Source organism: Streptomyces sp. NPDC127108 (assembly GCF_042677545.1).
Taxonomy (GTDB): Bacteria; Actinomycetota; Actinomycetes; order Streptomycetales; family Streptomycetaceae; genus Streptomyces.
The window spans coordinates 1-115,343 of the sequence record NZ_JBHXTE010000033.1 but is presented as its reverse complement, the minus strand read 5'-3'; the positions used below and the strand labels follow the sequence as shown (position 1 = coordinate 115,343).

General features: G+C 72.3%; 88 protein-coding genes, 3 pseudogenes and 2 riboswitches (1 of these 93 running past the window's edge). Of the genes and pseudogenes, 51 read left to right on the top strand and 40 right to left on the bottom strand.

What is annotated here, in order from left to right; translation table 11 throughout:
- Positions 1-545 carry the 5' portion of a hypothetical protein gene (locus ACFVHO_RS26445; protein WP_385719404.1) on the bottom strand. The gene continues 289 nt to the left of window position 1, outside the view, so the window shows 545 of its 834 coding nt (coding positions 1-545); it begins with the start codon at positions 543-545; its stop codon lies beyond the left edge, outside the window.
- A 191-nt stretch (positions 546-736) separates the two neighbouring features.
- Here ACFVHO_RS26445 and ACFVHO_RS26440 point away from each other — a divergent pair, with 191 nt between their 5' ends.
- Together ACFVHO_RS26440 and ACFVHO_RS26435 are read left to right on the top strand one after the other, a co-directional pair.
- A complete protein-coding gene (locus ACFVHO_RS26440; RefSeq protein WP_385719401.1) occupies positions 737-1,564 on the top strand; it encodes a hypothetical protein in 828 nt (275 codons plus the stop codon).
- Positions 1,565-1,676: 112 nt separating this feature from the next.
- Positions 1,677-2,216: an FABP family protein gene (locus ACFVHO_RS26435; RefSeq protein ID WP_385719399.1), complete on the top strand. Its 540-nt coding sequence runs from the start codon at positions 1,677-1,679 to the stop codon at positions 2,214-2,216.
- A 76-nt stretch (positions 2,217-2,292) separates the two neighbouring features.
- On the opposite strand, the gene ACFVHO_RS26430 is transcribed toward ACFVHO_RS26435, so the two are convergent.
- On the bottom strand, positions 2,293-3,711 hold the full coding sequence (locus ACFVHO_RS26430) for a hypothetical protein (protein ID WP_385719396.1): 1,419 nt from the start codon (positions 3,709-3,711) through the stop codon (positions 2,293-2,295).
- A gap of 135 nt (positions 3,712-3,846) precedes the next feature.
- A riboswitch (cobalamin riboswitch) is annotated at positions 3,847-3,922 on the bottom strand.
- Positions 3,923-3,986: 64 nt separating this feature from the next.
- Positions 3,987-4,135: riboswitch (cobalamin riboswitch) on the top strand.
- Between the two features lie 105 nt (positions 4,136-4,240).
- On the opposite strand from ACFVHO_RS26430, the gene ACFVHO_RS26425 reads away from it, so the two are divergent.
- The 7 genes from ACFVHO_RS26425 to ACFVHO_RS26395 all read left to right on the top strand — a co-directional run bounded on the left by ACFVHO_RS26425 (position 4,241) and on the right by ACFVHO_RS26395 (position 14,498).
- A complete protein-coding gene (locus ACFVHO_RS26425) occupies positions 4,241-7,054 on the top strand; it encodes a prenyltransferase/squalene oxidase repeat-containing protein (protein WP_385719394.1) in 2,814 nt (937 codons plus the stop codon).
- A complete protein-coding gene (locus tag ACFVHO_RS26420; protein WP_385719391.1) occupies positions 7,051-7,986 on the top strand; it encodes a hypothetical protein in 936 nt (311 codons plus the stop codon). The genes ACFVHO_RS26425 and ACFVHO_RS26420 overlap by 4 nt, the downstream gene beginning before the upstream one ends.
- A 2-nt stretch (positions 7,987-7,988) precedes the next feature.
- Positions 7,989-9,188, top strand: coding sequence for an energy-coupling factor transporter transmembrane component T (locus tag ACFVHO_RS26415; RefSeq protein WP_385719389.1), 1,200 nt, complete (start codon positions 7,989-7,991; stop codon positions 9,186-9,188).
- Positions 9,185-10,984 carry an ABC transporter ATP-binding protein gene (locus ACFVHO_RS26410; RefSeq protein ID WP_385719386.1) on the top strand — a complete coding sequence of 600 codons (1,800 nt, stop codon included), beginning with the start codon at positions 9,185-9,187 and terminating at the stop codon, positions 10,982-10,984. Before ACFVHO_RS26415 ends, ACFVHO_RS26410 begins: the two co-directional genes overlap by 4 nt.
- An 80-nt stretch (positions 10,985-11,064) precedes the next feature.
- Complete coding sequence (locus tag ACFVHO_RS26405; protein ID WP_385719419.1) at positions 11,065-11,859, top strand: ECF transporter S component; 795 nt, start codon at positions 11,065-11,067, stop codon at positions 11,857-11,859.
- 15 nt (positions 11,860-11,874) lie between these two features.
- Entirely contained in the window at positions 11,875-12,792 is a 918-nt protein-coding gene (locus ACFVHO_RS26400) for a cobalamin-binding protein (protein ID WP_385719384.1), read from the top strand.
- 200 nt (positions 12,793-12,992) lie between these two features.
- Positions 12,993-14,498 (top strand): FG-GAP-like repeat-containing protein, encoded by a 1,506-nt coding sequence (locus ACFVHO_RS26395; protein WP_385719381.1) that lies wholly within the window; start codon positions 12,993-12,995, stop codon positions 14,496-14,498.
- Positions 14,499-14,649: 151 nt separating this feature from the next.
- Here the strand turns inward: ACFVHO_RS26395 and sph are convergent, their stop codons facing one another.
- Positions 14,650-15,627 carry a sphingomyelin phosphodiesterase gene (gene sph, locus ACFVHO_RS26390; protein WP_385719379.1) on the bottom strand — a complete coding sequence of 326 codons (978 nt, stop codon included), beginning with the start codon at positions 15,625-15,627 and terminating at the stop codon, positions 14,650-14,652.
- 168 nt (positions 15,628-15,795) lie between these two features.
- Positions 15,796-16,434 (bottom strand): sigma-70 family RNA polymerase sigma factor, encoded by a 639-nt coding sequence (locus ACFVHO_RS26385; RefSeq protein ID WP_385719377.1) that lies wholly within the window; start codon positions 16,432-16,434, stop codon positions 15,796-15,798.
- Positions 16,435-16,512: 78 nt separating this feature from the next.
- On the opposite strand from ACFVHO_RS26385, the gene ACFVHO_RS26380 reads away from it, so the two are divergent.
- Complete coding sequence (locus ACFVHO_RS26380; protein WP_385719374.1) at positions 16,513-17,340, top strand: alpha/beta fold hydrolase; 828 nt, start codon at positions 16,513-16,515, stop codon at positions 17,338-17,340.
- Positions 17,341-17,400: 60 nt separating this feature from the next.
- Here ACFVHO_RS26380 and ACFVHO_RS26375 read toward each other — a convergent pair whose 3' ends face one another.
- The gene (locus ACFVHO_RS26375; protein WP_385719371.1) at positions 17,401-17,751 is read right to left on the bottom strand and encodes a hypothetical protein; all 351 of its coding nucleotides are present in this window, start codon (positions 17,749-17,751) and stop codon (positions 17,401-17,403) included.
- 541 nt (positions 17,752-18,292) lie between these two features.
- On the opposite strand from ACFVHO_RS26375, the gene ACFVHO_RS26370 reads away from it, so the two are divergent.
- Both ACFVHO_RS26370 and ACFVHO_RS26365 read left to right on the top strand, forming a co-directional pair.
- Positions 18,293-19,174 (top strand): RNA polymerase sigma-70 factor, encoded by an 882-nt coding sequence (locus ACFVHO_RS26370; RefSeq protein ID WP_385719368.1) that lies wholly within the window; start codon positions 18,293-18,295, stop codon positions 19,172-19,174.
- 2 nt (positions 19,175-19,176) lie between these two features.
- Complete coding sequence (locus tag ACFVHO_RS26365; RefSeq protein WP_385719365.1) at positions 19,177-19,641, top strand: SRPBCC family protein; 465 nt, start codon at positions 19,177-19,179, stop codon at positions 19,639-19,641.
- Between the two features lie 138 nt (positions 19,642-19,779).
- Here the strand turns inward: ACFVHO_RS26365 and ACFVHO_RS26360 are convergent, their stop codons facing one another.
- Positions 19,780-20,496 (bottom strand): hypothetical protein, encoded by a 717-nt coding sequence (locus ACFVHO_RS26360; protein WP_385719363.1) that lies wholly within the window; start codon positions 20,494-20,496, stop codon positions 19,780-19,782.
- A gap of 583 nt (positions 20,497-21,079) precedes the next feature.
- On the opposite strand from ACFVHO_RS26360, the gene ACFVHO_RS26355 reads away from it, so the two are divergent.
- Positions 21,080-21,670 carry a hypothetical protein gene (locus ACFVHO_RS26355; RefSeq protein ID WP_385719360.1) on the top strand — a complete coding sequence of 197 codons (591 nt, stop codon included), beginning with the start codon at positions 21,080-21,082 and terminating at the stop codon, positions 21,668-21,670.
- A 21-nt stretch (positions 21,671-21,691) separates the two neighbouring features.
- Positions 21,692-22,198: a hypothetical protein gene (locus tag ACFVHO_RS26350; protein ID WP_385719357.1), complete on the top strand. Its 507-nt coding sequence runs from the start codon at positions 21,692-21,694 to the stop codon at positions 22,196-22,198.
- 41 nt (positions 22,199-22,239) lie between these two features.
- Here ACFVHO_RS26350 and cydC read toward each other — a convergent pair whose 3' ends face one another.
- The 4 genes from cydC to ACFVHO_RS26330 all read right to left on the bottom strand — a co-directional run bounded on the left by cydC (position 22,240) and on the right by ACFVHO_RS26330 (position 28,307).
- Positions 22,240-24,129, bottom strand: coding sequence for a thiol reductant ABC exporter subunit CydC (gene cydC / locus ACFVHO_RS26345; RefSeq protein WP_385719354.1), 1,890 nt, complete (start codon positions 24,127-24,129; stop codon positions 22,240-22,242).
- Positions 24,126-25,877, bottom strand: coding sequence for a thiol reductant ABC exporter subunit CydD (cydD, locus tag ACFVHO_RS26340; protein WP_385719352.1), 1,752 nt, complete (start codon positions 25,875-25,877; stop codon positions 24,126-24,128). The genes cydC and cydD overlap by 4 nt, the downstream gene beginning before the upstream one ends.
- Before the next feature lie 30 nt (positions 25,878-25,907).
- Entirely contained in the window at positions 25,908-26,954 is a 1,047-nt protein-coding gene (gene cydB, locus ACFVHO_RS26335; RefSeq protein WP_385719349.1) for a cytochrome d ubiquinol oxidase subunit II, read from the bottom strand.
- A 78-nt stretch (positions 26,955-27,032) separates the two neighbouring features.
- Positions 27,033-28,307: a cytochrome ubiquinol oxidase subunit I gene (locus ACFVHO_RS26330; protein WP_385719346.1), complete on the bottom strand. Its 1,275-nt coding sequence runs from the start codon at positions 28,305-28,307 to the stop codon at positions 27,033-27,035.
- 217 nt (positions 28,308-28,524) lie between these two features.
- Here ACFVHO_RS26330 and ACFVHO_RS26325 point away from each other — a divergent pair, with 217 nt between their 5' ends.
- From ACFVHO_RS26325 to ACFVHO_RS26315, 3 genes are all read left to right on the top strand, one after another.
- Positions 28,525-29,454: a LysR family transcriptional regulator gene (locus ACFVHO_RS26325; protein ID WP_385719344.1), complete on the top strand. Its 930-nt coding sequence runs from the start codon at positions 28,525-28,527 to the stop codon at positions 29,452-29,454.
- A gap of 331 nt (positions 29,455-29,785) precedes the next feature.
- On the top strand, positions 29,786-30,109 hold the full coding sequence (locus ACFVHO_RS26320) for a 2Fe-2S iron-sulfur cluster-binding protein (protein ID WP_385719341.1): 324 nt from the start codon (positions 29,786-29,788) through the stop codon (positions 30,107-30,109).
- Positions 30,109-31,167, top strand: coding sequence for an NAD(P)/FAD-dependent oxidoreductase (locus ACFVHO_RS26315; protein WP_385719338.1), 1,059 nt, complete (start codon positions 30,109-30,111; stop codon positions 31,165-31,167). Before ACFVHO_RS26320 ends, ACFVHO_RS26315 begins: the two co-directional genes overlap by 1 nt.
- Here the strand turns inward: ACFVHO_RS26315 and ACFVHO_RS26310 are convergent.
- Both ACFVHO_RS26310 and aceB read right to left on the bottom strand, forming a co-directional pair.
- Positions 31,135-31,636, bottom strand: a pseudogene (locus ACFVHO_RS26310) (3-hydroxyacyl-CoA dehydrogenase NAD-binding domain-containing protein); the annotation flags it as partial. The gene ACFVHO_RS26315 and the pseudogene ACFVHO_RS26310 overlap by 33 nt on opposite strands.
- Positions 31,633-33,390 (bottom strand): malate synthase A, encoded by a 1,758-nt coding sequence (gene aceB, locus ACFVHO_RS26305; RefSeq protein WP_385719335.1) that lies wholly within the window; start codon positions 33,388-33,390, stop codon positions 31,633-31,635. The pseudogene ACFVHO_RS26310 and the gene aceB, both read right to left, overlap by 4 nt.
- 490 nt (positions 33,391-33,880) lie before the next feature.
- Between aceB and ACFVHO_RS26300 the strand changes: the two genes are divergently transcribed.
- The 3 genes and pseudogenes from ACFVHO_RS26300 to ACFVHO_RS26290 form a co-directional block, all read left to right on the top strand.
- Positions 33,881-34,183 (top strand): CU044_2847 family protein, encoded by a 303-nt coding sequence (locus ACFVHO_RS26300; protein ID WP_385719332.1) that lies wholly within the window; start codon positions 33,881-33,883, stop codon positions 34,181-34,183.
- A 4-nt stretch (positions 34,184-34,187) separates the two neighbouring features.
- Positions 34,188-35,966, top strand: a pseudogene (locus tag ACFVHO_RS26295) (AAA family ATPase); the annotation flags it as partial.
- A 192-nt stretch (positions 35,967-36,158) separates the two neighbouring features.
- Positions 36,159-37,676, top strand: a pseudogene (locus ACFVHO_RS26290) (hybrid sensor histidine kinase/response regulator); the annotation flags it as partial.
- A 69-nt stretch (positions 37,677-37,745) separates the two neighbouring features.
- Here ACFVHO_RS26290 and ACFVHO_RS26285 read toward each other — a convergent pair.
- Positions 37,746-38,693: a methionyl-tRNA formyltransferase gene (locus ACFVHO_RS26285; RefSeq protein WP_385719329.1), complete on the bottom strand. Its 948-nt coding sequence runs from the start codon at positions 38,691-38,693 to the stop codon at positions 37,746-37,748.
- 239 nt (positions 38,694-38,932) lie between these two features.
- Here ACFVHO_RS26285 and ACFVHO_RS26280 point away from each other — a divergent pair, with 239 nt between their 5' ends.
- The 7 genes from ACFVHO_RS26280 (at position 38,933) to ACFVHO_RS26250 (ending at position 57,760) form a co-directional block, all read left to right on the top strand.
- Positions 38,933-39,988, top strand: a complete 1,056-nt coding sequence (locus tag ACFVHO_RS26280; RefSeq protein WP_385719327.1) for a FecCD family ABC transporter permease — start codon at positions 38,933-38,935, stop codon at positions 39,986-39,988.
- Positions 39,989-40,022: 34 nt separating this feature from the next.
- Positions 40,023-41,117 carry a FecCD family ABC transporter permease gene (locus ACFVHO_RS26275; protein WP_385719324.1) on the top strand — a complete coding sequence of 365 codons (1,095 nt, stop codon included), beginning with the start codon at positions 40,023-40,025 and terminating at the stop codon, positions 41,115-41,117.
- A gap of 43 nt (positions 41,118-41,160) precedes the next feature.
- The gene (locus ACFVHO_RS26270; RefSeq protein ID WP_380844168.1) at positions 41,161-42,000 is read left to right on the top strand and encodes an ABC transporter ATP-binding protein; all 840 of its coding nucleotides are present in this window, start codon (positions 41,161-41,163) and stop codon (positions 41,998-42,000) included.
- Positions 42,001-42,113: 113 nt separating this feature from the next.
- Positions 42,114-43,175 (top strand): iron-siderophore ABC transporter substrate-binding protein, encoded by a 1,062-nt coding sequence (locus ACFVHO_RS26265; RefSeq protein ID WP_385719321.1) that lies wholly within the window; start codon positions 42,114-42,116, stop codon positions 43,173-43,175.
- Between the two features lie 2 nt (positions 43,176-43,177).
- Positions 43,178-44,965 (top strand): ABC transporter ATP-binding protein, encoded by a 1,788-nt coding sequence (locus ACFVHO_RS26260; protein WP_385719318.1) that lies wholly within the window; start codon positions 43,178-43,180, stop codon positions 44,963-44,965.
- Between the two features lie 59 nt (positions 44,966-45,024).
- The gene (locus tag ACFVHO_RS26255) at positions 45,025-56,070 is read left to right on the top strand and encodes an amino acid adenylation domain-containing protein (protein WP_385719315.1); all 11,046 of its coding nucleotides are present in this window, start codon (positions 45,025-45,027) and stop codon (positions 56,068-56,070) included.
- On the top strand, positions 56,057-57,760 hold the full coding sequence (locus ACFVHO_RS26250) for an ABC transporter ATP-binding protein (RefSeq protein ID WP_385719314.1): 1,704 nt from the start codon (positions 56,057-56,059) through the stop codon (positions 57,758-57,760). Before ACFVHO_RS26255 ends, ACFVHO_RS26250 begins: the two co-directional genes overlap by 14 nt.
- Before the next feature lie 89 nt (positions 57,761-57,849).
- On the opposite strand, the gene ACFVHO_RS26245 is transcribed toward ACFVHO_RS26250, so the two are convergent.
- Complete coding sequence (locus ACFVHO_RS26245; protein ID WP_385719311.1) at positions 57,850-58,944, bottom strand: alpha/beta hydrolase-fold protein; 1,095 nt, start codon at positions 58,942-58,944, stop codon at positions 57,850-57,852.
- 230 nt (positions 58,945-59,174) lie between these two features.
- On the opposite strand from ACFVHO_RS26245, the gene ACFVHO_RS26240 reads away from it, so the two are divergent.
- The 3 genes from ACFVHO_RS26240 to ACFVHO_RS26230 are packed head-to-tail and all read left to right on the top strand — an operon-like array spanning position 59,175 to position 63,083.
- A complete protein-coding gene (locus ACFVHO_RS26240) occupies positions 59,175-60,035 on the top strand; it encodes an ABC transporter ATP-binding protein (protein ID WP_385719308.1) in 861 nt (286 codons plus the stop codon).
- The gene (locus ACFVHO_RS26235; protein ID WP_385719305.1) at positions 60,032-61,012 is read left to right on the top strand and encodes an iron-siderophore ABC transporter substrate-binding protein; all 981 of its coding nucleotides are present in this window, start codon (positions 60,032-60,034) and stop codon (positions 61,010-61,012) included. The genes ACFVHO_RS26240 and ACFVHO_RS26235 overlap by 4 nt, the downstream gene beginning before the upstream one ends.
- Positions 61,013-61,016: 4 nt before the next feature.
- On the top strand, positions 61,017-63,083 hold the full coding sequence (locus tag ACFVHO_RS26230; RefSeq protein WP_385719302.1) for an iron ABC transporter permease: 2,067 nt from the start codon (positions 61,017-61,019) through the stop codon (positions 63,081-63,083).
- Positions 63,084-63,107: 24 nt separating this feature from the next.
- Here the strand turns inward: ACFVHO_RS26230 and ACFVHO_RS26225 are convergent, their stop codons facing one another.
- On the bottom strand, positions 63,108-63,773 hold the full coding sequence (locus tag ACFVHO_RS26225) for a flavin reductase family protein (RefSeq protein ID WP_385719299.1): 666 nt from the start codon (positions 63,771-63,773) through the stop codon (positions 63,108-63,110).
- A 66-nt stretch (positions 63,774-63,839) separates the two neighbouring features.
- Here ACFVHO_RS26225 and ACFVHO_RS26220 point away from each other — a divergent pair, with 66 nt between their 5' ends.
- From ACFVHO_RS26220 to ACFVHO_RS26210, 3 genes are all read left to right on the top strand, one after another.
- Positions 63,840-64,595, top strand: a complete 756-nt coding sequence (locus ACFVHO_RS26220) for an ArsR/SmtB family transcription factor (RefSeq protein WP_385719296.1) — start codon at positions 63,840-63,842, stop codon at positions 64,593-64,595.
- A gap of 201 nt (positions 64,596-64,796) precedes the next feature.
- Entirely contained in the window at positions 64,797-65,750 is a 954-nt protein-coding gene (locus tag ACFVHO_RS26215; protein ID WP_385719293.1) for an alpha/beta fold hydrolase, read from the top strand.
- A 77-nt stretch (positions 65,751-65,827) separates the two neighbouring features.
- Positions 65,828-66,445: a TOPRIM nucleotidyl transferase/hydrolase domain-containing protein gene (locus ACFVHO_RS26210; protein ID WP_385719290.1), complete on the top strand. Its 618-nt coding sequence runs from the start codon at positions 65,828-65,830 to the stop codon at positions 66,443-66,445.
- Here ACFVHO_RS26210 and ACFVHO_RS26205 read toward each other — a convergent pair.
- The gene (locus tag ACFVHO_RS26205) at positions 66,442-67,524 is read right to left on the bottom strand and encodes a LuxR C-terminal-related transcriptional regulator (protein ID WP_385719288.1); all 1,083 of its coding nucleotides are present in this window, start codon (positions 67,522-67,524) and stop codon (positions 66,442-66,444) included. The genes ACFVHO_RS26210 and ACFVHO_RS26205 overlap by 4 nt on opposite strands.
- A gap of 161 nt (positions 67,525-67,685) precedes the next feature.
- On the opposite strand from ACFVHO_RS26205, the gene ACFVHO_RS26200 reads away from it, so the two are divergent.
- The 3 genes from ACFVHO_RS26200 (at position 67,686) to ACFVHO_RS26190 (ending at position 69,019) form a co-directional block, all read left to right on the top strand.
- Positions 67,686-68,207 (top strand): cupin domain-containing protein, encoded by a 522-nt coding sequence (locus tag ACFVHO_RS26200; RefSeq protein WP_385719286.1) that lies wholly within the window; start codon positions 67,686-67,688, stop codon positions 68,205-68,207.
- Positions 68,204-68,572 carry a nuclear transport factor 2 family protein gene (locus ACFVHO_RS26195; protein WP_385719284.1) on the top strand — a complete coding sequence of 123 codons (369 nt, stop codon included), beginning with the start codon at positions 68,204-68,206 and terminating at the stop codon, positions 68,570-68,572. The genes ACFVHO_RS26200 and ACFVHO_RS26195 overlap by 4 nt, the downstream gene beginning before the upstream one ends.
- 180 nt (positions 68,573-68,752) lie before the next feature.
- A complete protein-coding gene (locus ACFVHO_RS26190) occupies positions 68,753-69,019 on the top strand; it encodes a hypothetical protein (RefSeq protein ID WP_385719281.1) in 267 nt (88 codons plus the stop codon).
- 46 nt (positions 69,020-69,065) lie between these two features.
- Here ACFVHO_RS26190 and ACFVHO_RS26185 read toward each other — a convergent pair whose 3' ends face one another.
- On the bottom strand, positions 69,066-69,959 hold the full coding sequence (locus tag ACFVHO_RS26185) for a LysR family transcriptional regulator (protein ID WP_385719279.1): 894 nt from the start codon (positions 69,957-69,959) through the stop codon (positions 69,066-69,068).
- Between the two features lie 147 nt (positions 69,960-70,106).
- On the opposite strand from ACFVHO_RS26185, the gene ACFVHO_RS26180 reads away from it, so the two are divergent.
- From ACFVHO_RS26180 to ACFVHO_RS26160, 5 genes are all read left to right on the top strand, one after another.
- Complete coding sequence (locus tag ACFVHO_RS26180; protein WP_385719276.1) at positions 70,107-71,156, top strand: YncE family protein; 1,050 nt, start codon at positions 70,107-70,109, stop codon at positions 71,154-71,156.
- A 73-nt stretch (positions 71,157-71,229) separates the two neighbouring features.
- Entirely contained in the window at positions 71,230-72,114 is an 885-nt protein-coding gene (locus tag ACFVHO_RS26175; RefSeq protein ID WP_385719274.1) for an NAD(P)H-binding protein, read from the top strand.
- Positions 72,115-72,214: 100 nt separating this feature from the next.
- Positions 72,215-72,922, top strand: coding sequence for a maleylpyruvate isomerase family mycothiol-dependent enzyme (locus tag ACFVHO_RS26170; protein ID WP_385719272.1), 708 nt, complete (start codon positions 72,215-72,217; stop codon positions 72,920-72,922).
- A gap of 58 nt (positions 72,923-72,980) precedes the next feature.
- A complete protein-coding gene (locus ACFVHO_RS26165) occupies positions 72,981-73,415 on the top strand; it encodes a VOC family protein (RefSeq protein WP_385719269.1) in 435 nt (144 codons plus the stop codon).
- A 119-nt stretch (positions 73,416-73,534) separates the two neighbouring features.
- On the top strand, positions 73,535-74,224 hold the full coding sequence (locus ACFVHO_RS26160; RefSeq protein WP_385719266.1) for a phosphatase PAP2 family protein: 690 nt from the start codon (positions 73,535-73,537) through the stop codon (positions 74,222-74,224).
- Between the two features lie 7 nt (positions 74,225-74,231).
- Here ACFVHO_RS26160 and ACFVHO_RS26155 read toward each other — a convergent pair whose 3' ends face one another.
- The 23 genes from ACFVHO_RS26155 to ACFVHO_RS26045 form a co-directional block, all read right to left on the bottom strand.
- On the bottom strand, positions 74,232-75,557 hold the full coding sequence (locus ACFVHO_RS26155) for a glutamate-1-semialdehyde 2,1-aminomutase (protein ID WP_385719264.1): 1,326 nt from the start codon (positions 75,555-75,557) through the stop codon (positions 74,232-74,234).
- 7 nt (positions 75,558-75,564) lie between these two features.
- Positions 75,565-76,116, bottom strand: a complete 552-nt coding sequence (rfbC, locus tag ACFVHO_RS26150) for a dTDP-4-dehydrorhamnose 3,5-epimerase (protein ID WP_385719261.1) — start codon at positions 76,114-76,116, stop codon at positions 75,565-75,567.
- The gene (locus ACFVHO_RS26145; protein ID WP_385719259.1) at positions 76,113-77,345 is read right to left on the bottom strand and encodes a polysaccharide pyruvyl transferase family protein; all 1,233 of its coding nucleotides are present in this window, start codon (positions 77,343-77,345) and stop codon (positions 76,113-76,115) included. Before ACFVHO_RS26145 ends, rfbC begins: the two co-directional genes overlap by 4 nt.
- Positions 77,342-78,298, bottom strand: coding sequence for a glycosyltransferase family 2 protein (locus tag ACFVHO_RS26140; RefSeq protein WP_385719256.1), 957 nt, complete (start codon positions 78,296-78,298; stop codon positions 77,342-77,344). The genes ACFVHO_RS26145 and ACFVHO_RS26140 overlap by 4 nt, the downstream gene beginning before the upstream one ends.
- Entirely contained in the window at positions 78,295-79,599 is a 1,305-nt protein-coding gene (locus ACFVHO_RS26135) for a hypothetical protein (protein ID WP_385719254.1), read from the bottom strand. The genes ACFVHO_RS26140 and ACFVHO_RS26135 overlap by 4 nt, the downstream gene beginning before the upstream one ends.
- A gap of 5 nt (positions 79,600-79,604) precedes the next feature.
- Positions 79,605-80,879, bottom strand: a complete 1,275-nt coding sequence (locus ACFVHO_RS26130) for a DUF4910 domain-containing protein (protein ID WP_385719252.1) — start codon at positions 80,877-80,879, stop codon at positions 79,605-79,607.
- Positions 80,876-81,901: an NAD-dependent epimerase/dehydratase family protein gene (locus ACFVHO_RS26125; protein ID WP_385719249.1), complete on the bottom strand. Its 1,026-nt coding sequence runs from the start codon at positions 81,899-81,901 to the stop codon at positions 80,876-80,878. The genes ACFVHO_RS26130 and ACFVHO_RS26125 overlap by 4 nt, the downstream gene beginning before the upstream one ends.
- A gap of 3 nt (positions 81,902-81,904) precedes the next feature.
- The gene (locus tag ACFVHO_RS26120) at positions 81,905-82,570 is read right to left on the bottom strand and encodes a PIG-L deacetylase family protein (RefSeq protein WP_385719247.1); all 666 of its coding nucleotides are present in this window, start codon (positions 82,568-82,570) and stop codon (positions 81,905-81,907) included.
- Complete coding sequence (locus ACFVHO_RS26115) at positions 82,567-83,361, bottom strand: glucose-1-phosphate cytidylyltransferase (RefSeq protein WP_385719244.1); 795 nt, start codon at positions 83,359-83,361, stop codon at positions 82,567-82,569. Before ACFVHO_RS26115 ends, ACFVHO_RS26120 begins: the two co-directional genes overlap by 4 nt.
- The gene (locus ACFVHO_RS26110) at positions 83,358-84,608 is read right to left on the bottom strand and encodes a methyltransferase domain-containing protein (RefSeq protein ID WP_385719241.1); all 1,251 of its coding nucleotides are present in this window, start codon (positions 84,606-84,608) and stop codon (positions 83,358-83,360) included. The genes ACFVHO_RS26115 and ACFVHO_RS26110 overlap by 4 nt, the downstream gene beginning before the upstream one ends.
- Complete coding sequence (locus ACFVHO_RS26105; RefSeq protein ID WP_385719416.1) at positions 84,609-85,883, bottom strand: glycosyltransferase; 1,275 nt, start codon at positions 85,881-85,883, stop codon at positions 84,609-84,611.
- A gap of 8 nt (positions 85,884-85,891) precedes the next feature.
- A complete protein-coding gene (locus ACFVHO_RS26100) occupies positions 85,892-87,187 on the bottom strand; it encodes an O-antigen ligase domain-containing protein (RefSeq protein ID WP_385719413.1) in 1,296 nt (431 codons plus the stop codon).
- Between the two features lies 1 nt (position 87,188).
- Entirely contained in the window at positions 87,189-88,727 is a 1,539-nt protein-coding gene (locus ACFVHO_RS26095) for a right-handed parallel beta-helix repeat-containing protein (RefSeq protein WP_385719239.1), read from the bottom strand.
- A gap of 7 nt (positions 88,728-88,734) precedes the next feature.
- Positions 88,735-90,711 carry an alginate lyase family protein gene (locus tag ACFVHO_RS26090; protein WP_385719236.1) on the bottom strand — a complete coding sequence of 659 codons (1,977 nt, stop codon included), beginning with the start codon at positions 90,709-90,711 and terminating at the stop codon, positions 88,735-88,737.
- Positions 90,708-92,918, bottom strand: coding sequence for a bi-domain-containing oxidoreductase (locus tag ACFVHO_RS26085; protein ID WP_385719233.1), 2,211 nt, complete (start codon positions 92,916-92,918; stop codon positions 90,708-90,710). The genes ACFVHO_RS26090 and ACFVHO_RS26085 overlap by 4 nt, the downstream gene beginning before the upstream one ends.
- Positions 92,919-92,945: 27 nt before the next feature.
- Positions 92,946-94,874: an asparagine synthase (glutamine-hydrolyzing) gene (gene asnB / locus ACFVHO_RS26080; RefSeq protein ID WP_385719230.1), complete on the bottom strand. Its 1,929-nt coding sequence runs from the start codon at positions 94,872-94,874 to the stop codon at positions 92,946-92,948.
- 2 nt (positions 94,875-94,876) lie between these two features.
- Positions 94,877-96,403 carry a Wzz/FepE/Etk N-terminal domain-containing protein gene (locus tag ACFVHO_RS26075; RefSeq protein WP_385719227.1) on the bottom strand — a complete coding sequence of 509 codons (1,527 nt, stop codon included), beginning with the start codon at positions 96,401-96,403 and terminating at the stop codon, positions 94,877-94,879.
- Positions 96,400-97,785 (bottom strand): Wzz/FepE/Etk N-terminal domain-containing protein, encoded by a 1,386-nt coding sequence (locus tag ACFVHO_RS26070; protein WP_385719224.1) that lies wholly within the window; start codon positions 97,783-97,785, stop codon positions 96,400-96,402. The genes ACFVHO_RS26075 and ACFVHO_RS26070 overlap by 4 nt, the downstream gene beginning before the upstream one ends.
- Positions 97,782-99,047 (bottom strand): glycosyltransferase family 4 protein, encoded by a 1,266-nt coding sequence (locus tag ACFVHO_RS26065; protein ID WP_385719221.1) that lies wholly within the window; start codon positions 99,045-99,047, stop codon positions 97,782-97,784. Before ACFVHO_RS26065 ends, ACFVHO_RS26070 begins: the two co-directional genes overlap by 4 nt.
- Positions 99,037-100,353 carry a nucleotide sugar dehydrogenase gene (locus tag ACFVHO_RS26060; RefSeq protein ID WP_385719218.1) on the bottom strand — a complete coding sequence of 439 codons (1,317 nt, stop codon included), beginning with the start codon at positions 100,351-100,353 and terminating at the stop codon, positions 99,037-99,039. Before ACFVHO_RS26060 ends, ACFVHO_RS26065 begins: the two co-directional genes overlap by 11 nt.
- Before the next feature lie 74 nt (positions 100,354-100,427).
- Positions 100,428-101,906, bottom strand: coding sequence for a sugar transferase (locus ACFVHO_RS26055; RefSeq protein ID WP_385719215.1), 1,479 nt, complete (start codon positions 101,904-101,906; stop codon positions 100,428-100,430).
- 648 nt (positions 101,907-102,554) lie between these two features.
- Positions 102,555-104,099: a reprolysin-like metallopeptidase gene (locus tag ACFVHO_RS26050; RefSeq protein ID WP_385719212.1), complete on the bottom strand. Its 1,545-nt coding sequence runs from the start codon at positions 104,097-104,099 to the stop codon at positions 102,555-102,557.
- Between the two features lie 154 nt (positions 104,100-104,253).
- Positions 104,254-104,592, bottom strand: coding sequence for a hypothetical protein (locus ACFVHO_RS26045; protein ID WP_385719209.1), 339 nt, complete (start codon positions 104,590-104,592; stop codon positions 104,254-104,256).
- A gap of 277 nt (positions 104,593-104,869) precedes the next feature.
- On the opposite strand from ACFVHO_RS26045, the gene ACFVHO_RS26040 reads away from it, so the two are divergent.
- From ACFVHO_RS26040 to ACFVHO_RS25995, 10 genes are all read left to right on the top strand, one after another.
- The gene (locus tag ACFVHO_RS26040) at positions 104,870-105,436 is read left to right on the top strand and encodes a hypothetical protein (protein WP_385719207.1); all 567 of its coding nucleotides are present in this window, start codon (positions 104,870-104,872) and stop codon (positions 105,434-105,436) included.
- A gap of 217 nt (positions 105,437-105,653) precedes the next feature.
- Entirely contained in the window at positions 105,654-106,520 is an 867-nt protein-coding gene (locus tag ACFVHO_RS26035; protein ID WP_385719205.1) for a DUF11 domain-containing protein, read from the top strand.
- Positions 106,517-108,598: a hypothetical protein gene (locus tag ACFVHO_RS26030; protein WP_385719203.1), complete on the top strand. Its 2,082-nt coding sequence runs from the start codon at positions 106,517-106,519 to the stop codon at positions 108,596-108,598. Before ACFVHO_RS26035 ends, ACFVHO_RS26030 begins: the two co-directional genes overlap by 4 nt.
- An 87-nt stretch (positions 108,599-108,685) precedes the next feature.
- Positions 108,686-110,806, top strand: a complete 2,121-nt coding sequence (locus ACFVHO_RS26025) for a DUF11 domain-containing protein (protein ID WP_385719201.1) — start codon at positions 108,686-108,688, stop codon at positions 110,804-110,806.
- Positions 110,807-111,162: 356 nt separating this feature from the next.
- Positions 111,163-112,536, top strand: coding sequence for a tetratricopeptide repeat protein (locus ACFVHO_RS26020; protein ID WP_385719198.1), 1,374 nt, complete (start codon positions 111,163-111,165; stop codon positions 112,534-112,536).
- 160 nt (positions 112,537-112,696) lie between these two features.
- Positions 112,697-113,026 carry a hypothetical protein gene (locus ACFVHO_RS26015; protein WP_385719195.1) on the top strand — a complete coding sequence of 110 codons (330 nt, stop codon included), beginning with the start codon at positions 112,697-112,699 and terminating at the stop codon, positions 113,024-113,026.
- 4 nt (positions 113,027-113,030) lie between these two features.
- A complete protein-coding gene (locus ACFVHO_RS26010) occupies positions 113,031-113,297 on the top strand; it encodes a DUF4235 domain-containing protein (RefSeq protein ID WP_385719192.1) in 267 nt (88 codons plus the stop codon).
- 67 nt (positions 113,298-113,364) lie between these two features.
- The gene (locus ACFVHO_RS26005) at positions 113,365-113,829 is read left to right on the top strand and encodes an SRPBCC family protein (protein WP_385719190.1); all 465 of its coding nucleotides are present in this window, start codon (positions 113,365-113,367) and stop codon (positions 113,827-113,829) included.
- Between the two features lie 219 nt (positions 113,830-114,048).
- Positions 114,049-114,471, top strand: coding sequence for a hypothetical protein (locus ACFVHO_RS26000; protein ID WP_385719189.1), 423 nt, complete (start codon positions 114,049-114,051; stop codon positions 114,469-114,471).
- A gap of 233 nt (positions 114,472-114,704) precedes the next feature.
- A complete protein-coding gene (locus ACFVHO_RS25995) occupies positions 114,705-115,304 on the top strand; it encodes a DUF3105 domain-containing protein (RefSeq protein WP_385719410.1) in 600 nt (199 codons plus the stop codon).
- Positions 115,305-115,343 lie beyond the last annotated feature (39 nt).

Genomic DNA, 115,343 nt, shown 5'->3' with positions numbered 1-115,343 from the left:
TCCGAACGGGCCTTGCCGGGGTCCTTGAAGCGCCCGTACATCCCAGAGACCACGAGCGCGTTCTGTGAAAACGTGCCCCGGCCGTTGAACTGGCCGACGACCGCCTTCGGGTCCCGGACGTTGGACCGGTTCTTGTTCTCCTCGACCACCTTCCGGCCCGCCGTGTCGGAGAGGTCCTGCGCGAGCTTGTAGGTGCCGTTGAGCAGCTTGCCCGGCATGCGCAGCCGGTACTTTGCCTCCGGGAACCCGGCGTCCGTGGAGCTGCCGATCAGGGCGAGCGCGACGAGGATCACGATGACGGCGCCCACGACGCCCCCGACGATGCCGAGGATCTTGCCGGTGCGACGCCCGTTCTGCGGCGGTCCGCCATAGGGCGCGCCCCAGGGAGCGGGCCCGGGAGCAGCGGGATAGGGCGCGTACTGGCCCTGGGGCGGGGCCTGTCCCGGGTCCTGCGGCGGGGCGTACGGCGACGGTGGGGGCTGCTGCCCGTAGGGGGCCTGAGCTGGGCCGAAGCCCTGCGGGGGCGGTGGTGGCGGCGTGGACATGCCGACACGCTACGTCACAGTTGTGACGGTCCGACAACCGGCCCGGCGGCACCGGGGAGACGGGTGGGAGCCTTGCGCCTTCGGTCGGGCATGGACATCGGGCGACACCGTTGTGCCGCGATGAGCACAAGGTGCGTGCTGTTGCTGTCATATGCCGGGGTGCTGGGCCGCCGGACGGCAGGCTGCGGGGGATGGGCGTACAGGATGTGCACACGGCTCTCACGGCGCTGGGAGCCGCCTTCTCGGGAGTGGCGGCTCTCGCCGCCGTCGTGGTGGCGCGCTGGCAGCCGGTGTTCGGGCGGCGCGTCGCCCTGGAGTCGATGGGCTCGCAGGCGGCCGTGGAACGTGAGTTGCGCCTCGAGGCGCAGCGGTGCGAGGCGTGGACGGTGTTCCTGCGCGCCTCGGACGCGTTCGCCGACGCGGTGTGGCGGCTCGGGGAGATCGACGCGCGCTCCCGGACGGAGACACTGCGCTCCCGGAGCGAGGCGCTGACGGAGGCGTGCTCGGGGCTGCGGGTCCTCGGTCCTGAGTGCGTCGTGCGGCACGCGGAGGCGGTGCGGGAACGGTGCGCGCGCATGGAGCGGTACGCCGCCCGGCGGGCCGTGGTGCGGTCCGCGCTGCGCGCCCTGGAACGGCGGTGGTGTCCGGGCAACGCCGAGTGGTGCGAGGACGACGCCCACGGCTGTGCCTTCGTCGCCCACGACCTGCTGGAGGGGTGGGGCGAACGGGACGAGGACGACCGCCCCGACGACCTGGACTTCCTGGAGTACCTGATCAGGGAGAGCGGCGTCCTCGCGGACGACGGCGCGCCGGTGGAGAGCGGCGTCCTGACGGAGGACGACCTGCGGCTGCTGCTCGCCGTCGCGGGCGACCCGGTGTCCTGGAACTACCTCGTCGCCGAGGACCGCTGGCTGCGGCCGCGCACCGGATTCGACGAGGAGCGGGACGCGTTCATCGCGTCGGCACGGGCCTTCCTGGCCGAGGGCGGGCGAGCGGGGGCGGGGCGGACGCCTGCTTAGGACGCCCGCGTGGACGGCGGCGTGGACGGCGGCCTTCCAGTGCCGACCCACCGGACAGGCCCTAGGCTTCCACCCGGCCCCGCCCCCGACCCCGATCCCAGGAGCGCGCACCGTGTTCGACGCCGTACCGGAGAACCCCTACCCCGACGGCCTGCGGCCGGACCGGGCACCCGCGCCGCACGCGCTGCTCACGCCGGTGCTCGGGCTCCTCGGCACCTGGCACGGCCGGGGGCAGGGCACCTATCCGACGCTCGCCGCCGACTTCACGTACGCGCAGGAGGTCACCTTCAGCCACGACGGCCGCCCCTTCCTCCGCTACGAGGCCCGCGCCTGGCTCCTCGACGCCGACGACGCGCCGCTGCGTCCTTCGGCGCGGGAGAGCGGCTGGTGGCGGGTGCAGCCCGACGGCCGGGTGGAGGCGCTGATCACCCAGCCGACGGGCATCGCGGAGATCGCGGTGGGCCACGCGGCCGACGGCACCGTCGACCTCAGCACCCACGAGGTGGCCCGCACCCCCACCGCCAAGGAGGTCGACGCCACCCGCCGCCGCTACACCCTCGCCGACGACACGCTCACGTTCGTCCACGACCTCGCGGCCGTCGGCCAGCCGTTGCAGCACCATCTGCGGGCGCTGCTGCGGCGCGAGGGGTAGGCCGCCCGCGCCGGAGAGGCCGAACGGGCCACCCGGCGCGGCCGTTCGCGGCCGTCACCGCCGTACCGCGGGGGAGTCAGCCGCCGTACCGCAGGGAGATCGTGTCCCCGAGCTTGATCTCCTTGTCCCGCGCGGCGGCCGCGGCCGCCGCGCCGTCGACGCTCGCCTTCCAGGTCGAACCGCCGCTGTTTGCCTTGCCGTTGAGGGCCGTGATCGTGCCGGTGCCGCTGCCCGGCGTGACGGACGTGACGCAGCCCGCCGGGGTGGCCGACGACGACGCCGCGTCCAGGACCGCGCCGAGCGTGGTGGTCTTCGCGGTCGGCGTGAAGGCGACGGAGCAGACCTTGAGCGACGTGCCGTCGTCGACGGTCAGGGCGAGGCTGGTCGCGGTGCCCGGCGTGAAGTCGGCGGTGGCGGCCCAACGGGACGCGCCCGTCGTCGTCGGGGTCGGCGGGGCCGCCATGAAACCGCCCCCGGCCACGGCCCGAAGGCCGTCGATGGAGGCGTACGCGGACGGCGTGGTGTCGGTCGGCAGGTACTTGAAGCCGCCGCCCGGCTTGAACTGCTGGGCGATGAGGAAGTCCACCGGGGTCTTGCCCGCGGGCGTGAGGAAGTCGCCGGTCTGCGGGTTGATGCCGCAGGCGTTCAGGCCCGACACGGCCCAGCCGTTGGAGTCGGTGTTGGCGCCGAACATGGCGGCGAACGCACCGGAGTTGTTGATGAGCTTCGACTTCAGGAAGGCCCTGGCCTTGGTGATGGCGGGGTCGGTCGAGGGCACCCCGGACACGCACAGGGAGGCCATCGCGGCGCCGGTCATGTCGATGTCGCCGGGCGTGGCGAGCGCGTCGGGGTCGCCCTCGGCCTTGCCGAAGTTCCAGCCGCCGTCGTTGTGCTGGTTGGCGCGGACCGTGGCGACGGACCGGTCGAGCAGCGCCTGCGGCACGCGCTTGGCCCCGGACTGGGTCTTGGCGCCGCCCAGCGAGATCAGCGCGAAGACCGTGCCGTTGAAGTTGGACGGCGAACCCCAGTAGCCCGGCGCGGAGTTCTGCCAGTGCGCGTAGGTGTCCGCGATCAGGTTGCGGCTCGCCGAGACGCGGGCCGGGTCGATGCCCGCCGAGTAGGCGTTGATGATGCCGCGTTCGTAGTCGGTGACGACCGGCGAGGTGCCCGGCCAGCCCGCCGCCGCGAGGTGCGCGCGGTACACGGTGCGGGCGTTCTTGGAGGTGTCGCCGCCGGGGCTGACGTCGGCGGCCGCCGTGCCCGCCGAGGCGAAGGCCGAGAACGCCCACTCGTTGGACAGGCCCGCGCCCGCGTACGAACCGTCGGCGCCCTGCAGGGATCTGAGATAGCTCACGCCGTTCGTCTTGGACGTGGCTATCTGGCCGGGCGTGGCGGTGGCGGCCGCGGGGAGCGCGGTCAGGACGAGGGCGCCCACCGCGCCGAGGGCGGTGGGCACGGCGAGGAGGGTGCGGCGGGCGGCACGGGTCGAGGTCATGTCGGGGGCTCCCGGGATGAGGGGGCGGCGGCCTCACGTCCCCCGCGGCCGGTCCCCTGTGCGTGGACCCGAGCCGGACGACACGCGGCCGTCGCCCGAGCGCGTGGGGTCGACGTCCATTGACGCTGGCCGTTCGGGCATTCGGGCTCGGCCCGGCTCCCTGCCGGTCCACACCGCTGCGCGTCAGCTCTGGGTTCCCACCAGATTCCCCCGATCGGCAGCACAGGACGGTACTCGAACCTCACAGAACCCGCACACCCTTGCCATCACATTCGCAACTGTGCTCTAATTCGGCCGATTCCAAGCTCAGTCATCAGGGGAAGCCGGTCGAAGTCCGGCGCTGACCCGCAACCGTAGGTTCGCCGAGCGCCTCAAGTGCCCGGCGGGCGAGCCGGATTACCTGGACTGAGGGCAAGCGATTGACGCCGTCGCGGACTACGGCGTGGTTCGGACGGTTTCTCCACGCGGGCCCCGGCCCCGGACCTGCCACCACGCGGACTCCGCCGCGGCAGACGCCCAGGGGGCAGTGGTGGGGCAGGGAACCGGACGGGTCCGGAGCATACGCACGAGAGGTCTCGCGCTGCTGTGCGCGGCCGCGACAGCGCTGGGCGGCGGTGTCCTGCTGCTCGGCCCGGCCACTCCCGCCGCGGCCGATCCGATGAGCTCCTGCACGCGCACCAAGGGCGCGGTCGTCGCGGTGGACTTCGCCGACTGGGGCGGCGGTGTGGTGCGCGGCTGCGACGCCACTCCGACGACCGGCTACGACCTGCTGCACGAGGCCGGATTCAGCACCGAGGGCACCGAGCACGACGGGCCCGCCTTCATCTGCCGCCTCGGGCACAAGAAGTTCAACTCCGGCAAGCAGTACCCGACGCCGGGCCAGGAGAAGTGCAAGCTCACCCCGCCCGCCACCGCCTACTGGTCGTACTGGATCGCCCCGCCCGGCCAGGACTACTGGACGTACAGCCCGCTCGGCGCCATGAGCCAGAATCCGAAAAACGGCTCCGTCGAGGCCTGGGTGTTCGGCGCCACCGACCCCGACGGCACCAGCGGCGGCCCCACGTTCACCCCCGCCCAGGTGCGCGCGGGCGGCCAGACCGACCCGGGCGACAACCCGCCCGACGTCAAGCCAGGCAAGGTCGACCTGAAGGCCGCGGACGCCTGGCTCAGGGGCCGGCTCACCGGGGGCGACCACGTCCGCGACGAGGGTGCCGAGAACGCCAACCTCTACCAGACGGCGCACACCGCCCTCGCCCTCGCGGCCACCAAGGGCCGCAGTACCACCCTCGACCGGATGAAGTCCTACCTCGCCGCGCGCACCGAGGAGTTCGCCTACCCGCAGGGCACGGGCAAGGCCCCGAGCCCGATGGGCGCGTCCCTGCTGGCGCTGCTCGCCGAGAGCACCGAGGGCGACCCGCACTCCTTCGGCGGCCACAACCTGGCCGGTGACCTCGGCAGGAGCGTGTGCACCGCGGGCGGTACCGCCGACTGCGTCGCCAAGGGCGACTTCCCCGGTGTGGGCGACGTGGAGACCCAGGCCCTCGCCGTGCTCGCGCTGCACCGCGCGGGCCGGAAGGTCCCCGCCGACGCCGTCGCACGCGTCGCCGCCCACCAGTGCAAGGACGGCGGCTTCAGCCCGACGCTGCTGCGGGACGGCGACACCTGCTCCTACAGCGACCCCGCCACCACGCCCTACGCGACCATCGCGCTCCAGCAGGCGGGCGGCCACACCGACACCGTGGCGAAGGCCCGCAAGAACCTGCGCGGCGCCCAGCTCCCCACCGGTGCCGTCGCCGCCTACCCCGGCGTGACCACCGGAGACGTGACCGCCACCGCCAGGTCCGCCCAGGCGATGCGGCTCCTCGGCGACACGGTCCGCGCGGACGCCGCCGTGTCCTGGCTGTCGCGGCAGCAGACGAAGTCCGGCGGCTTCGGCTCCGACGAGGGCGCCACCGACCCGGCCATCTTCCCGACCTGGGCCGCCGCGTTCGCGGGCGCGCGCACCAGCCTGGCCGCGCTCACCACCAAGCGCCCCGACCAGACCAAGCCGCCCGTCGACCCGACGAAGCCGCCCACCGACCCCTCCGACCCGGACCCGGTGAAGCCGCCGACCTCCGGGGTGAAGCCGCCGTGGCGCGCCGGTGAGGGCCCCGACCTGAAGAAGGGCACCGCCTACCTCACGGCGGGCTCCCGGCTGAAGAAGGGCCACTACTACGAGAACGTCTCCGGGACCGGCTTCGCCGACTACGGCCTGACCATCGACGGCGCCTACGCGCTGGCCGCCACCGGCACGAACAACAACAAGCTGCGCGGGATCGTCGACTTCCTCGACGGCGAGGGCAAGGACGCCAGCTCCGGGCGGCGCACCGTCAACGACTGGACGGGCGTGGGCACCTCGCACGCGGCCGGGGGCTCCATCGGCAAGGTCGCGCTGCTCGCCCAGGCCGTCGGCCGCGACCCGCGCGACTTCGCCGGGCACGACCTGGTCGCGGCGCTCGGCAAGGCCGTGTGCAAGAAGAAGAGCCAGGGCGCGGACCGCAGCTGCGCCGCCAAGGGTGCCTACAAGTACGCCCCTTCGGTGTTCTCGCAGTCCCTCGCCGTCATCGCGCAGCTGCGCGCGGGCGAGAAGCGCGCGGCCGCCACCCCCCTCACGTACCTGCGGAGCCTGCAGAAGACCTCCGGTGCCTGGCCGAGCCTCATCCCGCCGACCGGTGACTCCGAGGTGGATTCCACCGCCATGGCCGCGATGGCCCTGGACCTGGCCGGTGACACCCGCTCGAAGAAGGCCGTCGCCAAGGCCCTGAAGTGGATCGCGTCCAAGCAGCTCCGCAGCGGCGGGTTCCCCGGCGCGTCCGGTGACTCCGTCAACTCCGCGGCCCTCGCGGTCCAGGGCCTGTCCCTGGACGCCCCGAAGTACAAGGCCCAGATCAAGAAGGCCCGCAAGTTCCTGGCCAAGCAGCAGAACCGGGACGGCGGCTTCAACGTGGCGGCCGGAGGGCAGCGCGGCTCCGACGTCCGCGCCTCGACGCAGGCGCTGGGCGGCGCGATCGGCACCTCGTTCGGCACGCTCGTACGCGACCTCGACGGCACCCGGCCGCAGCCGCCGGGCGCGTCCTCGGACGACCCCTCGCAGGCGCCCGGCGACGGTGGCGACACCGACATCGTCACTCCCGGCGGCGGGCCGGGCGGATCCGCGGCCGGGGACACCCCGACCGGCCCCCTCGCCTCGACCGGCGCCCAGGTGACGGGGCTCGCCCTCGCCGCCGTCGTCCTGTGCCTCGCGGGCTGGCGCACCGTGGTCGTCGCCCGGCGCCGCGGCGGACTCGCGGGAGGCAGCCGGTGATCCGCCGCCTCGCGCGCACCGCGCTGAGCGCGGCGGCCGCCCTCGCCCTGGCCGCGGGCGCGCTCGCCGCCACCACCGGCCAGGCCGCGGCCGCGCCCCGGCCCATCGGGCAGTGCACCACCACGTCCGGTGCGGTGCTCGCCGTCGACTTCAGCGACTGGGGCGGGCCGATCCTGCGCTCCTGCGGCACCACGCCCACCACCGGCTACGAACTGCTCAACCAGGGGGGCTGGCGCACCACCGGCACCGGCCACGACGGCCCCGCGTTCATCTGCCGCATCGGCTACAGCGGCTACAAGGGCGGCAAGCAGTTCCCCACGCCCGCGCAGGACGACTGCGTCCTCACCCCGCCCGCCACCGCCTACTGGTCGTACTGGCACGCCGACCCCGGCGCGAACACCTGGCAGTACAGCCAGCTCGGCGCCATGCTCTACAAGCCCAAGCCGGGCAGCGTCGACCTGTGGATCTTCGGCGGCACCAACATCGAGGGCACCAAGGGCCGTCCGACGGTCAGCCCGAACCAGCTGCGCGCCCGCAACTCCCGCCCCGTCGGCGGCAAGGCCCCCGCGCCGCACCAGACGAAGACCGCGAAGCCGCTGCCGCCCGGCGTCGACACCGGCCCCGCCCCCGAGCGTCCCGTGACGGAGAAGCCCGCCCCCAAGGAGAAGAAGGACAAGAAGAAGGAGAAGGCGAAGCGCGAGAAGTCGCCGTCGCCCTCCGCCACCAAGAAGCCCTCGCCGTCCGCGAGTTCCGGCGCGGGCGAGGCCAAGGCCGCGCCGAAACCGTCCACCAAGGTCGTCGACGCCGCCCCGGCCGCCGACGCCGACCACGACTCGGGCTCGTACGTACCGGCCGCCCTCACCGGCGCCCTGGTCCTCCTTGTCGGCGGCGCGGGCGCGTACGCGGCCAAGCGTCGCCGTCGTACGGAGTAGGGGTGCGCCTCCGCAACGCCACCGCACGTCCGTCCGCGCCCGGTGTCCTGCCGGGCGCGGACGAGCGCCGGCTGCCGCGCACCCTGCACCCGCTGGCCTGGTGGGTGTGGGCGCTCGCGCTCGCCACCGCCGTGAGCCGCACCAACAACCCGCTGCTGCTGTTCCTCGTCCTCTCCGTCCTCGGCTATGTGATCGGCATGCGCCGCACCGAGGCGCCGTGGGCGCGCGGCTTCAAGTACTACCTGTACCTGGCGCTCACCGTCGTCGCGATCCGCGTCGTGTTCCGGGCCGTCTTCGCCACCGGCATCACGCCCCACGACCACTTCCTGTTCTCCCTGCCTCACATCCCCACTCCCGACTGGTACGCGGGCATCCAACTCGGCGGCCCCGTCTCGCTGGAGGCCGTCCTGTCGGCCGCCATCGACGGGCTGCGGCTCGCCTGCATGCTGTGCTGCATCGGCGCCGCCAACACCCTCGCCAACCCCAAGCGGGCGCTGCGCGTCCTGCCCGGCGCGCTGTACGAACTCGGCGTCGCCGTCACCGTGTCGATCAGCGTCGCCCCGCAACTCGTGCAGAGCGTGCAGCGCGTGCACCGCGCCCGGCGCCTTCGCGCGGGCCGCACCAAGGGGCTGCGGGCCCTGCGCGGCGTCGTCGTACCCGTCCTCGAGGACGCCCTGGAGCGTTCGCTGCGCCTGGCCGCGGCCATGGACTCGCGCGGCTACGGCAGGGCGGGCAGCGCCACGAAGGCATCCCGGCGGCTGACCGGGGCGCTGATGCTGCTCGGCATGTGCGGCCTGTGCGCCGGCGCGTACGGACTGCTCGACGCCTCCACGCCCCCGTTCCTCGGGCTGCCCGCGCTCGCGGCCGGGGCGGTGCTGTGCGTGGCGGGTTTGCGGCTCGGCGGGCGGCGCGTCACCCGGACCGCGTACCGGCCCGACCCGTGGCGGTTCGAGGAGTGGGCCGTCGCCGCCTGCGGAGTGCTCTCCGCCGTGCTCCTGTTCACCAACGTGGGCTTCGACGCGGCCGAACTCAACCCGTCCCTCTACCCGTTGAGCTGGCCCACGCTGCCGCTGGTCCCGGCGGCGGCGATCCTGCTCGCGGGCGCCGCCGGATTCCTCGCGCCCCCGCCGCTGCCCACCACCGCCCCGCAGGCCGCCCCGCGCGTGCCCGCACGGCGATCCGAGAAAGCCTCCGCCAAGTGATCACCTTCGACCACGTCAGCGTCCAGTACGACGACACCGTCGAACCCGTCCTCAGCGGCGTCGACCTGACCGTCGAGGAGGGCGAACTCTGCCTCGTCGTCGGCCACACCGGCGTCGGCAAGTCCACCCTCCTCGGCGCGGTCAACGGACTCGTCCCGCACTTCACCGGCGGCACCCTGTACGGCTCGGTGACCGTGGACGGCCGCGACACCGCGGGACACCCGCCCCGGGAACTCGCCGACGTCGTGGGCGTGGTGGGCCAGGACCCCATCGACGGCTTCGTCACCGACACCGTGGAGGAGGAACTCGCCTACGCCATGGAGCAGTTGGCGGTGCCGCCCGCCACCATGCGCAAGCGCGTCGAGGAGACCCTGGACCTCCTCGGCCTCGCCGACCTGCGCCACCGCGCCCTGCACGAGCTGTCCGGCGGCCAGCAGCAGCGCGTCGCGATCGGCTCCGTCCTGACCGCCCACCCACGCGTCCTGGTCCTCGACGAGCCCACCTCCGCCCTCGACCCGACCGCAGCCGAGGAGGTCCTCGCGGCGATCACCCGGCTCGTGCACGACCTCGGCGTCACCGTCCTGCTCGCCGAGCACCGCCTGGAGCGGGTCGTGCAGTACGCCGACCGCGTCCTGTACCTGCCGGGCGACGGCCGGGTGGTCTCCGGGCCGCCCGCCGACATCTTCCGCACGACCGCGATCGCCCCGCCGGTGGTGGAGCTCGGCCGCCGCGCCGACTGGACGCCGCTGCCCCTGTCGGTCCGCGACGCGCGCCGCGCCGCCGCCCCGCTGCGCACCCGCCTCGCCGGGGCGCCCGTCCCCGCCGCCCGGCCCCCGGCCCCGGCGGCCGGACAGCCCCGGCTGCTCGATGCCAGGGGTGTCAGCGTCCGCTACCGGGGCCAGGCCCTGCCCGCCGTCCGCGAGGCCGACGTGGCGCTGCGCGGCGGCGAGACGACCGCCCTGATGGGCCGCAACGGCTCCGGCAAGTCGTCGTTGCTGTGGGCGCTCCAGGGATCGGGGGCGCGGACGGGCGGGACGGTGCGGGTGGCGCCGTTCGGGGCGGACCCCGGCAGGGGGAGCGGCTCCAGCGACCCGGGCCCCGGCAAGGAGGACGGCTCCCGTGACCCGGGCGCCGTCTCCGCCACCGAGGCCCGGCGCCTCGTCGGGCTCGTGCCGCAGACCCCCACGGACCTCCTCTACCTGGAGAGCGTGCGGCAGGAACTCGACCAGGCGGACGCCGAGTCGGCGGTGGCGGACGGTCCCGGCGCCCGCGCGATCCTGGACCGCCTCGCCCCCGGCATCGACGGCGGCACGCACCCCCGCGACCTGTCCGAGGGCCAGAAGCTCGCCCTGGTCCTCGCGATCCAGCTGTCCGCCGCGCCCGGTGTGGTCCTCCTGGACGAGCCGACGCGTGGCCTCGACTACCGCGCCAAGGCCCAACTGACGGCGATCCTCGACGAGTTGGCGGCCGAGGGGCGCGCTGTCGTGGTGTCCACGCACGACGTGGAGTTCGTCGCGCGGACCGCCGACCGGGTCGTCGTGATGGCCGAGGGCGAGATCGTCGCGGACGGCCCGGCCGCCGAGGTGATCGTGGCCTCGCCGGTGTTCGCGCCACAGGTGGCCAAGGTGCTCGCGCCGCTGCCGTATCTGACGGTGGAACAGGCGTCGGCGGCGCTGGCGGCGGAGCGGTCATCGGCCGACGGGGCCTCGGTGGACGGGGTGCCGACGGCGCCCGCGCCGGAGCAGGCCTCGAAGGTGGCCGCGGGCACGAAGGCCGAAGCCGGTGGCGACCGGTGAAGGGGCGCGCACAGCCCCGTACCAGCGCGATCCGTACCACCGCGATCCGGATCACGCCCCGGGCCGGAGTCGTCATCGCGATGGCCGCGTTCCTCGGCGTGGTGGCGTTCTTCTGGCCGTTCGTGGTCGCCCCCGGCACCTTCGGCTCGACGTACGCGCCCCTGCTCATCTTCGGCGTGCTGCTCGTCCTCGTGCTGTGCGTGGTGATCTCGGAGATCGCCGAGGGCGGCATCAACTCCAAGGCGCTCGCGATGCTCGGCGTGCTCTCCGCCGTGAACGCGGCGATCCGGCCCCTCGGCGCGGGCACGGCCGGGATCGAGACCGTCTTCTTCATCCTCGTGCTCGCCGGGCGCGTGTACGGGCCCGGCTTCGGCTTCACCCTCGGCTGCACCTCGCTGTTCGCCTCGGCGCTCATCACCGGCGGGGTCGGGCCGTGGATGCCGTACCAGATGTTCGGCTGCGCCTTCGTGGGCATGCTCGCGGGCCTCCTGCCGAGGGCCACAGGTCGGCTCGAAGTGCTGATGCTCGCGGTGTACGGATCGCTGTCCGGCTATCTCTTCGGGTTCCTCCTGAACCTGTCCTTCTGGCCCTTCTCCCTCGACCCGAACAGTTCCATCGCCTACCTGCCCGGGCTGCCCTTCACCGAGCAGTGGCAGCGCTACCTCGCCTTCGACCTCGCGACGTCCCTGGGCTGGGACACCGGGCGTGCCGTGACGAACTTCGTCTGCGTCATGCTCGCGGGACCCGCCGTGCTCACCGTCTTCCGGCGCGCCGCCCGCAAGGCCCGCTTCCAGGCGCCGGTGCGGTTCGCACCGGCCGCGCGCCCGGCCGGGGACGGGGCCGAGGGGGCGAACGGGGCGCCCGGCGGTCCCTGAACGTACGGTCGAGGCATGCGCATCGTCTCCCTGCTCCCCGCGGCGACCGACATCGTCGCCGAACTCGGCCTGATCGACGACCTCGTGGGCCGCACGCACGAGTGCGACTGGCCGCCCGCGCGGGTGGCCGACGTGCCCGTGGTCACCGCGGCCGGGTTCTCCGCGGACGCGCTCGCCAGCCGGGAGATCTCCGCGGCCGTCGGCGGCGGTACGCACCGCGGCTCCTCGCTCTACACCCTCGACGTCGCCGCCCTGTCCGGGCTCGCCCCCGACGTGGTGCTCACCCAGGACCTGTGCGACGTGTGCGCGGTGTCGTACGAGAGCGTGCGGGACGCCGTGCGGGTCCTCGACGGCGAAGGACCCCGGGTGCTCAGTCTGGAGCCGCGGCTCCTGGACGACGTCCTGGACTGTGTCGTGCGCGTCGGCGAGCTGCTCGGGGTCGGCGCGGTCGCGCGCGCACGCAGGGAGGAGCTGCGGCGGCGGCTCGCGACGGTGCGGGACCTGACGCGGGGGCGCCCCCGTCCGCGGACCGTCGCCATCGAGTGGCTGGACCCGCTGTGGCCCGCGGGCCACTGGGTTCCCGAACAGATCGACTGCGCGGGAGGCGAACCGCTGCTCGCGGCTCCGGGCGAGCACACCCGGCCCATGGACTGGGCGACCGTGCGCGCCGCCCGGCCGGATGTCGTGCTCGTCCTTCCCTGCGGCTTCAGCCCGGAGCGCACCCTGCGGGAACGCGCGCTCCTGGAGGCGCTGCCGGGCTGGGCGGAGCTGCCCGCCGTACGGGACGGACGTGTCTGGGTCCTGGACGGCCCGGCGTACTTCAACCGCCCGGGCCCGCGCGTGGTGCGGGGCGCGGAGGTCCTGGCCCAGGTGCTGCACGGGGTGACGGCCGGGGAACCGGTCCGCGAGGAGGAGGCCAGGCGGCTGCGCTGAGGGCCGCCCGCCGAGGAGTTCTCGACGCCGCGTGGGACGGCTGGGTCCTCAGCATCGGTGCACAACCATTGGCCATCGTTGAGGGTCAAGTGACATGAAGCAGTGGTGAATTCCGCCGGACATTCGCCCATCGGGCAGTCGTCCGTCCGCTTGGACATTCGCCCAGCCGACCTCCGATCGAAGGAACCCCAGGAAGCCATATGTCGCGAGCAAGCCGTCGAGTACGACTCACCGCACCTCTGATCGCCACGTTCCTGCTGACGGGCGGGTTCACCGCCTGGTCCCTCGGGCAGGGCCAGGCCGAGGCCGCCGCCCCCACCGCCAAGAAGGCCGCCGCCAAGGCCTCCGACGACTTCAACGGCGACGGGTACGCCGATCTGGTGGTCGGCGCTCCCGGCGCCACCGTCTCCGGCAAGAAGCAGGCCGGGTACGTCGCGGTGACGTACGGCACGAAGAACGGTCTCGACCCGGCCCAGAAGAAGATCATCAGCCGCTCGACCAGCGGTGTCCCCGGCGCCGCCGCCACCAAGCAGGAGTTCGGCCGGTCCTTCACCAAGGGCGACCTCGACGGCGACGGCTTCACCGACCTGGTCATCGGCTCCGGCGGCCAGGCCGGCAGCGCGGGCGCGGTGGTCCTGTGGGGCTCCAAGTCCGGCCTGACCGGCGGCACGAAGATCGCCACCTACGGGTTCCGCCCGCAGGCGGGCGACTTCGACGGCGACGGCAAGACCGACCTGGCCCTGTTCGCCGGAGTCGCCTACCACGGCGACGACCCGGTCGGCCAGAAGGCGAAGCTCTGGAAGGGCCCGCTCACCCGCACCGGCACCCCCGCGGGCACGCTCGACTTCATGGAGAAGTCGCAGTGGTCGAGCTATGACGACGACGAGCGCCCGAGCCCGGCCTGCATCCAGAACCCCGACGTCTGCGTGGACGGCCCCAGCTCCGTCAAGGGCCCGGTCATCCCCCAGGCCGTCGGCGACATCAACGGCGACGGCCGCGCCGACATCGCCATGAACGACTACTACGGCGACGGCTCGTGGGGCAACAGCGTCCTCTACGGCAGCCCCAAGGGCTTCACCCGGGGCGACGCCCCCGGCTCGCGCGGCGCCGTCGCGGTCGGCGACATCAACGGCGACAAGTACGACGACTTCGTGTCCGGCAACACCGAGGACGAGGCGAACAAGGTCACGGTCGCCTACGGCTCCGCGAACGGACTGAAGGACGGCGTCCAGAAGTTCGACCAGGACCTGCCCGGCGTGCCCGGCGCCGAGGAGGAGGGCGATCAGTTCGGCGCCGCCCTCTCCGTCGGCGACGTCACCGGCGACGGCTACGCCGACGTCGCGCTCGGCGTCCCCGGCGAGGACGTGGGCAGCGTCACCGACGCGGGCTCGGTCGTCCTCGTGCGCGGCAGCGCCTCCGGCGTGACCGGTACCGGCGCGCAGGTCTTCCACCAGAACACGGCGGGCGTCCCCGGGGTCGCCGAGAAGAACGACCAGTTCGGCGCCGCCACCGCCCTCCTCGACGTCAACGGCGACGGCCGCAAGGACCTGGCCGCCTCCTCCGTCCACGAGAACGCCGACGCGGGTGCCCTGTGGTCCCTGCGCGGCACCTCCACGGGCCTGACCGTCACGAACGCCGTGGCCTTCGGACCCAAGGACCTCGCGGCGCCGTCCGTCGCGGCGCTCTTCGGCAGCGAACTGCGCTGACCCGACGGCCGCCGACCCGGCGGCTCAGGGGCGGGGAGGGTGCGCTCGGCACACGCCGTGCGCACCCTCCCCGCCCCGTCGTCGTTCCTGCCCCGTCGTCGTTCCAGTCCCGTTGTGGGTCCTGTCCCGTGGTGGTTCCTGCCGCTCCGCCTCAGCGGCCGATCACCGGATAGTGGTCGGACAGGTTGTCATACGTGTACTCCTTGCCCCAGCTCGACACCTTCCAGGGCGTGGTGGTCTCCTTCACCACGTCGTTGCTCCAGTTCGCGGGACGGGCGTGGCCCTCGCGGTGCAGCACGTAGTCGAGGTCCTCGCGCGGGTCGTCCGGGTAGCGCTCGGAGGCTATCGAGTTGTCCTTCGTGTCGAAGGAGTACGCGTGGCCGGTGCGGGCGTCGGCGGGGGCGAGCCCGGCGTCGGTGAGCATCGAGGCGTACTCGTCGCTGTGCCGGTCCACGTTGAAGTCGCCCGCCACCAGGACCTGCTCGTTCGCGGGGATCTTCTTGGCGTCGAGGAAGGCGTCGAGTTCCTTGAACTGCGCGGCGCGGGTCCGGGCCGCCTGGCCCGCGGCGCACCCGGGGTCGGTGGACTGGGCGTGGGTGCCCACGACGTGCACCTTGGTGCCGTTCACGTCCAGGACGCTGTAGACGAAGCCCTTGTTGGAGAACCAGTCCCCGCCGCAGGCGTCCTTGTAGACGTACTGCTCCTTGCGCAGGATCGGCCACTTGCTGAGGACGGTCACGCCGCCGTCCTCCGGGGTCGTCGCGGAGTAGGCGCCACCGGTGGCGTCCCAGCCGCTCTTGGACCGGCCCATCACCGGCGTCTGGTGCGGGTAGGCGGCCTTCGCGTTCGCCTGGAGCGCGTCGGAGGCGGAGTTGTCGAAGGCCTCCTGGAGGACGACGACGTCGTTGCCCTGGAAGAACCCGGCGGCCGGGATCGCCTTGGCGCGGTGGTCCTGGCCCCAGTTCGGGTACAGCGTCTTGCTGAACAGGAAGGCGTTGTACGTGAGCACCTTCAGCTGCGGGGTTTCCGCCGCCGACGCGGTGGGGGCCGTGGCCACCAGCGTCGCCGTCGCGGCCAGCGCCACGGCGGTGGCGCCGACCGTGTACGTACGCGGCGTGGAGTGGGGCATGAGGGTTCTCCCTGTGGGGGTGGGGGACCGGTCCGCGAGGGCGACACCGGCGCCGTCATCCAAGGCAGCGCCGGTTACGCCCAGGTGGCGTGCATGTGTTGATCACTTGACGTGTCGTCACAACTTCCACACCTGGAGCGTCCGTCGCTCTCCGTCGGGCCCCGCGCGTCAGGAGTCGTGGCGCAGCCGGTCGCGCTGGATCTGGCAGGCGAGGGCGCGGCGCACGGAGGCCGGGGCGGCGGCCGTGGTGGCGGGGGCCGTGCGCACGGGGACGTCGAGGCCGCGGCTGATCCTGTCGTAGGCGTCGCGGAAGGCGCGGGGCAGCCCGGGGTCGCGCCGCCTCAGGTCCTCCTCGACGAGGCGCCGCAACTCGTCGACGTGCTGCGGCGTGAAGCGCTTCTTGCCCCGGGCGACGGCGTGGACGTGGCGGGCGCAGTGGGCCACGTCCGGTGACCTCTCGACGATCTCCTCGGCCAGGCCCCACAGGCGCCCTTCGAGCCACGGGACGTCGTGCTGGTCGAGGGAGAGGTCCGGCGGGGGCGGCGTCTCGTCCTGCCTGTACTTGGCCACCTGCTTGGACACCGCGGGCTGACTCATCTCGGTGAGCCGGGCGATCCTGTCCTGGGTCCAGCCGAAGCGGACGAACACCTTGATCATCTCGGCGCGCAGCGCGCGCATCTCCTCGCCCGCGCGGATGACCTCGTTCATGGAGGCGAGCATCCGCTCGGCCTGTTCCTCGGTCAGCGTTCCCGTCGGCTCCCCGGTCGGTGACCCGGGGCTTCGCCGCTCACTCTCTTCGCGTGCCACAACCCGGTTATACACCTGTCGGCACAGGGCGTCATAACCGGGTTGTATAACCAGGTTATGGGTGGCAGTATCCGGGCCATGCCCACCTTCTGCGCACCCGACGGAACCCGGCTCGCCTACCGCGAGACCGGCCGCGGCGCCCCGCTCGTCTGCGTCCCCGGCGGCCCGGCGGACTCCGCCTACCTCGGCGACCTCGGCGGCCTGTCCGCGCATCGCAAGCTGATCGTCCTCGACCTGCGCGGCACCGGCCGCTCCGAGCTGCCCGAGGACGCGTCCTCCTACCGCTGCGACCGCCTCGTGGACGACGTCGAGGCGCTGCGCGCCCACCTCGGCCTGCCCGAGATCGACCTGCTCGGCCACTCCGCCGGCGCGAACATCGCCACCCAGTACGCGGCCCGCCACCCCGCCCGCGTCGGCAGGCTCGCCCTCATCGCCCCCGGCTCCCGGGCCGTCGGCATCGCGGTCACGGGGGAGGAGCGCCGCGCGCTCGCACGGAGCCGTGAGGGTGAGCCGTGGTTCCCGGCCGCGTACGCCGCCCTGGAAGCGATCACCCGGGGCACGGGCGGCGACTGGGATGCCCTCGCGCCCTTCTTCTACGGCCGCTGGGACGAGGAGACCGCCCGGCACCACACGGCCGGACAACCGGCCAACGACGAGGCCGTCGCCCGCTTCGGGGCCGAGGGAGCCTTCACCCCGGAAGCCACCCGCGCGGCGCTCACCGCGCTCGCGGCGCCCGTCCTGCTGCTCGCCGGAGAGTTCGACCTGAACAGCCCGCCCGCGCCGACGGCGGAGTTCGCCGGACTGTTCCCCCACGCCACCTGCGTCGTGCAGCCCGGGGCGGCGCACTACCCCTGGCTGGACGACGCCGACCGGTTCGTGGCGGCCACCGCGGCGTTCCTGGGCTGACGGGGCCGCCTGGGGGATTCCCGGGTCGAGCGCCCACGGGGACCACGTGCCGTGGGCCGCTCAGGTCGCCGGTGCCGTCCCGCGACAGTGCGCGGGGTCGTGCTCGCCGCCCCGCGACAGCCACGCGTGCAGACAGCACGCCGCGTTCAGTTCGGTCCAGCCGCGGCTGACCTCCTTGAACAGGGACGGCGCGAACGGGGGCTCCGGGCTGGGGCGCGCGGCGAGTTCGGCGCGCTGCGCGAGCGCCCGTGCGCAGCGCTGGGCGGCGCGCTCGCGCCGGGCCCGGGCGGCAAGGAGTCCGGCCCCGTGCACGAGGCCGACGGCGGGGAGCCAGGCGTGGGACTGTGCGGCGTACACGGCGCTCACGGTGAACAGAGCGGCGCCCGCAGCCAAGGCGCGGTGGTCGGTCATCAACGTCTCCAGTGCGGGGTGGGGGGGTGCGGAGTGCGGGATGTGAGGCGGACAGGGCACGGTCGTTCCGCGGAGGTGTCGACGAGTCCGCGGCCGTCGCGCGTCGCCCCGCGTCACCCCGAGGCGGCGATCTGCCCGGCCGGGCGCGCCCGGCACCGCTGCCGCGGCCGGAGAACGTCCCTACCGCGCCGCCATCCTTATGCCCCGGTCTGCCGTATTGACGCAGCGACTCGTTGAAGTCGCACCTTGTTCGGGGCGATTCGTCGCGACGGCGCGCGCGGAGGGGCGCGGTCGACCCCGAGCGCCCGCCGTCGGGCCGAAGCAGCTGTATCCACACCCGTGGCCATAGCCCGCGGCCCCTGCCGCCGCCCCTTCCGCTTCCTGCTCCCCACGCTGTGAACTCCCCTTCCGCGCATTGTGAAGCGAATCACACCGTCGACCTGTCACGGTTTTCCGGCGCGAGGTGTCTCGATGGGCGTCCGACGAGAGGAGCAGGGTGTGATGCGCAAGTGTCGACGCGTACGTGTGCCGGGGGTGGGCCGTGGCTGAGGACGCCTTCACCGAGCACCGGCCGCTGCTGTTCACCATCGCCTACGAGATGCTGGGCAGCGCCACCGACGCCGAGGACGTGCTGCAGGAGAGCTATCTGCGGTGGCGCGCGGTCGATCCGGCCACGGTCGAGCATCCGCGCGCCTACCTGGTCCGCATCGTGACCCGGCAGTCCCTCAACCATCTGCGCGCGGCCAAGGCGCGGCGCGAGGACTACGTCGGCTCCTGGCTGCCCGAGCCGATCCGGACCGAGCCCGGCGTCAGCGACGACGCGATCCTCGCCGAGTCGGTGTCGATGGCCATGATGCTGGTCCTGGAGACCCTGAACCCCACCGAGCGCGCCGTGTTCGTGCTGCACGACGTGTTCGGCTACACGCACGGCGAGGTCGCCGCCTCGATCGGCAAGACCGAGGTCACCGTCCGGCAGATCGCCCACCGCGCCCGCCGCCACGTGCACGCGCGCCGCCGCCGCTTCGAGCCCGACTCGGACGCGGGCCGGGAGATCGTCCAGCGGTTCCTGTTCGCGGCGTCGACCGGCGAAGTGCAGGCGCTGATGGACCTGTTGGCGCCCGACGTCGTACAGATCTCCGACGGCGGCGGGAAGGTCGTCGCCGCCCGCCGCCCGATCGTCGGCAGCGCCGAGGTCGCCCGGTTCGTCCTCGGCGTGATCAAGACCACCACCGAGGCGACCCAGGTCGAGTACGCCACGTACAACGGCATGCCCGCGGCACGGTTCGTCACCGACGGGGAACTGGACTGGCTGGTCGCCTTCGAGATCCACGACGGCCGCATCGCCGGCCTCTACGGCATGCGCAACCCGGACAAGCTGCACCGCGCAGAGACAGTGCTCCCGCTCGACAGAGGAGGCAACTAACCGTGGAAACCATGATCGTTGAACGCGTCGTCGCCGCACCCGTCGAGGAAGTCTTCGACTGGCTCACCACGACCACCAACTACACGCGCTCCCCCCTGGTGGTCCGCTGCCGCCTCGACCGCCCCGGCGAGTCCGCGCCCTACGGCGTCGGCGCGGTGCGCAACCACCTGTGGCTGATCGGCTGGTTCCGGGAGCGCATCACCCACTACGACCCGCCGTACGCCACCGAGTACGTGGTCGACCGCAGCTTCCCGCCGTCCCGGCACGAACTCGGCCGGATGACGTTCGAGGAGGTCGAGGGCGGCACGCTGGTGCGCTGGACCACCCGCGCGGAGATCCCCGTCCCGCTGCTCGGCGGCTTCCTCACGCGCCGCGTCGCGCGACCGATCATCACCCGCACCTTCGGCAACATCCTGGACGCGGCCAACAGCGCGCTGTCCAGGCCTCGGGCCTCGGCTGCCAAGTGAGTCCTGGTTCGCACGAGCCCTTGGCCCCGAAGAGCCGTCGGCACGGGTGGGGAAGCCGTCGGGAACCCCACCCGTGCTCGCGGTGACGCCTGCTCCGGGCGGCCGCAGGGTGGCGCCAGGCCGAGCGTCAGTCCAGGCTCAACCCCCCAGGGGCCGATATGCCGAGTCGGTACGGTTCAATGCCCAACCCCCGCCACCGGAGCGGCAGTTCAGCGTGGTGTCGGCTGTGCGTGACGCGTTGGTGCCAGTGTTGAAGTTGGCGTTGGGAGTGTTGGGCAGGAGGCCCATGTAGTACTGCCCGCTCGAAGTCCACACGCACTGATGCAGGTTGAGGTACCGGTTGTCGGCCAGGTCGAACGCCTTGACGGCGGAGTTGGCCGGGAGCAACCGCCAGCCGCCCCCACCAGGGCCACAGTTCAGCTCTGTGTCGGCCGTGTTGGAGACGTTGGTGCCGGTGTTGAAGTTGACGTTCGGGGTGTTCGGGAGCACGGCTGTGTAGTGCTGCCCGGCATTGAAGTACACGCACTGATGCACGTTCAGATACCGACCAGCGGCCAGGTCGAACGCCTTCACCGCGGAATTGGCGGGCGCAGGCCTCCAGCCCCCGCCCCCGGGACCGCAGGAAAGCACGCTGTCCGGCGTGTTGGAAACGTTCGTTCCCGTGTTGAAGGCGGAATTCGCCGTGTTCGGCAGCACGTTCGTGTAGTGCCCGCCACTACCGACGTACACGCACTGGTGGAGATTCAGATAACGCTCGGCTGGCCGTGCCCCTGACTGCTCTGCCGCAGCGGTGCTTCCCAGGGTAAGGCCGATGGCTCCTGCAACTGCTGCCGCGACAACGGAAAACCTGTGCATGGCACGTTCCTCTCGAACCGATGACGCCGCCGGTCAAGGCATGTGCTCACCAAGCTAGTGATGCGGGGCGTGGAGGGTGCGCGAGCACGCTTGAGGTACCTCGTATGGCCTAGCGGCCCGGATGCCGGTTGTGGCACCCCGCTGCCGCGTCGGCGAGCCGACCAGCAGCGCGGGCGCGAAGTGCACGCGGATTCCAAACATGTGCCATCTCCGGGATGCCGTCGCGGGAGGACCGTTCCGTTCGTGCGGCCGCGGAGGTCAAGGTCGCTGTCTTCGGTCTCGACACGTACCTGCGACTTGACGACCGGGCGTATGGCGAGGGCGGAGAGAAGCGAACGGAGTTGCTGCGCACAGCCCTTACGCGTTCCGCCACCCGGCCCGACAGCGCAGTGTTCCTGGGGGGACACGCTCGCTGACGTTGAGGGAGGGCTGGACTCCGGAGTCCGGATGGTCGCCGTAGCCATGGGGCGCACCTCGGCCGACGAACTGCGCGACGCTGGTGCCGACGCTGTCCTCCCAAAGGGGTTGGGTTGTGAGCCATGCCCTCAAGTGAATGCAGTATGTGCTTTAAGGAGTACGGCGCGTGCAGAACAGCACTCAACGACGCAGGCTCAGCACGGCAGTTGCCGGTCTCGTCGCCGCGGCAATTGTTGGCACGGGACTGTCTGGATCGGCAGTTGCTGCCGACCGTGTCCACGAGGACGCGGCGCGGGCTTCGATATCCGCTGTTGTGATGCAGGCTCGGACCGGCGCCGCGTCCCCAGATGTTGACCCCATGCTGGCCGGAGTCAGCGATGAGGAAGGAGAGGCGGCGGTCAAGCGCGCTTTCGACCTCATCGCTTCGATCCCTGAGCCGCTGATCAAGAGAGTCGAAGCTGGCGACAAGGATGCGCTCCGTGAGGTCAGCGACTTCCTGAACCAGAAGCAGCATGCTCAGGGCGCGTTAGTGGCGTTCGGTTGGTTCGGATGTGCGGCCGGGGTGGCGAAGTTCGCGGCCGAGAACGGAATCGGCATCGCCAAGGCGTGGAAGCTCGTCAAGAAAGGCAAAAAGGCATGGAAGGCCGTCTGGTCGTTCATCAAGCACCGTACCGTTCCAAAGGGCCTTGACGATGACATCGTGAACCTCATCGTCAACTCCACGGGGCTCCCCGATCTGGCCCATGCGTGCATGTAGAAACAGTAGGGAAGACCACCCATGAAGCAGAACCTGGACTCATCCGCGCGGGATTCGACCGACGACGAGCTCGGCAACTTGGGCAGCGGTGTTCTCTCCACTCTTACGTTCCTGCTCGTTGCGTACATCCCGGCCACCTTCATCGGCGAACTCTTCGGCAACCGAGGCCTGCCCGCGTCACCCTGGTTGATCGCCCCGGCCGTGGCGTTCGTAGTAGCCGTGCTGATGTCGGTTCAGTCATGTCTTGAGAGCCGTTCGTGGTGGGGACGGGTCGACGACGTGTGGGGCGCGCTCTTGCTGGGCCTGACCGTCGTGGCTCCGATCGTCGTCGCGGTGGCGTGGCCAATGCCTCTGTGGCCGGGGCTGCCGCCATTGGTTCCCACGGTGCTGTCTTTCGTGCCCATCGTGTTCGCCTGGTGGTGCGTCAAGCAGTGGCATCGACATCTGGCGAAGCAACAGCGGCCTGAGTTCGGTCCGTTCAAGCCTGTTCCGCGAATCAACAAGCCGGAATCCGGAGAGCAGGACTAAGAGGTCCGCACCCACGGACACCAGCGGGGGCGCCCGGTGACCTACCCGGCGCCCTGGCTGACGGCCGCACGTCCGACAGGAACGACCCGCCCCCGGTCCAGCGTCACGATCTCGTCGGCCGCCGCGAGGCCCGAGTGTTCGTGGGTGATCAGGAGCGTGGTGCGGCCCCGGGTGGCGTCGAGGATGTCGGCGAGTACGGCGGTCGCCGTGGTCGGGTCGAGGCCCTCCGTGGGCTCGTCGAGGACGAGGACGGGAGGGTCGGCGAGCAGTGCGCGGGCCAGGAGCAGGCGGCTGCGCTGGCCGCCGGACATCGTGGCGCCGTCTCCGCCGACGAGGGTGTCCCAGCGGTCGGGCAGTGAGTCGATCCAGTCCAGGATGCGGGCCCTGCGCGCCGCGTCGAGGAGGTCGGCGTCCGTGGCGTCGGGGCGGGCCAATGTCAGGTTGGCACGGATCGTGGTGTGGAAGACGTGGGCGTCCTGGGTCACGCCGGTGATCACGGTGCGCGCCTCGGCGCCCGCGCAGTCCCGCAGTTCGCGCCCGCCGACACGGATGGACCCGGCTTCGTACGGGACGAACCGCATGAGCGCCGCGATGAGCGTCGACTTCCCCGATCCGCTGGCGCCGAGCAGGACGACACGGCGGCCGGGCGGCAGCCGGAGGCTCACCCCGTCCAGAGCGAGGGGGCCGCCGGGGCGGTGCCGCACCCGCAGTCCGGTGACGTCCACCCCTGGCGGCTCGGTGACGGCGAGCGGGGCCGGGGCGGGCGGGTCGGCGACGGGCGGCGGTGTGTCGAGGAGGTCGGCAAGACGGCGGGCCGAGACCCGTACCGCGGCGAGGTGGCGGGCCGCCGTGGGCAGTGGCGCCAGGGCGTCGAAGGAGACCAGCGCCAGGACCGCGAGGACGGTGAGGTGCGTGGCGGGCAGCGCGCCGTCCGCGTGCGCACGCACCGCGAGCCAGGTGACGCCGACCGTCGCCCCGCCCTGGAGCAGAAGGATCACGGCCGAGGCGAGCGAGGTCGTGAGCGCATGGTGGCGTTCGAGTGCGGCGATGCGCGCGGAGGCGCTGCGGGCCCGCTCCTCCGCTCGGCCTCGTGCGCCGTACGCGGCGAGGTCCGCCGCTCCTCGCGTCAAGTCGACGGAGTGCGCGACGAGTTCGGCCCTCGTCTGCTTCTCCGCGTGACCTGCGTGGCGGGAGAGAGCAAGCACCAGGGCGGGTACGAGGACGCCCGCCACGGCCAGGAGCACTCCCAGTAGGACGCCTGCCTGCGGCAGCAGCACCGCGGCCAGGCCGGTGGCGGTCACCGAGACCGCGCACGCGGCCACCGCCGGGAACAGCACCCGAAGGAGCAGGTCCTGCGCGGCGCCCACGTCGTCGACGAGACGGGTCAGCAGGTCGCCGCCCCGGAACGCGGGGGTGCCCGCAGGTGCGAGCGGCACCAGCGCCTCGTACACCCGGGTCCGGAATCCCGCGACGGCCCGCAGTACCGCGTCGTGGCCGAGCAGCCGGTCGGTGTAGCGCAGCGCCCCGCGTCCCAGGGCCAGGGCCCGTACGGCGACGATCGCGAGGGCGACCGAGGCGAGCGGCGGCTGCTCGGCGGCCCGGGTGATGAGCCAGGCTGCCGTGCCCATCAGCGCGGCGGCGGCGAGATCGCTCCCGGCGGCGGCGAACGCGGCGGGCAGCAGCCTGCGCCAGTAGGGGAGGAGGTGGCGCAGGAGGCGGAGGGTGGGGTGGGGGTCATGGGCGGGTGCGGATGGCGTCGATGGCGTGGACACGGGTGCGGGGCTGGGGGTGAGCCCGGGGCCGGCGCCGGGTCCTGGTCCGGCGCCGCGGCCGGGTCCGGGGCCGCGGCCGGGTCCGGGGCTGCGGCCGGGTCCGGGGCCGCGGCCGGGTCCGGGTGTCGCGGCGGCGGTGGCCTCGGTGCGGGTGGTCATAAGGCCATCGGCCTTTCTGTGCAGGGGAGGTGAGGGACGGGTACGGGTGTGGGGATGTCGCCGGACGCCGATGTGCCCACCTGCCCGGACGTCGCTCGGGGCGGGCCGAGGGCGCCCCCTCGTACCGTGACGATCCGGTCCGCGTGGGGCAGCAGGCTCGTGCGGTGGGCGACCACGACCGCGGTGCGGCCGCGCATCAGGCCGACCGTGGCGCGCGTGACGGCGGCCTCGCTCTCCGGGTCGAGGTGGGCGGTCGGCTCGTCGAGGAGCAGGACGGGGGCGTCCTTGAGGAACGCGCGGGCCAGGGCGACGCGTTGGCGTTGTCCGGCGGAGAGCCCGGCGCCTTGTTCGCCGAGCACGGTGTCGTACGCCTCCGCCAGTTCCTCGATGAACACGTCGGCCGACGCGGCGCGGGCCGCGGCACGCACCTCCGCGTCGCTCGCGCCGGGCCGCCCGAGGCGGATGTTGTCCGCGACGGAGGCCGCGAACAGGTGCGGGCGCTGCGGCACCCACGCCACCTGCGCGCGCCACGCGTCGGCGTCGAGGTCCCCGAGGTCGATGCCGCCGACCTCGACCCGCCCCGACGCGGGCGTCACGAAGCCGAGGAGCAGCGCGAGCAGCGTGGACTTGCCCGCGCCGCTCGGCCCCACCAGTGCCACGTGTTCGCCGGGGCGGACGGCGAGGCAGACGTGCCGCAGGGCGGGCGCGGCACGGCCGGGGTGGTGGACCGTGACGTCGTCGAGGCGCAGGTGGGCCGTGCGGGCGTCGGGGGTGCGGGCGGTGCGCCCCGTGGGTGCGTCGGCCTGGTCGTCGAGAACGGCGAAGACCCGCTCGGCGACCGCGACGCCCTCGGCGCTGTCGTGGAAGGCCGCACCCAGGGCACGCAGCGGCAGATACGCCTCTGGCGCGAGGAACAGGACGACCAACGCCGTACGCAGGTCCAACTCACCGTGCAGCAGCCGCAGTCCGACCGGCACGGCGACCAGCGCCACGGAGAGGGTGGCGACCGTCTCCAGGACGAACGACGACAGGAACGCCACCCGCAGCGTCCGCATGGTGGCCCGCCGGTGGGCGTCCGCCATCTCGTCCACCACCCGTGCCTGATGCCGCTCCCGGCCGAACGCGCGCAGCGTCGGCAGCCCGGCAAGCACGTCCAGGAAGTGACCCCCGAGCCGCGCCAGCAACCGCCACTGCCGCGCGGTGCGCCGCGCGGTGTGCATGCCGACCAGCGCGCCGAAAACGGGGATCAGTGGCAGCGTCACGACGACGATCAGCGCCGACGTCCAGTCGGTCCACGCCAGCCAGCCGACGACCGTGAGGGGCACCACCGCGGTGGCGGCCATCGTGGGCAGGTAGCCGACGACGTACGGGTCCAGGGCGTCCAGGCCGCGGGTGAGCAGGGTGGCGGTCTCGCCGTGGCGGCGGGCCGCGAGCCGCAGGGGGTCGGCGTGCCGCAGTCGGCCGGTGATCCGGTCCCGCAGCGTGCGCTTGACGTCTGCGGCCACTCGCTGGGCGAGCGTCCCGCGGGCCCAGGTCAGCAGCGCGCGCAACGCCATGACGGTGCCCAGCGCTGCCAGCGGCTCGGCGTGGAGCCCGCGCCCGGCGAAACCGTCGGCGAGGACCGTCGCGAGGAGGACCGCCTGGGCGACGGTGAGCGCGGCGCCGAGGAGGGCCGTCGTCGTCGCGTACTTCATGTGGCGCCGCAGCAGGGGGAGTTCGCGTATCAGGCGGCGTTCGACGGGTTTCATGCCGGGGTGCCTCTCCTCGTGCTCCAGGGCTCAGAAGTAGCTGGGGTGGCGACGGCCGGTCCGGCCCCGGAAGGCCCACCAGCTCCAGGTCTGGTACGCGAGGATCACCGGGACGATCAGGACGCCGAACACGCTGAGGATCCTCAGCGTGGCGCCGTCGGTGACGGCCTGATCGACGGTCAGTCCCGCACCCGCCGAGCTGATCAGGACGTACGGAAAGTGGCCGGCCCCCACGAGCAGTACGGGCAGCGCGGTCGCGCAGCAGGTGGCCGCGAACGCCCGGACGTGCTGCCCCCTGGAGACCGACCACCAGGCCCCGGCGAGCGCCGCCGCGAAGAGGACGGCGATGACGGTCGAGGTCGCCTTGTTCGTCATCGAGGCCCCGGCGCCGAAGAGCGTGAGCAAAAGGGGCAGGGCGCCCATGAGGCCGACCCATCGCAGGAGAGCGAGACCCAAGTGCCTGGCCCTGGTGGCTAGTTCGGGGGTGGAGCGCAGTGCCACGAAGGCCGCCCCGTGCGCCGCGAAGAGCAGCGTCGTCGTCACCCCGCAGGCCAGCACGAACGGCGAGAAGACGTCGCCGAAGCCGATGTGGAAGCTGCCGTCCGCGCGCCGAGGCACCCCGCGCAGCAGCAGGCCGACGACCAGCCCCCAGCACAGCGCGGGCAGCGCGCCGCCGAACACGATCAGGGCGTCCCACCGGCGGCGGGCACGGGCACCGCGCGAGCGGCCGCGCAGCTGGATGGCGGCGTTGCCGAGGACCAGGCCGACGAGGATCGCCACGATCAGCGGGTAGAGGCCGGACAGGAGGGTGCCCTCCAGGTGCGGGAAGGCGCCGAACAGGACGCCGGTGAAGGCGACCAGCCAGACCTCGTTGCCGAGGAAGAACGGCGCGATGGCGTCGAGGGCGGCGTTCCGGTCGGCCTCTCGACCGCTTCTCTCGCCGACCTGTGGCCCGCCGGACTCTCTCCCGCCGAGGAGGGGATGCAGCATCTGTACGCCGTAGTCGTATCCGCCGAGTACGAAGTACCCGGCGAGCAGCAGGCCGAGGAGGGCCAGCCAGGCCGTCTCCAGACTCATCTCGCTCAACTTTCTTGAGAACACAGGTTTCAGAACACAGGCTTCAGAACACAGGGAGGTGCTGGATGGAGGGGGGAGTCAGACCACGGCTGCGCCCACGGGTTCGGCCTCCGCGGGGAGCGGTTCCGTGGCGCCGAGCTGCGTGGCGTCCGGGCCGCGACGGGCGAAGCGCGTGATGAGGGTCCAGTTCGTCACGGCCAGCGCGACGAAGACGGCGACGAACACGGAGCAGGACACGGCCAGCGAAACCGTACTGACGTGGGAGAGCGCGTCGTCGACCGTCAACTCGCCATACACCAGCCAGGGTTGGCGGCCCACCTCGCGGACGACCCAGCCGCCCGCGGAGGCGATGAAGGGGAACGGGACCGACGCGACGAGGACCCACAGGCAGGGACGCCAGCGCAGCAGCCGGTCCTTCCACAGCAGGATGACGGCGAGGAAGGTGATGGTCGACACGGTGTTGCCGATGACGGTCATCACGTCCATCGAGATCCGCATCGTGTCCTGCCAGGGCACGTAGTCGCCCGGTCCGTGCTCCCTGACGAGCCGCGCCTGCACCTCGGCGACGCCGCTGTTCCGGAGGACGGCTTCCTTCATGGGCTGGGTCCGCTCGATCACCGGCCGCTGGAGTTCACCGACGATGACGACGAAGAAGGAGGAGACCGCGGCCACCCAGAGGCCGAGCCGCAGGGAGCCGCGGAACAGCTCGGTCTCCTCGGTGCGGCGCAGGAAGTGATAGGCGCTGACCCCGGCGACGAAGACACCCCCCGTCGTCAGGGCGGCGAGTGCGATGTGGCCGAGCGCGACCAGGGCGCTGGAGTTGGTCAGCAGCGCCCCGAAGTCGGTCAAGTAGGCGGCACCGTCGCGTACTTCGTACCCGACGGGGTGCTGCATGAAGCCGTTGGCGATCAGGATCCAGTAGCCGGAGGCGTACGCCGTGAGGGCGACCAGCCAGATCAGCGTGATGTGCGGGCCCCGGCGCAGCCGCCCCCAGCCGAAGATCCACATGCCGAGGAAGGTGGACTCGGCGAAGAAGGCGATGAGGGTTTCGAGGGCCAGTGGGGCACCGAAGACATTGCCCGCGAACTTGCTGAGGCCGCTCCAGCTGAGTCCGAACTGGAACTCCATGACGAGGCCGGTGACGATGCCGACCGCGTAGTTGATGACGTAGAGCTGACCCCAGAAGCGCGTCATGCGCTCGCGGACGGCTCTCTTGGCGGGATCACGGGTGAACGCGGACCGGGTGTGCATGATCGCCACGAGGGGGACGAGCCCCATGGTGAGGATCACGAACAGCCAGTGGATGCCGGTCGTGGCCGCGAACTGGAGTCGGGCCAGCTCCGCAGCGCTCATGATGCGACCTTCCTGGGAGACGGGTGGACGGGTGGGCGAGTGGCCGGTGGGCGGCTGACATGGGAGGGGCCGCCGCTTCGCGTGTGCGGGTGCCGGGCGCCGTTGCCCGTCACCCGTGCGGTGACCCCACGAGCGACCGTAGGGAGAATCGCTTATGCGTTCCAAGACCGGTTTCGCCATGTAAAGATGACCGCAGAGGCATAAGTGAAGGTGGGCCGTGGATCTTCTGCAGTTGCGCTACTTCCAGGTGGTGGCGCGGTACGAGCACATCAGCCGCGCCGCCGAGGAGCTGCGCGTCGCCCAGCCCTCCCTGAGCCGCACCGTCGCGCGCCTGGAGGCCGAGCTCGGCTGCCCGCTCTTCGACCGGCAGGGGCGCCGCATCCGGCTCAACCAGTACGGCGCGATGTTCCTGCGCCACGTCGACCGCGCCCTCAGCGAGCTCGACGACGGCCGCAGGGCCCTGCGCGACGCCCGGGACACAGGGCTCGGCCGGGTGAGCGTCGCCTCCGAGACCCTGCTGACGATCACGCACGTCCTCGGCAGCTTCCGGGCCGCGCACCCGCGCGCCGACGTCCGGCTCTTCCAGTCGACGGCCCAGGAGATGGAACGCCAACTGCGCGCCGGAGAGGTCGACTTCTGCGTGGCCTCACAGCCGCTGACCGGCGCACACCTGGAGTCGACCGAGCTCGCCCGCGAGGAAGTCCTGCTCGCCGTCCCGCGCGGCCACTGGCTCGACGGACGCGAGAGCGTGACGATCCCCGAGATCGCCGACGAACCCTTCGTGACCACCCGCGTCGGCCACTGGCAACGCGCCCTCCTCGACCGGCTCTTCGCCTCCGAAGGGCTCGCGCCGACGCTGTCCTGCGAGGGCGACGAACCGGGCGCCAGCCAGGACATGATCAGCGCGGGTCTCGGCATCGGCCTCATCCCGGCGATCTCCCGTCAGGCCGGTACGGACTCGCACGTCCCGGTCGCCTGGGTGCACATGGACGCCGCCGACTGCCATCGGGTGCTCACCCTGGTGCGCAACCGCGACGCCTATCTGTCCGAAGCCGCCCTGAAGTTCCGTGAGTTCGTCACCAGCAGGCCGTTCATGACCCACCGCCTGCCCGACCCGCGCCGCGGGCGCACGCCCGGTCCGTCCTAGCGTCTGACGCGGACAGGATTCCGTCCTGGCGCCTGTCGCGGGCAGGATTCCGTCCTGGCCCGGTGCGCACTCCTCTGATACTGTCCAGCCCGCTGCCACAGCCCTGGTCCAGGACGTCGCGTGTCCCGCCGGGCGACAGTGAGTCGGCAGGGGTGACGCGTCCCCCACCGGCCCATCGGCAGTGTCACCCGCCTTCTCTTCCGGCCGCACGCACACCCCGCTGCCCTGCTCCGCGCGCAGCCCTCCGCGTGCGCGTCCCACTCACACATGACCGGCATCCGTGCCGCCGCGCGCCCTCGCGCGCCGCCGGATGCCACCGAGGAGTTCCGTCATGCCCGAAATCACCTACGTCGCCGTCGACGGCACCACGCGCCGCATCGACGTCCCCTCCGGCACGACCGTCATGCGCGGCGCCGTCTTCAACGACATCGACGGCATAGTCGCCCAGTGCGCGGGCAACGCGCAGTGCGCCACCTGCCACGTCTACGTGGACGACACCACCCTCGACCGCCTGGAGCCGGTCCGGCCCGCCGAGGACGACCTCCTCGACTTCACCGCCTGCCCGCGCCGACCCGGCAGCCGCCTGAGCTGCCAGCTCACCGTGACCCCCGCCCTGGACGGCCTGATCGTCCACCTCCCCGAACGGCAGAAGTGATGTCGGCCGACGCACAGCCCGCCTCCGTCGTCATCGTGGGCGCCGGACAGGGCGGCTACCAGACAGCCGCATCCCTGCGCGAACGCGGCTACCGGGGCCGCGTCACCCTCATCAGCGCCGAGGACACCCTCCCGTACGAGCGCCCGCCCCTGTCCAAGGCCCACCTCAAGGCCACCGGGCAGGCCCAGGGCGACGAACAGCTGTGGCTGCGGCCCGCGACGTACTACGTACGCCAGTCGATCGACCTGGTCGGCGGCACCGTGACGGGCATCGACCCGGCCGCCCGCACGGTCCGCCTCGGCGACGGATCGAGGTACGACTACGGCCATCTCGTCCTGGCCACCGGGGCCCGCCCGCGCACCCTCGACGTGCCGGGTGCCGGACTGCGCGGCGTCCATACCCTGCGGACCGCGCGGGACGCCGCCGCGTTGCGGGCCTCGCTCGCCGCCGCGCAGTACGCAGTGGTGGTCGGAGCCGGGTTCCTCGGGCTCGAATGCGCTGCCGCGGCACGGGAGTCGGGCCGCGCGGTGACCGTCGTCGAAGCGCTCGACCGGCCGCTGGCCCGGGCCCTCTCGGCGCGGACCGCGGAACACTTCACGCGTCTGCATCGCCGGGAGGGCACCCGACTCCTCTTCGGTGAGCGGGTCGTGGCGCTGCGCGGCGACCGGAACGGAAACGTCGCATCCGTCGAACTGGCCGACGGCCGACGTCTGCCCGCCGATCTGGTCGTGATCGGGGTCGGTGTCACGCCGCGCACGGAACTGGCCGAGGCGGCCGGTCTCCCGGTCGGCGACGGCGTCACCGTCGACGCCCGCCTGCTGACCGGCGATCCGTGCATCTCGGCCATCGGCGACTGCGCGGCGTTCCCGCAGGTGCGCTCCGGGAAGCGGCTGCGGCTCGAATCCGTGCAGAACGCCGTCGGCCACGCCCGGCTCGTCGCCGAGCGGCTCACGGGAGCGCCCCGCGCCCACTACGAGGAACTGCCCTGGTTCTGGAGCGACCAGTTCGGCACGACCGTGCAGATCGCACCGTCTCCGCCGACGTGTGCAGGGACGTGACGACCTCCACCAGCGGCAGCACCGGCACGGGGTTGAAGAAGTGCAGGCCCACGACCCGGTCCGCGCGGCCCGTCGCCATGCCGAGGCGCATCACGGGAAGGGAGGACGTGTTGGTCGCGAGGATCGCCCCGGGATCCTCGACGACCTTGTCCAGGGCGGCGAACACCTCGGTCTTCGCGTCCGGGTTCTCCACGACGGCCTCGACGACCAACTGCCGGTCGGCCAGGTCCTCCAGGCTGCCGGTGAAGACCATGCGGGCGAGCGCGTCCGCCGCTTCCGCCCCCGCCAGCTTGCCGCGGCGCACCGCGCGGTCGAACGACTGCGTCACCCGGTCCCGTGCCGCCTTCGCCGCCACCGCGTCGACCTCGCACACCACCGTGTCGAGCCCGGCCCGCGCGCACACCTCGGCGATGCCCGCCCCCATCTGACCGCCGCCGACCACGCCGACGCGCTGGATGGCCCCGGTCATGACCGCGCCCCGGCGTGCTGGAGCTGCGGGTCCGGGTGTCGGCGCCGGGCCTCTGCGTCGGTGGGCCGAGCCTCCGCTGCGGTAGGCCGAGCCTCTGTGCCCGCCGACGGCGCCCCCGTGCCCCTCGTCCGTGCCTCGGCGTGCGCGGACTGCACCCCCGTGGCCCGCTGAGCGTGCCGGACGAGGTGGCGCGAGTACGCCTCCGGCGTGAAGAACTGCGGCAACTCGACGGACAGCGTGGTGCGTTCGAAGAGCGCGCGCACCGCGTCGACGTCCGCCCACGGGTAGGCGGCGCCGAGCGTGTCGATCTCGTGGTCGAGCAGCCGCAGCACCGTCTCGCGGTCGAGCACCCGGTGCCTGAGCCACTGCCAGATCTGCACCCGCGCGATCTCGGCGGTCGCCGCGTCCTCCACCAGCCCGTCCAGGGCGACGGCCCCCTCACCCCGCAGCCAGGCCGCGAAGTACCGGACGGCCACCGCGATGTTCGTGCGCACCCCGTCGGGCGTGGGCGGGCCGCCGACGCGGCGCGTGGACAGCAGGTCGGCCACCGTGACCTCCACGTCGTCCCGCGTCCGGTCGAGCTGGTGCGGCCGGTCGTCGAGCACGGCGTCGAACGCCTCCGCGCACACCGGCACCAGACCGGGGTGGGCGACCCAGGAGCCGTCGAAGCCGTCCTCGGCCTCCCGTTCCTTGTCCAGGCGGACCGTGGCGAGCGCGGCCTCGGCGGCCGCCGGATCCCTGCTCGGGATCTGCGCGGACATGCAGCCGATGGCGTGGGCGCCGCGGCGGTGGCAGGTCCGCACGAGCAGGTCGGTGTACGCGCGCATGAAGGGCGCCGTCATCGTGACCTTCACGCGGTCGGGCAGCAGGAAGTCCGTGCGGTGACCGAAGGTCTTGATGAGGCTGAACAGATAGTCCCAGCGCCCGGCGTTGAGGCCGGAGCTGTGCTCGCGCAGCTCGTGGAGGATCTCCTCCATCTCCACGGCCGCGGTGACCGTCTCGATGAGGACGGTGGCGCGCACGGTGCCCCGGGGGATGCCGAGCAGGTCCTGGGCGAGGACGAAGATGTCGTTCCACAGCCGCGCCTCGTACCGGTTCTCCAGCTTGGGCAGGTAGAAGTACGGGCCGTGCCCGGCCTCGATCTGGCGCCGCGCGCAGTGGAAGAAGTACAGGCCGAAGTCCACGAGGGAGGCGGGCACCGGCTCGCCGTCGAACTCCAGGTGCTCCTCGACGAGATGCCAGCCGCGCGGGCGGACCACGATCGTGGCCAGCCGGTCGCGGTCGGCGAGCCGGTACTCCTTGCCGTCGGCGGTGGTGAAGTCGATGCGGCGCTCGATGGCGTCGAGCAGGGTGAGCTGGCCGCCGACGATGTTCTGCCAGGTCGGGGAGGTGGCGTCCTCGAAGTCGGCCATCCAGACCCGGGCCCCGGAGTTGAGTGCGTCGACCGCCGTGCGCCGGTCGGGCGGGCCGGTGATCTCCACCCGGCGGTCGGTCAGGCCGGGCGCCGGCGGGGCCACGCGCCAGGTCGGGTCGGCCCGCACGGGGGAGGTCGCCACGGGGAAGTCGAGCGGGGAACCCGAGGCGAGGCGCAGGGCCTGGCGGCGGCGCTCCTTGAGGAGTTCCTTGCGGCGGCCGCCGAAGGCCGCGGCGAGGTGACCGACGAAGTCCAGGGCGGCGGGGGTGAGGATCTCGTCGTGACGGTGCCCGGGCGGGGCGAGGACGTGGACGCGGTGCGTCGGGGCGCTGGTGGACATCGGGTCCTCCTGAGGGGGAGAGGGAGGGAACGTCGAGTCGGTTGTCTTCTCTGCGAATGCCCCGTGCCCTCGCGGATCGAGATGGCATCGCGTGTCTTCGTGGTGCGGCCCGAGGTCCTGTCGTACGGGGAGTCGACCGTCACCGCCGAGGTCCGGCGGGCCGCACTGAGACTCTGACACTGGCACTGAGTGCCATCAATGCTGGACGGCTGCCAATTGCTGCGAATCTTCGGTCGGCCGATTGCGAAGATTGCGAAGACGGCACCGCGGGCCGGTCTCCGGACGGCCACCGGAGCCTGGGCGTATTCGATGTCCGGGCGAACTCGACGCCCGGGCAAACCCGTTGGCCGGGCGCGAGGAGGATGTTCGGCGGATCCCCCGAATATGCCTGCGGGGCCGGGCGTGGTCACCCAGGATGGGAGGCGTCGGCGGACGTGAGTCGGGTGTGAGGCCCTGAGTGGGGGGATGTGCTGTGCCACAGCAGTTGACCATGAGGCTCGATGACGGCGGTGCGGGGGCCGCCGTGTTCGAGGTCGATGTCGACGCGGACGCCACGGACCTCGAACTGGCCGCCGGGGGCGGCGTGGTCGCACGGGCACGGGTGTCGCTCGAAGAGGCGCTCGACCAGGTCAAGCCGACGCTCTCGCGCGTCGCCGACACCCTGCGCGAGCTCGGTCCGGACGCGGCGGAGCTGGAGTTCGGCCTGAAGATGGGCGGCGAGACCGGCGTGATCATCGCCAAGGGCACCGCCGAAGTGAACTTCACCGTCCGGCTGACGTGGAACCGCCCCTGACTTCATGGGAGCGCAGCGCGAGGGATTCGTCGTCAAGATCCGTGCCGCGGCGACGGGGACGCCCATCGGCGTCGGATTCGTCGTCGGCGACAAGGAGATCGTGACGTGCGCCCATGTGGTCAATGTGGCGCTCGGACGGGACAAGGCGTGCGCGGAGCGGCCCCCGGGCGACGCCCGCGTCCAGGTCGAGTTCGTGCTGCTCGGCGACGCGGAGGGCGGGCCCCTGCGGCACTGCCGGATCAGCTCCTGGGACCCGCCGCCGGGCGTCGGCCGCCTGGGCCGGGACGTCGCCGGACTCGCCCTGGTCGGCGGGGACACCCTGCCCGTGAGCGCGGGCGCGGCCCGGCTCATCGACGCCCGCACGGGCCTCCTCGGCGACGCCCAGGTGAAGGCCTTCGGGTACCCCGGCAACCCGCCCCGCAAGGCCAACGGCGCCTGGAGCACCTGCGTCCTGCGGGGCGCGGTCGGCGGCGGGCTCATCCAGCTCGACACGGCCAGCGAGTCCGCGCTGCGGACACAGCCCGGATACAGCGGCTCGCCCGTCATCGTCACCGACCGCTGGGGTGACGCCGTCGTCGGCATGCTCGCCGTGGCGAGCCGCGACGGCGCCGCCCCCGACGCCTACGCCGTGCCCCTCACGGAGGTCTCCGCGGCCTGGCCCGACGCTCTCGGCCGCAGCGTGCTGCCCCCGTGTCCCTACCGGGGGCTGCAGGCGTTCAGCGCCGAGGACGCGCTGGCGGGCGTGTTCGTGGGCCGGGAGCGCGAGGTCGAACGGCTCCGGATCATGGTGAAGGCCCAGCCCCTGGTGATGGTCACGGGACCGTCGGGCGTGGGCAAGTCGTCCCTGGTGGCGGCCGGTCTCCACCCCGAACTGGCCGCGGCGGGCTGGTCGATCGCCTCGTTCCGCCCGGGGATGTCCCCCTATGACGCCGTGGCCCGCGCCCTCCTGGAACTGGAGCACCCGCAGCGGACCCACAGCCTGGAAGAGCTGGAACACCGGGCCCGCGCCCTGCGGGAGGAAGGGTTCTGGGCGGTCGCCTCGCGGTTGCGCGTCCTCACCGGCCGCCGCCTCGCGCTGATCGCCGACCAGTTCGAGGAGGTCCTGAGCGGCAGCGCCGACCGGGCCGAGCAACTGGAGTTCCTCCAGCGGCTGCTGCCCCCGCCGGACGTCGCACAGGACCCCGGCGTCCGGCTCGTGGCGACCCTGCGCGCCGACTTCCTGCCCGACCTGCTCGAACTCCCGGACATCGGACCCCGCCTCCAGGACCGGCAGCTGAACGTGTCCCCGCTGGACGAGGCGGCCCTCATCCGCGTGATCGTCGAACCGGCCGAGGTCGCGGGCGTCACCTTCACCCCGGGCCTCGCCGAGGCCATCGCCGCCGAGGCGAGCAGGGCCGCGGGCAGCCTGCCGCTCCTGGAGTTCACCCTGACCGAGCTGTGGTCCCTCCAGCACGACCGGCGCCTCAGCTTCGACAGCTATCAGGGCCTCGGCGGCGTCTCCGGCGCCCTCAACCAGCACGCGGAGAAGGTCTACCGCCTCTTGGCCCAACAGCTCGGCGAAGCCCGCATCCGCCGCGTCCTGCTGTCCATGGTCCGCGCCCGCGGCGGAGCCACCAGCGCCGTCCGCGTCACCGCCCACCGCACGCACCTGGCCAAGGACTGGTACATCGCACAGCTCCTCGCCGACCCAGAGCAGCGCCTCGTGGTCCTCGGCACCGGCGGCCCCGACACCGCGGAGATCGCGCACGAGGCCCTGATCCGGGAGTGGGCGAGGCTCGCCACCTGGGTGGAGGAGGACGCCGACTTCCAGCAGTGGCTCGCCGTGGTCGAGGAGCGCGCCACGGAGGCCGACCTGCTGTCCGCGGCCCGCCTTTCGGAGGCGGACCGCTGGCTGGGGGAGCGCGCCGCGGACATTCCCGAGGCGGTCGTCGGCCTCATCGAGCGCAGCCGCGAGGAGATCAACGCGCAGCAGCGGACGGAGCGGATGCTGAGCGCCTCGCAGGAGCTGGCCGCGCAACTCCAGCAGCGTTCGTCCGAGTTGGAGGCCTCCCAGCAGGCGCTCCGGAGCTCCAACACCGAACTGGAGCACAAGGCCCAGCTGCTCGCGGACCAGAATCGCGCCATCGAGGTCAAGAACACCGAGATCGAGGAGGCCCGGCAGGTCCTGGAGGAACGCGCCGAACAGCTCGCGCTGTCGATGCGCTACAAGTCGGAGTTCCTGGGCAACATGTCGTACGAACTACGCACGCCGCTCAACTCCTTGCTGATCCTCGCCAAGCTGCTCGCCGACAACGGGGAGGGCAACCTCACGCCCCGGCAGGTGGAATTCGCCGAGACCATTCACGGCGCGGGCGCGGACCTGCTCCAGCTGATCAACGACATCCTCGACCTGTCGCAGGTCGAGGCGGGCAAGATGGACGTCAGCCCCACCCTGATCCTCCTCGACCAGCTCGTCGACTACGTGGCCGCCACCTTCGGCCCGCTCGCTTCCGAGAAGAAGCTTCACTTCGGAGTGGAGGTGACGCCGGGGCTGCCGCCGTCACTGAGCACCGACGAGAGCCGGGTGTTGCAGGTGCTGCGCAACCTCCTGTCAAACGCGGTGAAGTTCACCCACGCCGGAGAGGTCAAGCTGGTCATCCGACCCGGCACCACCGACGTGCCCGACACGATCAGGGAGCAGCTCGTCGAGGCCGGTTCGCTGCACGGCTGGGACGCCGACCTGATCGCCTTCTCTGTGACTGACACCGGCATCGGTATCGCGCCCGGAAAGATGCGGGTGATCTTCGAGGCTTTCAAGCAGGCCGACGGCACGACCAGCCGCAAGTACGGCGGGACGGGTCTCGGCCTGTCGATCAGCCGGGAGATCGCACGGCTCCTCGGCGGTGAGATCCACGCGGTGAGCGAACCGGGCCGCGGCTCCACCTTCACCCTGTACCTGCCGCTCAACACATACGTGGAAGGGGCGCCCAGGTACGACACGCACTACCGGCTCGCGCTCCCCGAGGCGCCGGTCGAGGTCGCCGGTCAGCCCTCGACGCAGTCGCGCGGCATCGAGGGCGATCCCATGGCGACCGGCTCCGACGCGGAGGCCGGGTTCCATGGCGAGAAGGTGCTGATCGTCGACGACGACATCCGAAACGTCTTCGCGCTGACGGTGAGCCTGGAACGGCACGGCCTCTCGGTCCTGTACGCGGAGAACGGCCAGGAATGCCTCGACGTGCTCGGCCAGCATCCCGATGTCGCGGTCGTCCTCATGGAGATCATGATTCCGGAGATGGACGGCTACGCGATCATGTCGGTGATCCGCAAGATGCCGCAGCACGCGCGGCTGCCGATCATCGCGCTCACCGCCAAGGCGATGAAGGGCGACCGCGAGATGGCCATCGCGGCAGGCGCGTCGGACTACGTGACCAAGCCGGTCGACGTCGAGCACCTGCTGACCCTGATGGGGCGTTGGGTGGGCCAAAAGCGCCAGGGCAGCCAAGGGAGTTGACCTGGCGGGCGGTCGTGTCCGATGGGCGCCGGGCGACTGCCGCACCCACCGGACACGAAGGCCGACACCTCAGGGACGCGTGGTCAGATACCCGCCCATCGACGTGAAGTAGTCCGTCGCCGCCAACTCCCTGCCGTCCTCGGTGCGTACACGCGTGATGGCCAGGCCGTGGTTGCGGCCGGTGCGGGCGTCGGCTCCGGCGACGATCGCCACGCCCTCGCCCTCGCGGTAGAAGATGCGGCCGGGTGTGCCGCCGTACTTGCCCTCGGAGACGACCGCCGCGAGGATCTCCAGGCGCTTGCCCTTGTGGAAGGTGTACGCGCTGGGGTACGGCTCGGACTGGGCGCGGACCAGGCGCTCGAGGTCCGCCGCGGGCCAGGTCCAGTCGATGCGGCTGTCCTCGAGCGAGCGCTTGTGGAAGAAGCTCGCCTGGGAGCGGTCCTGCGGGGTGAACTCCGTCTGGCCGGCGGCGATCAGGTCGAGGGCGCCGACGGTGACCGGGGCGATGAGGTCGACCGTCTTGTGGAAGAGGTCGGTTGCGGTGTCCGTCGGGCCGACCGGGACCGCCTCCTGGCGGACGACGTCACCGGCGTCGAGCTCGTCGTTCATCATGTGCGCGGTGACGCCCACTTCGGGCTCGCCGTTGATGAGCGCCCAGATCAGCGGGGAGAACCCGGCGTACTTCGGCAGCAGCGAGTCATGGATGTTCAGGGTGCCGTGGCGGGGCAGACCGAAGATGCGCGGCGGGATCCAGGTGCGCCAGTTGTTGGCGACGATGATGTCCGGCGCGGCCTCCTCCAGGCGCGCGAACAGCTCCTCGTCGTCGGGGCGGTTGCGCAGCAGGACGGGGATGCCGTGTGCCTCGGCGAGGTCGGCGACCGAGTCGCTCCAGATCTTCTCGTACGCGTGCTCGCTCTTGGGATGCGTCACGACGAGGACCACGTCGTGCTCGGAATCGAGAAGGGCCTGGAGCGTACGGTGCCCCCAGGTCTGATAGCCGAACATGACGACCCGCATGGGGTTCCTCCTCAGGGCAGGGGTTGACCTGCGCCAGTAAAGCAAGGCTTACCTTAGTTTTCAATGTGCGCTCGCGTAACCCCCGTTGACAGGAAGCCCGTACCGAGTGATCCGATTTGTCCTGTCGACACGTGCGCGCGTTCAGCTTAGGCTCACCTAAACTCCATGACGCACCGTTCGTCGGCGTGCCCGCAGGGTGCCCGCGTCCCTGGATGATCAGAGGGATAACGTACTTCGACATGAGCACGACTGCAGTTGAGCGCCCCGCGGCCGGGGTGGTGGACGCCCGTCGACGGCGGGTCGTGGGTCTGGGCATCCTGGCGCTGCTCCTCGTGGTCATGGCGGCCGTGTCCCTGGCCGTCGGTGCGCGCGCGCTGTCGCCCGCCGAGGTGTGGCACGGACTGTTCGCGGGACCGGAGTCCGACCGGCGGCTCAACGAGATCCGCCTCATCGTGGAGACCGTGCGGGTGCCCCGGACGACCCTCGCGATCGTGGCGGGCATCGCCCTCGGCGTCGGCGGGGCGCTCATCCAGGGCTACACACGCAACCCCATCGCCGACACGGGCCTGTTGGGCGTGAACGCCGGCGCCTCGTTCGCCGTGGTGTCCGTGATCGCCGTGTTCGGGCTCTCCAGCCCGTTCCAGTACGTCTGGTTCGGCTTCCTGGGCGCGGCGGTCGCCGGAGTCGTCGTGTTCGGGCTCGCGAGCATCGGCCGTGGGGCCGGAAACCCGCTGACGCTCGCCCTCGCCGGGCAGGGGATCACGGTGTTCCTCGCGGCCATGACGACGGCGGTCGCCCTGTCGGACCGCGAGTCCCTCAACGCCCTGCGGTTCTGGAACGCGGGCTCCGTGGCCGGAGTCGACTTCGACGTCATCTGGCCGATCACCGCGTTCGTCGGCGTCGGCCTGGTCCTCGCGCTGATCACGCTGCCCGCCCTCAACCTGCTGAACCTCGGCGACGACGTGGCGCGCGGCCTCGGCGTGAACATCGCCCTGAGCCGCACCATCGGCATCACCGCCATCACGCTGCTCGCGGGCGCGGCGACGGCGGCGTGCGGCCCCATCGCGTTCCTCGGCCTGATGGTGGCCCACGTGGCCCGCTATCTGACCGGGCCCGACTACCGCTGGCTGGTGCCGTACGCGGGTCTGCTCGGCGCCGTCGTCCTGCTGTTCTGCGACATCGTGGGGCGTTTGGTGGTGCGGCCGGGCGAGCTGGAGGCGGGGGTCGTGGTCGCGCTGCTCGGGGCCCCGTTCTTCGCCGTCCTGGTGTGGCGCGGAAAGTTCAAGAGCGCATGAACCGGACAGGGCGACGCGGAGAGTTCACAAGCGGATGAACGGGACAGGGCGCATCGAAGCGATGCGGGGGAGCGGGACGGAAGTGAAGGCAACGGTGGCGCCGGGCGTGCGGCTCGGCAGCGTGTCGTTCGTGTGGCGGCCGTGGCTCGCGTTCGTCACGCTGTTCCTCGCGGCGGCGACCTTCCTGCTGTTCTGCCTGTCCATCAGCATCGGGGACTTCCCGATCGGCCTGTCCCAGGTGGTCGCCACCCTCTTCGGCCGCGGCGAGCAGGTCGACGAGTTCGTGATCATGGATCTGCGGATGCCGCGCGCCCTCGCCGGGCTCGTCGTCGGCATCGCGCTCGGGGTGTCGGGCGCGCTCACCCAGTCCATCGCCCGCAACCCGCTGGCCAGCCCCGACATCCTGGGGATCACCCAGGGCGCGAGCGCGGTCGCGGTGTTCCTGATCACGGTGTCGGGCGGTGCCGCCGCGGCGGTCGTCAGCTCCGTGGGCCTGTCCGCGGCGGCGCTCGCGGGCGGCCTCGGCACCGGGCTGCTCGTGTACTTCCTGGCGTGGCGACGGGGGATCGACGGCTTCCGGCTCATCCTCATCGGTATCTCCGTGAGCGCCATGATGGAGGCGATCACCACCTGGCTGCTCGCCAAGGCCGACATCAAGGATGTGGCCCGCGCCCAGACGTGGCTGGTCGGATCGCTGGACAACCGGTCGTGGGACGAGGTCTGGATCGCGCTCTGGGGCACGCTCGGCCTCCTGGTCGTCGTGGCCTGCGTCGCCTTCCAGTTCAAGCCCCTGCACTTCGGCGACGAGGTCGCCGCGGGCCTCGGGGTCCGCTTCGGGGTGGTGCGCGCGGTCCTGCTGCTGTGCGCGGTGCTGCTCGCCGCCGTCGCGGTGAGCGCCGCGGGTCCGGTGCCGTTCGTCGCGCTGGTGGCGCCGCAGGTGGCGATGCGTCTGGCGCGCTTCCCCACACCGCCGTTGGTGGCCTCCGGGATGGTGGGGGCGCTGCTCCTCATCGGCTCGGACCTCATCGCCCGCACCGCCCTGCCGATCACCGTCCCCGTCGGTGTGGTCACCGCCGTGATCGGCGGCCCTTTCCTCGTCTATCTGCTGGTGCGGGCGAACCTGAAATAACTGGTACAAAGGTGAGGCAAACCTAAATAAATGAGGGGGGCTTGTGGTCGCTCAGTACATCACCGAGATCGAGTCCGGGGTCGATGACGCCTCGCGGCTCGCGGCGAAAGGCGTCAGCGTCGGATACGGCGCGCGGACCGTCATCGACGATCTCGACGTGGCGATACCGCCAGGAGTGATCACCACCATCATCGGCCCCAACGGCTGCGGGAAGTCCACCCTCCTGCGGACGCTGTCACGCCTGTTGAAGCCGACCAAGGGCTCGGTCGTGCTCGACGGCGACGACATCGCCAAGCTCAGGACCAAGGACGTGGCGAAGAAGCTCGGGCTGCTGCCGCAGGCGCCGGTCGCGCCGGAGGGCCTGACGGTGTCCGACCTGGTCGCCAGGGGCCGCCATCCGCACCAGAGCTGGCTGCGCCAGTGGTCGTCGGACGACGCCGCCGTGGTGGAGCGCGCCCTCGCCATGACCGGCGTCGCCGATCTGGCCGACCGGCCCGTCGACTCCCTCTCCGGCGGCCAGCGCCAGCGCGTGTGGATCTCGATGACCCTGGCCCAGGGCACCGACCTGCTGCTCCTCGACGAGCCGACGACGTATCTGGACCTGGCGCACGCCGTCGACGTCCTGGACCTGGTGGACGATCTGCACGAGTCGGGCTGCGCCGTGGTCATGGTCCTGCACGACCTGAATCTGGCGACGCGCTACAGCGACAACCTCATCGTGATGCGCGAGGGGTCGATTCTGGCGCAGGGGCATCCGCGTGATGTGATCACCGCGGATCTGCTGGAAGAGGCATTCGGGCTGCGCGCCAAGGTGATTGACGACCCGGTGGGGGACCGGCCGCTGATCGTGCCCATCGGTCGTACACATGTATCGCTCGACTGAACTCTTTACGCGGCAACTTGAAGGTTAGGCTAGGCTAACCTCACTTTGGCAGGATAAAGTTTGGCTGCCCTAAGGCAGGGGCGCACGGTCAGCGCGAAGGCAAGGGATCTCGGATGCATCTCCATGGAACGACGCTCAAGAGGCGGTCCTGGCGGCGGGTGGCGGCCATAGTGTCCGCCGCGACCCTCAGTGTCGGCCTCCTCGCGGGATGCGGTTCGGACAAGAAGGACGACGGGGACGACAGCGGCGACAAGAACGCCCCGGCCGCCGCCGGCAAGTTCCCCGTCACCGTGGAGCACGCGTTCGGGTCCACCGAGGTGAAGAAGGCCCCCAAGCGGGTCGTCACCGTCGGATACACCGACGACCAGGCCGTCCTGGCGTTCGGCGTCAAGCCGGTCGGCATGACCGACCAGTACCCGAACCCGGCGGGCGAGTCCCCCGACATCAACACCCAGTGGCCGTGGGTGAAGGACAAGTGGGGCGACACCAAGCCCGAGGTCATCATGAAGAACGGCGACTCGGGGCCCAACTACGAGAAGATCGCCGCGCTCCGCCCGGACCTGATCATCGCGGTGTACTCCGAGGTCGACAAGGCCGCCTACGACAAGCTCTCCAAGATCGCTCCGACGGTGGGCCGCACCAAGGGCGAGAAGGAGCTCTTCAGCGCCCCGTGGCAGGACAACGCGGTGCACATCGGCAAGGCCCTCGGCCAGGAGGCCAAGGGCAAGAAACTGGTCGAGGGCATCCAGGCCAAGCTCGACAAGGCCAAGAAGGACCACCCGAAGCTGGCGAGCCAGACCGCCGTCGCGCTGTCCTGGTACAAGAAGTCCCTCGCGCCGTTCACCTCCACCGACGTGCGCGGACGCCTGGTGACGGGCATCGGCTACAAGTACCAGACAGAGATCGACAAGGTCGCCGACGGCAACTTCTCCACCCAGCTCTCCCCGGAGCGCACCGACCTGGTCGACGTCGACCACATCTTCGTCATCAACGACAAGGCCGACACCGCCGCGCTGAAGAAGTTCAAGCTCTTCGCCAACCTGGACGCGGTCAAGAAGGGCAACGTGTCCTACCTCCTCGACAGCGAGGGCCCGGCGGTCGGCGCGGCCATGTCCCAGGGCACCCTGCTGTCCCTGCCGTACGCCATCGACGAACTCGTCAAGTCGGTCGACTAGGTGTGAGCACTACCGACACGAGGGTCGCCCCGGCGACCCTGCGCACGGCGAGCGGACGCGAAGCCACCCGATGGGTCACGGCACACTGCCGTGAGGTGCCCTGGCTGACGGCCGCCACCGTGCTCACCACAGTGGCCGGGGCGGCGCTCCAGGTGCTTCCCGTGCTCCTCCTCGGCCGGGTGGTCGACGGGGTGGTCGAGGGCGAGTCGCGCTCGATGCTCCTCAGGATCGGTGTCCTCATGGTGGCTGCCGCGCTGCTCGGCGCGGTGGCCACCGCGGTCTCGACCTATCTCATCGGACGCCTCGGCGCCGACCTGCTCGCGCGGCTGCGCGAAGGCGCCGTCCGCGCGGTCCTCGGGATGCCGAGCGCGCGGATCGAGCAGGTCGGCCGCGGGGACGTGCTGTCCCGGGTCGGTGACGACGTGGCCGTCCTCTCCAAGGGCATCCGCATGGCGATCCCCACGGTCTTCTCCGCGGGCGTCCTCGTCTTCATCGCCACGGTCGGCATGTTCGGACTCGACTGGCGGCTCGGCCTCGCCGGCGCCGGCGCGCTGCCCGCATACGCCCTGGCGCTGCGCTGGTACCTGCCCCGGTCCGCCCCGCTCTACCGCAAGCAGCGGGTGGCCCAGGCCGACCGCGCGCAGGCACTGATCAGCGGTCTCAACGGCATCGACACCGTCCGGGCGTACCGCCTGGAGGACACCTTCCGCGAGAAGGTCACCAGCGAGTCCTGGCGGGTGCGCGAGTACGGCATCGAGGTGTTCCGGTTCTTCGGCCGGTTCGTCGGCCGCGAGAACCGCGCCGAGTTCATCGGCCTCGTGCTCATCATCGTGGTGGGGTACGCCCTGTTGGAGGCCGACGCCGCGAGCCTCGGCCAGGTGTCGGCGGCCCCGCTGATGTTCCACCGGCTCTTCACCCCGCTGGGCGCCATCATGTTCACCTTCGACGAGGCACAGAAGTCGGGCGCGAGTCTGACCCGCCTCGTCGGGGTCCTCGGGGAGGAGGCGGAGGAGCGGCTCGTGGGCGACACCGCCGTCGCCCCGGCGACGGCCCTGGCCCACCCGGTGACCGTGGCCGGTCTCACCTTCAGCTATCCCGACACCGAGGAACCGGTCCTCAGGGACGTCGACCTGACGATCCCCGCGGGCGGTTCGCTCGCCCTCGTGGGCGCGACGGGCGCGGGCAAGTCGACGCTCGCCGCGCTGATCGCGGGCATCGGGACCCCGCAGGCGGGCTCGGTACGGATCGGGTCGACCGACCTGGCCGGTCTGGACGAGGCCGGGGCGCGGGCGCTGGTGAGCATCCTGACGCAGGAGACGCATGTGTTCTCCGGTCCGCTCGCCGACGACCTGCGGCTTGCCGCGCCGGAGGCGACCGACGCCGAGCTGATGGACGCGCTGCGCACCGTCGGCGCCGACGGCTGGGTCGAGGCGCTGCCCGAGGGCCTGGACACCATGGTCGGCGAGGGCGGCGAGCGCCTGGACGTCACCAAGGTCGCCCATATCGCCCTGGCCCGGCTCGTGCTCGGCCGCACGCCCGTCGTGGTGCTCGACGAGTCGACCGCGGAGGCGGGCAGCGAGGGCGCCGCCGATCTCGAACGGGCCGTGCTCGCCGCCTGCGCGGGCCGGACCACGCTGTTCGTGGCGCACCGGCTGACCCAGGCGATGGCGGCCGACCGCATCGCCGTCCTCGACGCCGGACGGGTCGTGGAGCAGGGCACGCACGACGAGTTGGTGGCGCTGGGCGGCCGTTACGCACGACTCTGGCGGGCCTGGCGAGAAGGTAGTTAGGTAAACCTTAGTAAGGTTGGGCTCACTTTCGGCCCTTGGAAAGAAATGCTGAGTCTTCGATGAACGCTGGGTCTTCGACGATGGAATCGCGCGCGCGGCTCGTGCACCTCTCCTCCGCCCGCCTGGCCGACGCGCGTCGGCGCACGGGCGACTATTCCGACAGGACCCTCACCGAAGCGTGCGCCCTCGCCCTCTCGTACTGGGTGACGGGCCGCAGCCCCGACGGCATCGAGCTCGCTCCCGGCACCCTCTTCGCCGACGTCCTCGGCTGGATCGACAACGGCGGGGTGGGGCCGGGCGCCTGGCAGGTCCGCGAGGGCGGTGCGGACGGCTGGAGCATCGCCGTGCCGGAAGGCGTCGACGTGGCCGACGCACAGCTCGCACTCGACGACCTGGCCGACTTCCCGGACCGGCCCCTCGGCACCGTCGGCCCCTCCGGCGTCGCGGACCGGCTCGCGGCCCTGGCGCAGTGGAACGACACTCACGCCGACCGGGGCCGCCCGACCATCGTGGAGATGTTCCGCGAGCAGGCCAGGACCCGGCCCGACGCCGTAGCCATCGTCGACGAGCACCGCTCGCTGACGTATCGTCAGGCCGCTGAACTCTCCAGCCAGCTGGCCCACCACCTCCTTGAGCGCGGCCTCACCGCCGAGCAGGTCGTCGGCATCTCCCTCGGCCGCTCCGCCGAGATGGTGATCGGCCTCCTCGGCGTCCTCCAGGCGGGCTGCGCCTTCGTACCGCTCGACCCGCAGTGGCCCGCCGCGCGCCGGTCCGTCGTCATCGACGACGCCCGCGTCGTCCTCCAGCTCAACGGCTCCGGCGAGCACGACGCGAGCGAACCGGCCGCCGCGCCCGTCGACCTCGACAACTGGGCCTACGGCGCCCACCCCACCGACGGGACCGGCATCACCGTCCCCGGCGACGCCCTGGCGTATGTGATCTTCACGTCCGGCTCGACCGGCCGGCCCAAGGGCGCGATGATCCGCCACGAGGCCATCAGCGAGCGGCTGCTGTGGCAGGTGGGCGAGATCCTCGGCTTCGGCCACGACGACGCGTCGCTGTTCAAGGCGCCGCTGTCCTTCGACATCTCCATCAACGAGATCTTCCTGCCCCTGGTGTGCGGCGGCAGGCTGGTGGTCCTGCGGCCCGGCGGCGAACGCGACCCGCACCACCTCCTGGGCGTCATCGCCGAGCAGCGCGTCACCTTCACCTATCTGGTGTCGTCGATGCTGGACGTCCTCCTCGAGATGGCGGGCGACTCCGGCCGCCTCGACAGCCTGCGCCACGTCTGGTGCGGCGGCGAGGTGCTCACCCCGGAGCTGTACGAACGCTTCCGCACCCGCCTCGACATCCCCATGTACCACGGATACGGCCCGGCCGAGACGACCATCGGCGTCTCCCACGTCATCTACCGGGGCGAGGCCGAGCGCCTGTCCACGTCGATCGGCAAGGCCAACCCCAACACCCAGCTGTACGTCCTCGACGACGAGCTGCGCCCGGTCCCGGTCGGGGTCGGCGGCGAACTGTACGTCGGCGGCTTCCTGCTGGGGCGCGGCTATGTGAACGCGCCCGGCCTCACGGCCTCCCGGTTCGTGGCGAATCCTTTCGCCGGGGACGGCTCCCGGCTCTACCGGACCGGTGACCTCGCGCGCTTCGCCCCCGACGGGTCCCTGGACTTCCTCGGCCGCGCCGACAACCAGATCAAGATCCGCGGCATGCGCCTGGAGATCGAGGACGTCGAGGCCGGCCTCGCGGAGCACCCCGCCGTACGGCACACCTGTGTCGTCGCCAAGAAGAACGCGGCGGGCGGCACCTACCTCGTCGGGTACGTCATCCCGGCCGCAGGCAGCGAGGACCTGCGGGCGGACGACGTCAAGACGTGGGCCGCCGAGCACATGGTCGAGTACATGGTGCCCGCCCACCTCGTCGTGATGGCCGAGTTCCCGCTCACCGCGAACGGCAAGCTCGACCGCAACGCGCTGCCGGAGCCCACCGTCGGCACGGGCTCGGTCGTCGCACCCACCACCGACGACGAACGCGTGGTGTGCGCGGCCGTCGCGACCCTCCTCCAGCTCGACGAGGTCGGAGTCGACCAGGACTTCTTCCAGCTCGGCGGCGACAGCATCCTCGCCATCTCGCTCCTGAGCGCACTGCGCGACGCGGGCCTCTACGTCACGGCGCGGCAGATCTTCACCCACAGCGTCGTGGGCGCACTCGCGGCGGTGGCGAGCCGTGAGGACGTGGCAGCCGTCGACCACGGCGACACGGCGACCGGCACCGTCGTGGGCTCGCCCATCGTGCAGTGGCTCGGCGAGACCACGGACGCGGTCGACGGCTTCGTGCAGTCCGTCGTCCTGAACACCCCGGCGGAGCTGACCCCCGACACGCTCGACGCGGCCCTCACGGCCCTGGTCGGCCACCACCCCATGCTGCGCGCCAAGCTGGTGCGCGGCGACCGCTGGAGCTTCGACATCCCGGAGGCCGCCCCGGCGCCGGTGACCTGGCAGGAGAGCGGCCTGCCGGTGGACGAGTGCGTCGCGCTCGCCACCGACGGGCTCGACCCCGAGGACGGCGTGATGCTGCGCGCCGTGTGGCGCCGCGCGGAGCGGCAGCTCGTCGTGGTCGTCCACCACGTGGTGATCGACGGCGTGTCCTGGCGGATCCTGATGGAGGACCTGGCGACGGCGTGGCGGCGGCTCGGCGAGGGCGCGCCGATCGAACTGCCCCCGGTGGGCACGTCGTTCCGACGCTGGACCCAGCTCCTCGCGAACGCGGACTTCGACGCGGACCGTGCCTACTTCGAGCGGCCCCTGCCGGGCCCCGACCTGCCGGTGGCCAGGCGGGCGCTGTCCGCGACCGACACCGTCGAGCGGGAGCGCGTCCGCACCGTCTCGGTCGGCCCCGAGGTCACGGCAGCGCTCCTCGGCGAGATACCCGCGAAGTTCCACGCGGGCGTCAACGACGTCCTGCTCACCGGGCTCGCCGTCGCCCTCGCCCGCTGGCGCCGCGACCTCGGCCAGGACCAGAGCCACGCCCACATCGAGCTGGAGGGCCACGGCCGCGAGGGCCGCTTCGTGGCGGGCGCGGCGGGCTTCGAGCCGGAACTGTCGCGTACGGTCGGCTGGTTCACCACCCTGTTCCCGGTGACCGTCGACCCCGGCACGGCACCGGACCTGACCGCCCCCGCCTACCTGGCCGCCGCGCTCAAGGCCGTCAAGGACGACCTCGCCCGGGTGCCGGGCAACGGCATCCCCTACGGCGCCCTGCGGTACCTCCGCGACACCACCTTCGACGCCCCCGCGCCCCAGGTGCTCTTCAACTACCTGGGACGCTTCGACGCGGGTGCCGCCGGGGACTGGCAACTGGCGGGCACCACCGGTCAGTTGGGCGAGAAGCGCGACCCGAGGATGCGCCTGCCCCGCGCCCTGGAGTTCAACGCCATCGCCGAGCCCGCCGCGAACGGCGCGTACGAACTGGTCACCACCGTCTCCTGGCCCGACGGGATGTTCACCGACGACGACATCACGACCATCGGGGACTACTTCCGGGTCGCCCTTGCCGGACTCGCCGCGCTCGACGAGGGCGGCCACTCGCCCAGCGACTTCCCCCTGGTGCCGCTCACGCAGGCCGACGTCGACGGCCTGGACGGACCGGCGCTGCGGGACATCCTGCCGCTGACCCCGCTGCAGGAGGGCCTGTACTTCCACTCCGTCTTCGACGACGACTCCGCGGGCGCCTACGTCGAGCAGCAACTCCTCACCCTGGACGGCGAGGTGGACGCCGACCGGCTCGCGGCGGCGGCCACCCGGCTGCTCACGCTGTACCCGAACCTGGCCGCGCGCTTCGTGGCCCTCGCCGACGGCCGCGTGGTCTCCGTCCTCGACGGCGCGGCGGAAGCGCCCTTCACCACGGTCGACCGCCCCGGCATCACCGACGACGAGCTGCGCGACCTGGCCGAGCGGGACCGCCGCGCCGGATTCGACCTGGCCACCGGCCCTCTGACGCGCTACACGCTCGTCCGCGCGGGCGCCGGCCGCACCGTTCTCGTGCAGACCGTGCACCACATCATCGCCGACGGCTGGTCCGTGCCGCCGATGCTGCGCTCCCTGCTCGCCGAGTACCACGCGCCGGGCACCGTGTACCCGCGCGGCGGCTTCCCCGACTACGTGGGCTGGCTCGCCGGACGCGACGACGACGAGAGCGACCGGGTGTGGCGCGGCGAGCTGGCCGAGCTGCCCGGCCCGTCGCTGGTCGCCGAGGGGCACACCCCGTCCGACCGGTTCGCCGACACCGCCGTGGACGCGCGGGACGACCTCGACGCGGCCGTCCGCTCCGCCGGAGTGCCGCTGAGCGTCGCCGTGCACAGTGCCTGGGCGGTGACCCTGGGCGGCATCCTGCACACCGAGGACGTCGTCTTCGGCTCCACCGTGTCCGGGCGCGACGCCGATGTGCCCGGCATCGAGGACATGGTGGGTCTGTTCATCAACACGATCCCCGTGCGGGCCCGTTGGGCCAAAGCGACCACGTCCCGCGACCTGCTCGCCTCGGTGCGGGCGCACCAGAGCGCGGTCCTGCCGCACCAGCACGTCTCGCTCGCGCGGATCGGCCGCCAGGCGGGCTCCGGCTCGCTGTTCGACACCCTGGTGGTGTTCGACGTCGCCACCGACGTGGCCGCGCTGCGCGGGCCCGACGACACCCTCGTCATCGCCGACATCGTCAACGAGGGCGCCCCGCACTACCCGTTGACGCTGGTCGTGGAGCGCGCCCTCGACGGCCGCCCGCCCCGCGACGGAGCCGCGAATCTACGCTTCAACCTGATCTACGACGGCGAGCTACTGCGCGAGTCGAGCGCCCAGGACATCCTGCGCACCTTCACGCGCACCCTCACCGGCCTGCTCACCCGCCCGGACGCCCTGGTCGACGGCCTCGCCCCCGCGACCGCCCGGCGGCCTGCCCCGCTCACCCCGACGACCCTCGCCGGTCTCTTCGACGCCGCCGCGCTGCGCGACCCGGCTGCCACCGCCGTCACCCAGTGCGGCCTCGACGGCGACACCCGGTCCCTGACGTACGGCGAACTGGCCGCCGCGAAGGACGCGTTGGCCGCGACCCTGCGGGCGGCCGGTGTCGGACCGGGCCGACGGGTCGCCGTCGCCGTCCCGCGCTCCGTCGAGCAGGTCGTCGCCCTCGTCGCGGTCGTCACCGCGGGCGGCGCGTACGTACCCCTTGACCTGGCCTACCCCGACGAGCGCCTCCAGTACGTCCTCAGCGACGCGGCCCCGCAGGTCGTCCTCGTGGACCCGGAGCAGCGGGACCGCTTCACCGGTCTCCTTGAGCGGGCGGGCGTGTCGGCCCAGGTCCTTGTGCAAGGAGAGGGGTCGGCCCCGGAGCACGCGCAGCCGCCGGAGGCCACCGCGCCCGCGGCCGACTGGCACGACCCCGCGTACGTGATCTACACCTCCGGCTCGACCGGCAGGCCCAAGGGCGTCGTCGTCCCGCACTCCAGCGTGGTGACGCTGCTCGCGAACACCCAGCCCGACATGGGCTTCGGGCCCGACGAAGTATGGGTCCAGTTCCACTCCTTCTCCTTCGACTTCGCGGTCTGGGAGCTGTGGGGCGCGCTGGCGCACGGCAGTGAACTGCTGCTTCCCGACTACGCGTTGACCCGCTCCCCGGTCGACTTCCACCAGCTGGTCCGCGAGCGCGGCGTGACCGTGCTCAACCAGACCCCGTCGGCCTTCTACCAGTTCGTCGAGGCCGACCGGCACGCCGGAGCGCCGGTCACCGCGCTGCGCCGGATCATCTTCGGCGGCGAGGCCCTCGACCTCGGGCGGCTGCGCGGCTGGGTCGAGCGGCATGGCACCGGGGCGCCCGAGCTGGTCAACATGTACGGCATCACCGAGACGACTGTCCACGTCACCCACCGGGTCCTGACCGACGACGACTTCGGCCCCGGCGACGACGTCAGCCCGATCGGCGGTCCGATCCCCGGCCTCGTCACCTACCTGCTCGACGACCGGCTCCGGCCGGTGCCGCCGGGCCGTGAGGGCGCCATCTACGTCGCCGGTGACCAGGTGTCCCTCGGCTACCTCGGCCGACCCGGGCTCACCGCGGGCCGGTTCGTCGCCGACCCGTTCGCGGGCGACGGCTCCCGCATGTACCACACGGGCGACCTCGCCCGGCGCACCCTCGACGGCGAGCTCGAATTCACCGGACGCGCCGACGACCAGGTCCAACTCAAGGGATTCCGCATCGAGTTGGGAGAGGTGGAGAACGCCGTCCGGCAGCTCGACGGCGTGGTCGACGTGGCCGTCACGGTGGCGGACAGCGGGGACCACCTGGTGGCGCACGTGGTGGGCCAGGCGCCGGACGACTTCGCGGCCCGCCTGTCCACCGAGCTCCCGGTCCACATGGTCCCGAGCCGAGTCCTGACGACCGAGGCCCTGCCTTTGACGGTCAACGGCAAGCTGGACCGCAAGGCGTTGGCCGAGCGTGCCGATGAGCCCTTTAGGGGCGCGGGGAACTGCGCGACCAGCCACGACGCACTCGCAGCCGGGAACACACCTGCCGTGGCACACCCTCCGGCGGCGCCCGCGGTCGATGCCGCACTCACCGCCCTGGTGAACGTCTTCGCCGACGCCCTGCCCGACGTCGACATCGACGCCGACACAGACTTCTTCCGCGCCGGAGGCGACAGCATCGTCGCCATCACGGTGATCAACCGCGCCAGGGCCCAAGGCCTGTCCATCGCTCCGAAGGACATGTTCCTGCTCAAGACCCCGCGCGGGCTCGCCGAGCACCTGGCCACGCGCACCCCGCAGGCCGCGAAGGCCCCCGCGCCCGCCCACCGCGAGGACGGCCCGATCACGCCGACCCCGATCATCCTGCGCCAGCGCGAACTGGGCGGTTCACTCACCCGGTTCGCCCAGGCCAGGACGCTGACGGCACCCGAAGGCACCGGCTTCGCCGACGCCGAGCGCGCCGCGCGTGCCGTCGTCGCCGCGCACCCGGCGCTGCGCCTGACGCTGCGCGTGGAGCACGGCGTGTGGGCCCTGCACACCGAACCCGCCCGCGAGGTCACCGTCGTACGGGCGCAGGGAACGGACGCGACGGCCGTGGCGAACGAGGCGGCCGGGCGGCTCGACCCCGAGTCCGGGAACGTCATCACGTTCTCCTGGCTGGAGGCGAGCCGGACCCTGGTCGTCACCGTGCACCACCTCGCCGTCGACGCGGTGTCGTGGCTGGTCCTCCTCGACGACCTGGCCGCGGCCCTGCGCGGGGAGACCCTGGCGCCGCCGACCACGTCGTACGCCGAGTACGCCGATGCGCTGACGCTTCACTCGACCCACGCGCTCGACGCCCTGGGGCACTGGGTCGGCACGCTCGACGCGCCCGCGCTGCTCCCCGCCGTCACGGGCCCGCGCGAGACCACCGTCGTGCTCCCGACGCACATCACCGACCGCGTCACCCGCACCGCCCCCGCCGCACTCGGCGTCGGCCTCACCGAATTGCTGTGCGGCGCGCTGCGCACCGCGCTGACCCACATCCAGGCGGCGCCGACCGACCTCGCGGTCGAGTTGGAGCGGCACGGCCGGATACCGGTCGAGGAACACCACGACTACACGCGCACGGTCGGCTGGTTCACCTCCATCGCACCCGTGCGGCTCTCGGCGCACACCGACCCCGTCGCCGCGGCGCGCGAGATCACCGAACGCCAGCCGGACGAGCGCGCCCACGTCGCGTACGGACAGCTCAGGTACCTCAACCCGCAGACGGCCCCGCTGCTCACCGCGCGCCCGCAGGTGCTCTTCAACTACCTCGGCCGGGGCAGCGAGTCGCAGGCGCTGCACCTCACCGGCGGCGACCAGGGCAGCCCGTACGCCGTCGAGGTCAACGCGTGGATCGACGCGGGCACCAACGAGCTGCACGCGGCGTTCACCCTCGCCGAGGGCATCCCCGACGCGATCACCGAGCACTGGCGCAGCGCGCTGGAGCTCGTCGCGGACGCCGCCGGGACGGCCGAGCGCACCGCGCCGGTGACGCCGCTCCAGCGCGGCCTGTTCTTCCAGGCCCAGATGGCGGGCCAGGCCGGGCACTACGTCGCACAGAGCTACTTCACCTTCGACCGGCGGCTGGACGTCGACGCGCTCGCCGGGGCGATGTCGTACGTGATGTGGCGGCACCCGGTCGTCGGCGCGGGCTTCGCCACCGACGACGACGGCAACCCGGTCCAGGTCCTCAAGGCGGCGGGCCGCCGTGTCGACGTCCGCACGGTCGAACTGACCACGGACGCCGAGGTCGAGGAGCTGCGCACCCGGGACCGCGACAGGGGCTTCGACCCGGCCGAGCCGCCGCTGATCCGCCTCACCGTGGTGCGGCTGCCCGACGGCCGCGACGGGCTGCTGCTCAGCTACCACCTGCTGCTGTGGGACGGCTGGTCCCGCGAGATCGTGCTGCGGGACCTGTTCGACGCGTACGAGGCCAACCTCGCGGGCGAACTGCCCGACCCGACCCCGGCCACACCGAGCTTCGAGGACCACGCCCGGGCGCTCGCCGCCAAGGACCCGGCCGTGTCGGAGCGCTTCTGGGCCGGGCACCTCGCCGGGCTCCCCGGCCCGACCCTGCTCGCAGGACCGGCGCCGACGCTCTCGCAGGAGCTGCCGGACCCCCTCGTGCACGCCCTGTCCGCCGAGCAGTCGGACCTGCTGCGGGACGCGGCCAAGGCGCACGGCGTCACCCTCAACTCGATCCTGACCGGCGCGTTCGGGCTGCTGCTCGGCGCGCACACCGGCCGCGCCGACGCCGTGTTCGGCGTGACCGTCTCCGGCCGCGACGGCGAGGGCCTGTCCGACATCGTCGGCGTGCTCCTCAACACCGTGCCGATGTGGACGCGGGCGCGGCCGGAGGCCACGGTCCGGGAGTACCTGGAGGCCGTGCAGTCGGCGCGGGTCGAGGCGATGGAGCACGAGCACCTCGGACTCGGCGAGATCCAGCGGGCCAGCGGGCACGACACGCTGTTCGACAACCTGTTCGTGCTCCAGAACTTCCTGGACATGGACGCGTTCGCCGAGATGAACTCCCGGCACGGCATCACCTCGGTGCAGGCCGACGACTCCACCCACTACCCGTTCACCTGGGTCGTGACGCCCGGCGACCGGCTCACCGTCAAGTTGGAGCACCGCTACGGAGACACCGAGAACGCCCGCCGTCTCCTCGGCGACTACGTCCGCGTACTCGAAGATCTGGCCCGCTCGACGGGACCGGTCGGCGCGCTGCCCGGACTCGGGAAGCAGCCCGAGCCGCAGGAGCGCACGGACGTCGGCACGGACACCGTCGTTGACCGGTTCGACCGGGCGGCCGACCGCGATCCGCAGCGGGCGGCGCTCGTCGCCCACGGCGCGACCATGACCTTCGCCGAGCTGCGGGACCGCAGCCGCGCCGTGGCGGGCGTGCTCGCCGGGCGGGGCATCGGCCCGGAGACGAACGTGGGCCTCGCGATCCCGCGCTCCCTCGACTCGATCGTGGCGCTGTTCGCCGTCCTGCGTGTCGGCGCCGCGTACGTACCCCTGGAGCTCGACCACCCCGACGAGCGGATCGCCGCGATCGTCGAGGACGCGCGACCGGACGTCGTCCTCACCGTCAGCGCCGTCTCGCCCCGGCTGACCGGGGACGTCATCGGCCCCGACGACCTGATCGAGCTGGATCTGCCGCTGCCCGCCGCCGAGCCGTTCGTGACGTTCGCGCCGGACGACCCGGACCGCCTTCGGCACCCCGCGTACACGATCTACACCTCCGGGTCGACCGGGAAGCCCAAGGGCGTGGTGACCGAGTACGCCGGGCTCACCAACATGCTGATCAACCACCAGCGCCGGATCTTCGAGCCGGTCCTCGCGGAGCACGACCACCGGGTCTTCCGGATCGCGCACACCGTGTCGTTCGCCTTCGACATGTCGTGGGAGGAGCTGCTGTGGCTCGCCGACGGCCACGAGGTGCACATCTGCGACGAGGAGCTGCGCCGTGACGCGCCCGGCCTGGTCGCCTACTGCCTGGAGCACGGCATCGACGTCATCAACGTGACGCCGACGTACGCGCAGCAGCTCGCCGCCGAGGGCCTGCTCGACCACCCGGACCGGCGCCCGGCCCTGGTGCTCCTCGGCGGTGAGGCCGTCACACCGGCCCTGTGGCAGCGGCTCGCCGACACCGAGGGCACGGTCGGCTACAACCTGTACGGACCCACCGAGTACACGATCAACACCCTCGGCGTCGGCACCTTCGAGTGCCAGGACCCGGTGGTGGGCGTCGCGATCGACAACACCGACGTGTACGTCCTCGACCCGTGGCTGCGGCCGCTGCCGGACGGCGTTCCCGGTGAGCTGTACGTGGCGGGCGTCGGCATCGCCCGCGGCTACCTCGGACAGGCCGCCCAGACCGCCCACCGGTTCGTGGCGTGCCCGTTCGGCGAGAGCGGCGCGCGCATGTACCGCACCGGGGACCTCGTGGTGCGGCGGCCCGACGGGAACCTGATGTACCTGGGCCGCACCGACCAGCAGGTCAAGATCCGGGGCCACCGGGTCGAACTGGGCGAGGTCGAGGCCGCGTTCGCGGCCCACGCCGCGGTGCGGTTCGTCGCCGCCGTCGCCCAGCCTGACCCGCAGGTCGACGGGGCCTACCGGCTCGCCGCCTACCTGGTCCTCGACGGCTCCGACCTGGCCGAGGTCGCCGCCGAGGTGGGCGCGGCCCTGCCGGACTTCCTGCGCCCGACGCACTACGCCCAGGTCGAGAGCATCCCGCTGACGGTCAACGGGAAGGCTGACACGAAGGCGCTGCCCGAGGCGAAGCCGCTCGGTGCGCTGACCACGGCGGGGGAGCGCGGTCCGCGGACGGAGACCGAGACCGTGGTGTGCGAGTTCTACGCCGAGGCCCTGGACCTGGATGATGACGAGGTGAGCGCCGTGAGCGACTTCGTGTCCCTCGGAGGGCACTCCATGCTGGCGGTACGCCTGATCGGGCTGCTCCGCCGAGAGTACGGTCCTGTGGTCACGATCCGTGATCTGTTCACCCTGCGAACCCCGGAAGCGATTGCCCGCCACCTCGATGACAACTCCTGACACACAGCGGCCCCGCCCGGGGTCCGACATCCTGCGCACCGCACTGCGGCGCAACCTCGGTGCCATGGCCGGGGGCACCGTCCTCATGGGCCTGTACCAGGCGGGGGAGACCGCCTTCCCCATCGCGCTCGGCCTGATCGTCGAGCACACGCTGCGGGAGGACCGCAGCCTGGCCTCGCTCGCCGTCTCCATCGGCGCCCTCGCCGTGATCATCACGACGGTGTCGCTCTCGTGGCGGTTCGGGATGCGCATCCTGCAGAAGGCCAACACGACCGAGGCGCACCGCTGGCGGGTGCGGGTCGCTGCCTGCGGCCTCCAGCCGGTGGCCAGGGACGTCGACCTGAAGTCCGGCGAGGTTCTGACCATCGCCACCGAGGACGCCGACCAGACCGCCGACATCGTCGAAGTCGTGCCGATGCTGATCAGCTCGCTGGTCGCGATCGTCGTCGCGGCCGTCGCCCTCGGCCTCGCCGACTTCCGGCTCGGCCTGCTCGTGATCGTCGGCACCGTCGGGATCCTGTCGGTCCTCAGCGTGATGTCCAAGCGGATCGGGTCGAGCACCCGCGAACAGCAGGCCCGGGTGGCGCGGGCGGGCGCCAAGGTCGCCGACCTGATCACCGGCCTGCGCCCGCTGCACGGCTTCGGCGGCAACCACGCGGCGTTCGGCTCCTACCGCAAGGTCAGCACGGAGGCCAAGCACCAGGCGATCACCGTCGCCAAGGTCAACGGCGTCTACGCGGGCACCGCCCTCGCCCTCAACGCGGTCCTCGCCGCCGCCGTGACCCTCACGGCCGGCTGGCTGGCGTTCACCGGGCAGATCAACATCGGCGAACTCGTCATGGCCGTGGGCCTCGCGCAGTTCATCATGGAGCCGCTGAAGCTGTTCTCGGAGATGCCCAAGTACGTGATGATCGCGCGGGCGTCGGCCGAGCGGATGGCGCTGGTCCTCAACGCGCCACCGGTCACCACCCCGGGGCCGGAGCACCCGGCCGCGGGCGGGGACCTGGAGGTGGACTGCGTCCGGCACGGGCCGCTGCGCAAGCTCAAGTTCCAGGTGCCCGCCGGTGAGTTCGTGGCGATCACCGCCTACCAGCCGCGCGCGGCCGCCGACCTCGCGTCGATCCTGGCCGTGAACGTCCCGCCGGACGCGTACGAGGGCGTGGTCCGGGTCAGCGGGAAGGAGCTCGCGGACCTGTCGGTCGAGTCGGTCCGCGCCCACATGCTGGTGAACCCCTACGACGGGGAGATCTTCGCGGGCACCCTGCGCTCGAACATCGACCCGTCGGGCACCAGCAGCACGGTCCCCGAGGCCGTCGAGGCGTCCATGCTGACCGACGTCGTCGCCCTGCACCGCGACGGACTCGACTACGCCGTCCGCGACCGGGGCGCGAACCTCTCCGGCGGCCAGCGCCAACGCCTCTCCCTGGCCCGCGCCCTGGCCGCCGACACCGACGTCCTCGTCCTGCACGACCCGACGACGGCCGTCGACGCGGTCACCGAACAGCTCATCGCCCGCAACGTCGCGAAGCTGCGCCGGGGCCGCACCACCCTCGTGATCACCAGCAGCCCGGCCCTCCTGGACGCGGCCGACCGGGTCCTGGTCCTGGACGACGGCGTGGTGACGGCGGAGGACACGCACCGGAACCTGCTGGCGAGGGACGAGGACTACTGCCGGGCCGTGGCCCGGTGAGGGACGGTCCGGTGGCTCCGTGACCCCGGAGCCTCGGGGAGCGGTTCCGGGGCGTGCGCGAACTCCCCGGAACCGCCTGCCGCCAGGGCCTAGGACAGCGCCCAGGCCACATCCCTGAGCAGTGCCTGCCGCCACCCCGCCCGGTCGTGGTCCGACGCCGACCGCGACACCCGCACGGTCGCCCCGGCCTGTTCGGTCAGGGCCTCGACCCGTTCGCAGTGGGGCAGCATCCGCGCCTCGTGTTCCCCCACGTCGAACGCGACCCGCAGACCGGACAGATCGGGGCGTTCCGCGAGGCGCGCGGCGATGGCGCCCCCGACCGGTCCGCCCAGCGGATCCGCCTGGCCCATCGCCTCGGGCGTCCACCAGAACGACGGGGACTGGACGGCGATCCGGGACACCAGGTCCGGGAACTCGAGGGCCGCGTACATCGCGCTCAGCCCGCCGAGGCTCTGCCCTGCGACCACGAGCCGGTCGACGTCGGCCGGTACGCCGGACTCCGCGACCAGCGGAAGGAGTTCGTGCCGGACCGCCTCCCACAGCTCGGGGCGGCACACGAACTCGGCCTCCCTGTCCTTGGCCGGGACGAAGACGAGTGTGACGGGCGGCAGTTCGCCGGCGGCGACGGCCGCGTCGAACGCGGTCATCGCCGGGTGCAGGTACAGCCAGTCGTCCCCGTCGAGCAGCAGGACCACGGGACCGCCGCCGCCCGCCGGGTGCACGCGCACGGTGCGCCGCCCGCCGCCGAGGCGTTCGCTCGCCCAGCGGATCCGGGTGCGGGGGACGGGCAGGACGTCCTCGGCGCCGACGGCGGGCCAGTGCGGCTGTGCCGGGGCGTCCGGGGTCGCGGCGATGGACCGGTCGCCGCCCGCGCCGACCGGGTTCAGCGGGTCCGCGTACGCGTCGTCGCCCGCGCGGAACCGGTAGGTCACCCGCAGCCGCGCGGGCATCCGTACCCGGGCGTACCAGCAGTCCGTGTCGTCCCATCGGCGCAGGGGCACGGGCTTCGACCAGCTCTCGAAGTCGATGCTGGCCGCGGAGCCGCGCCACAGGAACAAGGTGTCCCAACCGCCGTCGTCGGCGGGGATCGACGCGGGTGCCCCCGCCGTCGCCCAGAACGCGTCGGTGCCGGGTTCGCCGGACAGCCCGAACTCGGCGAAGGCCGGGGCCACTTCGGCACGCATGAAGGTCTCCTTGCGAGAGGGGAGGGGAGCTGGACCTGCCTTGATTAGGTGAGCCTAACTTCATGGTGGCCGTCCCTTCCAGCCCCGATCGGCCTGCCGGAACGGGCCCTCGGTGGTGGCCGTCGGGGCTGTTCGGGCGGGCGCCGGGCGGGAGTCTGGCCGGAATTCGCCTTGCGGCGGTAACGGGACCCCCGTTTCACCCTTCAATAAGGTTAGGCTAACCTTCGGGCGTGCATGTTGGTGAAGAGACCGCCGAGGCCACGCGCCCCCAGGGTCATGAACTGCTCGCCACGGGCGTCACCGTGGCGTACGAGGGCGTCGATGTCGTACACGACGCCTCGATGACGCTGCGCCCGGGCGAAGTGACCGTCCTGGTGGGCCCGAACGGCAGCGGGAAGTCGACGCTGCTGCGCACGCTGGCCCGGCTGCAGCGGCCCCGGACCGCCACGATCGTCATCGACGGCGACACCGACGGCCTCGCCCTCGGCCCCCGTGAGTTCTCGCGCCACGTCGCCCTGCTCACGCAGGGGCGGCCCACGCCCAGCGGGCTCACCGTCCGGGACGTCGTCGAATTCGGCCGCTACCCCTACCGGGGCCGCTGGGGCAAGGCCGACCCGGGCGGCCGCGCCGCGGTGGACCGCGCGCTCGCCCTGACCGGCGTCGCGGACCTCGCCGAACGCGGCGCCGAGCACCTGTCCGGCGGACAGCTCCAGCGCGTCTGGCTGGCCGGCTGCCTCGCCCAGGAGACGGGCGTGCTGCTGCTCGACGAGCCGACCAACCACCTCGACCTCCGCTACCAGGTCGAACTCCTCGACCTCATGCGGGACCTGGCGGACGACCACGGCATCGCCGTCGGCGCCGTCCTGCACGACCTCGACCAGGCCGCCGCCGTCGCCGACCGCGTGGTCCTGCTCGACGCGGGGCGTGTCATCGCCGACGGCGACCCCGAGGACGTACTGACGCCGCAGCGGCTGACCGACACCTATGGCATCCGCATCGACGTCGAGACCGACCCGCTCACCGGTCGCCTGCGCACCCGCGCCATCGGCCGCCACCACTCGCGAAGCGAAAGGCTCAGCACCACCTCATGAAGCGCCTCCTGATCACCGCGGCGGCCGCCACCGCCGCGGCCCTCACCCTGTCCGCCTGCGGCACCACCGAGTCCGCCGACGACGAAGCGAAGAAGGGCGCCGAGTCCTTCACCCTCACCGACGACACGGGCGCGAAGGTGAAGCTGAACGGCCCCGCCAAGAAGGTCGTCGGCACCGAGTGGAACGTCGTCGAGAGCCTGATATCCCTCGGTGTCGAGCCGGCCGGCGTGTCCGACGTCAAGGGCTACAAGACCTGGGACAGCGCCGTTCCGCTGAAGAACGACCCCAAGGACGTCGGCACCCGCGGTGAGCCCAGCATGGACACCATCGCGTCCCTGAAGCCCGACCTCATCCTCGCCACCACCGACCTGCCGGCCGCCGCCGTGAAGCAGCTGCGCAAGGTCGCCCCGGTCCTGACGGTCAAGGCCAGCGACGCCGCCGACCCGATCGGCCAGATGAACAAGAACCTCGACCTCATCGCCAAGGCCACCGGCACCACCGAGCAGTCCGAGAAGCTCAAGAAGGACTTCGAGGCGAAGCTCGCCGCGGGCAAGAAGAAGATCGCCGCCGCCGGACACGGCGGCGCGAAGTACGCCTTCGCCGACGGCTACGTCACCGGCAACCAGACCTCGATCCGGCCGTACACCAGCGGCTCGCTCATCGGCGCCGTCAACGAGAAGCTCGGCCTGAAGAACGACTGGAAGGTCAAGGGCGACAAGGTCTACGGCCTCGGCACCACCGACGTCGAGGGCCTCACCAAGCTCGACGAGAACGTGGAGTTCGCCTACATCGGCAACGACGGCGACAAGGGCAGCAACCCGTTCGCCGGGGTCCTGAAGAAGGACAAGGTGTGGACGTCGCTGCCGTTCGTGAAGAAGGGCAACGTGCACCGGCTGCCCGACGGCATCTGGATGTTCGGCGGCCCCGGGTCGATGAACCAGTACGTCGACTCCGTCGTCGACACCCTGAAGAAGTAACGCCATGGCCGTCACCGCGACCACCCCCGCCACCCGTCCGTCGACGGTCGCGTCACGCACGGGCGCGGCCGCGGTGACGGCCGCACTGGTCCTCCTCGTCGCCGCGCTCGCGGTCGTGGACATCACCCAGGGCACGGCCTCGGTCGGCGCCCCCGAGGTCTGGAAGGCCCTCACCGGCCGGGCCGAGGCGGGCGACTCGTCCGTCGTCATCGCCTCCCGCCTGCCGCGCATGACCGCGGGCCTGCTCATCGGCGTCGTCCTCGGCATGGCGGGCGCCGCCCTCCAGGCGGTCAGCCGCAACGTCCTCGCCTCGCCCGACACCCTCGCCGTGAACGCGGGCTCCTACCTCGCCCTCGGCATCGCGGCCGCCACCGGGCTCTCGCTGCCGCTGCTCGCCTCCTCGGGCGTCGCGTTCGTCGGCGGCCTCGCCGCGGCCGCCGTCGTCCTCAGCCTCTCCGGCCTCGGCGCGGGCACGGTCCGGCTCGTCCTCGCCGGCAGCGCCCTCACCTTCGGCCTCACCGCCGTCGCCGAGGCCCTCCTCCTGCTGCGCCCCCGGGAGACGGAAGGCCTCTACAAGTGGAACCAGGGGAGCATCGCGCAGAACGGCTTCGACGGCGTGCTCCAGATGGTGCCCGTCGCCGTCGTCGGTCTCGTCGGCCTCGTGCTGCTCGCCCGCCGCGTCGACGCCCTCGCCCTCGGCGACGACGCCGCCCGCGGTGTCGGCGTCCCCGTCCGCTCCACCCGCGTCACCGCCGTCGTCCTCGCCGCGCTGCTCTCCACGGCCGCCGTCACCCTCGCCGGACCCATCGGCTTCGTCGGCCTGTGCGCCCCCGCCCTCGTACGCCCCCTCGCCCGCAGGTTCCGCGCCTTCACCAAGGCGCGGGCGCGGCTGCCGTTCGCGGGCCTCACCGGCGCCGCCCTGGTGCTCGGCTCCGACGTGCTGCTGCGGGCCGTCGTGCCCTCGGACACCGCGGTCGCCGTGCCGACCGGCGTCGTCACCAGCCTGGTCGGGGCCGTCTTCCTGATCGTCATGGCCGCACGGGCCCGGGATACCGCCGGAGCCCTGCCGACCGAGCGGCTGCGCATCCGCAGCCGGGCCACCTTCGTCGTCACCACCGCCGTCCTCGTGGCCGCGCTCGTCGGCGTGACGATCGCGGCCGTGCTCATCGGCGACAGCAAGCTGCTCCTGGGCGACGTCGTCAACTGGACGCAGGGCCGCTCGGGCCAGGCCATCACCTTCGTCCTCGACACCCGCGTCCCCCGCGTCACCGCCGCCCTCCTCGCGGGCGCGGCGCTCGCCCTCGCCGGGACCCTCATCCAGGCCGTCACCCGCAACCCCCTCGCCGATCCGAGCGTCCTCGGCGTCACGAACGGCGCCGCGGTCGGCGCCGTCCTGCTCGTGACGACGGTGCCCGTGGTCGGGTCGTGGGGCATCGCCGCCGGTGCCTTCGCGGGCGCCGCGGTCAGCTCGGTCATCGTCTTCGGCCTCGCGGCGCGCGGCGGGTTCCAGCAGAACCGGCTCGTCCTCGTCGGCTTCGGCGTCGCCACCGGGTCGACGGCCGTCATCAGCCTGCTCATCATCCTCACCGACCCGTTCAACGCGACGAAGGCGCTCACCTGGCTCTCCGGCTCGACCTACGGGCGGACCTTCCCCGACGTCGTGCCGCTCGCCGTCGTCCTCACCGTGGGCCTGGCCGTCGCGGTCATGCGGCGCACCGAACTCGACCTCGTCTCCCTCGACGAGGACACCCCGAGGCTGCTCGGCCTCAACCTGAGCCGCGGCCGCCTCGGCCTCCTCGTCCTCAGCGTCCTGCTGAGCGCCACCGCCGTGTCCGCCGCGGGCACGATCGGCTTCGTCGGCCTCGTCGCCCCGCACGCCGCCCGGGCCCTCGTGGGCCGCCAGCACGTCCGGGTGGTCCCGGTCGCCGTGCTCCTCGGCGCCGTCCTCGTCTGCACGGCCGATCTGGTGGGCCGCACCGTGATCGCGCCGGCGCAGCTCGGGGCCGGGCTCATGACGGCAGTGATCGGTACGCCGTACTTCCTCTACCTGCTGGTACGCAGCCGCCGCTAGGGCCCGTACGCGCCTCCGGGGGTTTCAGGCGGCGGGTCCGGCCGGGGCGCGGGGCGTCCGGGTGCGGTAGGAGTGGCCGAGCTCCGGGCCGAGACCGAAGTAGTGGCGGAAGTTGTAGATGAGCGGGGTCCAGGCGGCGGGGTCGACGTGGTCGGTGCCGGGCACGACCATGCGGGCGTCGGCGTGGACCCTGCGCACGGCCGCCTCGACGATGACGAACTCTCCCGAGGCGTCCGGCCGCACCTGTGCGGCGCGTGCCTCCAGCTGCAGGGGACACTCGGCGACGCGCGGCGGCCGGACCAGATGGGAGGGGGCACCGGTCAGCCCGGCCGCGCCGAACTTGTCCGGCTCGAAGCGGCAGCCCTCGGCCTTGGCCGCGGGCACCGGATCACGGCCGGTCAGCGGCGCGAGCCGCTCCACCGCGGGCCACTGGTCGGCCGTCGGCAGGTTGAGGACGAGGTCGGGCCGCGTCGCCAGGTTGTGCGCGGTCTGCCCGTCGCGGCCCAGGCCGAGCACCACCGTCTGCCCGAGCGCCCAGGCGGAGGAGACCGGGGCGAGGTTGAACGAGCCGTCCCCGTTCTCCGTCGACAGGAGCACGACCGGCGTCCCGAAGTACAGGATGTTCGGCTCGATCGTCAGGTGGGTGACGTCTCCCGCCGCGGGCAGGGCGTCCAGGTGTGCCGTGTTCATGCACGAGACGCTAGGAGCCGGACGCTTCGGCGGTGGCCGAAGCGTTCCGGGGTGAGAATCGCCGGTATGGACACACGGCGCACCCGCGGCAGCGGTCCCGACCTGGCCGCCGTGGCGCGGCTCCTCGCCGACGGCACCCGGGCGGGCTTCTGCCTGGCCCTGCTCGACGGACGGGCCTGGACGGCGACGGAACTCGCCCGGCACGTGGGCGTGGCCCCCTCCACCGCGACCGAGCACCTGCACGCCCTCGTCCGGGGCAACCTCCTGGCCGAGGAACGCCAGGGCCGCCACCGCTATGTGCGCCTGGCCGGTCCCCAGGTCGCCGAGCTGATCGAGGGCCTCGCCGCACTGGCCCCCGGCGGCGGCCCGGCGCCCCGCACCCTGTCGGCGGCCGGTCGCCGCCAGGCGCTCGCCCACGCCCGCACCTGCTACGACCACCTCGCCGGGACCATCGGCGTCGCGATCACCGACGCGATGATCGAACGCCGCCTCCTGGACCTCGGCCACGGCCTCGCGCTCACCACCGAGGGCGCCGACTGGCTCGCGGACCTCGGCGTCACCGTCCCGTCCGGCACGCGCCGGCCGTCGGTGCGGTCCTGCCTCGACTGGACCGAACGCCGCCCGCACCTGGCCGGAGCGGTCGGCGCGGCCCTGTGCCGCCACGTGCTCGACACGGGCTGGATGACCCGCGTGGGCACCACCCGCGCCCTCGTGGTCACCGCCCCTGGGCGCGCGGCGCTCCAGCGCCACCTCGGCCTGGCCGACGATGTCCTCGCGCCCGGGGCAGGGGCCGCGCCCGCGGCAGGAGCCCCGGCGGCCTGAGGGTCCCGCCGGGGCGGCCGTGGCCGTGCCCCCGGATGTGCACCTACGGGCAGGTTCCGCGCGTCTCGCCCGTGATAGATGTGGGCGACCTGGGCGTCATTGACGACGTCATACCCCGCCTGACCGGGATACATCTCGTTGGAGGACATTGTGGCCCGCCGGAAGACCGGGGCAGCCGTCGCGATCGGGATCTGCTGTGCCGTGGCCAGTGTGGGGGTGGTCGGCTGCGGCGATTCGAAGGCGGACGCGAAGGCGACGGAGTCCGCCTCGGGACCCACGTGGCATTCCGAGAAGGACCGGCTCACCGGAATCAAGAAGATCACCGCCGACGGCCATCTGGTGAACGTCTCCTGCTCCGGCAGCCCGGTGGAGAACCGACCCGTCGTCGTCCTGCTGCACGGCGGCGGCGACGACCTGACGAAGATGTCGGACCTCCAGCGACGGCTCGCCGAGAAGGGGCGGGTCTGTGCCTACGACCGGCTCGGCGCGGGTGACAGCGACCGGCCCGAGGGCCGACAGGACTTCGACGGCGTCGGGAGGACGCTGACCGCCGTGCTCGACGAGGTCGCCGGGGACGAGCCGGTCGTCCTGGCCGGGCATTCCATGGGCGGGATGCTCGCGGCCACGTACGCCCCCGACCACCCGGACCGGATCCGGGGCCTGGTCCTGCTCGACGCCACCTCACCGACCGCCGTCGCCGACCTCAAGAAGCGGATCCCCGAGTCCGCCACCGGCCCGGCCGCCGACGTGCGCGCCCAGACCCTCGCGATCTACGCGGGAAAGAACCCCGAACAGCTCGTCTTCACCGACCAGGACGTCCGCTCCGCCGGTGACATCCCCGTGCGGCTGCTCCAGCACGGGAAGCGCTACCTCACGAGCGTGCCCACGTACGGGCCGGGTCTCGAGGAGGACTGGACGAAGGGGCAGAAGGAATGGCAGGCGCTGTCCAGCGACAGCGAGCGGAGCACCGCCCGCGACAGCGGGCACTACATCTACGTCGACGAGCCGGAGGCCGCCGTCGCGGCGATCGAGCGTGTCGCCGCGCGGGCCGGGGAGCGGGACGCGGGCCGGGACTCGGAAGAGGCCACGGGGCGGGACTCGGAGAAGGGCGCCGGAAGGGGCACGGGGAAGGCCACCGCGTCGGCCACCGGCTGACGTGCCGGTCCCCGGGGTGGCAGTCCACGTGCGGAAAATCCTTACCGTCGTGGCCGGAAACAGCGCAGACTCCTCCCATGGCTGACATGGGGTCTTTCCAGGAAGCGGTCACCGCGTGGGCGGCCGGTGGCCCCGGCGACCCCGCGCGGGAGCTGGCCGAGCGGCTGGCCGTCCGGGCGGTCGTCCTGCTCGAAGGGCCGAGCGACGCCGAAGCGGTCAGCGCGCTGGCCACGCGCCGAGGCCGGGACCTGGCGGCCGAAGGGGTCTGCGTCCTGTCGATGGGCGGCGCCATGAGCGTCGGGCGCTACGCCCGGCTCCTCGGGCCCCCGGGCCTGGACCTGCGTCTCATCGGGCTGTGCGACGAGGCGGAGCGCCCCTACTACGTACGCGGCCTGGAGCGGGCCGGGGCGGCGCAGGAAGAGATCTTCGTCTGCGCGGCGGACCTGGAGGACGAGCTGATCCGCGCCCTGGGCGTGCCGCGCGTCGAGGAACTCGTCCGGGCGGAGGGCGAACTGCGCGCCCTGCAGACCCTCCAGCGGCAGCCCGCACACCAGGGCCGCACCGCGCACCAGCAGGTGCGGCGCTTCTTCGGTTCGAAGAAGGGACGCAAGATCCGCTACGGCCGCGTCCTCGTCGAGGCCCTCGAACCGGACCGCGTACCCGCCCCGTTGGACGACCTGCTCGCCAGCATCTAACCGTCGGACGTACGGCGATCCGGACCCTCTGACGTGCCGGGGTCCGGCGTGAACACACGCGTGACCAGCTCCCGACGGCTGCGCACCCCGGTCTTGGCGAAGACCGACTTGAGATGGCCCTGGACGGTGTGCGGGGAGATGAACAGGCGCGTCGCGATCTCCCCCGTCCCGCAGCCCCGCAGGACCAGGCCGACCAGCTCGCGCTCCCGGGGAGTGAGGCCGTACGCGGCGGACAGCAGCGAGGCGACGGACGGGGCGGTGGCGGACTGCAGGATGACGGCGATCCTGCCCGGCCCGCCGCCGGACGCCGGTGAGGCGTGAAGTTCGACCCAGCTCCCCGACTCGCCCCGGACCCGCACGCTCGCGTCGGCGGCGGCACCGCGGGCGTGCTCGGCGACCATGAGGAGCGCGTACGGCAGGGGGCCCTCGCCCGGCGAGCCGCGGAAGCCGAGTTCCCCGAGCCAGTGGCGGGCCGGACCGGTCGCCGACTCGACCCGCCGGTTCTCGTCGAACAGGAGCAGCCCGGGCCAGAGCCCGGCCGCGGCGCCGCCGCTCCTGCCCCGCACCACCGCGCCCCGGAAGCCGCCGCCGAGCACCGCGGCGAGGTCGTGGGCGAAGTCCAGCTCGTCCTCGGTGAAGTCGGCCGGGGTCTCGCGGAAGAACGCGAAGTTGCCCCAGCAGGTTCCGTCCACGACGCACGACGTGCGCAGTTCGCCGGTGACGCCGTTCGGGCGCAGGAGTTCGCGGTAGCGCAGACTCCGCTCCGGGTGGCCGCCGGTGGCCGCGCTCAGGACGCCGCTGTGGCGGTCGGCCCGCGCGAGCGCGACGAACGAGTTGAAGTCGTCGGGCAGATACGCGAGGGCCGCGACCTCGGCGTCCGGGGCCTGCGGCATGTTCTCCAGGTGGAAGCCCGTCTCGATGAGCGTCGCCGGATCCATGGTGTGCCAGCAGGCCGCGTCGTGCGGCAGCGCCGTCGCGAGCAGCGCGGACGCCTCGTCGAGGAACGTCGGCAGGTCGAGGTGCGCTCCGGTGAGCCGTGCCACCCGCTCGTAGGCACGTGCCCGGGTGCTGTGGTTCACATCACTCATCGTGGCATAGACGGGTCGGAGGCAGAACACCAGAAAAGTGGTATAGGCAGCAGGTCTCGTCAGTCCTAGCGTCGTGAGCAGGCAGTTCTCGGGGAACGCAGGCAGTTCCCGGTGAGACCGGGGGGAACGGGGGCACGCAATGAGGAGGCGCGATGACCGCGATCAGTGAAGGGGCGACGGGGGTCCGCCATGTCCGTTCCGGTGAGGGCCGGTCCCTGTGGGTGGTGGGGGACACCTACACCATCAAGGCGAGCGGCGACTCGACGCACGGCGCGTTCGCGCTGCTGGAGGCATCGGTGCCGCCCGGTGGTGGCCCGCCGCCGCATGTGCACGGCCGGGAGGACGAGGCCTTCTACCTGCTCGACGGTGAGCTGGAGGTCCTCGCCGGGCGGACGACGACCCGGGCGCGCGTGGGCGACTTCCTCTATCTGCCGCGGGGCATCGTGCACGGGTTCACCAACCCGGGCGTGACGCCCGCGCGCATGCTGGTGCTGACCGCGCCCGCCGGGTTCGAGCGCTTCTTCGTCGAGGCGGGCGTACCGGCCAGGCCGGGCGAGCAGGCACCCCCGCTCGACCCCGCCGACTTCTCCCGCCTCGCCGAGCTCACCCGGGCCTACGGCGCGGACATCGCGGTCCCCGCCGACGGCCCTCCCACCGCACAGGAGACGACATGACCACCACCGCTCCCACGCCCGAAGCCCTCTTCGCGAAGATCGACGGGAAGGAGCTGCACGCCGTCGCGGACCTGCTCGCCGAGAACGCCACCATGGTGTTCGGCAACGGTGAGCCCCTCGTCGGGCGCGAGGCCATTCTCGCCGCCAACACCGCGTTCATGGAGACCATCGCCGCCCTGCGGCACCGCATCGTCGACTCCTGGGTCGTCGGCGCCACGACCATCGCCCTCACCGAGGTGACGTACACCCGCCTGGACACGAGGGAAGTGACGCTGCCCGCCGTGACGATCTGGCGGGTCGGCGACGACGGGCTGATCGTGGACTTCCGCGTCGTGGTCGACCTGACCCCGGTGTACGCGCCCTGACTCCGGTGTGCGTGCCCTGAGCGCGGCCGGGCTGAAGGAGGAGGGCGGCACGCCGCCGTCCGCTTCCGGCCGCGTCGCGCACGTCGCGTAAAGGATTCTCGACGAGCTGGTCAACTCACCCGTGAACAGCCGTGATCCGGGCAAACCTCTTGCGGTGCGACTACGTGGGGGGTGGGTGGCATGCGCGAGCACGACGCGGAACAGGGCGCACGATGCGGGGCGGCCGACGCGAAGGACTTGACTCCGTGCGAAGGGCCTCTGGTGGCGGTGACGGTGCTCACCGCCGACGGCAAGGAGATGACCGGCTGCGTGGCGCACAGCGCGCGGCAGTTGGCCAGCCTGCCTCAGGCCCGGCTGCATCCGCTGTGCTGTCTGTCGCCGTGGGCCGTGGGCGTCTACGCGAAGGCGGCGACGCTCCCGCCGTTCGCGTGGGAGGTCGGCTGCTGACGAGGCCGGGGCGGGAGGGGGTGGCGGCCGGCAGCGCCGCACGGCGTCACCCGGACACTCCTCGTACGGCCGCCGCCACATGCTCGCGGAACCAACGGTGCCCGGGATCCGCCGAGTTGCGGGGGTGCCAGGCCATCCCGAGGTCGATCGGGGGCAGGTCCAGGGGGAGGGGGAACGTCCGCAGTCCCAGGGCGGCGGTCGGGCCGGGGAGGCAGCCGGTCAGGGTGAGGGCGACGAGGTCGGTGTCCCGGGCGAGGAGCATGGCGCCGGTGTGGCTGGGGACGACGACGGCGACACGGCGTCGCAGTCCGCGTTCCGCGAGGGCCTGGTCGATGGGGCCGAGGCGCTTGCCGTGCCGGGAGATGCCGATGTGGTCGGCGGCGGCGAAACGACGGGCGTCGATCCGCTTCTGGAACAGGGGGTGACCGCTGCGGGCGACCCCCACCAGCGGCCGCCGGACGAGGCTTTGGGTGCGGATCTCCGGGTCCAGATGCGCGAGGACGCCGAGCTCGACGTCCACCGTGCCCTCCCGCAGCGCGGTCCCGCCCTCCAGGGCCTCGGGCAGGAACACCACGTCCACGTCCGGCGCCTCCGCGCGGATCCGCTCGGTCAGGGGACCGGCGAGTCCCGCCAGGAGCAGGTCGGTGGCCTGCACGGTGAAGGCGCGCTGCAGATGGACGGCCTCGAACCCCGCTCCCGGCCGCAGGACGTTGTCACAGCCCCGCAGCAACGCGCTCACCTCGTCGCGGAGTTCGACGGCTCTGGGCGTGGGGACCAGGCCCTGCCCCGCCCGGACCAGGAGCGGATCGCCGACGGCGCGACGGAGCCGGGCCAGGGTGCGGCTGGCGGCCGCGGGGGAGGTGCCGAGGCGCTCGGCGGCGCGCGTGACGCTGTTCTCCTGGAGCAGGGCGTCCAGGACGCGTAGCAGATTGAGATCCATGGACGGCTCCTGAGCTGCATCTTTACGCCTGAGTCAATAATTAGATGCTGATTCTTGCATTGTCGGGCAGGTCATGTGCTCAGAGGGTGGAGACAGGCCCGCGAGAACGCGGTCCGCACCACCAGCGCCATGCGCAAGGAGTCAGTCATGCAGGAGTCCCCACGGGCCGGTCGCGAAGGCGATGTGCTGGCCGTGGTCTGCCAGAGCGGCCCTTCGGTGTCGTTCTTCGACGCCGCGTCCGACCGGTACCTCGGCTCGGTCGAAACCCTCGCCCAGCCGCACGAGTTGTGCTTCGACCCGACACGGCGGCTGCTGTGGTGCACGATGACGTACCACTCGGGCTTCTACCACGCGAACACCGGCCGCCGTACCGAGCTGACCGTCATCGACCCCGACACCCGCAGCGTCGTCGAGGTCGTCGACCTCGCCCCCGAACACGCCCCGCACGGACTCGCGCTGGACGCGGAGCGCGGCCGTCTGTACGTCACCGTGGAGGGCGCCGATGACCGCCCCGGCGGCGTCGTCGTCATCGACACGCGGACCCGCCGCCCCCTCGGCAGGATCGACACCGACGCCCCCGGCTCGCACTGGCTGGCCGTCGACGCGGCCGGAACGACGGCGTACGTCGCCAACAAGGAGGCGCCCTACGTCTCGGTCCTCGACCTCGAACGGGAAACCCTCACCGCGCGGGTCGAGGTGCCGGGCAGCGAGGGTGTCGCCGTCGCGGCCGACGGCACGCACGCCTTCGTCGCCGCGCCGCACGGCGGCTCCTTCGCCGCGAAGGGCGCGACACCCCCGGGGATCAGGGTGATCGACACCCGCACGACGGCCGTCGTCGACACCCTCCCCCTGGAGAGCGCCGCCATGCCCCTCCACCTCACCTCGACGGGGAAGCTGCTCGCGGGCGAGGTCGGCACGGACCACGACCGGGCGACCGGAACCAGCCGCATGGCGCCCGGCCGCCTCACGGTGTTCGCCGCCGACACCCACAAGCGGCTCGGCGACGTCGAGGTGGGACTCGTCCCGCTGACCATCACGTCGTCGCCCGACGGCCGGATCGCGTACGTCGCCTGCTACGCCTCGTCCACCGTCGAGATCGTCGACCTGGAGACGCTGCGACCCCTGACGCCCCTGCGGCACCGGGCGTTCGGCGACTCGGGCGCGCACGGCCTGGCGTACATCCCGCGGCGAGCGTGAAGCACGTCCTGCGCCCGGCCCACGGCCCCCTGCCCGCCGCACGCCCGCACCCCACCACCAGAAAGGCCCAACCATGATCGTCATCACCGCCCCCACCAGCACCATCGGCCGTCAGCTCGTCGACGACCTGCTCGACCGAGGGGCGCCGCTGCGCCTCGTCGCCCGTGACCCCTCGCGGCTCGCCCCCGAAGTGCGCGAGCGCGCCGAGGTGATCGAGGGCTCGCACGGCGACCCCGACGTCATCGACCGGGCGTGCGCGGGCGCCGAGGCGGTGTTCTGGCTCGCTCCGGACGACGGGGACGCACCGAGCGCCGAGACCGTCTACGTCGACTTCACCCGCCCCGCCAGTGAGGCGTTCGCCCGCCACGGGGTGCGCCGGGTGGTGGCCGTCACCGCGCTCGGGCGGGGCGCGCCGCAGGTCGACGACGCGGGCCTGGTCACGGCCTCGCTGGCGATGTGCGACCTGATCGCCGCCTCGGGCGTCGCCTTCCGGGCCGTGGCCTGTCCGTCGTTCATGCACAACCTGCTGCACCACGTCGGCTCGATCAACGAGCAGGACGCGTTCTTCATGATGATCGACCCGGACCTGAAGGCCCCCACCGTCGCCACCCGCGACATCGCCGCGACCGCGGCTGGACTGCTCCTCGACGACACCTGGCAGGGCTCCGGCCAGGTCGCCTGCCTCGGCCCCGAGGACCTGTCGCCCACGGACATGGCCCGGATCATCTCCGAGGTGACCGGCAGGGAGATCCACTACCGGCAGATCCCGGGCCCGGCCCTCAAGGCGCGCATGACCGGCTTCGGCATGACCGACGCGATGGCACAGGGAATGGTGGACATGTTCGACGCGAAGAACCGCGGCCTCGACAACGTCGAGCCGCGCACCGCGGAATCGACCACCCCGACCACGTTCCGGCAGTGGTGCGAGGAGGTGCTCAAGCCCGCCCTGGCCAACTGAACGACAGCGGCGGGGCGTTGGCGCACCAGGACGTCGGGGGCCGGGGCGGATGCCGGAAGGGGGCCTCTGTGGTTAGGCTGCGACAGTGGTCAACTCGTATATGGCTCCAGACGAACTGGTGGTCCGCGTCGCGGGGTCGCACGCCCGGGTGCTCGAACTGGCCGGTCGACTCGACGACCGGCAACGGGGCGAGCCCTCTGCCCTGCCCGGCTGGACCCGCGGGCACGTCCTCCAGCACCTCGTCGACAACGCCCGTGCCTTCGAGGCGCAGGCGCTGGCCGCGCTGCGGGGCGAACTCGTCGACATGTACGACGGCGGGCAGGAAGGGCGTGACCGGTCCATCGACGAAGGGGCCGCCCGGCCCGTGGCCGAGCTCCGCGAGGAACTGAAGCTCGCCCAGAGGGCGTTGGAGGAGGCGTGGAGCGGGCTGACGGCAGCGGACTGGCAGCGCACGGTCCGCTTCCGCCACGCCACGGTCCTCGACACCGCCCTCGCCCGGTGGCGGGAGGCGGAGATCCACGCCGTCGACCTCGCGGTCGGCTACCGCCCCCGGGACTGGCCGCGCGACTTCGCCGTGCACGCCCTGGACTTCCTGTCCGCCCGGGCCCCGGCCGGCACGCGGCTGCGCCTGCGGGCCACGGACGACGAGTTCACCCAGGTCCTGGGCACGGGCACGACGGTCGAGGTCTCCGGAGCGCTGCGTGACCTCGCGGCCTGGATGTCCGGCCGCGACACCGAAGGACACCTGGACACGACCGGTACCGACGTGCCGGAACTGGGCCCGTGGCCGCCCGACCCCGCGGACTGAAAACCCGCGGATCCACACCGGGAGATCAGCCCCGGAGCCCCCTTGCTATGGTGCGCCGATGCCAACGATCAGGAAGCTCCAAGTGACCTTCGACTGCGCCGAACCCGAGCGCGTCGCCCGTTTCTGGTGCGAGGTGCTCGGGTACGTCGCACCGCCGCCACCCGAGGGGTTCGCCACGTGGGACGACTACAACCAGTCGCTGCCCCCGGCGAAGCGGGATTCCTGGTTCGTCTGCAGTGATCCCTCAGGCGTGGGCCCGCGCCTGTACTTCCAGCGCGTTCCCGAAGGCAAGGTCGCCAAGAACCGGGTGCACCTCGACGTGCGGGCGGGCACCGGGCTCGTGGGGGCGGAGCGTCTGGCCACCCTCGAGGCGGAATGCACGCGCCTGGTGGCGCTCGGAGCGGTACGCGTGCAACTCCTTGCCGCCGACGAGGAGAACGAGTCGTGCATCGTGATGCAGGACATCGAGGGCAACGAGTTCTGCCTCGACTGACCACCCCGCGGCCTTCCGGGACGCAGCCGGCGCGGCGCCCCGCCGCCGTATGGTTGGTCGCGCGGGCCGGGCAGTCTTCAAGTGCGCCTGGAGCAGAGGGAAGAGGAAGGCGCTGATTGATGGCTGCCCACCGGTCGGCACGCACGGTGCTGCCCCCGTCGCTTCGCGCGTCGCTGGGCCTGATCGCGGCCCTGGCCGCGCTGGTGCTCGTCACGGTGGGGGTCCTGTACGCCGGACACAGCGAGCCCGGAGCGGTGGACAGGTGGATCATCGAGCCGACGGCGGACAGCGTCCGGCCGCCGTGGCGGAACGTCGCTCTGGCCACGGACTTCTGGGGAGAGCCCGCCGGAGCGGCACTCCTGGTCATGGCCGCGGTGACGGGCTGCTTGCTGCTTCGCCGACCTCGTGCGGCGGTGCTCGTCGTGGTCGGCCCGGGCCTGGCCGTGACGGCCACGACGCTGATCAAGCACCTGGTAGGACGCACCATCCACGGCGCCGACAACCTGTCCTACCCGAGCGGGCACACCGCCTTCCTCACCGCCCTCGCCCTGGCCCTCGCGCTGCTCGCGACCGGCCTGCGCGGACTCGACAGGACGGCCGGAACACTCCTCGTGCTCGCCGCCGCGCTGGTCGCCGGAGCCGCCATGGGCTGGGCCCAGGTCGCCCTCGTCGCGCACTACCCGACCGACGTCCTCGGCGGCTGGTGCACCGCGCTGGTGGTGGTACCGGCGGCGGCGTGGCTGGTCGACCGGACGGCCGACCGACTGGGGGATCGGACGGCCGACGCCGGTCAGCGGACGGGCAACTGACGCCCCGTCACGCGAAGGGGCGGAACACCGGCTTCACCGGCCGTCCGGCGAGCCAGGGCGTCGGGTCGGCGGCGTCCAGCGCCTTCCGGTACACCGCACACGCCTGGGCCACCACATCGACGGTGTGGTCGATGTCGGTGTCGTCGAGCGCGCCGCTCACCACGAACGACGGCGCGAGCACCCCGCCCGCGAGGAGGTGGCGCAGGAAGAGGGTGCGGTACTCCTGCGACGGCTGCCGGTTCTCGTCGAGGGTGGCGAAGACCAGGTTGCTGGCCCGGCCCCGGACGACGACGTGGTCGCCGACGCCCATGGCGGCCGCGGCGGCGCGGACACCGGCGGCCAGCCGCTCGCCGAGGGCGTGCAGGCGCGCGGTGACGCCCTCCTCGACGTAGACGGTCTGCACGGCCATCGCCGCCGCCAGGGAGTGTGTCTCCGCGCCGTGCGTCGTCGACAGCAGGAACACCCGCTCGTCGGAGTGCCGCAGGCCGCCCCGCTCCATCAGCTCGCGCCGCCCGGCGAGCGCGGACACGGCGAACCCGTTGCCCAGCGCCTTGCCGAACGTGGAGAGGTCGGGCACGACGCCGTACAGCCCCTGAGCGCCCGCCTCGGACCAGCGGAAGCCCGTGATCATCTCGTCGAAGACCAGGACGCAGCCGTGCCGGTCGGCCAGCTCACGCAGCCCGGCCAGGTACCCGGGAGGGGGCTCGGTGTGGGAGGCGGGTTCCAGGATGAGGCAGGCCACCTCGTCCCGGTACCGGTTCAGCAGCTCCTCCGTGGCGGCCAGGTCGCCGTACGGGAACGCCACGGTCAGCTCGTTGGTCGCCGCCGGGATGCCCGCGGACATCGGCGTGGTGCCGATGAACCAGTCGTCGACCGAGAAGAACGGATGGTCGCCGCAGAGGGCCACCCGCGACCGCCCCGTGACGGCGCGCGCGAGGCGCACGGCGGCGGTGGTGGCGTCGGAGCCGTTCTTCGCGAACTTCACCATCTCGGCGGTCGGCACGGTGGCCAGGAAGCGTTCCGCGGCCTCGACCTCCACGAGGGACGGCCGCACGAAGTTGCTGCCGCGGTCCAGTTCCCGCCGCACCGCCTCGAGCACGCGCGGATGGGCGTGACCGAGGCTGACCGACCGCAGCCCCGAGCCGTACTCGATGTAGCGGTTGCCGTCGACGTCCCACACGTGGGCACCGTGGCCGTGGCTGATGACCGGCGCCAGGTTCTCGGGGTACTGGTCGTCTCCCTTGGCGTACGTGTGCGCGCCTCCGGGGACCATGGCGTGCAGCCGCTCGTTCGCCTGCCGCGACCGGGGCAGGCGGAACTCTTCGGTGTCCAAGCCGACTTCACCCTTCCTTGTGCTTGAGGACCTCGGCGAGGCTCGGTGCCTCCCGGTCCCGCTGGGAGATCGATGTGACCGGCAGCGGCCAGGGGACGGCGAGCTCCGGGTCGTCGAACGCGATCGTCACGTCCTCGGCCGGATCGTGCGGCCGGTCGATGCGGTACGAGGTGTCGGCGGTCTCGGTCAGCGCCTGGAAGCCGTGCGCGCACCCCGCCGGGATGTACAGGGTCACCTGCGTGTCGCCGGACAGCTCGAAGGTGGCCACGTTGCGGTAGGTCGGCGACTCCTGCCTCAGGTCCACGACGACGTCGAAGATCCTCCCGTACGAGCACCGCACGAGCTTGGCCTCGCCCGCCCCGGAGCGCAGGTGCAGGCCGCGGAGGACGCCCCGGACCGAGCGGGACACGCTGTCCTGGATGAAGGCGTCCGGGTCCAGGCCCACCGAGCGGATGACGTCGGCGTCGAAGGTGCGGCAGAAGAAGCCGCGCTCGTCGGCGTACGGCGTCGGCTCGAAGAGGTACGCGCCGGTGATCGCCGGGACTTCGGTCGCTTTCATGGGGCCTCCCGCAGGGCGTGGCTGTGGTCGGCCGCAGGGAACAGGGCCGTGGTCAGGGCGGTGAACTGGTGCGCCAGGCGCCCGGCGGCGGCCTGGTTGCGCTCGGTGAGGGTCCGCCGCAGCTCCGCCGAGCGCCCTTCGAGGGCCCGGAACTGTTCGAGCAGCCGGTCGGCGTCGACCTCGCGCGCCGAATGGCAGTACGCGCCGAGACCCATCTGCGCCATCAGCGCGTCGCTCTTGGCCGCGTAGCTGAGCGCGAGCGTCGGCACACCGGCCTTCAACGCGCAGACGAGGTTGTGGTACCTGGTCGCCACCACGGCGTCGGCGGCCGCCATCTCCTTCATCAGGTCGGCGAGCGAGGCGGTCTCGGCAGCGGTGACCAGCGGCGAGTCCACCGCGTCGAGGATCGCGGTGACCACCGACCTGTCGCACGCGTCGCCGGTGAGCAGCCGGACCGGTCTGCCTTCCTCGACGAGCGCGCGGACGAACCGGGTCGTCCCGTCGAGGTAGCGCCGGTGGATCTCCTCGGCCCGGTCGCGGTCGTCGTTGCCGCCGTGGAAGTCCATGACGCCGACGCAGACCGGGCCCGGCGTGCCCGGCGGCGTGCCCGGCGGTGGCGTGGGCAGGGCGAAGGCGAGGTCCGGGTAGACCTTGTCGCGCGCGGTGCGCACGCCCATCTTCCGCATCGCGTCGCGGGACTGGGCGTCCCGGTACGACCGGTACGCGGCGAGGCGCGCCGACCAGCGGACCAGGGCCCGGGTCGGGCGGTCGGCGATGGGGCCCGCGCCGACACCGACCAGCGCGACCCGCGTGCCGAGAAGACGGCCGGACGCGCACAGCAGGAACAGCGAGTACGGGAAACCCCAGGGCCGCAGCGGCAGCGTGGCCTCGAGGACGCCCATGCCCGGCACGATCACCACGCCGTGCCGGCGCACCCACGCGGCGGTGCGGAAGACGTCGACGAGTTTGCCGAGGCCCTTGCCCGCGATCGCGCCCGCCCGCGAGGCGGTCCGGTACTCCCCGCGGTACCAGTGCAGCCGCGTCGCGGGGATCCCGTACCGGGCCGCGACGACCTCGGGCCCGCCGCACAGCGCGTCCACGACCGCCTCCGGGTGGTCGGCGCGGAGATAGCCGAGCACGGCTTCGAGGGAACCGTCGTTGCCGAGGTTGCCGGAGCCGAGCAGGCCGAACACCCCGACGCGCACCGGGGATTCGCGCGGGGAGGTCACGCCTGGCTCCCCGCACGGCCCTCGCGCCCGGCGACGAGGGCGTCGACGGAGACGGTGAGCCGGGCCGGGTCGGCCGGCGCCCGGTCCTCGACCCGCTCGCCGGTGCCGGGACGGGCCCGGCTGGTCATCCACGCGGCCAGATGGCGGTAGCATGCGCGCCGGTCGGCCGAGGACAGCGGCGCCCGCCGGATCGCCGAGACGAAGCCCCAGACGTACTCGGCGAGCAGCCGGGGCGTGGGGTGCAGCGGCCCCGCCCGGCGCGGGTCCAGGTTGACGCACCGGGAGCGCTTGGAGGGGTTCGCCCGCTCCGCGCGGGTGGGGTGGTCGCGGCGGAAGTACATCAGTTCCGGCACCTGGTGGAAGCGCCCGTGCAGGCCGATCTCGGCGACGAAAGTGCGGTCCGCGTGGTGGTAGCTGTCGTGCGGCTTCACGCGGCGCAGCACATCGGCCCGCATGACCCCGTAGAAGTCGTCGCCGCCGGGCTCGAACAGCATGCTGCGGAAGCGCTCCGGCGCGCGCGCCGAGTCCGTGGCGAGCGTGTACTCGTACGGGACCTTCACCTGGCCGTGCTCGTCGATGACCGCCTGGTCGGCGTGGGCGAGGATCACGTCGGGGCGCTCGTCGAGGGCCTGCACACAGCGCCGCAGCAGGTCCCGGGCGTACAGGTCGTCGTGCGAGGCCCACTTGAACAGCTCGCCGCGGCACTGGGTGAACACGTAGTTGTGGTTCGGCGCGGCGCCGATGTTCCGGGTCAGCCGGAGGTACCGCACGCGCGGGTCCTTCTCGGCGTACCGGCGGCAGATGTCCTCGGTCCCGTCGGTCGAGGCGTTGTCGGAGATGACCAGCTCGAAGTCCTCGTAGGTCTGGCCGAGCAGGGCGTCGAGCGACTCGGCGAGGTACTCCTCGCCGTTGTACACGGGCAGGCCGATGCTCAGCCTGGGTTGGGCGGTCATGGCTTCCTCACTTCGGGGATGGGTTTTTGGTGGTGCTCGCGCAGGGCGGAGCGCAGCTGCAGCCACCACACGGCCGAGCTGACGACGGTCGCCGCGGCGACGCCCCAGGCCGAGCCGACCGTGCCGCCCGCGGCCGCCCCGCCGAGGCCGCCGCCGACGTAGGCGGCGGAGGCGAACAGCTGGCTGCGCAGGCTGCGCCGGGCCGCGCCGAGCGCGCGCAGGCCGACGGTCGCGCCGACGCCGAGGCTGGCGCCCGCGACGCCGAGCGTGGCCGGGACGATCAGCTCCGAGGCGGCGTTCCAGACGCCGCCGAGGACGAACTCGCCGATCCGGTCCGGCACCAGGAGCAGCGCACCGCCCCAGAACAGCGCGGCCACGGCCTGCCCGCCGCCGAGCAGGAGGCAGAACGTGGCCAGGCGGTGCGAGGCCCGGCGCAGCACCCGCGCCGCCTCCGCGACGGTGACGAGGGACAGGCCCATGAGCACGGCGAGGAACGGGCCGAGCAGGAGTTCGGCGCCCCTGATCACCCCCACCGCGCTGACCCCGACGATCGCGCCGAGCCCGTACGCCCGCAGCTGGGACGCGCCGCTGACGCCGACGTTCTCGACCAGGTACCGGTAGCCGAGGTCGCGGTGCTCGCGGACCCACGCGCGCGCTCCGGTGAGCCGGGGTCGGATGCCGGACTGGAGGCAGCCGTAGCCCGCGGCCACCGCGGCCGCCGTGCCCCAGGCGAGCACGAACGCGGCCACGGTGTCCACGCGGGCCGCCACCAGCAGGGCCGGGACGAGCGCGAGGCCCGCCAGGAGGTCGTTGAGGAAGGCCTTCCGTCCGGTGCCGACGGCGAAGAACGAGAACCGCCAGGCGTCCTGGAGCAGCAGTGCGGGCAGGACGACGCCGAGAGCGGCGAACGCGGGCCCCACACGGCCGCCGACGCCGAGCCCGACCACCAGGGACACCGCGCCGACGACACCGCCGACGGCGAGCGCGGTCCCCGTCGACCGGGTCGCCGCGCCGCGCCAGGCCCAGCCCGGCACGCCGCTGAAGCGCACCACGAGCGGGTCGGTGGCCAGGCCGCGGGAGACACTGAGGACCACGCCGTAGGTCACCCAGGCCAGGCTGAACACGCCGAACGCGGCCAGGCCGAGGGACCGGGCCACATAGATCCCCACCGCGAAGTTGGTCATGCTGCAGACCGCCTGGTCGGCCACTCCCCAGGACAGCCGGCCGACGATGGCCCGCTTGGCGCTCCGGTGTCCGGCCTCGGCCGCCGGGGCGGGCGTCGTCTCCTCGTCGGTGGTCATCGCCGTCACGCCTTGATCAGCCCGGCGGCGCCCAGGGCGTCGGCGGCGGCGACCACGGTGTCGAACGGCAGCTCCGCCCGCTCGGCGACGTCGAGCAGACCGTGCTCGCCGTCGGAGAGGCTGAGCACCCAGAGCATGGCCATCTGGGCCTGCTGCGCGTCGCTGCGGCCGCCGAGCGAGGCGTACAACCCCCGTCGGCCCAGCTGTGGTTCGCCGTAGGGACTGAGGTTGACGTACCGCCGGTTGCGGTCGAGGACGGCGAACGCCTCGCGGCAGACGGCGAGGGTGTCCGCCATCGCCTCCGGGGACACGAAGTCCGGGTTGTCCGCCGAGGTGTGGTACTCGGGGTAGCCCGCGTACGGGGTCCGGCTGAGCGAGCCGACGCCGAGGTTGAACCCGGGGGAGCAGTACTGCCGCTCGTCATAGCCGTACGGCGTGAACTCGGTGACGCGGTGCGGGCGTTCGGAGACGGCGAGGACGTGCCGGAGGACCCGGTCGATCTCCGCGTCGCCGCGCCTGCTCTGCTTGTACGTCAGCTGCCCCGAGTCGCCCGCGCAGGCGAGCACCAGCCCGTGCTTGACCTGGTCGATCCGCTCCTGGTTGCGGGCCAGCCAGGTGATCGCCCCGATGGTGCCGGGCGCGTAGACGAACCGGTAGGTGTAGTACGGAGTCTCCTCCGCGAGGGCACGGGCCAGGAACGTCGCCACCGCGATGCCGGCCAGGTTGTCGTTGGCCAGCGACGGGTGGCAGACGTGGCAGGAGACGATCACCTCGTCGGGGACCTGACCGGGGACCACGTGCTCGGCGTAGGTGAGGTGGCCGTCCTCGAGCGTGGAGTCGACGCGCACCTCGTAGTCGCCGTCCGGCAGGGCGTCCAGCGTGTTCTGGGCCAGGCAGAATCCCCATTCCGGCTTGTAGTAACTGGTGCGGTACGGCACCCAGTCCGGGTTCTCCGGCAGGGTGTGCAGGTGCGCGCGCAGCTCGGACAGGGGCATCGTCCGCGCCACCGGCACGCTGTAGCCGAGCACGTGCAGGCTGGACGCGGCGAAGTCGACGACCCGGTTGCCGTCGCTGTCGGCGATGTACGCGTCGCGGATGTTCCACTCCTGCGGCACCGTCCAGTCGAGCACCTGTGTCCCGGTCGGCACCTCGTGCACCTGGAGCGGTACGTACTCGCCGACGATGTCCAGGGTGGCGCGCACACCGTCGCCGGTGATGCTCCGGCAGAGCGGGTAGAGCCGCTCCACCAGAGCGTGCATCCGCGCGCCCGGCGACGTCATCGGCTCCACCGCAGGGTGTCGTCGACGGCCCCCGCCTCGGACGCCGCGCGCAGCACGGCCAGACGGGTGAAGCGCCGCTCGAAGTCCTCCCGGGTCAGCCCGAACGTCCGGTAGGCGTCGGCCAGTTCGAGCGCGCCGCGCTTCACCGTCCACTCGCAGTCGAAGCCGGGCAGCGCGTCCCGGAACCGGGAGAAGTCCACGCGGTACGACCGCGGGTCGGCGCCGGTCTCCCCGGTGATCACCACCTTCGAACCGGCCACCGCCTCGGCGACCTGCTCGGCGATCTCGGCGACCGTGACGTTGTTGACCTCGCTGCCGATGTTGAACGCCCGGTCGTGCACCGCGTCGCGGGGCGCGCCAAGCGCGGCCGTGAAGGCCCGGGCGATGTCGGCGGCGTGCACGAGCGGCCGCCACGGGGTGCCGTCGGACATCACCAGGACCTCGCCGGACAGGAGCGCGTGGCCCACCAGGTTGTTCAGGACGATGTCGGCGCGCAGCCGGGGCGAGTAGCCGAAGGCGGTGGCGTTGCGCATGTACACCGGGCTGAAGTCGCCGTCGGCCAGCGCGTGCAGGTCGTCCTCGACGCGCACCTTGGACTCCGCGTACGGCGTCACCGGGCGCAGCGGCGCCTCCTCGCTCACCAGGTCGTCACCGCCGGCGGCGCCGTAGACCGAGCAGGTGGACGCGTACAGGAAGCGCCGCACCCCGGCCTCGCGGGCCAGGCGGGCCAGGCGTACGGACGCGTGGTGGTTGATGTCGTAGGTGAGTTCCGGCGCGAGGGAACCCAGCGGGTCGTTGGACAGCGCGGCCAGGTGGATCACGGCGTCCACCCCGGCCACGTGGTCGGCCGTGACGTCGCGCAGGTCCACCCGGGGTCCCCGGGGGTCCGCCGGGGCCGGGCCGAGGACGCAGTCGGCGAACAGGCCGGAGTCGAGGCCGACGACCTCGTGCCCGGCGGAGCTGAGGACAGGGGCCATCACGGTGCCGAGGTAGCCCTGGTGTCCGGTGAGCAGTACGCGCAAGTTTCAGTCCCCCAGATCGAAAGTGCCGAGATCGAGCGTGAGTTTGGTGACGGCGAACGCCTCGGCGTAGCGCGCGTGGCATTCGATGCCGCGGATCCGCGCGAGGCCGAGGAAGGCCTCCCGGTCGTACCAGGGCCGGTGCCGCTGCGAGGGGTAGTGCTCCTGCAGCAGCCGGACCTTCTGGTCGGCGGTCTCCGGCGACAGCGGCTGGTACGCCGACGGACGGCCGAGATCGCCGTCCCACTTGACGATCTCGTAGCCGAGGACCAGGTGGTCGCGGAACGCGGTGGTCATCAGCTTCGCCAGGCCGCGGTGGTCCTGGTGCGCGTCGTCGGTGCGCGGCGCGAGCACCAGGTCGGGATCGGTCCGGGCGCGCAGCTCCTCGACCGCGGCCTTGGCCTCCTCCCAGTGCGCGGGCATCCGGCCGTCCGGCAACTTCAGCACGGTCAGGTGCAGTTCGGCGCCCGGACAGAAGGCGGCGAGCGCGGCCTGTTCCTCCTGCTCGCGCTCGCTGCCGCCGCCGGAGAGCACCAGCGCGTCGACGCGCAGCCCCGGCCGCGCGAGGCACATCGCGAGGAGCGTGCCGCCCGCACCGATGGCGATGTCGTCGCAGTGCGCGCCCACCGCGACGATCCGGTCCAGGCGACGCCCGGCCCCGAGCCGGATCACGCGCCCACCCCCGCGCGGTCCCGCTCCCACACGGCCCAGGGGCGGTCGCCCCGGGTGTAGGAACTGTCGAGCGCGGCGCGCTCCTTCACGGTGTCGGTCGGCTTCCAGAAGCCGCGGTGCTGGTGTGCCACCAGGCGTCCCTGCTTGGCCAGTCGGGCGCACCCGTCGGCGACCAGGTCCCCGTTCTCCGGTATGTGGTCGAAGACCTCCTGGCGGAGCACGAAGTAGCCGCCGTTCTCCCACAGCGGCATGTCGCTCACCGCGGTGATGCCCCCCACCAGGCCGTCCTCGCCGAGTTCCACGCAGTGGAACGACGACTGCGGCGGCACCACCATCATCGAGGCCCCCGCGTCGCGCTGGGAGAACCGCTCGATCATCTCCGGCAGCGGGGCGTCGGTGAGCACGTCGGCGTAGTTGGCGAGGAACATCTCGTCGCCGTCCAGGTGGTGCCGCACCCGGCGCAGGCGTTCACCGATCGGTGACTCGATGCCGGTCTGCGCGAACGTGATCGTCCAGTCGGCTATGTCGGTGGAGAGGAGCTCGGTCCGGCCGCCGCGCAGCACGAAGTCGTTGGACGTCGTCTCCTCGTAGTGGAGGAAGAAGTCCTTGATGTGATGCGCCCCGTAACCGAGGCACAGGATGAACTCCTTGTGCCCGAAGTGCGCGTAGTAGCGCATGACGTGCCAGATCAGCGGTCTCGGGCCGACCATCGCCATCGGCTTGGGCACGTCGTCGGCGGATCCGTTGCGCATCCGCATCCCGTAACCGCCGCAGAACAGGACGACCTTCATGCTGTTACCTCTTTCGCGGGCACCTCGACGATGCTCAGTTCCGGGATGGGGAAGACGAGGCGGCCGCCCCAGTCGTGCACGAAGGACAGCTGCTCGACCAGTTCGTCCCGCAGGTTCCACGGCAGGACGAGGACGTAGTCGGGCTTGTCGGCGGCTATCTGCTCGGGCGGCAGGATCGGGATCCGGGTGCCGGGGGTGAACCTGCCGTGCTTGTAGGGGTTGCGGTCGACCGTGTACGCGAGCAGGTCGGGCCGGACGCCGCAGTGGTTGAGCAGGGTGTTGCCCTTGCCCGGGGCGCCGTAGCCGACGACCGTCTCGCCGCGCTCGGCCGCTGTGATCAGGAACTTGAGGAGGTCCCGGCGCACCTTGGCCACCCGCGCGGAGAACTCGGTGTACCCGGACAGCTCCTGCAGTCCCGCGGACTTCTCCCGGGCCAGTACGTCGGTCACCCGCCGGGACGGCTCGCCCGCCACCTCGGCGGGCCGGGCCCACAGCCGGATGGAGCCGCCGTGCGTGGGCAGCAACTCGACGTCCACGAGGGTGAGTCCACCGCTCGCGAGGGCCCGGATCGCGGACGCGACCGTGTAGTACTGGAAGTGCTCGTGGTAGATCGTGTCGTACTGGTTCTCCTCGATCAGGGTCAGCAGGTGCTGCACCTCGATGGAGACCCAGCCGTCGTCGGCGACCAGGGCGCGCAGGCCCCGGGTGAACCCGACCACGTCGGGGATGTGCGCGTACACGTTGTTGGCCACGACCAGGTCCGCCGGGCCGTGCTCGGCGCGGACGGCCGATCCGGTGTCCGGGGACAGGAACGCCGTGAGCGTGGGCACGCCCTTCTCCCGCGCCGCGGCGCCGACGTTCACCGACGGCTCGATCCCGAGGCAGCGGATGTCCCGGTCCACCACGTGCTTCAGCAGATACCCGTCGTTGCTCGCCACCTCGACCACGAAGGCGTCGGGGCCGAGCTCCACCCGCGCCGCGGCGTCGGCGACGAACCTGCGCGCGTGCTCCACCCAGGAGGTCGAGTACGAGGAGAAGTACGCGTACTCCTTGAACGTCTCCTCCGGTGTGATCAGCGGCGGGATCTGCGCGAGCCAGCACTCGGTGCAGACCCGCAGGTGCAGCGGGTACGCCGGTTCCGGCGTGTCCAGTTGGTCCGCGGCGAGAAAGCTCTCGCACGGCGGCGTCGCCCCCAGATCCACGACGCTGGCCAGCGCCGCCGAACCGCAGAGTCGGCATCCTGTCATCTACATCCCCCCATCTCTGCTCGCGCGGGTGCCCCGCCGCGAGCCCGTGTGTGCGTCTCCTGCCGACGGCGTGCTCTTCCCGCCGCCGGACCGCACCGCGATCGCGGTGCGGTACCCCTCCTCCAGGCGCTCCAGACCGACGGCCGGGCTGAAGTTCCGCTCGTACCGGCGCCGGGCCGCCTTTCCCATCTCCCGGTTGAGGTCCTGCTCGGTCGCGATCCGGCGGATGCAGGACGCGAGCGAGCCGGGATCGCCCGGCTGGTGCAGTAGCCCGGTCACCCCGTCCTCGATCAGCTCGACGAAGGCACCGTGACCGGCGGCGACGGCCGGGACCTCCGCCGCCATCGCCTCCGCCACCACCAGGCCGAACGTCTCCATGGCCGTCGAGGGCGCCACGACCGCGACCGACCGCGCGACGACGTCCCGGCACTTCTCCGGCTCGCACAGGCCGACGTACCGCACGTCGTCCCGCCCCGCGGCCCAGTCGGCCACCTCCCGCTCCAGCGGCCCCGCCCCGGCGAGCACCAGCGGCACGCCCACCCCGCCGCCCGCGGCGATCCGGTCCCACGCGGCCATCAGCAGCCCCACGCCCTTGGCCTCCGCGAGGCGGCCGAGGAAGAGCACGTGCTCGCCCGCGCCCGCTCGGCGGGTGCCCAGGTCGGGCACGAAGTTGTGCTTCACGGTGAGCCGCTCCGCCGGCATGCCGGACCGCACCAGGACGTCGCGCTGCGCCGCGGAGATGCAGAAGAACCGCTCCACGCCGGACCACCACCGGCGCCGGTTGACCGACTGGCTGACGGCGAGCGGCACCGTCGCGAGCCGGGAGCCGCGGTAGCAGCCGTGCCGGACGGCGGGCAGCGACACCTTCGACCCGACGCATTCGGTGCACTGCTTGCCGTCCCGGTGCAGCGTGCCGGGCGGGCAGACCTGGGTGTAGTTGTGCAGCGTGGCGACGACGGGCACACCGACGTCGGCGCACGCGGCGAGGACCGCGGGGGACAGGAGCGGAAAGACGTTGTGGACGTGCACCACGTCCGGGCGCGAGGTGCGCAGCCGGGCGGCGAGCTGCGAGCGGACCGCGGGGTTCCATGGCACGAGGAGCGGCACCGCGGCCTTGCCGAGCAGGGAGCGGGCGGCGATGTCGTCGCTGCGCCGCTCGAACACGTCGACCCGGTGGCCGGCCGCGCGCAGCAGTCCCGCCTCCTCGTCGACGACCCTGTTCTCCCCGCTCGGCTGCGCCGAGGAGTAGCGGTTGTGCACGACCAGTACATGCATGCTCAAGGTCACCTCCGTGCCCATCGCGGGATACGTCGTCGGGGTACTGCGGTCGTCGAAAGGGGCGTGGCCGCGGCGGCGGGTGTCGCGAGCAGCGAGGCGGCGAGCGCCAGATGCAGCAGATACGGCGAGGCGTCGCCGAGCCCGGCCTCGGTGTACGACGAGATCGCGCAGTAGCTGATCAGGAAGATCGCGCAGGCCCTCGGCACCGACGGCGGCCGCAGCAGCGCGACGCCGCCGAGGACGGCGATCATCGTCGCCACGAGGGTGACGCCGATCAGGCCCTGCTCGTGGTAGGCGGCGAGCCAGCTGTTGTCGATCGGCAGCCCGCCGAAGGACTTGTCGCTCAGGCCGACGCCGAACACCTTCTCGCCGGTCGTCCGAGGCTCCGCGAGCAGGGCGTCCCAGACCTTGGCCCGACCGGTGAGGTCGGACAGGTTCTCCTGGGTCTGACCGCGCAGGTACCAGGACTGCAGCGCCGAGCTGAACGCCACCGCGGCCACCGTGGCGCACAGCACCGTCCAGGCGAAGAAGCGGCGGGCGTTGGCGCTGGTCAGGACGAGCGAGCTGATCGCGAGCACCAACCCGATGAGCAGGCCCAGCGTGGCCGTGCGGGTATGGGTCAGCGCGAGCAGGCCGATGGACGGCACGATGATCACCACCGCGCTGGCCCTGTCGGTCATGCGGCCGAGCAGGAGCAACACGGTGAGCCCGATGATGATCGCGGCGTACTGGCCGATCTGCGGCGGGGTGAGCGGCCACAACGCGCCGACCAGGCGCCCGCCGTAGTACTCGGGCATGGCCGTGCCCGGCGACACGACCAGGCCCGCGGCCACCGACACGAGCACCGCGAAGTACATCCGGATGTGGTACCGGACGAACGTCGTGTCGCCGTTCCACCAGCGGCTGAGCAGCCACAGCGTGCCGACGAAGAGAGCGAGCCGGGCGCAGCGGAACAGCGCGCCGTACCCGACCTCCAGGTTCGCGCTGGAGATCACGCTCGGCACGAGCAGCAGCGTGAGCAGGAGGACGAAGGCGCTGGGCCGGACGCGCAGCCGCAGGTTGAGCGCGAGCGCCAGCGTGAACGCGGCGACCAGCGCCCCCATGGTGACCATCTGGATGAGGGAGCGGGGCAGCGTGACGACGGTCTTCGCCCCGGCGGAGCCGAGCGTGTTGAGGGCGAGCAGCGCCCAGACGATCCCGACGGCCTTCGGCGTGCCGGCGGGACGCGCCTCGACACCGGGCTGTGTGCCCGCCGTGTCCGGTGCGCCGGGCAGCCTTCCGCGCAGCAGGTCCCCGCCCACCTCAACCACCGGCCCGCGGGTCGAAGGTGCTGCCCGCGTCCTGCCGGTACGGCGCGGCCTGCCACTGCCCGGCGTCGAGATTCCCGTCGGTGTTGGCCGCGACGAAGCTCCACGGTCCGCGGTAGACGTTGTCGTGCCAGCGGTTGCGCTGCTTGTGGGTGATCGCGTCGGTCACCCGCTTGCCCTTGTACGGCGACCACTTGGGATACGTGCCGTAGTTGGCGAGGAGCGCCATGCGGGCGCACTCCCGCGCGCACTTGACCACGGACTTCTTCAGGACGAAGCGGTTGTCGTGGATGTCCACCCGCTGGGTCTTCCAGCGGCAGTCGGAGTACAGCGGCGCGCGGGCGATCGCGGGCTGCTCACAGCGGTCGATGTCCTTCACCAGCAGCGTGCAGTAGCCGGTGGAGGTGTTGGCCGGGCTGTTGCAGAACCGGTCGGAGTTCTCCCACAGGGTGATCCCGGACCAGTTGTTCTCCAGGACGTTCCGGTAGATCTCGATCTTGTTCGTGCGGGCCCGGATCCGTGGCTCGCCACCGGACTCGGACACATAGACGGTCGCGTACGGGAAGTTGTCGCCGCGGTCGGCGTACTTGCGGCCCTCGACCCAATTGTTCCGCCGGATCGTGTTGTTCCGGATGACCGCGTTGTAGCTGGTCTCGTACATCAGCGCGGCGCCGTCGTTGGCTTCGAGGACGTTGTTCTCGATGCGGAAGTCATTGTTGTTGTTGTCCGCCCACAGCCCGGCGCCGCGGTTGTCGTGCACCCAGTTGCCGCGGATGTCGGCGCCGTTCACGGCCCAGAACTTGATGCCTCCGGTGCAGCCGCAGCCGGGCTTCCGCTTCTCCCAGTCGTCGGTGTTGTTGCCCACGACCTCGTTGCGCTCGACGACCAGGCCCTTGATGGAGTCACCGGTCTTGTACGCGTTCATCCCGTACTGCCCGTTGTCGCGCAGACAGTTGTCGCGGACCTGCTGGCGGGCACCGGCCATCAGTCCGGCGCCGGAGTTGTACTGGATCTTCGAGTGCTCGATCACCCAGCCGTCGGCCATGTCGTGGTTGACCACGCCCTCGTTGTTCGGCGCGACGAAACGCTGCACGGTCAGATGGCTGATGGTGACGCCACTGCCCTTGCCGCTGAACGCGTACAGGTTGGTCTTCCGGCCGTCGAGCACCGCGCCGGGGGCGCCGAGGTAGCGGTTGCCCTTCTTGGCGACGACCTGGGAGTAGCGGTCGGCGTCGAGCCTGTGCTTGCCGGGGCGCAGCCAGAACGTGGTGTTCGCAGGGCTGCTCCTGGTCTTCGCGGCCAGGTCGCCGACCACCGCGGGGTCGACCGTCACCGCGCCCGCCGGAGCCTTCGTCGGGCCGGCCGTGGGCTTGGCGCACACCCGGGCCACGGACGTGGAGTGCGCCCCCGACGTGGAGGACCTGCCGGTGGGCTTCTCCGGGGAGTCCGGCGAGCTCGTGCAGCCGGTCGCCGTGAGCAGGACCAGCGCCAGCGGTGCCGCGGGCAACGCCCAGTGCCGCCACTTCATCACCACGCGCCCCCTAGCCGCAGAACCTGAGCACGGTGGTGAACTTCGCCGACGGCGCGACGCCGTCGACGAAGCCGGTGCCGACCAGCGTGGTGGCGGGTTCCTTGCGGCCGAAGCCGGGGGAGTACCAGCCCAGCGGTGGGCTGCTCTCGCCGCGATGCGCCCGCCAGCTCAGCTGCCCGGGCAGGTCGAGCACCGCGGAGCGGACCTCGCCGTCCCGGGTCCAGGTGAGCACCGCCCAGTTCCCCACCAGGTCCGCGGCGACCGTCGGACCGAGGTGGAACGCCAGGCGCACGGCCCGGCGCGGGCCGCGTCGGCCGCGGACCTCGTCGACCACCCGCAGCTCCTTGGACGCGGCGGTCAGCTCCACCCGGCGGCGGTGCACGGAGTGCTGGTAGCCGTCGTGTTCGGCGGACCACAGGGCCACGCCCTCGGCGGCCGTGTCCGCGGCCAGGACGCGGCTGCGGGCGTGCCGGGTCCACAGGAACGGGCCGCCGGAGACGGACTGGTCACCGCCGTCCAGCTCCAGGGTGTTGTGGCCGAGGGTCGACCGGAAGTACCGCCGCCACGCGGGCTGCCCGTGGTAGCAGTACGTCCCCGGATCGGCGAGCACGTCGACCCCGTCGTGCCGGACCTCCACGGACAGCGCGTCCGCGTGGCCGTGCGCGGCGATGGCCAGGAACCCGTGCGGACCGCCGTCGCAGCGGCACCAGATCTCCTCGGGACCGCGCAGGATCGTCAGGCCCGCGTCGGCGAAGTGGCCCGGGCGGCTTGCCGGGCGTGCCACGGCCTGCGTGGTCCCCTGCTTCCCGTACGGCCGGACGAGCGCGGCGAGCAGCGGGGTGCGGACATCGGTGCCGGTCACCTCCGGCCACCAGTCGCGCCTGCCGAACACGGCGTCCCCGGTGGCGAGGAGCGAGCCCCAGCGGTCGGTGCCCGCGCCGTCCACGACCAGACCGTGCCCGTCGTCCGCGTCGCCCTGGCGCGGCGGCCGCAACCGGTTGTCCACGACGGCCGCGAGCGCGTCGGTCATCCGCAGCAGCACGAGCCGGACGGACGCGGGGACCGGCACACCGGCGGCGTCCGCCTCGGCCACCGCGGCCAGGCCGAGTTCGAGGACGAGCCCGTGATACTCGGTGGCCAGCTCGCGGTTGAGACCGGAGGGGAAGGTGTTGGCGCGCAGATGCCGCTCCAGGGAGCGCAGCGCGTCGGCCCGCCAGCGCGCGGAGGAGGGGAACCAGCCGAACGCGCAGGCCGCGGCGAACTGCCCGGCGGCCTCGGCGATGACGTGGTTGTTCGCCGAGGACCCCCGGCTGGGGAAGGCGGCCAGCCAGCGCTGGTGGTGCCAGATCTGGTTGCGCGCCACCGGGTTGCCCTCGAACAGGTCGGCCGCGCCCGGCCAGCCGTCGAGCAGACGGCGGACCCACACCCAGGAAAGGAGCCGGATGCCCAGCTCGATGCCGCTGATCCAGTGCACGCCCCGCAGCGGCGGGTTGGCCGCCCACCACGACCGCAGGTGCTCGGCCACGCGCTCGGCGTACCGCTCGTCCCCGGTGACCGCGTAGGCGGCGGCGAGCACGGTGAGGTACTGATGCCGGGACAGCTCCCAGATCTGCTTGATGTCCCCGACCGCGTCCTCGTTCCGGTACGGCACGTCGAAGGCGTAGCCCCACGGCGCCCGGCGCCCGGTCTTCGGGTCGCACCACCAGTCCGGGTCGGCCAGGTCGTCGCGGACCACCCCGAAGTACTCGACGTGCCCGGCGAGCAGCCGGTCCGCCTCGGCGATGAGGCGCTTCGCGGCGTCCGGGGGCACCGCGGCGACCGTCCCGGCGGGCAGCACGGCGGTGAACCGGGCGCCGGTCACGCTCGGGCACTCGGGCCGCGCCGACCGCCAGCGCCGCCTGCGCACCGTGTCGGCCACCCGGCCGCCGATCTCCCGCGGCCCCATCCGGGATAAGCGCCGCAGGTACCAGCCCGCAGTCATGGTCATCGCGGCCCCGCCAACGTCACCGGCGCGCCCCCGGCCAGACCGGTCTGCACGGCGAGGGTGGCCGCCGTGGTGGCGACGAGGGACTGCAGCGGCACCGGCATCGGCCCGCCGGTGCGCACGGCCTTGACGAACGCGGCCAGTTCGGCGTTCTGGCCCTTGTCCCTGGCCTTGGGCAGCCGCGAACTGACCCACCGCTTGGGGCCGTGCACCGAGGCGCGGACGAAGTCGTCCAGCTTCAGGACCCTGCCGTCCGCGACGAGGTCGAGGGTCTCCTTGGGGAAGCTGGGCGCGCCGGTGGTGACGTAGCTGATGGTGGCGGTGGAGCCGTCCGGGTAGCGCAGCACGATCTGCAGGTCCTCGTTGCCGGCCGGGGCGACCGCGTACACCGAGACCGGGTCGGCTCCGAGCAGCCAGCTCGCCGTGTCGATGAAGTGCCCGCCCTCGCCCGCGAACCGCGAGCCCTCGCTGCCCTGTTGGAGGTACCAGCTGCCGTGCTGGAGGCGGCCCGCGTTGACCAGGTAGCGCAGGCTCGCCGGACCGGTCCGGGCGCCGAACCGGTTCTTGGCCTCCCGCAGCAGCGGCGCGAACCGGCGGTTGAAGCCCACCTGGAGCCGGTCGTTGCCGGACTCCTCCACCGTCGCGAGGACACCGGCCAGCTCGTCCTCGGTGAGGGCCAGGGGCTTCTCCACGAACACGGCCTTGCCCGCGAGCAGCGCCTTGCGGGTCAGCTCGGCGTGCGAACTGTGCCGGGTGACCACGAACACCGCGTCGATGGACTTGTCGCCGAGCACCGCGTCGAGATCCGTGGTCGCCTCGGCGAAGCCGAACTTCCGCTTGGCGTTGGCCGCGGACAGCGCCGTCGTGGTGACGACGGTCGACAACGAGACGCCGTCGCGCTCCGCGAGGTGCGGCAGGAGCATGGACGTCGCGTAGTTCCCGGCGCCGACGAACGCGACGCGCACCGGCCCCGCGGCGGACCGGGCCCGCAGGGAGACCCCGCCGTTGCTCCGCACGTTCACCGCGGGCACCGTGACCGTGGGCGCGGCCACCTCCGGGGACCCCGACTCCGCGGCCTGGCCGGGGTGGCCGGGGTAGCGGAACAGCACGGCCACGGCCTTGAGTTCGCCGTCCTTCAGGCGCCGGTACGTCTCGACGGCGTCGTCGAAGTCGGCGATGTGCGAGACCAGGGGCTCCACGTCGACGCTGCCGCGGGCGACGAGATCGAGGAAGCACGCCAGATTGCGGCGCTCGGTCCAGCGCACATAGCCGATCGGGTAGTCGCGCCCCTCCAGCTCGTACTCCGGGTCGTAGCGCCCGGGGCCGTAGCTGCGGGAGAAACGGACGTCGAGTTCCTTCTCGTAGTACGCGTTCCAGGGCAGGTCGAGGCGGCACTTGCCGATGTCGACGACCCGGCCGCGGTCCCGGCACAGCTTGGCGGCCAGCTCGACGGGTTCGTTGCTGCCGCCGCCCGCGGCCAGGTACACCTGGTCCACACCGTGACCGCCGGTGAGTTCGGCGACGGCGGCCTCCACGCCCGCGGCCGCGGGATCGCCGCAGGCCGCCGCGCCCAGGCGCTCGGCGAGATCGCAGCGCGCCGGGTCGGGGTCGACCCCGACGACACGGACGCCCGAGGCGGTGAGGAGCTGCACGACCAGCTGCCCGATCAGGCCGAGGCCGATGACGAGGGCCACGTCGCCGAGTTGGGGCTCGCCGCGGCGGACGCCCTGCATCGCGATCGACCCGACGGTGCCGAAGGCCGCGTGCCGCGCCGCGAGGCCGTCCGGGACCGGGGCGTAGAGGTTCTTCGGCACCCAGTTCAGCTCGGCGTGCAGCGCGTGCTCGTTGCCCGCGCAGGCCACCAGGTCACCGACCGCCACGTCGTCGATGCCGGCGCCGACCTGCTCGACCACACCGCACAGCGAGTAGCCGAGCGGTGTGTAGGAGTCCAGCTTGCCCATCACCTTGCGGTACGTGGCGGGCAGCCCGTTGGTGGCCACGCTCTGCATGACCTTGGCCACCTGGTCCGGGCGGGAGCGGGCCTTGCCCAGCATCGACATCCCGGCTTCGGACACCTTCATGAGCTCGGTCCCGGTGGATATCAGCGAGTAGGCGCTGCGGACCAGCACACCGCCCGGCTTGCACCCGGGCACCGGCACGTCAAGGACCGCCAGCTCGCCGCTCTTGTAGTTCTGCACAACCTGTTTCACCGGAGCTCCTATTGTTCTTCCACGCCGTCAGGCCGCTTGGCTCTGGCCGGAGCCAGAGGTCGCGCCGCGGTACCAGTACTCAAGAGTCAGCACGTGCCACAGATGCTTGGAGAAGTCCCGCTGCCCGGCGGCGTCCTCGGCGACCATGCGCGTGAGCGCGTCACGGCGCAGGAGGCCGGAGCTGACGAGCAGACCGTCGTTGACGACCTCGCGCACGAGCGGCGCCAGATCCCGGCTCATCCAGGCCCGCAGCGGGGCGCTGAACAGGCCCTTGGGCCGGTACACGATCTCGCGGGGCAGGATCGAGGTGGCCGCCTCCTTGAGGACGGCCTTGCCCTGCCGTTTGACGATCTTGCGGTCGCCGGGCACCGCGAACGCCGCCCTGACCACCTCGACGTCCACGTACGGCACCCGCACCTCGGTCGACGCGGCCATGCTGGAGCGGTCGGTGTACGTCAGGTTCAGGCCCGGCAGGAACATCCGGGCGTCGCCCAGGCACATGCGGTTCACGAAGTCGTCGAGGTCGTTGTCCTCGTAGACGTCCGCGTGCTCGGTCAGCACGTCCGCCACGGTCCCGGCCAGGTCCGGGGAGACCAGGGCGAGCAACTCCTCCTGGTCGTACATGGTGTAGCTGCGCCGGAACGCGGTCTCCTCCGGCAGGTCGGCGAAGGACAGGAACCGCTTCGCGAACCGCACCGACCGGTACCCCCGGCGGGCCGAGGCCACCGGCAGCCGGTCCACGACCCCGGACACCCCGCGCCGCAGCGGCCCGGGTACGCGCTGGTAGCGCAGCGCGAGCACGTTGGCCAGGTGCTTGCGGTACCCGGCGAACAGCTCGTCGGCGCCCATCCCCGAGAGCATCACCTTGACCCCGGCCTCCCGGGCGGCCGAGCAGATCAGGAACGTGTTGATCGCGGCGGGATCGCCGATCGGCTCGTCCAGGTGGTACGTCATCTGCGGCAGCAGGTCGAGCACGTTCGGAGCGATCTCGATCTCGTGCAGGTCGACGCCGAACCGCTCGGCCACCTGCCGGGCGTAGCGCAGGTCGTCCGGCATCGCCTCGAACTTGGCGTCCTCGGCCCGGAACCCGATGGTGTACGCGGAGATCCCGGGCTGGTGGCGGGCCGCGAGGGCGGTCAGATAGCTGGAGTCGAGACCGCCCGAGAGGAAGGTCGCCACGGGCACGTCGGAGAGCAGATGCTGCCGCGTCGACTCCTCGACGACGGCCGCCAGGTCCGGCAGCTCCCCACTGAGGGCCCGCTCCCGGCCCTCGGCGGCGACGTCCTTCAGGTGCCAGTACCGGCCGCGCTCCACCCGGCCGTCGGCCCGGCACCGGAGCCAGCTCCCCGGCGGCAGCTTCTCCGCCTCGCGGAAAGCGCACCGCGAGTCCGGCACCCAGTAGTAGAGGAGCGAGGACACCAGCGCCCCGTGGTCCACCTCCAACGACCCGCCGGTCACGGCGGCGAGCGCCTTCAGCTCGGACGCGAACACGAGACCCTGGCCGCGCCGCAGCAGGAACAGCGGCTTGATGCCGAGCTGGTCGCGCGCGAGCACCAGGTCACCCGTGCGCTCGTCGAAGATCCCGAACGCGAACATCCCGCGCAGCCGGGGCAGACAGTCCGTGCCCCAGCGCCGCCACGCCTCCAGGACCACCTCGGTGTCGGAGGTCCCGCGGAACCGCACCCCGGCGGCGGCCAACTCGGCCCGCAGCTCGGGCGCGTTGTACAGCTCGCCGTTGTACGTCAGGGCGAGGCCGCCCGAGACCATCGGCTGGGCGCCGGTCTCGGACAGGTCGATGATGGCGAGGCGACGGTGCCCGAGGTGCACCTCGCCGTCACCGGCGGAGTGGCTGTAACGGCCCGCGCCGTCCGGGCCGCGGTGCGCGAGTGTCTCGGTGAGCCGGTCGGTCACGGCCTTGCCGTCGGGCCATCGGAAAGTGCCTGCGATTCCACACATGTCTACCGCGCCTCCTGGTCGCTGTTCGGGACTCGCGCGGCCGGCACCGGCGGCCGCTCCATCCGCAGCTGGCCCGTCCCGTGCCGGGTCATCCGCTTCATGGGGCCGCGCAGCGCGGTGTGCAGCCCGTCCCACAGGGTGCCGTCGGTCCGGTCCCGCGGATCGGGGTCGATCAGCACCACTCCGATCACCGGGATGTCCAGGTCCGCGAGCTGCCGCGCCACGGTGTGCAGCCACGCGGCGCTGCCGTGCCCGGCCCGCACGACGAGCACGGTCCGGCCACCCAGGAACCGGAGGTCGGTCCACGCCGTGCCGGGCGCGACCGAGCCGACGCCGAGCCGACGCGTCTGCTGCGGCACGGCCGCGGCGTCCTCACCGCTGACGACGTCCGGGTCTCCCGGCTCCGGGCGGCGGCCCGCGAGCTGCGCGCCGGGCAGGCCGTCGACGATGACCACCGGCCCCTCCGCCGCCAGCGCCCTCGCGACGTCCAGAGCGATGACGCTCGTGGTGCCCGCACAGCCAAGTTCCAGGAGCGACACCGGTTCCGCGGAGCCGCGCACGGTGCGGGCCAGGCTCGTGGTGAGCCTCGACCGTGCCGCCCGGGTCCGGCGGAGCTGCCACAGCCGGGCCGACCGGCGCGGCAGCCGGGGCAGCTCCGCGATGACCGACGCGCCCAGGTTCGCCGCGATCTGACGGCGCAGCACGGGACGGTCCGCCACCACCGTGCCGACCGCGGCCACCGCGAGCCCGAGGACGAGCCCGAGGACGAGACCGACCCCGGCGCTGGTGGCGGCGGCCTTGGGCAGCGAGTGCGGCACCGCGCGCGCCGCGTCCACGATCTGTGTACCGGCGATGAGTCGGGGCGTGCCGACGCGGGCCTCCTCGGCGCGCTGGGCGAAGTCGGCGATCCGCGAGTTCAGCTCGGCCCGGCGGGCGAAGAGCGACTCGATGCTCGCCGAGTCCCTCGAATCGGTCTCGGGCGACCGGTCGCCGATCGCCTCGTTGACCTTGGCGAGCTCGTCCTTCATGCGCTCACGCTGGTCGAGCAGGGCCTTGGCCTCGGTCTTCGCGGTCTCCCGCATCCGCCGCACATGGTCCGCGACGAACGCCTCGGCCAGCGCCTTGGCCCGGGCCACGGCCTTCGCCTCGGTGTCGGCCGTCACATGGATCTGCATGAGGTTGTTGGTCAGGCCGGTGCCCCGGTAGTCCTGCATGAAGTCCTCCGGCTTCTCCGGGGACTTGAGGGACTGCAGGGCCTTGCCCGCGATCCGTGTGGTCTTGAGCAGCTCGACGTCCGTGCGGATCAGCGTGCCGGTGTCGTTCGGCTGGTCCTCCTGGTGCGCCACGAGGACCTTGGTCGCCGCGGTCGGCGGCGGCGGTCGCAGGACGGCGAACGCCGCGCCGAGCAGCAGCCCGAGCACCGCGAGGGAGCACCAGAGGCGACGGCGCCTGCGCACCGCCACGACCAGCGCCTGCAGGTCGAGGAGCGGAGTCGAAGCCGACGACTCCGCAGTCGTACTCGTGGTCATCCGGAACCCCCCGTCGCGTGGCCGCGCGCCGCGAGCGCCGGGGTGGCGTTCTCCGCGGACCGGCCGGCGGATCGCGCCGGACGGTCCTGGACCGTACCGGCGACGACGATGCCGACGACCTCGTGCCTGCCGTCCGCACATGCCTCGGCGATGCCGCCGAGTTCCCCCGCGGTCCAACTGCCCGCGCTGAGCACGACCAGGGCACCGGACTCGGTGTCGCGGTCCGGCACCGTCGGCCGGTCCACCGAGACGTCGACCACCCGCAGCATCGGATCGCCCTCGGCCTCGGCGACGAGCTGCTCGGCGGCCCGGCGGGCGATCCCGTCGCCGTCCGGTACGACGACGAGGAGCCGCCGCGGGGCCAACAGCTTCTCGCGGAGGCGGGCACACACCCGCCGGTAGCGGATCTGTCTGCTGGCCTCGTCGCCCGACCGCCGGGGGGCCGGCAGGTCCCACCGGGTGTCGAGGCCGAGCAGCCCCCGGATCCAGGCCCGCGGGCCACCGCCCGCGGACCGGAGGGCGAGCCGTCCCCCCGGCACGTCGACGGCACCGAGGACCGTGGAGCCCAGCGCCGCCGCGATCTCCGGTTCGGTGCGCACACGGCGGTTGCCCCGCGCGACGGCGAGATGGCCGATGACCGCGACCAGGAAGAACAGCAGCGCCCCGGCGACGACGAACTGCGTTCTCGTCGGCGGTGCCTCACTGGTCGGCCGGGCCGCCGGGCCCATCACGACCATGCCGGCCTTGCTGGTCGCCCGGTCGGACTCGTCCAGCTTCTTCATGGCTTCCTGCAGCGCGGTGCGCAGCTTTTCCAGCTCGGTGCGGGCCTGCACGCTCTCCACGGTCTGCCCCGGATCGGCCGCGTTGGCCAGGTCGGTGATGCGACGGTTGGTCTCCGCCACCTTCTTCCGCAGGGCCTCGGGACCCGTGGCTGCTTCGGAATCGGAGTCGGAATCGGAGTCGGGGTCGCCGCCCGCGATGCGCGCGGCGAAGTCGACGAACTTCTCCGCCATCCGGTCGGAGAGCTGTTGCGCGCGCTCCGGGCTTTCGGCCGTACCCGAAATCTTGATGATGTTCCCGTCGGAGGCCTTGGCGCTCACCTGATCCCGCAGCTCGCCGCCGCTGACGCCGCCCCAGCGAAGGGAGGCGGCCGCGCGGTCGACCACTGCCGAACTCGTCGCGATCTCCGCTTGAGTCAGCAGCTCGCGCTCCTCCCACTGCCCCGGCAGCAACACCGATGCCGAAGCCGTGTATCGCGGCGGGAACAGCACCGAGGTGCCGTACCCGACGAGCGCGCCCAGCACGGCGACGATGACGAGAAGCCGCCAACGCCGACGGAAGATCCGCCCGATCGTGACCAGGCGTATTGCTTCTTCACTCAACTGTGCTGCCTCTTCCCTGTGCGGATCGGGGCGCGGGCCGACGCCGGAGTCCGGTCGCGGCAGGCGGCTGCGTAGGCAGCGAGCAGCGACACTTGCGAGTTCTGCCAGGACAGCTCCCCGCTGATCCGCTCCTGGCCGATCTTGCCCATCCGGGCGCGCCTCTCCGGATCGTCGAGGAGCAGCGCCACGAGCTTGGCGAACTCGGCCTCGTCGTTGGCGGGCGCGTACACGGCGGCCTCCCCGGCGGAGACGCGTGCCTCCCGGAGGTCGAACGAGACGATCGGCCGGCCCATCGCCATGTACTCAAGGACCTTGTTCATCGTCGACACGTCGTTGAGCGGATTGCGCGGGTCGGGGGAGAGGCACACGTCCGCGGTGGACAGGTACCGCACCAGGTCGGCATCCGGAATGCGCCCGGTGAACTGCACCCGGTCGGAAAGACCGAGCCGCCGGGACAGCCCCACCATCGAGTCGAAGGCGTCACCCGAGCCGACGAACACCGCGTGCCAGTCGGTCCGCCCGAGGTCGTCGCGCAGCTTCGCGAGGGCCCGCAAGGCGTAGTCGACGCCGTCCTGCGGCCCCATCACGCCCAGGTAGCACAGCAGATGGGGCTTGCCGCGCTTCAACTCCGGCTCGGGCGGCACCGGTTGGAACCGCTCGACCGCGGGCGCGCTGCGCACCACGAACACGTCCTCGGGTCTCTTGCCGCCACGGCGCACCGCGACGTCCCGGTAGCTCTCGTTCGTGGCGATCACGATGTCGGCGGCCCGGTAGGTCAGCCGTTCGAGGGCGCGCACGCCGCGGTAGAGGAGGTCCTCGCCGCGGTCGAAGCGGGACAGGTACAGCTCGGGCACCAGGTCGTGCTGGTCGAAGACGAACCGCGCGCCGCGCCGCGTCAGCCACCGCGCCGGCAGGAACAAGAGGTCCGGCGGGTTGCAGGCGTGGACCACGTGGACCGGGCCGACCTTGCGGGCGAGCCGGTACGTGTGCCACAGCGCCGATCCGTACTCCTTCAGATAGCCGGCCGGACCTCCGGTCGCCGCGCGCAACGGGTAGCGGTGGATCCGCACCCCGTCGATCACCGCCTCCGGCTCCGTGTCCCGCTTCTCGCCCCGCGGGCAGATGACGTCCACCGTCCAGCCCGCGTCACGCAGTGTCGTGCACTCCTGCCACACCCGCCGGTCGAACGGCACCGACAGGTTCTCCACCAGGATCAGCGCGCGCCGGCCACGCCGGTCGCCGCCTGTCGCATTACCAAGCAAGGCCCACGTACCCCGGTTCGGCCCGGCGCGCGTCGGCGTCGGGAAGGTGGATGAGGTCGACGATCACCGGTTCCCCGCCGTGGGGCAGCGCCGCGAGGACGGCCGGATCCCTGGTCCCGACCAGGCACACCTCGGCGTGCTCGAGCACCTCGTCGACGGAGTCGGCGAGCAGTTGCCCGAGGTGCGGAAGGCGGGTCTCGATGTACTCGCGGTTCGCGCCGAGCAGCCGTGACAGGCTCACGTTGGCGTCGTAGATCCGCAGGTCGTAGCCCTTGCCGAAGAGCCGCTCCGCCAGCTCGACGAGCGGGCTCTCGCGGAGGTCGTCGGTGCCGGGCTTGAAGGAGAGGCCGAAGAGGCCGACGCGGCGCTTGCCGGTGCGTTCGACCAGGTCCACCGCACGCTGCAGATGGTCCGCGTTGGAAGGCAGCACATGGGCGAGGATGGGCACCGAGACATCGGCCCGCTGCGCCGCGTGCACCAGGCTGCGCAGGTCCTTGGGCAGGCAGGAGCCGCCGAAGGCGAAGCCGGGCCGCAGATAGGCGGGGCTGATGTTCAGCTTGCGGTCGGCCAGGAAGACGTCCATCACCTGGTGCGAGTCCACGCCGAGCGCCTGGCACACCGCGCCCAGCTCGTTCGCGAAGCCGATCTTGAGGCCGTGGAACGCGTTGTCCGCGTACTTGATCGCCTCCGCCGCCGGGACCGGTACCCGGAACACCTCACCGGGCAGGCCCCCGTAGAGCGCCGCCACCACGTCGCCGCTCGCCGTATCGAGCTCGCCGATGACGGTCTTGGGCGGGTCGAAGAAGTCCCGCACGCTTGTGCCCTCGCGCAGGAACTCCGGGTTGACGGCGACCCCGATGTCCACGCCCGCCGTGCCGCCGACGAACTTCTCCAGGATCGGCACGAGCAGGTTCAGGCAGGTGCCCGGGAGCATGGTGCTGCGGAACACGACGGTGTGCCGGCCCCCCTGCTCGGCCACCGCCGCGCCGATCTGCTCGGTGACCCGCTCCAAGTACGTGGTGCACAGGCTGCCGTTGGGCTCCGACGGCGTGCCCACGCAGACGAGGGACACCTCGCTGTCCCTGACCGCCGCACGGACGTCGGCGGTGGCGCGGAGCTTCCCGGCCGCCACGACCTCGGCGACGAGCTCGCCGATCCGCTCCTCCACCACCGGCGCCTTGCCGTCGTTCACCATGTCGACCTTGACCTGGTTCACGTCGACGCCGATGACGTCGTGACCCAGGCTGGCCAGGCACGCGGCCGACACACAGCCCACGTAGCCGAGCCCTAAGACACTGACTCTCATAACCCGTTCCTCCCCCCAGGCATGCCCTTCCGGCCTGCCTTCCGTTCGCCGGTCGGACGACGCCCTCCGGGTGATCAATAGGCCCCCTGCCCCTGGAGCACCGCACGCAGCGTCTTCCACAAGATCACTGTGTCCAGGGCGAGCGACCAGTCCTCCACGTACCGCAGGTCGAGCCGGACGGCCTCCTCCCACGGCAGATCGCTGCGTCCGCTGATCTGCCACAGGCCGGTGAGCCCGGGCTTGACCAGGAGCCGCCGCCTTATGTCCGGGCCGTACGCGGCGGACTCCTCCGGCAGCGGAGGCCGCGGACCGACGAGCGACATCGATCCGGTGAGTACGTTGAAAAGCTGCGGGAGTTCGTCGATCGAGTACCGCCGAAGAACCGCCCCCACCCGGGTCACCCGCGGATCGCGGCGGAGCTTGAACAGCAGCCCCGCGCCCTCGTTCAGGTCGGCAAGGGCGGCTCGGGCCCCGTCGGCACCGGCGACCATGGTGCGGAACTTGTAGATCGTGAACTCGCGCCCGTCCTTGCCGACCCTGCGCTGGCGGTAGAACGCCCCGCCCCGGCTGTCCATCAGGACGAGCACCCCGACCAGCACCATCAGCGGTGCGAACAGGACCAGCAGGATCACCGCGCTCATCCGGTCGACGACCGCCTTGATCGCGCGACGGCCCCCGGTGAAGGTCGGCATGCTGACCCGGAGCAGCGGGATCCCGAGCACCGCATCGACGTGCAGCCGGGGTCCGGCCACTTCCATCAGGACGGGGGCCACGACCATGTCGGCATCGCTGCCTTCGAGGTTCCAGGCGAGACGCTGCAGCCGTTCCGGCGACCAGTACGGGTCGGGTGTGACCGCGACGACGCGGTAGCCGTCGCGGCGGACATGACCCGCGACGTCCGCCAGCTCGCCGACGACCGGCACTCCGTCCAACTGGTCACCTTCGAGCCCGTGACCGTCCGTCGTGCACACCGCCTCCACGCGCCAGCCGAGGTGCGGGAACTTGCGGGCCCGGGTGATCAGATCGCGCACCGTGGCCGGGCTCCCGGCAGCGAGTACCGGTCTCAAGCACCGGCCTTCCTTGCGTTGTTTGTGCAGCCACAGCCGCAGCACATAGCGCGCGGTCATGGTGACGATTGCGATCGCGGGGATCGCCACGAAGATCCAGAGCTTGATGTTGCGCGAGGTCAGAGCGATTCCACCGAGAGAAAGAACGACGGCCGCCGTGAAAAGCGAACGTCCGAGTCGGCGGAATTCCTCTGCTCCCTGGCCGAGAACTGCAGGAGCCCACGACCGGCTCACCGCGAGTGATCCCAGGATCAACAATTCGGTGCCGAAAGCGAGAAAGGCCCAGTTCTCATGCCAGTTGGCCGCGTCACGTACCCCGAAGAAGCCCCCGATCGCCGCCACCACGAAGGCGGTGGCCACGGTATCGCTGGTGATCACGGCCCGTCGGTACCGCTGCTCCCAATCGCTCGCGGGCTGGCTGCTTGCCCCGTTCGTCAGACGCCCGCGCGTCGACGGAAACGGGTTGACTAATTCCCCCTGCTGCACAGAACCCCCCCAGGTTTCGCCATGGTTCGGCGTGTTCGCCTGCTCCCCTGTTCAACCCCCCGGGAGGTCTCACCCCCGGTGCCGCGCTGTTCCTCCCCGCAGGAGGCCCCCGCCTCCCGCGCACGACAAACCGACATACTTCAGCGCTACTGAAACAACTCAACCTGGCGGCAACGGACCCGCAGGCCCTGCCGAACCCCTCGAGACGAGTCGGAACTCTTCAACTCCCGGGTGCCCCCCGCACCCGAGCCCCCCTGTCGAGCTCCGAGAATTGATCACCCCCAAGCCTGGCGCCGGGGACGCTACTGCTGGCTGTGCATGGCGCCGGACCCATAGATCATTAACGTTTGCTTCGTCTCCGAACAGCTGAAGCACGGTCAATTTAGACCATGGGGGTCAGGTTGTAGAGGGGGTGTGTGCAATTCGTGCCGAAGCTTTGAGAAGGGATTCACCAACCGGTGACCCCCCACGGGTGCCTGCACGACGAAGACATGCCGTGTGACCTGTGGTGATGGGAATCCCTTGGCGGGTGGCACCAGTAACTTCAAGCCGTCCGGACACATTTAACTTGACCGATCCGAGGGCCTATTGGCCCGATCGGGCGGGGGACGTTGTGGCGGCGTGCGAAGGTGCGTTCGACCTGGGGAGTCAGGCCCGGGTGAAGACGGCCCTGAGGGTGTAGGGGCGGTCCATGGTCATCGTCACGTGCTCGTCGGTGATGTCGTGGCGGCGGCCGTCGACGATCCAGGCGCTGACGCGGTAGCCGGACGCGGGCTTGGCGGTGACGGCGACGGTGGTGCCGGGGGCGTAGGGGCCGTGGACGGCGGGGCGGGTCGTGCCGTTCGGGCTGGATTCGAGGGCGAGTCGGTACCGGGGCCGATTCACCTTCAGGGCGCGGTAGTCGGCGACGATGGGGGCGGTCAGCCGGGCCAGGGCGGCGTTGTTGTTGTTCGCGTCCCCGAGGGGCTGGCCGTCGACCGTGTTCTCGGTGTTGGAGTACTGGTTGACCGGACTGCACGGGCGGCCGCAGTTCTCGGCGTACGCCATCACGGTGTGGTAGTCGCGGCGCGGAGTGATCCACCCGGTGCCGTAGGGGGCGTTGAGCAGGTGCTCGTATCCGCCGGGTGCCTGCTTGTCGAGCGTGGTGCGGTCGTGGAACAGCCCGAGGTTGTGGCCCAGTTCGTGCCCGAGGTTGTACCAGTCGACGAGGGACTGGACGTCGACGGCGGAGTACGCCAGCTCGCTGTCCATCCGGCCCTTGGTGGGGAGGCTGCCCTGCCCGGAGGAGCCGTTGGGCACGTCGTTGATGACGGTGACCAGATCGACGCCCAGTTGCTCGCGGTAGCGGTGCGCCGTCGCGCCGAGGGTGAAGTCCCGGGGGTTGGAGAGCTTCTTGTGCATGACGGCGGCCGTCTGGTCGCCCCAGTACTCGGTGTTGTAGCTGCCGACGATGTCGATGCTGGCCGCGACGTTGCTGTCCGCCAGGGCCTGGTTCATGTAGGACTCGGCGAGCCGGAGCCGGGCCAGCATGGCCTGCTCGCTGCCGAGGCGGCGTACGGCGGGCGGGGTGTATCCGGCGAGGACATCGATGACGACGGGGTCGGCGGCCGCGGCGGGCGCACGGTTCTTGAGGGAGTCCTGCAGCTTCCGCGCCGCGTCCTTGCTGAGGGCGCCGTTGTCGGGCTCGGGGTGGCGGCGCGCGTCCGGGTCCTCCTCGGTGATCCGTACCCGCGGCTGCTTTCCGGGCAGGGTCGTGAGGTGGTACGCGTGCTCCTCCAGGTCGATCAGGGCGTCGACGGCGGGCGGTACGTTCTTCTTTGCGGGCGGACACACATGGCTCGCGGAGATCACCGCCTGGTCCTCCGGCGCCCCCTTCGCGTGACCGGTCCAGGTGACGGTGTTCCCGTCGACCTCGCGGCCGTCCTGGACGACGGTGACGCGGACGTCGGGGAAGAGCTGAAGCGTGTGTTCGTCGGCCTGGCTGAAGCCGCCGGAGCCGCACAGCCACTGGAAGTCGGCGGCATCGAGGTCGACGGTGCGTTCCCGCAGCACGTCCTTCTCGTACGCGGGCGGTCCGGGTTCTTGAGGCCGGGGCGCGGCCGCGGCCACCGTCCCGGCGAGGGAGAGCGCGGTGGCGCAGGCCAGGGCCGAGCAGACCGTGCCGCGAAAGCGCGGGCGTCGCGTCGAGATCATGGCGCTAGCCGTTCCACTGCCCCCGCCCCCGGCAAGCGGACGTCGTGCGCACGTCACCCGAGTGCGCAGGACCCGGCACTCACATGGCGGCCATGCCAGGGAAGGGTGTCATGGCCTCTTTGAGGTTCGCTGGGGTGTTGCTGAGCGTGGGCGCTCAGGGTGTGCAACTGACGGTCGCCTCGGCGCGGAACACGTGCCCGTAGTTCGGATCGTCGAAGGTCTCGAACACGAGGGGTTCGCCGACGAGTGTGCAGGTGTACAGCTGCTCGGCGCCGGCCGACGCCTCCGCGTCCCAGACGGCACTCTGAATCGCCACCGCGGCAGTCGGCCCGCGACCGCCGCCCGTGAAGAGCTTGGCCGCGGCGCCCGCGTCGGCCACAGCGAGTGGCGAACCCACCATGAGGACGGACAGGGCGACTCCTGCGACAGCCAGTTGGCCCTTCCTGCGCACCTTCATCGCCGTCATCCCTTTCACTGATCGCTGATCGCTCACTGAACCGGGGTACTTGACAGCCTACTGAACGAGGCCTCGCCGAACAGCGTCCGGAACCCTTCACGTGCGGCCCGCGGAACGCTGCGATGCCGCCCCCGGTGGGCTGTTCGGTGATCTCTCCTCACTCGTTCGCTCCCCATGATCATCTCAAAACGGAAAAAGTCGGATAAAAAGATCTTGCGTTTCGGCTGGACCGGAACGGCGCCGCTTTGCCGTGCCCGATGTGAAGGGGTCTCTCGATGCGACACAAGCTCAGACGGCGTGCGGTCGCCCGCCGTTGGCCACGGGGCGCGGTGGCCCTCGCGGCCGGTGCGGCGGCCCTGGTCGCGCCGCCCGCGGCAGCGGTCACGGCGGCCGCGCTCGCCGCATCACCGGCCCCGTCGCCGTCGAGCCCGCCCCCTGGCCCGGCATCAGGTCCGGTGTCCGGCTCGGCGGGCGCGGAGGTGTCGCCGTCGCCCTCGGGGTCCGCGCCCGCCTCGCCGACACCGGCGGCATCGGCCTCTCCCTCGGGCACGCCCTCCGGTACGCCGGTGGACTCGACATCGGCCTCCCCCTCGGGAACGTCCTCCGGTACGCCGGTGCCCTCGGCCTCCGCGCCCCGTCCGGGCCCGCCGCAGCGGGGCCCGCAGGCGCCGCGCCGCGAAGCCGCGTCGGCTCGGCCGCCCACGGCCCCTACAGCTCCCAAGGCTCCGGCGGTTGCCAAGGCTCCGGCAACCGCCAAGGCCACGACGGCTCCTACGGGTCCCAAGGCTCCGACGGCCCCCGCGGCTCCGACGGCCCCGAAGGCCACCCCACCCTCCGCCCCCGCCCGGACGAGCCCGCCCCCGCAGGGCCCGCGCGATGAGCGCGCCACAAACGACGAGCGCGCCCCACACGGCGAGGCCGACCCCAGCCGCACGACCCCCCGCGCGTCCACCTCGTCCTCAGCCTCACCGTCCCCGCAGCCCCGCAAGCACCGCGGCCGCCCGGCGTCGGCCGCCCGGGCCGACCTGGAGGCGCGGTCGCGCCCCGGGACGGGGTCGGGGCGGCGTGCCGCGGGCTCGGTCCGGGGGCCGGACGGCGTGTACGACTACCGCATCACCGCCGTCAACCACGGCCCCTCGCAGGCCGTCGGCGTCACGGTCAGGGACCGCCTGCCGGACGCCCTCGTCTTCGTGTCGTCCGCGGACGGCTGCACCGCGAGCGGACGGACCGTCACCTGCGGCCCGCTGCCGGAGCTCGCCGTCGGCGCGTCCCACAGCTGGATCGTGACCGTACGCCTCGCCGACGACTACGAGGGCGACGGCCGGGACATCGTGAACCTGGCCGAGGTGTCCTCGCAGACCCACGACCCCGACGCGAGCAACAACACCAGCTCCGCGACCGGCCTGCCCGTCCCGCCGGACTGGGGCCGCGCCGACCTCTCGCTGACCAAGACGGCCCTCCTGCCCGGCGGCCGCTCCTGGGTCCGGCCCGGAGAGACCTTCACGTACCGGATCACCGTGCACAACAACGGCCCCGGCACGGCGCGCGGGCTGCGGGTGACCGACCCGCTGCCCAAGGGCCTGCACTTCGTGGGCTCCCCGGACGGCTGCGCGCCGGACGGCGGCGGACAGCTGATCGTCTGCCCGGGCCCCGACCGCCTCGCGTCGGGTGCCTCGGTCTCGTACGCGCTCACCGTCCGCGTGGCGACGGAGCGGACCCGCCACCTCGGCAGGATCGAGAACGTCGCCACGGTGACGGCGACGACGAAGGACCCCGACCCGAGCGACAACCAGAACCCGCCTCACACGGTGTACGTCAGGACCGGCGACCACGGCGAACTGCCGGACACCGGCGGTGACGTGCCCGCCTGGCTCGGCTGGGTCGCGGGCGCCGCGGTGACCTGCGGCGGCCTCCTGGTGGCGGCCGTCCGGCGCCGCGGGGCGGGGGAGGGGCCGCGGCGATGAGGACCTCCCGGCACCCGGCGGGCCCGCGGTGGCTCGCCGCCCTGTTGCTCGCGCTCGCCGCCCTGTTCTGCGGGCTGCTGACCCCGGCGGCCTCGGCCGTGCGGGCGGAGCTGGCCTTCCCGGTCCACGAAGGCTTCGACAACGGCAACGACCTGGGCACCGCCACGGGCAGCGCCTCCTATTCGGACGGCTGGCTGCGCCTGACGCCCGCCACGGCGACCAGGGCCGGGTCGTGGCAGATGAAGGACTCGTTCTCCACGGACCTCGGCATTGTCGCGGAGTTCACGTACGCCACCTACGGCGGCAGCACCTTCGACGGCAAGCGGGGCGACGGTCTGGCGTTCTTCCTCGCCGACGGTTCCGCGTCGACCGGGACCGGTGCCACCGGCGGCGCCCTCGGTTACGCCTGCGCCGGACTCGCGACGCGCTGCACCAGCAACGGTGTGCCCGGCGCGTTCCTGGGCGTCGGCATCGACGAGTTCGGCAACTTCTCGGCCAGCTCCACCGGGGCGAGCGGACCCGGCACCCAGGCCAACAAGATCGTGCTGCGCGGCGGCGGCAACGGCACCTCCGGCTACCGCTTCGGCACCTCCGCCAACGGCCCCGGCGGCACCGTCGAGACGGGCAACCGCGCCAAGTTCCGCACGGTGCGCGTCACCGTGCAGCCCAGCGGCGGCAAGCTCCTCGTGTCGGTGTGGTCCGACTCCGGACCCGGCACCACGTCCACCAAGGTCATCAGCGACTTCGACGTGTCGACCGTGAGCGGCCAGCCGTCGCTGCCGTCCACCCTGCGCGTCGGATTCTCCGCGGGCACCGGCGGCGCCACGAACAACCACGAGATCGGCGACCTGAAGATCAACGTCCCGGCGGACCTGTCGGTCACCAAGTCCGGCAAGCCCGCCACCGTTGCGGCCGGGACCAGACCGGTCACGTACACGGTCACCGTCAGGAACAGCGACGCCAACGCGGTGTCCGGAGCGGCCGTGAAGGACGCGGCACCCGGGCTCACCGGCGTCACCTGGACCTGCTCGGCGAGCTCGGGCAGCGCGTGCGGCAGGGCGTCCGGGACCGGTCCCCTCGACACCACCGCCGACCTGGCGCGCGACGGCACCGTGACGTACACCGTCACCGGCACCGCCCCGGCCCAGCCGACGACCCTGACCAACACGGCGACGGTCATCGAGCCCGGCAACCGCTCCGACACCGACCCCGCCGACAACACGGCGACCGCGTCCACCACCGTGACCGCGCGGGCCGACGCCGCCGTGAGCAAGGCGGGCGTCGGGCAGGGTCCTGTACGGCCGGGCGAGGAGTTCGAGTACCGGATCACGGTCCGCGACAACGGGCCGTCCGACACCGCCAACGTGAAGGTCACCGACACCCTGCCGACCGGCCTGACGTTCGTGTCCTCCGCCGACGGCTGCACGGCCTCCGGGCAGGCCCTCACCTGTCCCACCGCGGCCAGGCTCGCCGCGAGCGCCTCGGTGTCCTGGACGTTCCGGGTCAAGCTCGACGCCGCGTACCAGGGCGACGGCTCCGACCTAGGCAACGTCGCGAAGGTCACCCACGACGTCTCCGACCCGGACCTCACCAACAACACCAGCACCGCCGCCCTGCCCCCGGGCGGAGTGCGGGCGCCCTCGGCCGACCTGGTGACCGTCAAGCGCACGACGACCAACGGGCAGGTGGCGCCCGGCGAGGAGTACTTCTACCGGGTGACGGTGGCCAACAGGGGCCCGTCCGTCGCGCGCGCCGTGCGGATCACGGACCCGCTGCCGACCTCGCTCACCTTCGTGTCGTCCGCCGACGGCTGCACCCTGGCGGGCCGCACGGTCACCTGCGGACCGGTCGCGACCCTGACGCCGGGGGCCGCCACGTCGTGGACGTTCCGGGTACGGCTCAACGCGGACTACAGCGGCGACGGCACGGACGTCCTCAACGTCGCGACGGCCGACGCCGACACCGCCGATCCCGACACCGGCAACAACAGCGGCAGCGCCACCGTGCCCGGCGGCCGGGTCAAGCCGCCGACCGCCGACCTCGAGTTCGGCAAGACGGCCGAGAACACACCTACGTGACGGGTCCCGCCGCAGTGGCGGGATACCTCCCCTCGCACGTCCGTACAGCGGTGTACGCGACCGAAGCACGAACGGAACCGATGTGAGATGAGTACGACACGACATCGCCGACGCGCCCTGGTGGGCGTCGCGGTCGCCGCGCTGGTCTGCGCGCTGCCGCAGTGGTCCGGGCAGGACCCGGCCCGGGCGGCGGCACCTTCCGGCGCCGCGCCGCGGGTGACCACGGAGCTGAGCCGCGTCCTGCCCGTGGCGGGCCGGGCGGACACGCCGCCCGGCGGACTGATCACGTACACCCTGACGGCGAAGAACAACGGGCCTTCGGTGGCCCGCAACGTGACGGCCTCGGACACGCTGCCCGAGGGCATGTCGTTCGTGTCGTCAGCCGACGGCTGTTCGGCGAGCGGCCGCACGGTGACCTGCGGTCCGGAGCCGCAGCTCGGCGTGGGCCAGACCAAGAAGTGGACGTTCCTCGCCCGGCTGAACCCCTCCTACCAGGGCGACGGCTCGGACCTCGGCAACAGCGCTTCGGGCACGTCGGACGCCACCGACCCCGACCCCGACAACAACAAGCCGGACCCGGTCACGCCGCCGGGACCCTTCACGCCCGAGTCGGACATCTCGACGGTGAAGACGGCCCTCGGCACCGGGCCGATCGTCCCCGGCGAGGAGTACGAGTACGAGATCGAGGCCTCCAACGCCGGTCTCTCGGACGCCCGCAACGTGAGCGCCACCGACACGCTGCCCGACGGCGTCTCCTTCGTGTCGTCGGCCGACCCCTGCACGGACTCCGGGCAGCGGGTGACGTGCGGTCCGCACGCGAGGCTCACCCCCGGCGCCTCCGTGAAGTGGACGTTCAAGGTCAAGCTGAGTGCCGCGTACCAGGGTGACGGCTCCGACCTGCGCAACACCGCGACGTCGACGTCCGACTCCAAGGACCCCGACCTCACCAACAACACCAGCACGGCGGTGCTCCCGCCGGGCGGCGTCACCGAGCCCCAGGCCGACCTGTGGGCGGGCAAGGAGCCCACGACCACCACGCCCATCGCGCCGGGTGAGACCTTCGAGTACGCCGTGACCGTCACCAACGACGGACCCTCCCGGGCGCTCGACGCGAAGGCGACCGACACCCTGCCCGCGCGCCTGTCCTTCGTGGGCTCGGCGGACGGCTGCACCGCCTCCGGCCAGGACGTCACCTGCGGGCCGCAGGCCGTCCTCGAACCCGGCGCGTCGAAGACGTGGAAGTTCACCGTCCGGCTCGACTCGGAGTACACCGGCGACGGCAGCGACATCCGCAACACCGCGACCGTCTCCTCGGACACGGCGGACCCCGTCCCGGCCAACAACACCAGCTCCGAGGCGGGCCTGCCGGGCAGCAAGGTCAACAAGCCCACGGCCGACCTGGCCGTGACCAAGACCGCCGTCGGCGACACCGCGCCGCGCCCCGGTGAGACCTTCGACTACAAGGTCACCGTCACCAACAAGGGCCCGTCGGCCGACGCCTACAACGTCAAGCTCACCGACGAGCTGCCCGTGGGCCTGTCGTACGTCTCCTCGTCGCCCGCGGGCTGCGCGGTCTCCGGGCAAGTCGTCAACTGCCGCCGCACGACCCCGCTCAAGGTCGGCGAGACGGTGGAGTACACCCTGACGGTGAAGGTCGACCCCGCCTACCAGGGCGACGGCAGCGACATCAAGAACACCGCCCACGTCACGGCCGACAACATCGACCCGAGCAGTGACAACGACACCGACACCGCGGGACCGCCCGACGGCGGGATCGCGGCGCCCGCCGCCGACCTCGCGATCGTGAAGAAGCCCGCGACGGACCAGCCCGTCGCCCCCGGCGAGACCTTCGACTACACCGTGACGGTCACCAACAAGGGCCCGTCCCAGGCCGAACAGGTCCAGGTGTCCGACGTCCTGCCCACGGCGCTGAGCTTCGTCTCCTCCGACGACCCGTGCACCGCGGGCCGCACCGTCACCTGCGGGCCCCTCGCGACCCTGGCGCCCGGCGCCTCGGTCAGCTGGGTGTTCAAGGTGAAGCTCGCCGCCACCTACAACGGTGACGGCGGCGACCTCGACAACACGGCCACGGTGTCCTCGGCGACCAAGGACCCGGTCACCGGCAACAACTCCAGCACCACGGGCCCGCCCGGAGGCAAGGTCACCAAGCCGAAGGCCGACCTGGAGGTGAGCAAGCAGATTCCCTGATTCCCTGACGTCCCCCCGGACGCTTCCGAACGAAAGGCGTCCGACCGGTGAGATCCCCGGTCGGGCGCCTTTTCACGTGCCGGTGGAAGAAGCCGGTCTGTCGGGCAACAGGCGACGCGCGACGGGCGACCTCGTGTGCGTCGTCCGACCACCCGCTCTGCCGAGGGCCGGGGGACCGGAAGCGAAGACTCTGGACATCCGTTCGGTGTGCGGTAAGGACGTCCTGTACGGACATCTCCATTCGGCTGTCCGCGTCCCGCTGTGGTGTCCGCCCTCCCGACACCGGGCAGAGATCACTGCGGCACGAGGCGACCCGTCGGGAGGACACAGTGGTCACAGACCGGCACGCGCACACGATGACGCACACCGACGGCGACGCCGTGCGGCACTACGAGGCGGCGCTCGACCACCTGCTCTACTTCCGCGAGGAGGTCGCGCCGGAGGCCCGAGCGGTGCTCGACGCATCGCCCCGCTCCGCCATGGGGCACGTCTTCGGCGCGTACCTCGGCCTGCTGGGCACGGAGGAGCAGGACGCGGCGGAGGCGGCCACGGCCTTCGAGGCCTACCGCGCGGACGTGCACGCGGCCGACCTCACCCCGCGCGAGCGCATGCACGTCGAGGCCGCGTCGCTCTGGCTCGACGGCGACATGCACGCGGCGGGCCGCGTCCTCGCCGAACTCGTCGTGGCCCACCCGAAGGACGCCCTGGCCCTCGCCGTCGGCCACCAGATCGACTTCTTCACCGGCAACGCCGTGCTGCTGCGCGACCGCGTCGGCGGCGCGCTGTCCGCCTGGGACACCGACGATCCGCACTACGGCCTGCTCCAGGGCATGTACGCGTTCGGCCTGGAGGAGGCCGGGCACTACACGCCCGCCGAGCGCGTGGGCCTCGACGCCGTCGAACGCAATCCACGCGACGTCTGGGGCATCCACGCCGTCGTGCACGCCTACGAGATGCAGGGGCGGTACGAGGACGGCATCCGCTACCTCGACGCCCGCGCCGACGACTGGTCCGCCGGCAACTACCTCAACGTGCACAACTGGTGGCACTACGCCCTGTACGTCATGGAGACCGGCCGCACCGACAAGGTCCTCGAGGTCTACGACGCCGCCGTGCACCACGAGGGTTCGGGCGGGGCCGCGATGGAGCTCCTGGACGCCGCGTCCCTGCTCTGGCGGCTCCACCTCGCGGGCACCGACACCGGCGACCGCTGGCCCGTCCTCGCCGACGCCTGGGCGCGGCGTGGCGACGGCGCGTACTACGCCTTCAACGACGTCCACGCCGTCATGGCCCACGTCGGGGCCGGCCGCCTGGCCGACGCCGAACGGCTCATCCGCGACCGGGAGGGCTGGCTGCGGGACGCGGGCTCCGGCCGCCCGGGGCTCTCCAACGTGCCGATGACCGCCGAGATCGGGCTTCCGGTGTGCCGTGCCCTCGTGGCCTACGGACAGGGGCGCTACGCCGACGCGGTCGACCTCCTGCTGCCGCTGCGGCACCGCCTCCACACCTTCGGCGGCAGCCACGCGCAGCGGGACGCCGTGCAGAAGACCCTCGTCGAGTCGGCACTGCACGCCGGACACCACGACCTGGCACGCACGCTCCTGAGCGAGCGCGTCAACCTGCGCCCCCGGTGCCCCTACGACCAGGACGCGTGGGCCCGGCTCGCCAAGAGCGCCAAGGCCCACCGCTCCGCGGCGGAGCACGGCGGGGATCCGCGGCCGCGGGTGTGAGGTCGCCGCTCGGGGGCACCCGGAGTGGCGGAGGTTGATGTTGTTCGGCGCGGGATTCGCCGTCGCGTCCCTCTGGCGGCCGTGAGAGTCGTGCCGGACGGCGGAAGCCCGTCGAAGCGGTGCGTCGGCCGACGCGATCGAGACGAAGGAGTACTGATCCATGACCCAGCGGACGCACCACTCGAAGAGCCCGGCCGTCCCCAACGGGGTGCGCAAGCACGCCGAGGAGACCAAGCAGGGGCTCGGCCGGACGGTCGACGCGCTGGCGGCCGCGACGACCGACGTGAAGGCCAAGGCCGCCCACACCGCGGACCAGGCCAAGGCGATGGCCGGTCAGGCCGGCGACAAGATCCAGGAGCAGACGCCCGAACTGCTGAAGCAGAAGGCGGGCCAGGGCGCCGAGGCGGCGCGCAAGAACCGCGGTCTGCTGCTGGCCACCGCAGCCGCTGTCACCGCCCTGTGGCTGATGTTCCGGCGCAAGGAGAAGTGAGACCTTGCGGGCGGCGAGGATCGCGTACAAGCCGGTCGGGCTGGTCCTCGGCGCGGTGAGCGGGATGCTGGCCGGCGCGCTGTTCCGGCAGGCGTGGAAGAAGCTCGGCCACGAGGAGGACGCGCCGGACGCCACGGACGAGGAACGGACCTGGGGCGAGGTGTTGCTCGCGGCCACGCTCCAGGGCGCGATCTTCGCCGCCGTGAAGGCGGCGGTGAACCGGGGCGGAGCGGTGGCCACCCGTCGGTTGACCGGGACGTGGCCCGGCTGAACGGCGCCCCAGACCGACGAACAGAACAGACCAGGTCCGCGCCCGCGGACCGGGAGGAGGCACGCTGATGAGCACGGTCACGGAGACGGTGGACGTCGAGGTTCCCGCTCGCACTGCCTACAACCAATGGACGCAGTTCGAGGAGTTCCCGCGCTTCATGGAGGGCGTGGAGGAAGTCGTCCAGCTCGACGACCGGCGCAACCACTGGACCACCAAGGTCGCGGGCGCGCGCAGGGAGTTCGACACCGAGATCGTCGACCAGCTCCCGGACGAACGCATCGCCTGGCGTACGACCAGTGGCGACATCAAGCAGATGGGCATGGTCCGCTTCCAGCCCCTGGACGCGTCCCGCACCCGCGTCGAGCTCGTGATGGAGATCGAGGGCGAGGGCCTGGCGGAGAAGGCCGCCGAGGCGGTCGGCGTCGTCGACCGCCGGATCAAGGGCGACTTGCGGCGGTTCAAGGAGTACATCGAGCACCGCGCGCGGGAGTCGGGCGCATGGCGCGGCCGGATCAGGCCCGAGGACGTCTGACATCCGGCGTCGGGCGCCGACATCCCACGGGCCGCGCGGAGACGCCCTCCGCGCGGCCCTCATCCATGGTCTTGTGCAAGGTCTGGCTCAAGGCCTTCGGCGTGGGGGGTTGCGTGGGGCCGGTACGACGACTGGCCGGGTGTGAAGTACGGGCGGTGACGGCCCCGGTGGGGGAGCGGACGTACCAGCGGTGACGAACGGGACGTACTATCTGCGGCCATGGCCCTAGGCATACGGAACACACGGGGCGGCACGGCGCGGGCCGTCCGCCGCTGTGCCGTGCTCGCCTGTGCCCTGGCCTCGGTCCTGGCCGTCCTCTGCGTGTGCTTCGGGGCCCTGGCACACCATGAGGACGGCGACGGCCGCGCCGCCCCCGGCGTCGCGAGCCCCGCCGCCGCACCCGGACCAGCACCCGAACCAGGGACGGGACCGGCCCTCGGCCACGACTGCCCGCCCAGCGAGCGCTGCGCAGCCGTTACCCACCACGCCGCGCTCACGCTGCCCGCGCCCGAGCCCCCGGCCCCCGCCACCGACGAGCATGCCGGACAGCCCCGGCACTCTCCCACCGCACGGCCCGCGCCGCGCGGACCCACGCGTCGGCAGGCCCCCGACCTCCACGTCCTTCAGGTGCAGCGGACCTGAGGGCGGCCCGCGCGCGCCCCACTGAGGGCGCGCGTACCGCTGCCTTCCTTCCCTCTGCGACCACCGCTGTGCCCAGCACAGCGGGGACAAGGACATCCACGGCCATGAGCACTTCCAAGTCCCCCAGACCCACTCCCAAGTCCTCGGCGTCCGCGCGCACATCCGCGAAGTCGCCCTCCAAGAGAGGCAAGAGCGCCGCGACCGCCGCCGAGCGCAAGGCCCGCATCCAGGAGATGCGCCGCGCCGAGCAGGCACGCGAGCGACGCCACCGCATCCTCACCGTCGCGGCGAGCGTCGCCGTGGTCGTGGGGCTCGTGGGATTCGGCTCGTACGCACTGGTGTCGTACGACGACAAGCAGGAGAAGCGGGACGCCTCGGCGTCGGCTCCGGTCAAGGGCGAGAAGACCTGGGACGCCGAGAAGCTCGGCCGCAACCACGTGGACAAGGCGGTCGACTACCCCATGACCCCCGCGGTCGGCGGCGATCACGCGCAGGCCTGGGTCAACTGCCAGGGCAACGTGTACGACAAGCCGGTCGGCAAGGAGAACGCCGTGCACTCCCTCGAACACGGCGCCGTCTGGATCACGTACAACGACAAGGCCGCCGCCGCGGACATCAAGCGGCTCGGCGGCAAGGTCAGCGGGACGCCCTACACCCTCATGAGCCCGGTCGCGGAACAGCGCGGCGCCATCACGCTCACCGCGTGGGGACGCCAGCTCTCCGTCACCGACGCGTCCGACCCGCGGGTGGACCAGTTCCTGGACAAGTACGTCCAGGGCCCGCAGACACCCGAGCCCGGGGCGGCGTGCACCGGGGGTGTCGGGGCCGCCTGAGCGGGAGCGCGGGTGGTGCGACGTGCCGGTGACCGGCAC

Excerpts from the sequence above, each read along its gene's own strand:
- ACFVHO_RS26440 (WP_385719401.1), top strand. The coding sequence starts at position 737 with ATGGGCGTACAGGATGTGCACACGGCTCTCACGGCGCTGGGAGCCGCC.
- ACFVHO_RS26430 (WP_385719396.1), bottom strand. The coding sequence starts at position 3,711 with ATGACCTCGACCCGTGCCGCCCGCCGCACCCTCCTCGCCGTGCCCACC.
- ACFVHO_RS26405 (WP_385719419.1), top strand. The coding sequence starts at position 11,065 with ATGGCCGCGTTCCTCGGCGTGGTGGCGTTCTTCTGGCCGTTCGTGGTC.
- ACFVHO_RS26400 (WP_385719384.1), top strand. The coding sequence starts at position 11,875 with ATGCGCATCGTCTCCCTGCTCCCCGCGGCGACCGACATCGTCGCCGAA.
- ACFVHO_RS26395 (WP_385719381.1), top strand. The coding sequence starts at position 12,993 with ATGTCGCGAGCAAGCCGTCGAGTACGACTCACCGCACCTCTGATCGCC.
- sph (WP_385719379.1), bottom strand. The coding sequence starts at position 15,627 with ATGCCCCACTCCACGCCGCGTACGTACACGGTCGGCGCCACCGCCGTG.
- ACFVHO_RS26380 (WP_385719374.1), top strand. The coding sequence starts at position 16,513 with ATGCCCACCTTCTGCGCACCCGACGGAACCCGGCTCGCCTACCGCGAG.
- ACFVHO_RS26375 (WP_385719371.1), bottom strand. The coding sequence starts at position 17,751 with ATGACCGACCACCGCGCCTTGGCTGCGGGCGCCGCTCTGTTCACCGTG.
- ACFVHO_RS26360 (WP_385719363.1), bottom strand. The coding sequence starts at position 20,496 with ATGCACAGGTTTTCCGTTGTCGCGGCAGCAGTTGCAGGAGCCATCGGC.
- ACFVHO_RS26350 (WP_385719357.1), top strand. The coding sequence starts at position 21,692 with ATGAAGCAGAACCTGGACTCATCCGCGCGGGATTCGACCGACGACGAG.
- cydC (WP_385719354.1), bottom strand. The coding sequence starts at position 24,129 with ATGACCACCCGCACCGAGGCCACCGCCGCCGCGACACCCGGACCCGGC.
- cydD (WP_385719352.1), bottom strand. The coding sequence starts at position 25,877 with ATGAAACCCGTCGAACGCCGCCTGATACGCGAACTCCCCCTGCTGCGG.
- cydB (WP_385719349.1), bottom strand. The coding sequence starts at position 26,954 with ATGAGTCTGGAGACGGCCTGGCTGGCCCTCCTCGGCCTGCTGCTCGCC.
- ACFVHO_RS26330 (WP_385719346.1), bottom strand. The coding sequence starts at position 28,307 with ATGAGCGCTGCGGAGCTGGCCCGACTCCAGTTCGCGGCCACGACCGGC.
- ACFVHO_RS26320 (WP_385719341.1), top strand. The coding sequence starts at position 29,786 with ATGCCCGAAATCACCTACGTCGCCGTCGACGGCACCACGCGCCGCATC.
- ACFVHO_RS26315 (WP_385719338.1), top strand. The coding sequence starts at position 30,109 with ATGTCGGCCGACGCACAGCCCGCCTCCGTCGTCATCGTGGGCGCCGGA.
- aceB (WP_385719335.1), bottom strand. The coding sequence starts at position 33,390 with ATGTCCACCAGCGCCCCGACGCACCGCGTCCACGTCCTCGCCCCGCCC.
- ACFVHO_RS26300 (WP_385719332.1), top strand. The coding sequence starts at position 33,881 with ATGAGGCTCGATGACGGCGGTGCGGGGGCCGCCGTGTTCGAGGTCGAT.
- ACFVHO_RS26285 (WP_385719329.1), bottom strand. The coding sequence starts at position 38,693 with ATGCGGGTCGTCATGTTCGGCTATCAGACCTGGGGGCACCGTACGCTC.
- ACFVHO_RS26280 (WP_385719327.1), top strand. The coding sequence starts at position 38,933 with ATGAGCACGACTGCAGTTGAGCGCCCCGCGGCCGGGGTGGTGGACGCC.
- ACFVHO_RS26275 (WP_385719324.1), top strand. The coding sequence starts at position 40,023 with ATGAACGGGACAGGGCGCATCGAAGCGATGCGGGGGAGCGGGACGGAA.
- ACFVHO_RS26265 (WP_385719321.1), top strand. The coding sequence starts at position 42,114 with ATGCATCTCCATGGAACGACGCTCAAGAGGCGGTCCTGGCGGCGGGTG.
- ACFVHO_RS26255 (WP_385719315.1), top strand. The coding sequence starts at position 45,025 with ATGAACGCTGGGTCTTCGACGATGGAATCGCGCGCGCGGCTCGTGCAC.
- ACFVHO_RS26250 (WP_385719314.1), top strand. The coding sequence starts at position 56,057 with ATGACAACTCCTGACACACAGCGGCCCCGCCCGGGGTCCGACATCCTG.
- ACFVHO_RS26245 (WP_385719311.1), bottom strand. The coding sequence starts at position 58,944 with ATGCGTGCCGAAGTGGCCCCGGCCTTCGCCGAGTTCGGGCTGTCCGGC.
- ACFVHO_RS26235 (WP_385719305.1), top strand. The coding sequence starts at position 60,032 with ATGAAGCGCCTCCTGATCACCGCGGCGGCCGCCACCGCCGCGGCCCTC.
- ACFVHO_RS26230 (WP_385719302.1), top strand. The coding sequence starts at position 61,017 with ATGGCCGTCACCGCGACCACCCCCGCCACCCGTCCGTCGACGGTCGCG.
- ACFVHO_RS26225 (WP_385719299.1), bottom strand. The coding sequence starts at position 63,773 with ATGAACACGGCACACCTGGACGCCCTGCCCGCGGCGGGAGACGTCACC.
- ACFVHO_RS26220 (WP_385719296.1), top strand. The coding sequence starts at position 63,840 with ATGGACACACGGCGCACCCGCGGCAGCGGTCCCGACCTGGCCGCCGTG.
- ACFVHO_RS26210 (WP_385719290.1), top strand. The coding sequence starts at position 65,828 with ATGGCTGACATGGGGTCTTTCCAGGAAGCGGTCACCGCGTGGGCGGCC.
- ACFVHO_RS26200 (WP_385719286.1), top strand. The coding sequence starts at position 67,686 with ATGACCGCGATCAGTGAAGGGGCGACGGGGGTCCGCCATGTCCGTTCC.
- ACFVHO_RS26195 (WP_385719284.1), top strand. The coding sequence starts at position 68,204 with ATGACCACCACCGCTCCCACGCCCGAAGCCCTCTTCGCGAAGATCGAC.
- ACFVHO_RS26190 (WP_385719281.1), top strand. The coding sequence starts at position 68,753 with ATGCGCGAGCACGACGCGGAACAGGGCGCACGATGCGGGGCGGCCGAC.
- ACFVHO_RS26185 (WP_385719279.1), bottom strand. The coding sequence starts at position 69,959 with ATGGATCTCAATCTGCTACGCGTCCTGGACGCCCTGCTCCAGGAGAAC.
- ACFVHO_RS26180 (WP_385719276.1), top strand. The coding sequence starts at position 70,107 with ATGCAGGAGTCCCCACGGGCCGGTCGCGAAGGCGATGTGCTGGCCGTG.
- ACFVHO_RS26175 (WP_385719274.1), top strand. The coding sequence starts at position 71,230 with ATGATCGTCATCACCGCCCCCACCAGCACCATCGGCCGTCAGCTCGTC.
- ACFVHO_RS26170 (WP_385719272.1), top strand. The coding sequence starts at position 72,215 with ATGGCTCCAGACGAACTGGTGGTCCGCGTCGCGGGGTCGCACGCCCGG.
- ACFVHO_RS26165 (WP_385719269.1), top strand. The coding sequence starts at position 72,981 with ATGCCAACGATCAGGAAGCTCCAAGTGACCTTCGACTGCGCCGAACCC.
- ACFVHO_RS26160 (WP_385719266.1), top strand. The coding sequence starts at position 73,535 with ATGGCTGCCCACCGGTCGGCACGCACGGTGCTGCCCCCGTCGCTTCGC.
- rfbC (WP_385719261.1), bottom strand. The coding sequence starts at position 76,116 with ATGAAAGCGACCGAAGTCCCGGCGATCACCGGCGCGTACCTCTTCGAG.
- ACFVHO_RS26140 (WP_385719256.1), bottom strand. The coding sequence starts at position 78,298 with ATGACCGCCCAACCCAGGCTGAGCATCGGCCTGCCCGTGTACAACGGC.
- ACFVHO_RS26135 (WP_385719254.1), bottom strand. The coding sequence starts at position 79,599 with ATGACCACCGACGAGGAGACGACGCCCGCCCCGGCGGCCGAGGCCGGA.
- ACFVHO_RS26130 (WP_385719252.1), bottom strand. The coding sequence starts at position 80,879 with ATGACGTCGCCGGGCGCGCGGATGCACGCTCTGGTGGAGCGGCTCTAC.
- ACFVHO_RS26115 (WP_385719244.1), bottom strand. The coding sequence starts at position 83,361 with ATGAAGGTCGTCCTGTTCTGCGGCGGTTACGGGATGCGGATGCGCAAC.
- ACFVHO_RS26110 (WP_385719241.1), bottom strand. The coding sequence starts at position 84,608 with ATGACAGGATGCCGACTCTGCGGTTCGGCGGCGCTGGCCAGCGTCGTG.
- ACFVHO_RS26105 (WP_385719416.1), bottom strand. The coding sequence starts at position 85,883 with ATGCATGTACTGGTCGTGCACAACCGCTACTCCTCGGCGCAGCCGAGC.
- ACFVHO_RS26090 (WP_385719236.1), bottom strand. The coding sequence starts at position 90,711 with ATGACCATGACTGCGGGCTGGTACCTGCGGCGCTTATCCCGGATGGGG.
- asnB (WP_385719230.1), bottom strand. The coding sequence starts at position 94,874 with ATGTGTGGAATCGCAGGCACTTTCCGATGGCCCGACGGCAAGGCCGTG.
- ACFVHO_RS26075 (WP_385719227.1), bottom strand. The coding sequence starts at position 96,403 with ATGACCACGAGTACGACTGCGGAGTCGTCGGCTTCGACTCCGCTCCTC.
- ACFVHO_RS26060 (WP_385719218.1), bottom strand. The coding sequence starts at position 100,353 with ATGAGAGTCAGTGTCTTAGGGCTCGGCTACGTGGGCTGTGTGTCGGCC.
- ACFVHO_RS26050 (WP_385719212.1), bottom strand. The coding sequence starts at position 104,099 with ATGATCTCGACGCGACGCCCGCGCTTTCGCGGCACGGTCTGCTCGGCC.
- ACFVHO_RS26030 (WP_385719203.1), top strand. The coding sequence starts at position 106,517 with ATGAGGACCTCCCGGCACCCGGCGGGCCCGCGGTGGCTCGCCGCCCTG.
- ACFVHO_RS26025 (WP_385719201.1), top strand. The coding sequence starts at position 108,686 with ATGAGTACGACACGACATCGCCGACGCGCCCTGGTGGGCGTCGCGGTC.
- ACFVHO_RS26020 (WP_385719198.1), top strand. The coding sequence starts at position 111,163 with ATGACGCACACCGACGGCGACGCCGTGCGGCACTACGAGGCGGCGCTC.
- ACFVHO_RS26015 (WP_385719195.1), top strand. The coding sequence starts at position 112,697 with ATGACCCAGCGGACGCACCACTCGAAGAGCCCGGCCGTCCCCAACGGG.
- ACFVHO_RS26005 (WP_385719190.1), top strand. The coding sequence starts at position 113,365 with ATGAGCACGGTCACGGAGACGGTGGACGTCGAGGTTCCCGCTCGCACT.
- ACFVHO_RS26000 (WP_385719189.1), top strand. The coding sequence starts at position 114,049 with ATGGCCCTAGGCATACGGAACACACGGGGCGGCACGGCGCGGGCCGTC.
- ACFVHO_RS25995 (WP_385719410.1), top strand. The coding sequence starts at position 114,705 with ATGCGCCGCGCCGAGCAGGCACGCGAGCGACGCCACCGCATCCTCACC.